The following is a 115,343-nucleotide window of genomic DNA, read 5'->3' on the forward strand; positions in this document are numbered from 1 at the left end:
AGGAATGGACGCTGAACACCGTAATCACCGGCTTTAATCGCTTCAACAGATGGCTGGTGACCGTCGATTGCCAGAGGTTTTACAGAGCTGTCGACTGAACCCAGAGAGATGTAACCGATTGAGAATGGGTTGCTGGCAACCATGGTTTTCAGCTGACCGTTACCGCTGGCAACCTGTGCACGCTGAGAAATCGCAGATACTTTCTTACCATTCACTTTCTTTTGCAGTGACATGATTTCTTCGAATGCACCACGAGTACCAGAAGCGGTGTCACGCGTCGCAACAACGATTGGCTTGTCTTCGCCACCCACTTCTTTCCAGTTCTTGATTTCGCCTTTGTAGATTTTAGAAACTTGTTCTTTGGTCAGGTTTTTCACTGGGTTTGAGTTATGAACAACCACAGCGATACCATCACGTGCAATGACCACTTCCTTGATGTTTGGAGCTTCTTCAGAAGACTTCAGATCACGTGAACTCATACCCAGGTCAGCAGAACCGTCGTGCGCAGCACGGATACCTGCAGAAGAACCAGGGCCCTGAACTTCAACGACAACATCGTGTGATTTCGCGTAAGTTTCACCGAATACTTCCATCAGAGGAGTCACAGAAGAAGAACCTACGACAGAGATTGTTTCAGCCGCCATAGCCGGGTTGAAAACCATTGAGCCTGCCAGTGCGATTGCGCCGAGAACCTTTGCTTTCATTTTCCTAATCCTTTCGATTTTGGCGAAATTGCCAATCAGTGTTTAACGAACGAGGCACAGGTTAGGAGAGTTTTATGACAGGTTTGTTGCAGTTTATTGAACACTCTATGAAGACAACGCTAAGTGGCTGAAAATCAGGGAGAAAGGGTATGAATGTGGAATCTTAGATTACGAAATGTTCTTAAACTATCCCATAAAGGAATGTTTTATTCTAAAAAAGGCGTTTGTTTTTGGAATCCGCCTCCCGCCTTTCGGCCATCCCTGACCCTTCGGGCATCGCTGTTTCCGGAACTTTGCTGAACGGCAGGGCAGTTATGCGTCGACGGCGACAAAGTACCAGCCACAAAGTACCAGCGACACAGTAACAGAGACAAAACACCGATGCCTCATCCTGTATGCACCGCATATCCAGGAGCTGCATGGTTCGTGAGTCATATACCGTCATGTAATCAGCGCGATGCATATACATTTTTTGTATACAATGATCAAGCAAATCATTGTCCGATATTCAAGTCGGAATTAAGAAAACCGATAATTTTTATAAGAAAATTTGAGCCCGAGGGACATTCTATCATTCCTATGCCGCATTTTATTGCCTTTAGTATCCAATTTGTGAATAGTTGGTGCACAAAATAACATCAACTGATTGTTGGGATGCTTCGATGCAGCTGAGTCATTTATCCATTCGTAACAAAATTCTCGTATTAGGTAGTGCTGTTTCCCTGCTGTTTGTGGTTGCAATGCTTTTTATCAAGTCAGCCAATGATCGGATTGGCCGAAATTTCAGTGAGTTTTACCAGCACAATTATCAGGTCTCTTTGCTGATCGGGCAGATCCGCCAGGCACAGGCCGACATCATCGGGAATGTCAGGGGGCTGCAGGTCGTTTATCTGCTGGGTCTCACGGAGCAGGTCCCAGAGTTTCGCGCCATCATTGATGAGAACAGTGCAAAGACTCCTGAGTTAGTAAAAACACTCAAACACGATTACAGCGGTGATCCGGCATTGTTCACTGAGTTTGAAACCAAACTCAATATCTATCAGAAGAATACACAGCAATTTGTCAACGACATGGAAAGTGCCCCGAATCATCAGGCCCCGTATGCGGTCTTCCGGGCATTTGTGGACAGCTATGCGGCGCTGAACTTACAGTTTGACCGAATTCAGCAGGCCAGTCAGGAGAACGCTGTCCGCGCCAATGACGATACAGTCAAAGCGATCAATGATGCCAACATGGTGTTTTATATCTCGATTGTGCTGGCGGTGGTGATGGCTTTTGTCCTGAGTCAGTGGATCGCCCGGGGTCTGGTGAACGGGATCAGCCGGGTCAAAGCCACGGCAGAAGCACTGGCAAGCGGTCATCTGGATGTGCTGTCTCATGTTCAGGGTCGGGATGAAGTGGCCCAGCTCAGCAGCGCGATCGACAGTACGGTGCATCGTTTACAGAATACGGTGAAAGGAATTGTCAGCTCCAGCGTACTGGTTGCGGAAAACAGTCACATTTTGCAGGAAGCCAACAATAATATTCAGGTCGCTGCCGGTGAAGTGTCGGAGCACACCATTCAGGCGGTGACGGCGATTGAAGAGCTGTCGACCACCAGTAAGAGTATTGCTTCGAACACCTCAGATTCAGCCCGGGCTTCAGATCAGATGCTGGTGCTGGCAGAGCGGGGCATTGAATCGTCCAATCACACGCAGTCAGTCGTGCAACGTTTGGTGGCAACTCTGCAGCAGACCTCGGGCGTTGTGAATGAGCTGCATGGCGAATCGAGAAAAATTGAAAGCATTCTGGAAGTGATTCGCGGGATTGCGGAGCAGACCAACCTGCTGGCGCTCAATGCTGCCATCGAGGCTGCCCGTGCCGGGGAACAGGGCCGCGGCTTTGCGGTGGTTGCAGATGAAGTGCGCGGACTGGCACAGCGCTCACAAACCTCAGTCAATGAAATTGAGCAGATGCTGACTCAGCTGCAGCAGGCATGCAGCAGCGCGGTTGATATGATGGCTGACAGCACCACGGAAGCCGATCAGGCTGAATCCAGAATGGCCGAAACGAATCAGCTGCTGGATGACATCATGAATATGATCCATCAGGTGAATGAACAGACCCAGCAAATTGCAACAGCAGCGGAAGAGCAGAGCGCCGTGGCTGCAGATATCAGTCAGAATATTCATACGGTGCAGGCATTGTCGGATAAGACGTCTTCGATTGCTTCTGACACGGTTCAGTGCAGTGATGACATGCAGCGGGTCAGCCAGGAAGTGAAGGATCAGGTCAGCTTCTTCAGGGTGTCCTGAAACGGCGGAGAAGCGCATTTCTGACTATCTAAAAACCGAAACGAAAACCGAAATAAGAAACCCGCCATTGGTACCCCAAGGCGGGTTTTTTCATCGCTAGTTGTAAGACCTAAAGGCATTACTGATCTTAGTGGTTACGGTTCCCCCTGACTGTCTTAACGGTGAGAAATGGGCGCTGCCTACCACTATTGATAGAAAATAAAACAGCACATCTGATATCTGCTATACGGCCGTCGGGTCAGCTGGCCACCTCATCGACTAAGTAGAGAATCGACTGGTAGGGAATCCCGCTATGGTGTGACAGGCCAATCTCACAGGTGCGGCTGTTACTGAATCCCTGGGTACAGTGATCTGGCACCTGTGCTTTCAGCGGCGCCAGCGCGGCAGCGTTCAGCTCCGGTGTGGAAAATCCTTTATCACCCGCCCAGCCACAGCACTGAATATGCTCCGGCACCACAACCTGACTGGCACAGGCTTTTGCCAGTTCGACCATCTCATGTTCAAGGCCCATCCGGCGGCTGCTGCAGGTAATATGAAGCATGACTGTTTCCTGCTTCCGTTTGAGCGCCAGATGAGGCAGTAAATAATGAAGAACCAGACCAACGGGTTCGACAACATGCATCAGTTTGGTGAAGTGCTCCAGACTGCGCTTGGCACAGGGACTGGTATCAATCAGCACCGGATACTTGCCGTGGTCACTGGCTTGCCAGAGTGATGCTTCCAGCTGCTCTATCTTTTGGCTGGCCGGTTCAGCCATGCCTTTGCTGTCGTAGGGCATGCCGCAGCATAAATCATTCACCTGCGGCGGGATGATGACATCAAATCCGGCCTTCTCAATCAGTGACATTGTCACTTCTGTCAGAGCGCGGGTTTCCGGATTATCCGGTTGTTGTCCCATCGCACGGCTGGCACACGACGGCAGATAGACAATTTTTTTGTCGCCATGTGCCTGGGTGCTGTCGGCATCACTGAGCTGGTGGCGATTCAGCACCGGCAGTTCCGGTAACCATTGCGGGGTGGCACCCCGGGTAAATTTTCTCGCGTGTTCACTGAGCGCGAGCATTCGCGGCTCTCCCAGCATGGACTCCAGCGCATGCGCAGCGCCCAGACCCGTTTTGACCAGTCGCGTGGTGGTCGAGAAATGATTGGCGGTCCACCGGGCAATCGGCGTAAAACGCCGGTATTTTTCGGTGCGCAGCTTTTTGACCAGCTCGCCGGTATGAATCCCTACCGGACAGCGCTCAGCACATAAGCCGGTGGCAGCACAGGTATCGATACCCTCATAGTTAAAGACTTTTTCCAGCGAAGCTGCCTGCGCTGTTTGTCCGCTGCGCTGGCGATGCTGCAGCTCGCGGTACAGAACAATCCGCTGCCGCGGAGACAGCGACAGGGTTCTGGACGGGCAGACAGGCTCACAGAAGCCGCATTCAATGCAGCGATCCACCAATGGATCGGCGGCGGGCATGGGTTTCAGGTGCGTGATATGGGCAAGCGGGTTGTCATTGATGATCACGCCCGGGTTCAGTAACCCCTGAGGGTCAAAGAGCTGTTTGATCCGCAGCATCAGCTGATACGCGTCTTTGCCCCATTCAAGCTCGACATAGGGCGCCATATTTCGTCCGGTACCATGTTCGGCTTTGAGCGACCCCTGGTATTTCACCGCGACCAGTTCTGCGACAGCATCCATGAACGCGCCGTAACGGTCGATTTCACTTTGCGCCTCAAAGCCCTGAGTGAACACAAAGTGCAGATTCCCCTCCAGCGCATGACCAAAAATAATGGCTTCATCATAATGGAACTGATCAAACAGAGCCTGCAGGTCACGGACGCCACGGGCCAGATCTGCAACCGGAAAGGCGACATCTTCAATGATCACTGTGGTGCCGGTTTCCCGCACCGCACCTACCGCAGGGAACATTCCCTTTCGGATGGCCCAGAGAGTATTGACCGTGGTCGGCTCGGTCGTGAAGGGGACGGACTCGATAATCCGGAAATCTGTAAGGCTGTCCATCACCTTCTGGCACTGGTTCATCAGGTCTTGCTCTGTACCGGCCCGGGTTTCGACCAGCAGAGCTGCGGCTTCCAGATCAAGCCCGGTCATAAAGGCGGGCATGCCGGACTTATCAGCGACGGAGCGCATTGCGCGGCCGTCCATCATTTCGACTGCAGAGACCGGTGTTTTTGCAAGCACAGAAGTCGCTTCACTGGCCTGTTCAATCGTGCTGAACACCAGTAGGGTAGATGCTTTGTGCGGATGCTCAATCACGGTGTTGTAGGTGATATCGGCAATAAATCCCAGCGTGCCTTCGGAGCCGATCATCAGGTGTTCGATGATGTCGATGGGATCGCTGTAGTCGGTCAGGGCATTGAGCGCATAGCCGGTGGTGTTTTTCAGCCGGTATTTGTGATTAATTCGTGCTTTCAGGTCGGCATTGGATTCGACGGTTTCTCTGAGTGCCGCGATTCCCGCCAGTAAATCGGCATGACTTTGCCGGAACGCAGCTTTACTTGCTTCATCCCGGGTATTCAGCACGGTGCCGTCGGTGAGCACAATCGTCATGCCATTTACCGTACGGAATGAATTTTGTGCGGTGCCGCAGCACATCCCGCTGGCGTTGTTGGCCGCAATTCCGCCGATTTTACAGGTATTGATAGAGGCCGGATCCGGTCCGATTTTCCGGCCAAAAGGGGCCAGATAACGGTTGGCATCAGCCCCGATCACACCGGGCTGCAGCGTAATTTTCTGTCCTTCATTTTCAATGTCATGATGACGCCACTGATCGCTCAGGGTGATCAGCACGGAATCGGAGACGGCCTGCCCTGACAAGCTGGTGCCTGCTGCCCGGTAAGTGTAGGGAATGTGCAGCCCGGCACACAGGCCAATCACCTGGATGACTTCTTCAAGCGTGTGCAGCCGAAGGACGACCTTGGGCACCATGCGGTAAAAGCTGGCGTCCGTACCGTAAGCCAGCCGCTTGGCTTCGTCGGTGATGATTTGTTCGGGGGTGAGGAACTGTGTCAGCCGGGAAATCAGTTGTTGATCATTGTTCGTCATGATTGATCTGCCTTTGCTCAGGTGCCCTTGCTCAGTTGTTTTTGGGTCAGAGTCTTTTTGTTTTCTGAGAAAATCTTTTGTTTATGAATCAGATGGATATTTGGTGCTGATTTTGAGTCTAGCGTGCCTGCAACAGGAATGGGTGTTTGGGATCCCAGGTTTGCATTTTGTTTTCAACCATGTGAAACGGTTGTGAACACTATCGCTTTATTTTTTGGCAATAAATGAATGTAATGAAAAACATTCATTCCAAAAGTTGATGAATCCAGATGATAAAGACCGATGATCTGATTTTATTCGTGCAGGTCGTAGAAGACGGCTCCTTCAGCAAAGCGGCAGATAACCTGGGGATCACCAGTTCCGTGGTGAGTAAGCATATCGCCCGGCTTGAAAATGAACTGGGCGTTCAATTGCTGTTTCGCACCACGCGCAGTATCCGGCTGAGTGAAGCCGGAAAAGTGCTGTATCAGGGGGCAAAACATGTCAAACAGGCGGCAGCCGAGGCCGTGGATGCCGTCAGTGGTTTTGGCGAAAGCCTGAGCGGGCACGTGAAGATGTCTGTCCCGACGATTTCAGGTGAACTCTTACTGGCCGAAGCTGTGGCCGGTTTTTGTCAGCAGCATCCGAAGATCACGGTTGAGATGTCGATGGAAAACCGGTTTGTGGATGTGGTGGGTGAGGGATTTGATCTCGTCATTCGTACCGGCTATCTGGAAGACTCCAGTCTGATTGCCCGCCATCTGATTGATTCGCAATGGGTGGTCTGTGCCTCGGCCGATTACTGCCGCCGGGAAGGAAAGCCCCGGAAGCCTGAAGATTTGTTGCACAAGAATTGTCTGCAATATGCCTATCAGAGCACTGGCGCAGCAGAATGGGAGTTTCTGGATGAACACGGGCAAGGGTATACGCTCAAAGTCCGCGGTAATCTGACGACGGACAATGCCGCCGCGCTCCGAAAGGCAGCTTTGGCCGGTTATGGGATTGCATACATGCCGCGATGTCTGGTGTACCACGATTTAATGTCGGGCGTTTTGATTGATCTGTTACCCAATCAGGTTGGCAAGAAACTGGGAATTTATGCGGTTTACCCGTTCACACGCCAGCCATCACAAAAAATTCGCTTACTGATCGAGCATATTCGTCAGGCTTATCAGGCGATTTCTCATTATTTTTAAATGAGCTGCCCGGTAAATTTGTGATCTGCCTCTATACTAGACTGTAAGTGTCCATCAGCTCGTAATGAGACATGCCTGAAAGGTCAATTGCCCAGAGGGAGTCAGATGAACTGGTATCTTTACGCACTCAAAAAGTACGCGGTTTTTGCAGGACGTGCTCAGCGACAGGAGTATTGGTACTTCTTCCTGATTAATCTGGTGATTACATTGGCGTTGGGCATTGTCGATCATCTGCTCAATACCCCCGGCTCGGAAGATGGTACCGGGCTGCTCGGGGGAGTCTATTCACTGGCCGTACTTTTACCCTCGGTGGCTGTCGGTATCCGGCGGTTACATGACATTGGCCGATCTGGCTGGTGGATGCTGCTCAGCCTGATCCCGGTTCTGGGCTTTCTCGTTTTACTTTACTTTTTTGTGCAGGACGGCCAGCCCGGCACCAACGAATATGGCCCTAATCCGAAAGAAAACAACGATATGGGTCAAATGATGGTGTAATTCACCAAAAGATGCCCCCCATACATCCTGCTCCAAGCGTAAATCCCTCATGCTTTGACAAGAAGTCGCTGCGACAGCTGCCAACCTCATTGCTTCTTTTTTCTATCTCCTCAGAACTTTGCCCCAAAGCACAGATATGCAATCCCGAATATGCCTTTAGAAGAAACCTGTCCCATAACTGAAAAGTGCGGTGATAACTGCAATTTTATTTTGTTCAGTGACTTCAGTGTCAAGGGCGGTAGCGTGTTTGGTGCATGTAGTGGCAGACGGCGGTGGCAGTTCAATGTCGCTTTTCAGATGTGGATACACTGTCGTTGAATAAGGATGTTTTATCGGATGATGATAAAAGTACCTAGAAACAGATGGTAATGATTATGGACTGAAATGAGATACACGGGATGATGTCGTATATTTTATTGAGATTTTGATGTGAAACTATTGGTTATATCTTTATTTATCAGATATTTATGATTTATTTGGTCTGTAAAGATATATGACAGAGTTATACGACAGAGTTATACGACATGATGTCGTTGAATAAAATGTTTTACGCAAAGGAGTGAATCAAATGCCATGCGCTAATCATCACATAAGAACTTTAAATGAAAATGAGTTAAGTAATTTAACTCGTCATCAAATGCACGATCACGGTCGACACAAATGTTGTCAGTGCGCTTATAACCAGGGGTACGAGCAAGGCTTTCAATTAAGAGAAACCGTAACTTTAGATATAAATGCTTTAGGTGATAGTCAGTCTGATGCTGATGGGCGTCATAAGAGTGTTCATCAAGCTTTTGCTTTAGGTTATAGCCACGGCATTCGAGATTTTATTAACCAATAATTGCGTATAACAAGTTGCTAAGCGGCGCAAAACCGCTGGCTTACGCTTGTTCCTCGCTAATTTTAGCCAGCAATTTTGCGCCGCTTAGCAAGGCGTTAGCAGTACAACCATAGTTCAGAGTATTTTGAAGATTCAGGGTGTATAAGTGAAAGTATTTTTAAGTTGGTCTGGAGACCTCAGTCATAAAGTCGCATTGACTTTACGTGATTGGTTGCCATGTGTGATTCAATCAATAGAGCCTTATGTGTCTTCCGAAGATATAGACAAAGGCGCTCGTTGGAGTACTGATATTGCTTCTGAATTGGCTGATTCAAGTTACGGCATTTTATGCGTAACAAAGGAAAATTTACACGCACCTTGGCTTACTTTTGAAGCAGGTGCCTTATCAAAGACAATGGATAAATCGTATGTTAGTCCGTTTTTATTTGATATTAAACGCTCAGAGGTTAATGGTCCGATTTTGCAATTCCAATCCACTGTGTTTGAAAAAGATGATGTAAAAAAACTACTTTTATCTTTAAATAAGGCCGATAGTGGTGAGCAGCTAACCGCAGAACGTTTGGAAAAAGCTCTTGAGGTCTGGTATCCAGATCTTGAAAAACAATTAAACACGCTCTTGCAGGAGCAACCTAAGCAAGCTACTGAGCCTGAGCCTGAGCCTGAGCAACAGTCATTTTCAAATGAAATCTTAGAAGAAATTCTAGACCTTTCACGTGTAAATCAAAAACTATTAAGAAGCCCGGAACTTGACGTTCATAAAGAGTTGGACTCTCTTCGGAATATGCTTCAAGAGATTATTTCTAGATCTGAACTGGAACGCGATCTAAGAATGCGAAGAAAGAAAAAGATTCATCCTCGAATGATTGATGAACTTTTGCATATGTATCCTAGGTTTAGAAAAAATTTCACAGGCTTTCAAATTGCAATAAGTCTATTTCGCGAAGATTTCCCATGGATCTATGATGCAGGCATCGATCTCGTAAAAACTCTACGAAGCGAAAATGAGCCAGGTAACAAAAGAGATGCGGTCGAAGCATTTCAAGAGTTAATAGAGTTTTCCTTTGAACACCCTATGATGAGGGATATGTATCGAGATGATAAACACACATACATGATGATGCGAGAACTGCCTCATATTTTGAGGCACGCACTGGATCAGGGGTTGTAGTACTGCTAATAAGTTGCTCAAACGGACAAAAAACAGCTGGCTTTTGCTCGTTCCTCGCTAATTTTAGCCAGATATTTTGTTGCCGCTTAGCAAAGCGTTAGCTTTCAGAGGAATATATGAAAGAGTTTGAGATTGGGCTGGAAGAGCTTTCAAAACTAGAAGTAGACGAATTCCTCTCTGCACAAGAATCTGGAAAAATAGAGAACTTTCTTAGAATCGCTACTCCAGAGCTAGTCAATAAAATTTTTGAAAACTCGAAAGAACCCACGTTACGGAAGATTTCTAGTGAAATTAAAGTGGATGTATTAAAGCGGGCATTGGATGTTGCATCAGAAAAGTCCTTGCGGTGGTATGTACAGGCATCGTCATTAAATTCATTGAAAAGAATTTCAGCAGCCAGTTCTAATATCTTGATTGAAAAGCTGATTGATGTAGCTTCTGATCAAAAGCGGAGAGAAACCATTATAAAATCTCTTCCTTTGGAGCGTCGTAAGCAGTGGGAAGACTATATAAGAAGGGAGAAAAACAGAAGCAGAGAACTAAGAGAAAGTGCAAAACAAGCAGAAGAGTCTTTGGTTGAAGAAAGAAAACGTATAGCTGATGATCTTTCTTATGCTATTAAAGCCAAGGAAGAAGCCCTAGCAGAGGCCGAACAAGTAGCAAATCTTAAAAAGAAACATTTGGATGAAGAGATTGCTATAGCAAAAGAAAGGCTAACTTCATTGCTCAGTGAAACCTCACAGAGAGAAAAAGAGCTTAAAAAGCAGGAAGAAAACCTAGCTCAAAGAGTTGCAGAACTTAACGAAGAGCATCAAAAACAGGTACAGCAACGTATAGAAATTAAAGTTCCAGAATACGTGAGTGCTGCAGTAAAGGTTCTAGAGGATCTTGAAACCAAATATAGAGAAAAAGCAAGAAACTGGAGTATACATGGAACGCTAGTTCTCATTACTGCAGTGCTTGTCACGGTATCGATATCTATGTTAGGCACAGGTTTCATTGATCAGAAAGCTGAAGATATCGGTTGGCCATTACTTATTTTCATATCTTTTAAAGGACTTGTTGTATTGAGTGTTCTTGGCCTGTGGGCAAGGCACGCATTTACTGTGAGTAATGCTTATATGCACGAGGCTATAAAAAAGATCTGATAGGGCTCATGCGATAAATTTCGGAAAGCTATATTTTGAAATTTATGGTAATGCTGTGGAAAGGAGCGAGTTAGTTGAGATATTCGAGAACTGGAATATAGCTAGTGAGAGTGCATTTAGTAAAATCAAGATAAAGGATCAGGACGTTCAAGTGGTCGAGCAAATCAAAGAGTTAGTCAAAGTTATCAAACTGGCTGAAGGTAAAGAAAGCTAACAATCAGCGCAAGCGGGACAAATTTTCCGATGCGCTCCAAATTTGCCCCTTCGCTGGGCGTTATGCGTAATAGACCACGCAGTGAATTCATCGTTGACAATGAAAAGGAGGATGTTGTGATCAATACAAACAAAACTACTAGGCTGTTAATGTCGGCGGCGCACTTGTACCCGAACGACTTTAAAGAAGACTTGAAAGAGAGGTTAAGTCACCCATATAAATCTTCAGCGCCTGAGTATGGCGTTGAATTAAACAAAATTAGTCAAGAACTTGAAAAAGCGAAAGTAAGTCATTTTGGAAAATCGGCATTTATATTTATAGTTGTCTTGATTTTTTTCTTTATTTTCATTGAGGACCCAAAAGACAATTGGGTAATGTTGATACCTGCTTTGGCATTAACTTCTATCGCGGAATTTATTTATAATCGTTCCGCAAAGAAAAAAGCTCGGCTAATTTTAGCTGGTGAAAATAAAGATGATGAGGAAAACAAAACAAACAAAAAGAATATTATGATTTCTGGTGGATATTCTCCATTTGTAGGTGCTGGCATTGATTTAGATAGCTGGTCCTTTACAATAAATACAAAAGAAGCCGAGGATAAGAGTAAACCCGTAAAGCCAGTTTCGGTAACAGAATTGCATGAACAACTAAAAAAAAGATTACTATCTCTTGGTATTGACGATATTGAAATAACGGATGAGTTATACATCAACGGGAAAGATGTTAATTTGGTTGAGTATTTGCTTCCAAATGGCCGCCTTTCTAAGCCGGTTGATAATGTCGACCTTCAGTATATTAACACTAAGATAAATAATGACGACAAAAGAGAGCGTCATTACAGAGTTGTGCGAATTCCCATGTGGGATGGTCAGATGATACTAAGTGTGTATTATAGATTTTTAAGTGTTAAGGACAATTTATTTACTGAGGCGCGATTCTTTCTCCTTCCTCCTTTAAAAGAAAAATATTTAGCAATTGATGAAATCCCCTTGAAACCAACAGGCAAAGAGTTTGGTGAAAGCCTCATCCAATCAATATTTACTGGAGCATTTTCCTGGATTGGAGTAGTAATCAATGTGCTTACTTTCGTTCAAGGTGGATTTATGGCTGATAGCGCGCGTCAGAAAGGTTGGAAAAGGGAATTAGAGTCTAATAGGTTATATAACTATGGCTGGGATAGCTCATTGAGAGAAAAGTGGTCTTCTGTGTCTTTTGAGCGCTACTTTCAAAAGGTTGACAAGGACGTAGCACTGAAATTGGTTACAAGTGAGTTTTTAGGAGCTTTACGCGAATATCTTGAGAAAAATAATATATCAACCGAGCAGTTTTCACAGACATCAACAAAGATTGTTAACGAGGGCGTAATGATATCCGGCGGAGAGGTAAAAGCAGATTCATTCGCTGTTGGAAAGGGAGCATCTATCGCCAAAGATGCTATAAAAGCTGTTAAAGGGGGAGGTAACAAGTCGTGACACGAGCTACCGACAAGGAAAATCAAGGTGTTATTATGACTGGTGGGACACTGACTGCTAAGAACTTGGCCGTCGGAGAAAACGCCAAGATTTCTAATCACGAACATGGCAGTAATACCGTAGAACCAGCACTATTAGAATTGGTAACTGAAATCTCTCGGCTTATTGAGCATTTAGAAAATTCTGACGTTGGAAATGAAAAAATAGATGCTGCCAAATTGGCAAAATCAGAATTGGAGAAAGACTCTCCTAATTTCTTTAGTGCAAAGTCTATCTTGCTTTCTTTGCTTGATGGTATTAAAGCCGTTGGCTCGGTGGCCAGTACAGTGATATCTATAAAAAAACTTCTGGGAGTAATTGCTCCATAAATCAAATTGCATAACAAAGGGCTACACCGGACAACCAAAAGCTGCGCGGCTTTCTGCTTTGCTCCAAGCCACTCCGCTTTTGGCTGCCAGTGAGCCCAAGCGTTAGTTCGGATTTGGCATCAAAGGTCATAAGTTTTGGTGTTTATTTGTATTGGTGTTCATGTTTACACCGGACAGTTTGTGCCTTTCACGTTCTTTCTGGTGACACTAAATGCAGAGTGTTCGCTTTGGTTTCATCGTTTACGGTTTCTAACTCTTAACTTATTTCTTTGGCGATTTTTCATTCTCGCGGTTGTTTCTAAGCGAATCTTGTCTTTCTTCGGTGCTGTCGTCGGAGTGCGAGAATCGAATCCTTTTTCAATTTGAAGCTTGCAAAGTTAGGGGTGTTCAGTGCTATTTTCTTCTAGCCAGCTTTCGTCATCTCAAATGAGGTTTAGTTTTGTAGTTGCCAGTCTCACTTCAGTGTTCAAAGCTTTTCATATTATGCCACTTTTCAATATCTTGGAGCGTACAAATAGAAGTAGCGCATGTACTGACAAATTGCTTAAGAGCGATTCCCAACGCTTGGCATTTCTCATTCCATCGTTGCTCACACCTAAATGCAGCAACATAGACTCCCTCCGGTTGTCAACAACAGCGTCAGGTTATATAAGGTTTGGAACTGCCGCTCTACATTCGCTCTGTTGATTGGCTTTTATACCATGACCCTGATGACACTACGCGGTTACGTTTTCTCATTTGTTAGAAGGCAACAAACGTGCCGCCGCATTATCAGGCTTTCCCGCAAAAACTCTTAACCTTATATCATTATGAAATATATATCGTGGCAGTCACCCAAAAAATGTGCAGATGTTGGCAGGGTGGCATGTTTACAAAAGCTTCAAGGACTTTAGACCGTATGATTATTTGTTCATCAGCACCTTGTCTTGATGATCCTCACCGTGAACACTAAAGCGATGTTTGGCTAAATCGATGCCATAGACAAATGGTGACATGGTGGCTTCCAGTGATCTGTGTTCAGACTTTCCAGTTGTGTCAAAGCCTAAAGGGGGAGCCATGTCATTTGTTAGCCGTCTACGGAGATTCATTTGAATAATCGAGTTGTCTTTACTGGTGGACCTGGCTCAAGAAAAACCACCGTAATCGAATTTTTAAATCGCTTGGGCTATCCAAGTACTCCAGAAGTGGGGCGAAAAGTAATCCAAACACAAGTTAAATATCAAGGCACTGCGTTACCTTGGCAAAATAAAACCGCATTTCGAGACGAAATGGTTCTTGAGTAAATTAATAACTACGAAGGTTATGGAAATGCTGCTATTACCTTTTATGATCGAAGTATCATTGACTCATATGGATACAGCAAGCTCGAAAAAATACCAGTTTCTGATTTTTTATTGAATAAATGTCGTGAACTGATTTATAATCAAAAAGTGTTTATTTTTCCTCCATGGGAATCAATTTACAAAAATGATGTAGAGCGTCAGCAGGATTTCATTGAAGCTGTAGCAACATATCAGGAGATGCTCTATGCATACGAAAAATTTGGTTATGATTTAGTTGAAGTTCCAAAGGTATCCTTGAGAAAAAGAGCTGAGTTTATCTTGAACAACGTGAACTTTGGCTAACAAGCTAATTGGACTCCCACTCAAATAGCCGACTAACCTTTTGGGTAGCCTTTAGGTGCCTGTCCTTGTCATCGCTTAGTTGTCGGTGTGCAGGGGTTACATGACATTGGCCGATCTGGCCGGTGTATGCTGCTCAACCGGCTTTCAATTCTGAGCTTCCTCATCTTACTTTACTTCTTTGTGCAGGACGGCCAGTCCGGCACTAATGAATATGGCCCCAACCCGAAATAAAACAATGACATGGGTTAGGTGATGGTGTGAATTGCCAGCAGTTACACCCGCCTGATACAGTCTGTTTCTTGTTGAAATCCAGTGCCAAATTCATAGTATGGCTTCCAGTGCGCCGCTTCAAATCTCATCGTTTTTATTTCATTTCAATTCCCTCAGAACTTTGCCTCAAAGCACAATTCTGCATCCTCAAGTATGTCTTTTATGAAAGTTGTCCCATAACTGGAAAGTATGGCGACAACAGCAATTTTTATTTTTAATTCTCCGGCGACTTCAGTGTTATGGGCGGTAGCGTGTTTGATTCAAGGAGAGTGGGGATAAAATCAGGACAGACGCCCTAAAAACTGATTGCAGGATCCGATCGTGCAGATTTTAATGCGTCGCTATCCGACGTGATGTTGGAATACACGAAGACATGATTTTTTGATTTAAATTCAGGTTTATTTACCGGGTGAGGTTTATTCGTATCACTTAATATACTCAAGGAGGTTATTCAAGTACTTGTTCAATTCATCTTGTTTACTTTTGTTGATAAAAATAAAAACTTAATTTTTTGTATGTATGGCTGAAACTTTTCAGTTAAATATCAGATTGGAGTAAGAATGTATTTGTTTAATTTAAATTTCACAGAATTTTGTGGACTGTCTGGTAAAGCATGAATACTGACTGAATGGTTTTGATGCAGTCTCATTGCGGTTTTAAATTGAAAAGTTCAGGGCCCTTTGTGACAGGTTTATGCTCTTTTGCAGTAAAAAAGCATTGGTTTTAGGTGTCGTGAATGCTTTTGAACTCGCTGACCCTAATTCACCATTTGGTGAGGGTTAATATCTGAAATGATTAATGGAAGGAGTATATACATGTTTAAAATCAAGAGGCACTGGATATTAGGCGCCCTGGTCTTCACAGGGGCTCTACCCATAAAAAACGTCAGTGCTGTGGGTACTGAGTTTGGCGGCTGTATGGAAGAAACCGCAGGTTTTGCGGTGCAGTGTACAGCGAATGATGTAAAAATCGCTGGTGTAGCGACTAACCCCGACGGAACGCCGAAGCTTGAAATTCTGGATGACGGCTGTGCTTATCAAGGTGATGTTGTGCAGTTTACTGCGACATTTGATATCGAAACCACATCAAAAGAGCGACATGATGTTGGGATCTACTTTGTCACGGATGGCGATCCTAACTCGGATGGTGCAAAAAGCGGGCAATGTAGTATCTCTACTTTACCGTTCCAGCCTTCACCCCCTTGGCTGGATCTGGACGGTACAAACGATCCCTATCCGGGCACAACCACACCTTCAGGTGTACAGGATGAATGTGGTGACATTGCAAAGCCTGGGTATAACCCGCTTTCACCCACTTTTACTTTAACCGCTACGTGTGTTGACCCGGATAATGATGGCCAATTAAACCTGCCATATTGTACGAGTTGGCGCCAGTCCGGAGCGAATGAGCTTTGCGTGACCCCTTCTGATGCATACCCGGGCTCGCCTTCTAAATGTAAGTGTGATGATTCCTTTAACATTCCAATCGCAGTCCCGCCAGCGGAATTGTTAGTTTCGAAATCGGTCAATCCACAAACGCTAGCAGAGCCGGGGGGGAGTGCGACATTTACGGTGACGGTAACGAATGTGGGTATCGACCCGCAAAATAACGTGACATTAAATACACTGACAGACAGCATCTACGGTGACATTACGACAGCAAATCACGATGGTATTGTCAGTACGACTTGTAGTGTTCCGCAGACTATTCCGTCAGACGACAGAAATCCGGGAGGCATTGACACCTATACGTGTCATTTTACGACCAATATTGTCGGTAACGCGGGTGATGTAGAAACAGATATCGTGACCGCCAGTGGCATTGATGATAACGGCAATCTGTTATCAGGCGAAGACACTGCACAGGTTACCATCACTGATTTGTTACCCAATATTGAGCTCGTCAAAACCGCTTCGCCAGAGCAGTTGAATGAACCGGGTGGTTTAGTGACGTTTTCTGTCGTTGTCAGCAACTCAAGTCCGGCAGCATCAGATCCGGTCACCATCAATTCGCTGGTCGATAACATTCATGGAGATTTAAATGGACAAGGTGATTGTTCGGTCCCGCAAGTGATCGCGGTTGGGGCAAACTACAGCTGTTCATTCCAGATCAATGTCGTTGGGAATGCGGGTGGTTCTGAAACCGATACTGTTACAGCGTTAGGTAAGGATGATGAAAATAATCCAGTCAGCGCGAGTGACTCTGCAACGGTTGTGATTCTCAACACGCCCTCCAGTATTGAAGTGATAAAAACGGCTTCTCCATCAACGATTGAAGAACCGGGTGGTAACGTCACTTATACATACACAATCAATAACACCTCAAGTGTTGATCCGGTGACCATTGATGTCGCTGATGACGACAAGTTAGGCATGCTGAATGGTCAGGGAAACTGTAGTCTTCCACAGGTGATAGCACCAAGTGGTTCTTACACTTGTACGATTGTCACGTTTGTCTCAGGCAACGGGAATACGGCAGTGACGAACGTCATCACTGTGTCTGGTTTAGATGATGATGGTGAAATCGTCAGTGCTGTGGATGATGCGACGGTGAATGTTCTCAATGCGCCGCCAGCCGCATCAGTGGTGAAACAAGCCACGCAGGCTGTGGTGACTTATCAGGTGAGTATCTCGAATGATTCGGATGCTGAAGCGCTGACAATCACAAGTCTGGTTGATAATTTGTTTGGAGACATCACTCAGGTCACGGGTAGTATTCAGTCGACAACTTGTTCTGTACCTCAGGTGATTCAACCTGCGGCACAAGTTGAAGACACCTATAGCTGTCAATTTACTGCAATTGTGACAAGCTCTCCACATGTGAATACTGTGACGGCAACGGTTGAAGATGATGATGGTTCGCAGCCCATCATGCCAAGTGATTCTGCAACAGTCAGTTTTGAATAATACAGCCAGTTACCAATAGATTGAAAAGAGCATATGTCGTCATATGCTCTTTTTGTTTCATTGTTTGGCGAAATCCGTTGCCTACAGAGCATACTTATCCTGTTTCCGACTGAAATCCAGCGCCTGTGCCAAGCAATGGCAACACATCAGGCACTTCCGCTTCAAACTTCATCACCTTCTTTCTCCACCTTTTCAGAACTTTGTCCCGAAGCACAGATATGCAACCCTAAACATGCCTTTTAATGAAACCTTGCCCATAACTCAATATGATGACTGTTACAGAAATTTACATCCTTCAGTAACTTGAGTGTTAAGGGCGGTAGCGTGTTTGATTTTTGGTGGTGGGGCAGGCGTCGGTGGTGGTGTGATGTCGCTTTTCAGATGTGGATACACTGTCGCTGAATGAGGATGTTTTATCAGATGGTGGTAAAAGTGCCTGGAAACAGATGGTTATGATTTTTGATTAAATGAGATACACGACATGATGTCGTATATCTTATTGAGTTGTTTATGTGATACTTTGATTATATCCTTATTTATCAGATGCTTATTTTTATTTGGTCTGTGGAGATATATGACAGAGTTATACGACATGATGTCGTTGAATAAAATGTTATGAGTACCAATCAACCTGAGTCTTGGTGAGAATAAGAAGGATTTGAATTTTGAGCTACTTAGAAAGGCTAGAAAAAGCATTAATTAGAAATAAAAAATACGCTCTTAAATTAGATGAAAATCTACTTCCATTGAAACCTGCGTTTTCAAAAGATACAAAGCAACAAATTTTTCAGTTATGCGCAGAAGCATTATATGAATATGGCTACTCCACGTCTTCGCATTTGGCTGGTAAGTGCACACTTGTCCATCTAATGCTCCAACAACTGCTTAAAAACGTTCTTGACGTCGATAGTGTTATCACTATAGGTGATAGGTACTGGGATGACTATATTTATTGCAGTATGTCAGAAGACAGTATTTCAAAGGAACTAGAAAGTCCAAATATTCTAGAGCCTGTAAAAGCGCATGTATGGTTAACTCTCTCGGACGGTTCAATATTAGATTGTACGGCGGAAGCTCATGCTGACATGTTATTTAAAAGAGGCGAACACCCCGCACATGAATGCATAATGTTTGTTGAAGTAAATAAGCCAGAGAACCCAAAAACTGGTTATCATAGACCGTTCCTAGTGGGCTCTGATTTTTTAATAAAAACCGGAATGGTCCAGTTAGGGTACTCATAACAAGGTTGTAAACGCGGACAAAAACAGTTGGCTTTGTTCGTGCCTCACAAATTTTAGCCAACAATTTTTGCCGGTTACAACGGCGTTATATCACAAAGGAAACACCTCATATAAAAAGGAAGTATAAATGTCAGTTGAAGTAAGAACTAAAGAAGAATTAACAAGAGCTAAAGACCGTGGAGAGAGCGAGATAATAGTCGTTGGTAAACTTGCGGATGAGTTGAAGAAAACAAAGAAGCTAGCCTATGTCGGTGCAGGGACTTTAGCTGCCTTGACAGCTGCACTGGCAGCAACCCCTTTTACAGGTGGAATGTCGATGTTTGCTGCTGCGCCAATCGCAGCCCTTACTGGTTTGGAAATTAGTGGGATTATAATTGCTGCGTCTCTAGGGTTGTCGTTGATAATCGCAGTTTTTAAAGGATATGACGAGATATCGTACAAGAAAGGTGAGCTTAAACTAAAACGTAAAAGTTCGTGATATAACAATCTATTTAAGAGTGATTCGCAACGCGTGGCATTTTTACTATGCGTTTCGTTCGGTGTTTAAGGTGGTATGCGGCGGCATCGGTATTGCGTTGCTCACACCTTAACAGGGCGTTATGTGCCTTGAAAATTTAGCAGTAAAAAGTGTCGGTTTTTGAGGTTTTCCATCGTTCAAATTGCGGCGCGTTTGTTGTAAGTTTTGGGGAAGTTGAAGCAGATTTAGTCGCTAAAATTCAGCATTGAAAGTTTGTCTTCCCAAAAGCTTTTGCATGTGTTGTTTTGCCGCTTACTTTGGTGAAAATTGCTCCTTTGCTAACGTTGGCTTGGCGCTGAAATATTCAGGTTTGCATCAGGTTTTGTTGGCGTTGCAAATCCTGCGGTTACAAAGTGGGTTCAGTTTAAAGTCGTGGCTTTGTTGGGCACATAACAAAGCGTTTAAGAGGGACTCTCAACGCGTTGGCCGTTTTTGTTCAAATTGGGTTTTGTGTTTACGGCGCAATAGTTTAGTTTAGTGCAAAGCGTTGTCGCCCCTTAACGCGGCGTTATGTGTCTGTATCAAAGAGGTAAAAACTTCGGATGAAGGAATATAGAAATTTAAGAGAAAAATTCCCTTTCCCTGTTTATGGTATAGACATCAAGAATTGGGATGAACTAGAAAGCGTATCTGTGGATTCAACGAATTTCGTTATTCTTTTGCTTGCTGACTATTCAGCTAAATCTGCAGATGAAATATCAGAAATTGCAGTGTCCCTAATTGATAAAGGTTTAAAGTATATTTGTTGCTGGGGTAAAGAGTGTGGTCAAGGTCACACAGCATTTGACATCGGAAACATTCTCTGGGAAGAAAGAAATAATAAAAAGATCCATATCCCTTCAACTTGGCATGATGAACCATTACAAGAGGCGATCTGGTATTGCTTGTATTTAGCAACTCCTGATGATGAATATTGGTCTAGTTGCAGTACGTTGGTGATAAACATAGCGAATGAGGCATCATCAACACAGGTTGATAGTTTTCTGAGTGATGTTAATCTTTTGGAATCAGTGCTAGAGAACACATAACAAACAATTTAAGCAGATTCGCAACGCGTGGCAGTTTTGATTTGCAGTGAGTTTTGTGTTTAAGGCGCAATGCGGTCGCTTTTGTATTGCGTTGCTCACTACTTAATTGGGCGTTATGTGCTTAAGAGGAAAATTGACATGGAAGTGGTAGAGGCCAACCCTGATTTGGCCCCAATATTAGCGAGTTATGCGAAAGAATGCCTAGAATCGGGTATTCCAAAATATTCGGGTGTGGAGCAAGATCCGACAGCTTATTTGTCAGGTTTGGTCGAACGTTCAAAGGCAATCTCCGAGTTACCAAAGGGATATTTACCTAGCACAACTTACTACTGTGTATCGAACTCCGAAATTTTAGGTGCAATCCGAGTTCGAAAAGGTACTAATGCCAATGTGGAAAATGTCATTGGTCATGTTGGCTACGAAACTAGACCGTCAGCTCGTGGTAAGGGTGTAGCCTCATTTCTGCTCGCTTGGGTGCGAGACCATGTTGTCACTGATTCAGTTATTGTTACTTGCTCAATTGACAATCCCGCGTCTCAAAAGGTCATCGAAAACTGTGGTGGTGAATACCTAGGTAACTACACAGATGACAGTGAGGGTACGGTAAGGCGCTACCGTTTAGCGCGCACATAACAAAGCATTCAAGAGTGATTCGCAACGCTTGGCAGTTTCGCTTCGCTCAAGTATAGCCAAGCGCCGTTCACACCTTAATGCGGCGTTAAATGGCACAAGGTATGTGGCAAAGAATTGAAGTTTCTGGGATGACTCTGGGGTTATTGGGCGTATGTATTGTGCTTATAGAGATCTTCTTCTGGAGTCATATACCGAAAGAAGTTCGCCAATATTTTTACGGAGGTGAGCCTGGAGCAGTTATTGCGGGCATCCTTATAGTTATTGGCCTACTAAGCATTTTGTTGTTTTTAGCTAATCTATTTTTTAAGCGTTTTCGCTTCTGGTGGTTAAGGTTACTTGGCGTAATTGCATTATTTTTGGGCATTGTTGTAATTGGCGCTTCTGGCATTTAACAAGGCTAGGCAACATCAGCGCACAAAAATACGTGCGCTTGGACGTCCAACACTTCGCTTCTGCTGTGTTGTTCGCTTCGCTCTCAACTTAACACAGCAGAAGCTACGTATTGGCCGCCGTTGCTAGCGGCGTTATATACTTATTCAAGGACGGAGGGAAAAATGGCCAAATCGACGGTTATTACAATTGAAGAAGAGTTTTTTAAACTGAACTATCTTAGTGGACGTACCCCAAAAAATACTGATGAAGAGTCCAAAGATGCCTTTGCTATGTTGTCAGAATATTCAAATGGAGGTGTCTATATTGGTCACTACGATGGTTACAGTGAGTGGGAACGACATTCACACGGCGATGAGTTGGTGCAAGTTTTAAGAGGTCAAACGACGTTGGTGTTACTTGTAGAAGGTCAAGAACAGCGAAATGAGCTTTCTAAAGGGCAGCTGTTAGTTGTTCCCCGAGGTATATGGCACCGCTTTGAGACTCCAAATAGAGCTTCCAATCGGTATATAACAAAGCGTTCAAGACGGATTCACAACGCTTGGCAGTTTTGGTTTGAATCAGCTCTAGTGTTTACAGCACAATGGTTTAGGTTTGGTGGCCGCGTTGTTCACCACTTAACGCGGCGTTATGTTTATCTAAGCACTTGAAAAAAACAAATATGACCACATATGCATTGTGTCTATTTGCATTATTGGAAATGTTTCGATGAAATCAAGAGAACTAAATACAATTCAAGACCTGATCGTAAGCAACTACAAAATTACTCCAAACGGAGATGGTAAATTTACTCACACATTTACACCTGAAAATACCGATACGGTGTATAGCTTTATTGCCAACGAAACTCACGAACTAGAGCAAGGTGAGCACTATAGCATTGGTTTCTATATTGACGATAAAGGAAACAAAATTGTCGACCTGTCCTGCGTTGCTAAGAACCAAGGTGTTAATCCTATGTTGAGCTTCTTATTTGCACAACAAGAGGCTCAAGGTAAACATGCGGTAAACAAGGAAAAGAATGATACTCGTGTAACGCATAAAGCTACAGATGGTTACTACTGGGGTAAGAAGTACGCTTGGCGAGAGTTTGGCATGGCAATTCCTAAAGGTGCTTTCCATGCGTACCTTGCCGAAATTGGACACCCAACAGTCCCATGTATCACGTCAAATCCAGCCCTACCGTATAATAATAATGATCACTCAATAGCGTACAAAGAAGAGGGACTAGCAAAAGCTATAGAAGACCTAATTACTTCTGCTGTTAAAGTGACGCCTGCGCGCTATGAGTCACCTTTGTATTCGAAGCGCTTCATGATCAAAGCAATCAGTGCGATTACTGATAAGAAATAAACATAACAATCTGTTTAAGAGTGATTCGCAACGCTTGGCATTTTTGCTATGCGTTGCGTTTTGTGTTTAAGGTGGTATGCGGGAGCTTCGGTATTGCGTTGCTCACACCTTAACAGGGCGTTATAAGCTAGGAAGAAAAATGAATAATCAAGAAAAAATTAGACAGCTAAAGAAGCTTATCGAAAAATCCGAAATGGTAAAAGTCGAAAGCAGTAGTGATCCAGACTTTAAACAATGGAAGAACTTGGTAGAAAGAACATTTATAAAGGTGTTCGGAAAAGAGTCTACTGAGTTTGAGCACTTCGATGCATTGCTATTCCATTATAGAGTGTTCGTAATTACAAGTTCTAGTGACTACTCTTCGGATCATTTACGTTGTTTCCGTCGTGACTTTAAAATGTTGATAGGCTCCATAGAAGAATATATTCAAGAGTTAGAGGAAGAAACCCCTCTATCACTTTCAGAAGAGTTTGTTGAAACTGAGTCAAGTATCAATAAATTATTCATTAGTCACGCTTCAAAAGATGCTGAAGTTGTCGAGGAAATTATTGAGCTGCTTGAAGCAATTGGGGTTGAATCTAATCAAATATTTTGTACCTCGTTTGAAGGGTACGGAATTGAGCTTGGTGAAAATTTTCTCGATGCTATCAAAAATGAGTTGTCATCAGACTCAATGGTTTTGTTTGTTCTATCTAAAAACTTTTACGCTAGCCCAGTCTGCATGTGCGAAATGGGTGCTGCTTGGGTGCTATCGAAAGAGCATATCCCTCTTGTTGTACCACCACTATCATACTCCGACATAAAAGGCGTACTACCACTAACCCAAGGTATGGTCTTGACCGATGCAATGAAACTGAACTCATTTAAAGAAAAAATTGAAAAAACGTTCAATATCACAAATAAGCTTAGTTTTTCAACCTGGGAAAGGAAACGAGACCGAGTTTGTAACCGTTTGGATAAGGTTCTCAGTTAACGTGAGTTCGCTTATAACAAAGCATTTAAGAGTGATTCGCAACGCTTGGCATTTTCGCTTCGCTCAAGTATAGCCAAGCGCCGCTCACACCTTAATGCGGCGTTAGTTGCCAACGAGAAAAAACGTACCTAAAGCAGAATGTTTAGAGTTAAAGTCAGTGTGCTTTTGGTGGGGTTTCGTACTTCAATTTTGAATCGTTCGGGTTTGTGAAAATCGTTCTCAGGTTTCTTTTGTGGTTGAATTTTCTGTTTCAGAAACCGATTTATTTGTTGAAAGTCAGCTCGGTGGCATTGTCTGTCTATAAGAGCTTTTTGGCGTTGTTGGTTCGTTTTCTGCGGCGCTTTGAGTTCCAAGTGGTTTCAGTGACAGTCGCTTTGAAACTACGCTTGATTTTAGTTTTTCAAAATACATAAAAGCATAGTTGGTAAAGCAGTCATTGGCTTCAAATCAAAGCTTTAGGCTTGGCAACTAACAAAGCATTCAAGAGGGATTCACAACGCTTGGCAGTTTTGGTTTGAATTAACTTTAGTGTTTACGGCACAATGGGTTAGTTCGGGTGGAATGCGTTGTTCACCCCTTAATGCGGCGTTATGTACCATTTATTCTAACAATCGTGTATTGGCTATACTCTAGATGAAATTTGATCTGAAGGGGTAGTGTGCATGAACTGGGGCGCAATAGGTGCAGTATTAGGTTTGGTTGGATTTGCATTTGGGGTTGGGAGTTGGGTAACCAACTCTGAACATAGTTATGCTGGCTTAAAAGAAAGAGTAGAGGTGTTAGAAAGCTCGCAAGAACAAAATAGTGAAGAGTTCAGGCTTCCTCAAGGGGCTGTAGTGGCTTTCTATTCCCGTGAATGTCCAAAAGGTTGGCAAGACTATAAAGAACTATCAGGGCGCGTAATTGTTGGTGTTGGTAAAGGAAGTGGACTTGAACAGAGATCTTTAGGAGATGTTGGCGGTGAGGAGTCACACACATTGACTGTGAATGAATTACCTCCCCATGCACATAAAGCTGATCGTGTACCTTGGGGGCAATTGAATTGGAAAGGGGGAGATAGTGACCCGTTTTGGGATAGAAATGGTGGCAAATATCAGAAATATGACACCGATTCGACAGGAAATGGAAAGCCTCACAATAATATGCAACCTTATTTAGCACTTCTTTATTGCCGTAAGTTATAGCGATACTGTAATTGATACATAACAAAACGTTCAAGAGCGATTCGTAACGCGTGGCAGTTTTGCTTTGCGTTGAGTAAAGTGTTTAAAGCGCAATGCGGAAACTTCTGTGTTGCGTTACTCACGCCTTAACGTGGCGTTATCTGTAATCATGAACGGAGAGATCGTGAAAAATAGAAGCTGGAAATTGGAAGATGCTCAGAAGATTGCAGACGAGTTTCCGTATACCTTTTATAAACCATCAAGTGAAGTTGTGTCACAGTTGCAAGTTGGGAATCAGGCTAAGTTGATATTTGAGTTTGAATCTGATGATCCCGAAGCTCCTAAAGCAGAAAGAATGTGGGTAGAAATTACCGATGTTAAGGATGGGGTGTTCTCAGGTTACTTAGACAATGACCCGGCATATATAAAGGATCTCAAACATAAAGATCTAATTGAATTTACTGAATGCCATATCATTGATACAGACCTAGATGATCCAGTTCCTTCAATAACCGAGAAATACATCAAGCGTTGCTTCGTAACGAACAATATCTTTTATGAAGGGAGACCAGTTGGTTACCTATATCGTGAAGAACCAGATTACGATGATGATAGTGGTTGGAGGTTTACCGCTGGCGACGAGACAGATGAGTACATGGATGATTCAGATAACACATCGTATGTTTCGTTAGGTGCGGTGCTTCGTGAAGATGACAGTATTCTTGCTTTACTAGACCGAGAGCCGGGAGTTGCTTTCGCAAAAGATGAACACTGCAATTTCGTAGAACTAAATGACTAAAACAGATAACAAAGCCAGCCAGAGGGACAGCCAAACCGCTGCGCGCTTTGTCTGCCCCTGCTGGCGGCGTTATGCCACACAGAGGAAAATATGGATTACAAATCAATTTTAGGTAGGGTTAATGGAATAAGTACACCCATATTCGGTGTCTCTTGGAACCCTGACAACACAGAAAAAGATCAAGTACGTAAGCTGATAATCTATCTTGAAGATAGGCGAGTTCTTTTCTACGAAGAGGACAGAGAGGGTATCAGTTACGCTAGACGCTCTGTAGAAAGTATACGCGAGCGTTTAACGAAGTTTTTAGAAGATTTCGATACTGATAAAGAGCTAATCAAATCGGTTAGAGCGTTTCGAAGCGCATGTAGAGCATTTTGCAATGAGGTAGGTTCAGTCAACATTTCTTTAGAGCCGCAACCAGTTCAGCGTTCTATCCTAAACTCTGAGTTATCTAAGTTACGAAAAGTAGCGGGTAAAACAGTCGGTGCATTGTCAGTTTCTTATGGTCTTGATGTCGAAGATGAATTAGCTGCAATAATACCTTTCAGAGTGGCATAACAAAGCGTTTAAGACAGATTCGCAACGCTTGGCATTTTGGGTTTGATTCGGTTTTAGTGTTTACGGCACAATGGTTTAGGTTAGGCGGTAGCGTTGTTCACCCCTTAACGCAGCGTTATAAAGCTCGAAGAAAAAGGATATTTCGTGGAAATTAGAACAGGTAAACTTGAAGATGTTGCTGATATCACAGATATCTTTAATTTTTATATTGAGCACACAAATGCACGCTTTGAAGAAGTTCCATTTACTCTGGAAAATCGTCAGGAATGGTTTTCTCAGTTCTCTAGCACGACCAAATATCAACTATATGTGGCTATAGAAAACGGCGTATTACTAGGTTTTGCATGTTCCCAACAGTACAGAGCAATTTCAGCTTTTGACGACACCGTAGAAGTTACCGTTTATCTGGCACAAGAAGCTAAGGGGAAAGGTTTAGGTTCTAAACTATATACTCAGTTGTTCTCATCAATTAGTGCTTATGGTGTCCATCGTGTATTGTCGGGTGTTGCATTACCAAACGACGCATCAGTTGCATTACATAAACGGTTTGGTTTCAGAGAGGTCGGTGTTTTCAATGACTATGCAAAGAAACATGGACAGTACATTAGCTCGATGTGGTTAGAAAAAGCATTTAACGTAGAGTCCGCTTTATAACAAACAATTTAAGAGTGATTCGGCACGCGTGGCATTTTTATTATGCGTTGGTTTTAGTGGTTAAGGTGGTATGCGGAAGCATCGGTATTGCGTGCCTCACACCTTAATTGGGCGTTATACGCAAAAAGGAGATAACAATGCGTAAATTCTTAATGGCAATGGGAACTGCTTTCCTTGCTTCTTGTGCTTCAACTTCGCCTAGTAGTAGCGTTACCAGCGTTAATGTCGAGTTGCCTCATAATGTTAAATGGTCGGTTGTGTCGGATCGTGCTGATAACTCTCAATACATAAAAGAGTGGGTGCCGGAAGGTGAAAGCCCAATAACATCCAAATGGATAATCACCGAACAAATGTTAACGCTAGGGTCTAAAACTTCGGCAGAGTCATTTCAAAAGCAAATGTTCTCTCTATCCAAGCAAAGTTGTACGGATGTTTTGTTTAACGGCCCTCAAGAAATTGATGTTAGTGGTCACAAAACATCCGTCGGAAGAATCATGTGCGCGAATCAGCACGGCAACCCATATGGCACCTTTACCGACCAGCGAGTGGTTGTTGATGGAATTACTGCGTATGTTGTTACCAGTGAGCTAAGAATTCCAGCATCAAAAAAAGCAGGTGTTTTAGCGTTTGGCAAAGACCAACTTGAAGAAATGAAAGAGTTTATGGCATTACAGGGTGCTTCTTCAAAGTTTGTTCGTGAGTCTGTAAAAATACAAGTTCAGTGATATTTGCGTATAACAAAGCCATTATGAATGGGACGCAAAAAGCTTGGCTTCGCTCCTTCGTCGCTAATTTTAGCCAAGCTTTTTCGCGCCCCATATGGCTGCGTTATGCGAAATACGAGTTCGGATCATGAGAGAAGCAAAATTACTACTTACAGCTTTTAGCGTATTTATTTTAGGGGGCTGCGACACTATATACGGTGTTTCTCGATACTCCCCAGTTGGCGCTGTAAGGCTTCCTATTGAATGTATGGTAGAGGCGACAAAATTAGTTGCTGGTGTTTCTGATGTAGAGCACCGGACAGAGGAAGGCAGTCGAGAATTAACTTTCGGTGGTGTACAGCAACCAGAAATTATTGATAGGTTTCTCTACACCTACAATGGTTTAAACGGAAATTACTATTTTCGAACCAACTACAAAGGCATAGCTGAGTTTCGGCATACATACATTGATATCAATCGCCGTCCTCTCCAATCTGAAATTGATAAAATCAGACCAGTGATGATTCAGATTGAAAACTCTGTTAGCCAAAACTGCCAAATAGACATATCTACAAAAACTATCGGAAATTGTATGGGAGTTACTTGTGAAGGCGTATAACAAAGCCAAGCACAATCGCCCATACAAAAAGCGCATGGGCTGGACCTCGCTACGCTCGACCGCTGCTTTTGGCGTTATGTGAATTTATGAAGATCGAGAAAGTAGAAAAGTTACCAAGTGATATTGAAACTCTGATAACAGAAAGCGAATCAGAGGGTTTTCGCTTTTTAGTCCGACTTCAAAATGATTTTGCAAGCGGAGTAAATCAGTTTAATAAGTATGGTGAAACCCTTGTTACTGTTAGGGTCGATGGCAAGTTGGTAGCTATTGGTGGTATTAATCGTCAAGACAGTTCCGCACGGTTGCGTCGATTCTATGTAAGTAAGTGCAGTCGTCGTTTGGGTGTTGGGCGCGAGTTGCTCGAATTTCTTGAGAAACACGCGTCTAAGTATTTCACGAAAGTAACCTTATTTACAGATACTCTAAGTGCGAGTCAATTTTACGAAGCGTGTGGTTATTTACCTGTAAATACGCACTATGTTAGTTATGAGAAAACATTCACATAACAAAGCGTTCAAGAGCGATTCCGCAACGCGTGCCAGTTTCGCTTTGCTCACAGTATGGCACGCATCACGTCACGCCTTAACGCGGCGTTAGAGCAAAGGAATCGTGAAGCCCAAAAAAGTAGTACTCGTCACTGACGAAAAATATTCTGAAGCATATGAATATCTTTTGGCTGATCTTTTCAGTAGGGAAATTGTGCTTTTTTGTGCGTTTGGTAAGTATTGTTCTGAGTGGGAGATGGCAATGGATTTATTTATCACAGATCCCACACGTGCAGTCAACGAGCATCACATAACCACAACTAGTCATGAAGATGAATCACTTGAAGAAGTACTAAACTTGGCCAAGGTTTGGTTTATAGAAAATGGCAGCAATGAAGTTGAAATAATAAGGCTCTAACAAAGCGTAGCAACTCGCGTAATTCGTGCGCTGGACAGTTTGTGAGTCGTGGTTTTGCTGCGCAAAAGTAACCCACAAAACCACGACTCACAAATTGCCGTTGTACGCGGCGTTAGGTGTATTATGGAGTAAGCACGATGATTACAATTAGAAATTACAGCGTAGAAGATGCCAAAGCATCATGGGATATTCACTTTTATACAATTCGGAATATTAATATTCGTGACTATTCTCAAGCTCAAGTCGAAGCTTGGGCTCCAGAACGTCTAGATTCGTCAGTCTGGGAAAAACGGATGAAAGGGTTGTCTCCGTTTGTTGCTGAAATAGACGGTGTCATTGTTGGCTACACAGATTTGCAAGCTAGTGGGCTTATAGACCATTTCTTTTGTCACCATGAGTCTCAAGGCAAAGGTGTAGGTAAAGCTTTAATGAATCATGTTTTTAAAGTTGGCAACTCGCGGGGTATAAAACGTTATTTTTCTGAAGTCAGTATTACTGCTCGCCCATTTTACGAACACTTCGGTTTTAAAGTAGTTCAAGCCCAAGAAATGGAAATCCGTGGTCAAAAACTAAGAAACTTTGTTATGGAAAAATACACCTAACAAAGCGTTTAAGGCAGATTCGAAACGCATGGCATTCTCAGTTTAAATTGAGTTTTGTGTTTAAGGTGTAATGGTTTAGGTTAGGTGGTAGCGTTGCTCACAACTTAACGCGGCGTTATGCATATAAGGATAAAAATGGAATATTGCGTAAAAATAGAAAGAATTCCTTATGAAGAGCCATACCATCTGCAACTTTTGTGGGATGTTTCAAATGGTATGCAGAATACAAGGTTTGAACTCTATAATAATGCCTCTGACTTGATGAAAATCGCTAAAGGTCTAGAGGTTTTCCCGCGTCATTCAAAAGACGTTTTTCTGTATGAAATAGGTTCGGAAAGGAAAGAGGATAACTTTGCGCATTATTTTCGTCTGAGGGCATTTATGGTAAGCCCTCGAGGGCAATGTGCTCTTCAAATTAGGTTCTGCAATAATGCTCCCTTACCCTACAAACACATATCAGAGTTTTGTATACAACTTGAACCTAGAGATCTGAATCGGCTGGGCATTTTGTTTAGCGAGTTCTCTAAATTACAAAGTAATTTTCTTGCGTGGGATGCCAAGGGCGATTTTCTAGGTGATAAGTGGGAATATGCATAACAAAGCGTTTAAGGCAGATTCCCAACGCTTGGCATTTCCAGTTCAAAGTTGGGTTTCGTGTTTACGGTGCAATAGTTTAGGTCAGGTGGTAGCGTTGCTCACACCTTAATGCGGCGTTAGGCATCCTGAGGTGCCATGAGTTTGTATTTTAATCTTTTACGTTCCTAAGGAGGAAAAGTGGCTCAAAAAATTTTTGGAGAAAATGGATACCAAAGAGTGTTTTTCTCAATAGCCCAAACTAAAGAGAACGTAAGCGCCCAGTCTCCAATAGAAATAGGTACTGGGGAAATTTATGGATATCTTGTAGACGTAGCACAATGTCCTAATAACTTTATCGGTTTCACTGACAGTGAAGGTACTACAATTCAATTTATGGTTGATGAATTTGATAAGATTTGGCTGGACATCCCTTCGGTTAAGGATCATGGGTCATATGGAAAGTATGTTACCAACGCTGAAATGACTGCATTGGTGGATGGTTTAACTGCCCCTTACAATAAATACGTTAAAGAACTCAACCTTGAATTGTTGAAATGGTAGTTGTATGCCTTACAAACTGTTTAAGAGAGATTCGCAATGCGTGGCATTTTTACTATGTGTTGCGTTTTGTGTTTAAGGTGGTATGCAGAGGCTTCGGTATTGCATTGCTCATCCCTTATCGAAGCGTTCGCAATTTTGGAAATTACATGAATAAACTGATGGTTGTTGTATTCCTTTTCATTTCGTTAAAAGCATTGGCAAATGTAGAAGCGCCAGAAATGAGTGACGAAAATGGGTATGTTGAGCCTTTTAAAATGTTTGAAAACTTGTACTACGTCGGTGATAAGTGGGTATCGTCGTATGCTGTCGACACATCATCCGGGCTGGTCATTATAGACTCTCTTGATTTTCCATATAGCAAGTGGATACCCGCCAACCTTAAAAAGCTGGGATTAGAGGATAAGCCAGTAACCCATATCTTCGTCACTCATGGGCATTCCGACCATGTTGGGGGCGCAGAGTATCTCCAGTCTATGTATGGTTCCAAAGTGATCATGACGAAGAAAGGACTTGAGTTAGCCAGAGAGCAAGCAAATAAAAGTAGTGGCAATAATAAATTCTTGCCCCCAGATGTAAAATCGTTCGCCCAAGACAGCTCCAAGATTGTGGTCGGTGATACTGAGTTCAATTTCTATATTACGCCAGGGCATACAGAGGGCGATCTGTCTATCGACTTTATGGTGAAAGATAATGGTCAGCGTTATCGGGCATTTGTCGTGGGGGGACACGGAGCGAATTTTCAAAAGCCGCACCTCGCAAAGACGTTTTTGGCGAGTATGGCTCGAATCAAGAAGCTGGCTGCTGAAAGCCCATCAGTTACGGTTAATTTATCGAATCATCCACATAAAAATAATTTGTTTGCTAATCGAGATAGAAAAACAAAGGTCGGATCGCCAAACGCATTTATTGATGGAGAAAGTATTTTTCGGTTTGTAGAACAGCAAGAAAAACAAGCCATTGAAAAACTTAAAGAGGTGCCTGATATGAGCGATTCGGACAGTGCTAACAAATCAATACAGCCGACCACTGATACCTCGGATGATTGAAACGTTAAATTACAAGGAAACATATGGGCAGATTTTTTATTTCATTACTCGCACTCTTGGGTGTAGGCACGACCTATGCCTCGGATATTTTGCCGAATGCGGCTCTGAATCAGAAGACAATCCAAGCTCAGATTGAGGCAGGTTCTAACCCGTTGAAGCCACATCCATTCAGTCGCAGCTTACTGCTTCGTTAGTTTACAAACGTAAATTATGAATAAGGGGGCACTATGTCCGAAAAAATCATTCAATCCTCGGTAGTAACTGTTCAGATTGGTGTGGCTCGAGCTGATGGAAAATTGTCCATCACGGATTCAGACGTTACTTTTGTACCGTTTAACCAACAATTGGGATTAGGCCCCTATAGATTCAGCCGGCATGAAATTGCTTCCGTAGTGCAGTGTTTCGGGAAAGGAGGCGGCATCATGCCGGTCACGAGAGATGCAATTCGAATCACTTTATCCAGTGAGCAAGTTTACGAGTTCATCATTGCAGAACCTGAACAATGGGTGAAAGCATTGAGTGAAACAGTCAGCTGAATCAATGACCTGGCGTTAAGAGCTAGAATCATGCAGGCGGTCAGACTTCATGATATTTCAACAGCTTGTCACGAGTCTGCATATAAAGTCGTTCAGTTGAAATGCGAATGAAAACATGACCTGAAAAAGTGACAGGCCAGGAACTACACTCTTTACATGGTCTTGAAATCTTTGGCGGGAGTTGATGTGAGCGTTCGTGGTTTCAACAACAGGCCGAGCCATCTAGAGGGAGGCTAAGTCATGTTTCGTCAGGAGCAATTCATAGAAGACTGTATCAGAGCGATAGCTGAAGGTCGTGAGGCCGTGAATGAGGTTGTATCAGACGCCGTTTCTGATGGTGCCGGGATAATGTCTGAGCTTGGCGAACCTCAGCACGCAGGCCTTTTTCCGCTCTATCGATCACCCAATCTAACCATTATCAACTTTGCCTGGGCGCCATGTATGAGCCTGATGCCACATAATCACCAGATGTTTTCAGTGGTTGGTATCTATTGCGGCAGAGAAGATAACGTTTTTTGGCAGCGAAAAGAGAACACGATTGAAGTCGTGGGTGCAAAATCTCTGGGGGCCGGAGACGTTGCAATCCTGGATAGTTCGGTGATTCATTCAGTCCTGAATCCAATTGGTAAAATGACTTGCGCGCTTCATGTATACGGTGGCGACTTTTTTGAACCTAAGACTCCGAGAAGCGAATGGGATCACGAAACGCTGATGGAGCGGCCTTGGAATGTCGACAGAGTGAAGACGCTTTTTAAAGATGCTGAGGCCAGATTTAATGCGACGAAAACGTCGCAGGGCTAATCAGCATGTGGGGATGAGTCGGGACTCATTGAATCCCGAAATTTCAAGTTTGTGTATCGTCCTCACTCATGGCAAAGCCAGAAAGTCAATTTAAAGTCATATCAGAACATGAATTTTCGGATACAAATTACACTGCGCTTTGTTTACGCCACAGCGTGAACGTTATATGTGCGAATGAAACTGTAAAAGTCGTCTTCAACAGAGAAGGGAATAAATATGGATCAATTGTTGCTCGTCGTTGGGTTATCGATTTTGGGATTACTCGGGACAATTCACTTGATTTATACGTTTTTCACAGAAAAATTTACGCCATTTGATGCATCAGTCACTGAGGCAATGAAAGCGACATCACCACGTTTAACAAAGGAAACGACGGTTTGGAGAGCATGGGTAGGGTTTAATGCCAGTCACAGCTTAGGCGTTATGTTTTTCGCTGCTGTCTATATATCACTCGCGACTTACCATTTTGAGGTCGTGAAAAGTTCACTTTGGTTGTCTGTCTTACCAGTCATCGTTGGCTTTGCTTATTTGATTTTAGCTTACAAATACTGGTTTAAAATCCCTTTCATTGGCGTATTCATGTCGCTCTGTTGTTTCATGTTTTCGGCTTGGCTGATCAATATGTAACTCATTTAAAGTGGACACAGGCAAAACATCGACAACCGCCCCAAAAAGCAATTTTTGATGCCATGATCTCTTTTGCCTGTCAGTTCCGCTAAGAGATGAAATCCATGTCATCGTGATGAGTTATCAGGAAATCAATCATGGATCACAACGGATTCAATCAATTCTGTCGCTCTTTCCCAGCAACAACGTATGTGGTTCAGTGGGGGAATTCCCATGTCTGGAAAGTTGGGGGGAAGGTTTTCGCGATTGGAACTCAGAGCAAAAGCGGCGAGCCTGCATTTACCTTCAAAACCTCGGATTTAAACTTTGAATTCTTGCGGGTGTCAAAGGGGTATATTCCTGCGCCTTACTTTGCCAATCGTGGCATGAAGTGGATTCAACAAGTCGAAACTTCAGGCCCATTGGATGAAGATTTAAAATATTATTTATCAGAGTCTTATCGTATTGTGGTACTCGGTTTGAGTCAGCGAAAACAAAAAGAACTGGGTATACAGAACCTCAACCCTTAACTTTGCTTCTCACAGTGGATACAGAAACTGTGCTGGATTCAATCCATACCATAACAGATTGCGACATGGTGGCCGACAAGGGCTTAGAATCAGACGACCAAAGTGTGAAAAGCCTGATGAAGTGGAGCCCATGTCATTTGTTATGTGGCATTCAACAGACAGATATCGGAGTTAGCGTCATGATTGAAGAAAGAACACTACGCACATCAAGAGTTTTGCCATTTTCGCCGAAAGAAATTTATGGTGCTTTTGCATCGGCTGATTTACTGGCATCGTGGTGGGGCCCCGAAGGCTTTTCTAACACTTTTGAAATTTTTGAATTTACGACGGGCGGACGGTGGAAGTTTGTGATGCACGGCCCTGACGGAAAAAGCTATCTTAATGAAAGTTTCTTCAAGGAGCTTGTACCAGATTCCAGAATCGTCATACATCACGATTGCCCTCCAAACTTCAGGCTGACGATTGAACTCACGCCTGAAAAAGAGGGGACAGATTTAATCTGGGAGCAAGTTTTTGAGGACGCCGAAACAGCACAAGCTGTCAAACAAAGGGCTGGCACAGCAAACGAGCAAAACATTGATCGTTTGATCGCCGCGCTCAGCAAAGCTGCCCATGGCGCATGACAAGCTCACGTATGACAGCCAGATTACCGGTGTGTTTTGTCTGTATATGACAAGGGTGTAATGAGCCGGTGCCCAGAGAATGAGTATGTTTAAGAAACTATTTGCTGAAAAGAAAGGTTCAAAGAAAGTCTTCATTATTCCTTTCCATGTAAAGCCACTTGAAAACTCGATAATGCCTCCAGATTTGTGTGGTGCGTATGTAAGCTGTTATGCAGCTGGTGAAACATATATTGATGCGACGAAGAGTGCGCTTCGAAAACTGGCGGACGATGGTTTACACCCTGAAGAAATTCTTCAGCCAATCCAAGAGATGCAAGTGTCTGATTGGACAGTTCATATAAATGACTTATGGGAAGCATATGTAAGTGACCTGCCTGGTCAAAGCGATTTTGAAAAAAGTATTGCTTCTGGCAAGGTGGTCTATGGGCCATTTGGTTCATACAATTCAGAGTAGCCAATGCAGCATAGACAGCATCACCTTCGAGCTGAACACGTATCCTTGTGTCCCAGCTAGGAGCGTTTTGTGAATATTAAATTAATCTATTCGGTAAGGTTGTTGTGAGTGGACTAAAACATTTAACCTCACTTGGTTACTTTTTAGAAGCATATTTATATCAGCATGCGCTTGATGGAGCTTCTCTGGAAGAGGTTGTTTGTGATTTTGTCAGTTCGGAGACGAAAGAATTAACAACTAACTTGTATATGGAACTTGAAACAGCAGCTCTCTCTAAACCTGGAATAAAAGACCTTATTGAGATGGGGTCTTACTACGGCCCAGGGCCAGAGCAAGATGTTTGTCGTTGGTTAGAATACATCCGAGGATTGATTGCAACGCAACTTCAGTAGTGATGCATCGTATAATTCAATGTTTCAGTGAGTGATAAGCAGGGAAGCACGAATGATAGAAACAAAGAGATTGTTACTCCGACAGTTTGAGCCAACCGACAGAGAATATACAATTGCGTTACTAAAAAATCCTGAATTTATGGTGTATTCACCCACAGGAGCGATGACAAATGAGCAGGCAGAATGCCGGTTTCAGAAATTGCTCACCGCTTATGAACAATTTGGTGTTGGAAAATTGGCATTGGTTGAAAAGCTGTCAGGCGAACTCATTGGTTATTGTGGGATTGAGACATTTCAGCATCAAGGGAACGATGTCGTAGAACTCGGTTATCGGATAAGGACACAATCGAGGGGAAAAGGGTATGCATTTGAAGCCAGTACAGCAGTTTTGAGTTACGTAAAGCAAATGGGTTGTCCAAGTGTGTGGGCTTTGACGGAATCCGAAAATGCCCCATCAATGCACATATTGTTACAGCTTGGATTTAAACCCCGAGGCTCAGGGCTATTTGAGAACATGCCCGTAAATTACTTTGAAAAGTGTCTTTAAAAAATAGTAAGAGTAAAACTGGAAGTCATGGTATTTCCTATTTCAAAAAACCATATTGTTGATGGTTTTTTCGGTTCCGTTCGGTAATAAAGTCAGTTCACCATTTAGACAGCCATCATATTTTATAGATCAGGAGACGATTTTGAAAAAAGACTTTATTTTTTGTCTCAGTATATTCGTTGCAGGTTGTAACTCGTCCACTTCAAGCAAAGATGCTTTTCAAAAAGAATGGCAAGCCAAAAACATTCAATCCTATAGCTTCGAGTATAAAGAAACAGGGTTTACACCCATAGCAGGCGACGCTTGGGAAATTCAAGTCGCTGATGGTGAAGTTATTTATGTAAATTATACGGGAACTGGAACTCCTGAAGCTGTGCTGAGTGCAGAAACAGCGCCAACTATTGATGAGCTATTTACAAGAATGAAAGATTGCAAGGCAAAACCAGAATGCGACATTACTTTAGTGGAATATGACAAAATTAACGCTTACCCAATTCAATATAATGAATCGTATGGAAGTGAAGGGGCTGGGTTTGAAGTATTCAATTTTGTTGTGCAATAAGTAACAATGCACATCATGTGTTGTCAGTCTCTGGGCGTGGAGTGATAACAAAGCAGGTCAATACTAAGCCATCATATTAAGAACGTCTGTCGATTTGTCCTTTTCTCATTCGACTATGGTCTGTTACCGGCAATCGATCAGGAGGAGCAGCATGACACCCATCATCACTGCATTTGAACAGCCACTCGATCGTGGTCAAGGGCTGGCGCGTGATACGCGTGTGCGTTGGGCGTTTGAGGAAGTGGGTCAACCTTACGAAGTTCGCCTTTTATCATTACGCGCGATGAAAGAACCTGAACATCTGATGCTGCATCCTTTTGGCCAGATCCCGATCTATGAGGAAGGCGATCTGACCTTGTTTGAGTCTGGCGCCATCGTCTTGCATATCGCCGAGCGATATGAAGGTCTGTTGCCGGAAAATCCCAATGCGCGTGCGAGGGCGATCATGTGGATGTTTGCAGCGCTGAATACCGTGGAGCCGCCGATACTTGAACTCATAACGGCCAGGCTGCTGGAGAGCGACAAGCCCTGGACCAGAGAGCGTTTGCCGCTGGTTGAGAAACGTATTCGCAATCGCCTGGATCAGCTTTCTGCATCTTTGGGTGATGCAGCGTGGCTGGAGGATGGATTCAGCGCCGGAGACTTGCTGATGATCTCTGTGTTACTGAGGCTGAAATCATCGGGCATGCTGGAGGAATATCCGAACCTGTCAGCTTATGTTGCCCGTGGTGAGGCTCGCCCCGCATATCAGCGCGCTTTTGCAGCGCAGCTCGCTGTTTACAAGAACAGATTACAGCACTGATAAGTTGCTTGTCATGAACGAACATGCTGGCTGTGCGCAGGTCAATACAGCTCAGTCCTTTTTACGTATTTCGCTGTGACAGGCCGTGTATAGGGTGTTCACTGAACACAATGAAAAGGATATAGGAGATGAAATGAAAACGATTGGTCTTTTAGGTGGAATGAGCTGGGAATCCACGGCCAGTTATTACCGGCTGATCAATGAAGCGGTGCAATCAAGACTTGGCGGTTTACATTCAGCAAAAATCTGTCTTTATAGTGTCAACTTCCAGGAAATTGAAAAACTACAGCATGAAGGGAATTGGTCTGAAACAGCAAAAATTCTTTCTCAGGCAGCAAAGTCTGTGGAATCAGGTGGTGCTGATTTTCTGATGATTTGCACGAATACCATGCACAAAGTTGTTCCTGAAATTGAATCTGAAATATCGATCCCTATTTTTCATATTGCTGATGCAACGGCTCAGTTATTAAAACAGAATCATGTGGCTAAAGTAGGTTTATTGGGCACTCGCTTTACAATGGCGCAAGATTTTTACAAAGGACGTTTAACGGAAAAATTTGGCATTCAGGTTATTGTTCCTGATGCAGATGAGCAAGATTTTATCCATGACGTGATTTACAACGAGTTATGTCAAGGGATCATCAGTGAACAATCCAGAATTCAATATTTAGATATCATCAATCAGCTGCATGCCCGTGGCGCTGAGGCTGTTATTTTAGGATGTACTGAAATTTCTCTTTTGGTTCAGCAAAGCGACACAAAAGTAACCCTGTATGACACAACAGAAATTCATGCGAATCAGGGGGTCGAGTTCGCTTTATCAGATAGCGGAATATAACCAGCGGATGACGGTAACGGCTCATGCTAAGCAATGTTGATGCAAAGTAGGTAGTGTCGATACAAAATTGAGTTTTCGAATTGATAGCGCTATGTTTTGTTGTCACGTGTTGGCCTTTCACCAAGCGTTCGTTTTTAGGAGTTATGATGAGACGTGAAAAAGCATTTCAGGATCAGGTCCCCAATAACCATTGTTTTGGCTGTGGTCCAAACAATACTCTCGGTTTGCAAATCAAAAGTTATTGGATAGGAGAAGATAAATCGGCCTGTACGTTTGTTCCCGCGCCACACCACAGCGCGGGCCCTACGCAGTTCTTAAATGGCGGGATTATTTCAACCATTATTGATTGCCATTGTATATGCACGGCAATTGCGAAAGGGTATCAGCAACTCAACCGGGAGATTGGCAGTGGAGAAGCTGTGTGGTATGCGACAGGAAAATTGGAAGTGAACTATTTTAAACCCGTACGAATTGACCAAGAGGTTGAATTAGTTGCTGTGATTGAAAGTCTGAGTGAGCATAAGATGACGTTAAGTTGTGACCTTTACTCAGAGAATGAACTTTGTTGTCAGGGGCAGGTGACTGCTGTCAAAGTATCAAATCGTTGGTTCGAGAATGTCAGTTAGATTTCAATTGACTTCGTCTTGAAGGAGGAGATGCTTATGACACATTACAGGCGCTTGGCTTGTGCGTGCTTTTCATCTTCACTGAATGTTTAACAGAAAGGTTTGACTGTAGAAGGATTCGCCATGTTTGGACGGTTTATAAAAAACAGGAAAATAAAAAGCTACGCAAAAAGATTGCCTCGAGATTTAAAGAAGCGATACGGTAAAAAGAAACATTATTCCAAATCTCAGGTTGATCGGGCCTTAATCAGGCAGAGGTTACGTCATTCAAGTGGAAATATCACACCCAATGACTACTACGCTTATGCCATGTATTGTTCTCCCCGGGAGTTCTCTCAAATCTGTCATTCAACTGATACAAATCATGATTATCACCAAATGAGACGAGAAATTTCTGAAGTTGTCTTTGGTGGACAATCAGAATTTACCTTTAGCTCACTGGAAACCGAATATGGTTCTGGTGGCAGTTATGATGGCGGCAGTTATGATGGTGGCGGAGATTTTGGTGGTGGTGGTTGTTCTGGCGGCGGTGATTAAGACCAATCCCACAACAGCAATTTTAAATTTGTCCGCTCAGCCCTGTTTCCGGCTTAAATCCCGCGCCAGGACCATGGCAAGGCCAATGATTTGCAGAAAAAGCGCCAGGTTTCTCAGGCCGGAGATATCAGACATCAGCCCGGTATATTGCTCCCCGAGGGTGAGGTTCTCGATATACAGCTGATTGATTTTCTCCCTGAGTTGTTCCTGTTCGCGGTTCATGGCGGTCATGATGTCGGGCAGGGTGCTCAGGGTCAGGGTCTCAAACCGCATTGCTTGCCAGGCGTGGAGTTCCCGGAGTAACTCATTTTGTACCGCTTCAGGCAGCTGTGTTTGGCTGGACTGACTCAGCGTCAGCAGCGAAAGGGTGACTTCCCGTTTCCGCTCGATTGATTCAATCTGCTGCCAGGTCAGACTGATCAGTTTGTCATTGCTACTTTGCTGCTGGAGTAGCTGGCCTGCATCCATGGTGGCGGTATCAATGTAGAAATTGGTCATTAACGCCGAAATGATATTGAGCAATAACCCGATAGCAACCACCAGCCATGTTGGGATAGACCATGTTCGCATGCGCCGGCTCCGTTGAAACTTCCTGTTGAGTATGACCGTCTTGTCCCGGTGAGATGGCCAGCGATTGTCGCAATCATAAGACAAACGGGAATAAACGGTGTGTGTGGTACTTTTGTGTTTGACCTTTTTTATCCGTCACATATTTTTGATATAGATTGTTCCATCAATATTGACCTTCCCCTTAGGGAAAGCTTTATGGTGGCCGGGATTGTAAATTGAAGGCTGGTTATGCGTCGGAAATCTGTTCGGACAATGTGGATTGCTGTGTTGACTGCGCTGGCACTGGTTGTGTCCGGTGTGGCGAACAGTACGTCCGTGATGACGTTCAGCATGATCCGTGACGTCATGAACAATGACGCCATGATCAGTGACAGCATGTCTGCTGACCACAATCCCTGTGCGCAAATGTCCCACAACAGCCATGCCGATCATCAAAGTGTTGCGCAGCAGCCTGAAGCCGGCTGTTCGCATGATCAGAGCATGCATACCTGCTGCACCGCTGCCTGCGGGACAGCCATGGTCCTGCCTTCGTACCATTCATTTTCTTCCCTCCAGAGCCGGTTCGCGGTGCGGCCTGCGGAGCCTGTTGTTGCTGCGGTGCATACGGCTCAGTCATTGTTCCGCCCTCCGATCGCTTAAATCCACGTTTTGTACGTCGTGTCACCGTGACAGAAGTGCGGTGACTGTTGTTGCTCTGCCGTTGAACGGCAGTCACCGTGGATTTCATTGTGAAAAAACAATCGAGCTTACTCGCACTTTCATTGAGTGCGCTCGGGCTGTTTGCGTCGCCGCTGATGGCGGCGGAGACGACAGCACTGCCTGTGAAGGCGGTCTCTCAGCCCGTATCATTACCCACATTCATCGCACTGGCACTCAGCAATGATGCCAGTCAGAAACGCCTTTCCGCGCAGTCTGATGCGTTGCGGGAAACGGCGATTGCCAGTGCCACCCAGATGGACCCGAAACTGAAAATGGGTGTCGGCGGGTTGCCTCTCGACAGTTTTCAGTTTGACGAAGACCCCATGACGAATATCTCCGTCGGGCTGATGCAACAGTTCGCACGGGGGGATACCCTGACGCTTGAGGCCCGCAAAATGCGCCAGCAGGCAGACGGTGTTGATTGGCAGCGTCAGGTCAGACAGCGGGAAGTCGCGAACAGTCTGACCCAGTTATGGCTGGAGCTGGGCTATCAGCAGCAGGCCGAACGGCTGCTGCGGGAAAACCAGCGACTGATGTCAGAGCTGGCCGGATATATTCAGACCAATTATTCGGTCGGTCAGAATGAAGCGCAGGACTTGCTGCAGGCACAGCTTCAGGTTAGCAAACTGGACGACAAAATTCAGGCCAACCAGCAGATGCAGCGCAAGCTGCGTGCCCAGATGTCGGAGTGGCTGGGATCTGCGTGGCTTTCAGAAACCACCGCGTTCACTGCCACGAACAGCCTGAACTGGCAGGATCTGGATACCTTACTGCGTTCTCAGCCGCAACCGAATCAGTATTATGCGCTGCTCAATCAACATCCCATGGTGAAGGTGGCCGACACCGCCATTGCGGCCAGTGAGACGCAGGCTGACATTGCCGGAGAAGCCTATCAGCCTCAGTTTGGGGTTGAAGTCATGTATGCCTACCGACAGGCAAAAAACATGAAAGGTGAACCGGCATCTGATTTGCTCAGCGCGTATCTCACCGTTGATTTACCTTTGTTTACTGACAATCGACAGGATCGTCAGCATGCCGCGGCCCAGTATCAGATTGGTGCGGCCAAATCACAGAAAGATCTCCTCCTTGCGCAGATGAACGCCAGAGCGAATGCGCTGATTGCCGATCGGGTGAATCAGCAGGAAAGGTTCACCCGCTATCAGTCCCGCTTATTGCCGCAGGCACAAGAACGGACCAAAGCGGTGGAGCGGGGCTATCAGAACAATACTGCGCAGTTCAGCGATGTGATTTCCGCAGCCAGTGATGTGCTGGCGCTGGAAATTGAGATGGCCCGTTTAACCACCGACCTGAACCAGACCAGCAGCAACCTGGCATTTTTACTGGGTGGTCCGGCATTGCGGGCGATTGCGCCGTCGCTGATGACCCCTGGTCTCTCAGACTGAATTCGCAAGGAGAGCAACAATGAAAACAATGACAATCACCGTACTGGCACTCCTGATCGGCAGCGGTCTGGGTTATCTGGGCAGTCAGACTTTAAATCAGCACGCCATGGCAGTGAATGCGAGTGAGGCCACACAGTCCGGCAAGAAAGAACCCCTGTACTGGGTGGCACCGATGGACCCGAACTACAAGCGTGATCAGCCGGGAAAGTCTCCGATGGGGATGGATCTGATTCCGGTGTACGAAGAGGACGCGGGCAGCACGCAAAACAAGCCGGGTACCGTCCGGATTGATCCGTCGGTTGAAAATAATCTGGGCGTGAAAACAGAGCAGGCCAAGGTGCAGCCGCTGTCCCCCCGGATTGAAACAGTGGGGTATATCGCCTTTGATGAGCGTCATCTGTGGCAGACCAATGTACGGGTCAGCGGCTGGGTTGAAAAGCTGTATATCAATGCGGTTGGTGAGCAGGTCAAGCAGGGGGATGTGCTGTTCACCCTGTATTCTCCGGAGCTGGTGAAAGCGCAGGAAGAATTGCTCAATGCTTACCGGACCAAGCGGGATGGCCTGATCAAGGGGGCGTTTGAACGACTGGTCGCTTTGGGCGTCGATAAAGCACAGATCCGGGAAATTGCCCGCAGCGGGAAAGCGGTTCAGACGGTGAAAATTAAAGCCCCGGCCAATGGGGTGATTGCCACACTGAATGTCCGGGAAGGTGCATATCTGTCACCGGCACAGGCCGTGATCAGTGCCGGTCCGCTCAATACCGTCTGGGTGGATGCGGAAGTGTTTGAACGTCAGGCTCACTGGATCCGTCAGGGCAGTCAGGCCAGTATGCGGCTGGATGCTATTCCCGGAAAAAGCTGGCAGGGCAACGTGGACTATGTCTATCCGATCCTCGATCCCAAGACGCGAACACTCAGAATGCGGTTGACCTTCGACAATGCAGCCGGTGCGCTGAAGCCGAACATGTTTGCCAACATTACGCTGGAACCGGTCACGGAGGATGCCGTGCTGACGATCCCGGCTTCTGCGGTGATTCGTTCCGGCGGAATGGCTCGTGTGGTGATAGCAGAAGGCGAAGGCAAATATCGTTCCGCACGCATTGAGACCGGCCGTGAAGCCAACGGCAGTGTTGAGGTCAGACAGGGACTGACATCGCAGGACCGTGTGGTGACTTCAGCGCATTTCTTGCTGGATTCGGAATCCAGTCAGCGTGCGGATCTGTCGCGGATCAACGGGGTTGAAGCCGCGCAGGAGAGTGTCTGGGCAACCGGAGAAATTACGGAAGTCATGGCCGGGCACCGGATGCTGACCATCAATCATCAGCCGGTCCCGGAATGGAACTGGCCGGGCATGGTGATGAATTTTACCCTGGCAGACACGCTGGAAATGTCGGATCTGAAAGCAGGACAGGCACTGGATTTCGAGATTGCCAAAACCGAAGCGGGTCAGTACCAGATCATGGATTACAAGGTGAAGGATCAGGCACTCGCCAGTGAAGTCTGGGTGACGGGTGATATCTCTATGCTGATGGCAGACTTCGGTATGATCACACTGTCTTATCCGGCTGTTCCGGAGTGGTCGTGGCAACCGGGTGAAATGAACTTCACCGTTGGTGACGACATTGACCTGTCCGCTTTTTCGGAAGGTCAGACCGTCCGGTTTCTGATCGCCCGCGATGGGGGTGAATACACCCTGAGGCAGTTAGAAAAAGCAGGGGGTGAACAATGATCGGGGCTGTGATTCACTGGTCGCTGAAGAATCGTTTTCTGGTGCTGATTGCTACGTTGTTTCTGACACTGGGCGGTTTGTACAGCGTGAAAAATACCCCGGTGGATGCGTTGCCGGATCTGTCGGATGTTCAGGTGATCATCAAAACCAGTTATCCGGGACAAGCACCCCAGGTGGTGGAAGATCAGGTCACGTATCCGCTCACCACAGCCATGCTGGCGGTGCCGGGTGCAGTGACGGTCCGGGGTTATTCCTTCTTCGGCGATTCCTACGTATACATCATTTTCAACGATGATACCGACATGTACTGGGCACGTTCGCGCGTACTGGAGTATCTCAGTCAGGTCGCGCCGAAACTGCCGTCAAACGCCAAACCGACCCTCGGTCCGGATGCGACCGGGGTGGGCTGGGTCTACAGCTATGTGCTTCAGGACAAAACCGGTCAGCACGATCTGGCGGAGCTGCGCAGTCTGCAGGATTGGTTCCTGAAGTATGAACTGCAAACCGTGAACGGGGTGTCTGAAGTGGCCACGGTCGGCGGCATGGTGAAGCAGTATCAGGTGCAGATCGATCCGGCCAAGCTGCGTGCTTATGACCTGACGCTTCAGCAGGTGAATCAGGCCATTCAGTTCGGCAACCAGGAAACCGGTGCTTCGGTCATTGAAGTGGCCGAGGCCGAGCATATGGTCAGAACGACCGGTTACCTGACCGGGGTTGACGATCTCAAAGCACTGCCTCTGAAAGTGACGGCGAAAGGCACGCCTTTACTGCTGGGGGATATTGCTGACATCAATATCGGCCCGCAGATGCGGCGGGGGATCTCCGAGCTGAATGGCGAAGGGGAAGCCGTCGGGGGCGTGATTGTGATGCGCTACGGCGAAAACGCCAGTCAGGTGATTGATGCGGTGAAAGCCAAGCTGGCCGAACTTCAGCGCAGCCTGCCGGACGGGGTTGAGATTGTGTCGACTTACGATCGGTCCACGCTGATCAATGCCGCCGTTGAGAACTTATGGAAGAAACTGGCGGAAGAGTTCATCGTGGTCGCCATTGTCTGTGCACTCTTCCTGTTCCATATTCGCTCATCCCTGGTCATTGCGCTCAGTCTGCCGGTCGGCATTCTGGCAGCTTTCGTGGTGATGCACTGGCAGGGGATCAACGCCAATATTATGTCACTGGGCGGGATTGCGATTGCCATTGGCGCCATGGTGGATGGCGCGATCGTGATGATTGAGAACGTGCACAAGCACATTGAGCGAACGCCGCTCACGGACAAAAACCGCTGGCAGGTGATCGGGAAAGCGGCCGAAGAAGTCGGTGCGCCGCTGTTCTTCTCGCTGCTGATCATCACCCTGAGCTTTGTGCCGGTGTTTGCGCTGGAAGGGCAGGAAGGCAAGATGTTCTCGCCACTGGCCTTCACCAAAACCTACGCCATGGCCGCCGCGGCCGGTCTGGCGATTACGCTGGTGCCGGTGCTCATGGGCTACTTCATTCGCGGCCATGTGATGCCCGAGCATAAGAACCCGGTGAACTGCGGGCTGGTGGCTTTGTATCGTCCGTTGCTCAACCTCAGCCTGAACTACCCGAAATCGGTGCTTGTGGTGGCACTGGTGTTGTTAGCCTCGGCTTATTACCCGGTGTCAAAACTGGGCAGTGAGTTTATTCCACCGCTGGATGAAGGCGACCTGATGTACATGCCGACCACCTATCCGGGGATCTCCGTGGGGAAGGCGCGCGAATTGCTTCAGCAGACCAATAAGCTGATCAAAACCGTGCCGGAAGTGGACACTGTGTGGGGCAAAATCGGTCGTGCTGAAACTGCGACCGATCCGGCACCGCTCACCATGATCGAAACCGTGATTCAGCTGAAACCCCGGGATCAGTGGCGGGAAGGTGTGACCACAGATTCTTTGCGGAAGGAGTTCGATGCGCTGGTCCAGTTTCCGGGCCTGACCAATGCCTGGGTGATGCCGATCAAAACCCGGATTGACATGCTGGCAACGGGGATCAAAACCCCCATCGGGATCAAAATCGCCGGACCGGATCTGAAGACCATTGAAAAGATCGGTGCTCAGATTGAACCAATCCTCAACCGGATTCCGGGCACGGCCTCGGTGTATGCCGAGCGGGTGGCCGGTGGCCGTTATGTCACGCTGGATATCAAACGCCGACAGGCGGCCCGGTACGGTCTGAACATCCGGGATGTCCAGCAAGTAATAGCGTCGGCTGTCGGCGGGATGAATGTCGGAGAAACCATTGAAGGGCTGGAACGGTATCCGATCAACGTCCGGTATCCGCAGGATTATCGTGACTCTGTCGTTAAGTTACAGAACCTGCCGCTGGTGACCCCGAATGGCGCCCGTATTGCACTGGCAGATGTGGCGGATATCCGTTACGAAGACGGCCCGCCAATGATCAAAACCGAGAATGCACGGCCAAACGGCTGGGTGTTTGTCGATATTGAAGGCCGCGACTTGGGATCCTACGTTGCCGAAGCCCGGCAAGTGGTGGCGGAGGAACTGTCGCTGCCCGCCGGTTACTCCCTGACCTGGTCCGGGCAATACGAATACATGGAACGCGCCAAAGCACGGCTGAGCGTGGTCACGCCGATCACTTTGATGATCATCGTGCTGCTGCTGTATTTCAGCTTCCGGCGCTTCGGTGAAGTGCTGGTCATTATGGCGACGCTGCCGTTAGCGATGGTCGGCGGTGTCTGGCTGATGTATGTCCTGCACTACAACTTCTCCATTGCGGTCGGCGTTGGCTTTATCGCGCTGGCCGGGGTTGCGGTCGAAATTGGTGTGATCATGCTGGTGTACCTCAATCAGGCCTGGCATGGCCGCAAGCTGCGGGCTGAAGAAACACAGCAATCGTTGCAGCCGGAAGATCTGACCGATGCTATCCGTGAAGGTGCCGGATTGCGGGTTCGCCCGGTGATGATGACCGTCAGTACCGTCATTATTGGTCTGGTCCCCATCATGTACGGTTCCGGCACCGGCTCGGAAGTGATGCAGCGCATTGCAGCCCCGATGATTGGCGGCATGGCGTCGGCCCTGATACTGACCCTACTGGTGATTCCGGCCATATTCAAACTCTGGAAACGCAGAGAAATTCAAACCCAAAACTAAACGTTCGAACCGGTTTCTTCTGTGAGCAGAAGCTGGATTGAATCCAATACAACGAAGCAAGATAAGCAACTCAGGCGTGTAAATTAAAAAGGAAAACAGAATGAATCATTCAATGAACAAGACGATGAAAGCAGTGATGAAAAAAGCTGGCATGAAAAAGACAGCACTCGCACTGATCATGTCACTCAGTGCTACCCCGGTTCTGGCGGACGGAAAAGCGCATGGCAGTATGGACCACTCTAAAATGGGTCATGCGCAAATGGATAATGCCAAAATGGATCACTCGATGATGAATATGGAAGGCATGACTGCCGTCGGTATGCCGGCCAAAGGCGCAAAGCCAGACAAAGTGGTGTATGTCCTGCTGTCGGATGACATGAAAATCCGTTTCAAGAAAGAAGTGAACATCGAAGCGAATGACGTTGTGCAGTTTGTGGTGATGAACACCGGCAAAATCGACCATGAATTCTCCATTGGTTCAATGGAAGAACAACTCAAACACCGCGAGATGATGCGCAAAATGACCTCTGGTCACGACCACGACAGCGGATCTACCGTGACCGTCAAACCGGGCAAAGCGAAGGAACTGCTCTGGCACTTCCACGGTGAACCGAACGTTGAATTCGCCTGTAATATCCCCGGCCACGCCGAAGCCGGTATGGTGAAAAGCGTGGTGGTGCAGTAAGCCACACATAATCCATCGATGATACAGACAAAGGAGGCATCGCCTCCTTTTTTTTCGCCGCAGAACTTGCCCCAAAGCACAGATATGCAATCCAAAACATACCGTTTAGTGAAACCTATCCCATAACTGAATAGGATGGCTGCGGCAGAACAGCTCAACTGCCAGTGACTTCAGTGTTAAGGGCGGTAGCGTGGGTGGGTTGTGGTTTTGGGGTGAAATGAGGTAAGCAACATGATGTGGCTGCATAGAATCAAGCATTATACGGAGAAAGAATGTCTCTGAATTATTCACAAGATTGGACTGCATACATCAAAAATTCCGGGCATTTTACTAAATGAATTGATGTTAAATTTCTATTAATGAGGTGATTAAATTGGAATAAATGTTTATAAAGTTTAATTTATTGGTGTGACTTGTTATAAAAAATAAATTAATAATATTTACGTATTGGATGGAAAGGAATGTTAACTTCTATTTTTGAATTTTATTTGAAAGGTGTTAATGCATCTTCGATTACTGATTTTTTTCTGGTTACTTTAGTTTTTATTTTTTGTTTATCTTTACTATGGAAGAAATCAGATAAGCATCATGCATTCACAAATTACACGCCTACTTTACTTACATCCTTAGGTATATTGGGTACTTTCACAGGGATTATCTCAGGATTACTCGACTTTGATACAAGTGATATTGATAATAGTGTTGGTCCGCTACTAGAAGGATTAAAAACGGCATTTATAACTAGTCTAGCGGGGATGTTACTTTCTATTATTTATAAAGTTTTCATCTCGTCGGGTGTACTAAGTAAAGTTGAAGATGGTGGAACCATTGAAGAAGATATAGATATTGTTGACCTTTATAAAGTTATGAATCAACAATTGGATGGTATATCACTGCTAAGAAAGTCTATCTCAGAGAATGATGAAGCAAGCTTAGTCGGTCAGATAAAATTAACCCGATCTGATATTAACGAAAATTATAAGAATAATGGGATTTTTCTTGATCTAATAACAAAAAACACGACAGAATTACTATCTATTTCCAAATCACAGCAGAACACATTTAATGAATTTGAAAAAGAACTATGGCTGAAGTTACAAGAATTTGCTGATATGATGTCTAAATCGGCGACAGAACAAGTTATTGATGCATTAAAGCAAGTAATTCAGGACTTCAATAGCAAGCTCACCGAACAATTTGGAAAGAATTTTTCAGATCTAAATGAAGCAGTGAAAGAACTAGTTATTTGGCAAGAGAATTACAAAAATCAATTGAACGACATGAAATTACAATACGATCTGGGAGTTTTAGCTATTGCTAAAACTGAGGAATCAGTTTCAAATATCAGTCGAGAAGCCCAAAATATACCAGAGACTATGAGTGTCCTTAAGCAAATTATGGAAGTGAATCAACACCAAATTCAAGAACTTGATAGTCATTTAAATGCCTTTAAAGATGTTAGAGATAAAGCAGTAGAAGCTGTGCCAGAAATCAGAGGACAAATTGAATTAGCGATTTCAGGAGCGAGAGAGGCAAGTGATAAGTTAGCCGTCGGAATTGTTGAAAGTAGCGAGCACATAAAGGCTGTTATATCTGAAGGCGCTGAAAATTATAGAGATACGGTCGATCGAACACGTGCGGCATTAACAGAATCAGCCCAGGCGACAGCAAATTCGAGTGAAGAGATTAAAGAGAGGTTTGCAAAAACTTTAGAAGATATAAACAGTCAAATGCATAGCTTGATTTTAGAAATTCAGCAAGGTAGCAAAACACTTAATAGTAATTATAGAGAAGCAAGCGAACAAATCATTCAGGATACGGAAAAGGTAAGGATTTCATTTTCTGACAGTATGGAACAAATGAAAAACAGTTTATCATCTACCATTGAAGAACAAGCATTAGAACATAGAAAACAAGCTGACCGAATATTCGCTGGATTGGAAAAAACAATAGAAGAAGCTCTATCTAACACCGGAGAGTCGGTTCAAAAACAAGTGAACATGATTGACCAAACAATGGGAGAAGAAATCGAGAAAGTATTGCAGTCAATGGGGACAGCATTGACCTCGATTAGTGGACGTTTTACAGAGGACTATAGCCGGTTGGTCAAAAAAATGTCTGATATCGTTGCTCAACAAGCGTAGGTGGGATAGATGTCAACAGTATTTGATAGAAAGAGTTCAGAACAGGATGAGTCCCATTGGTTATCTGTGTCAGATCTAATGGCCGGACTAATGATGGTTTTCTTATTTATTGCTATTGCGTTGATGCAGAATGCATTCAAGGAGAGAGATAAAATAAAGGAAGTCGCAGTAGCATATCAAGACAATCAGGTGGCTATATATGAAGCATTGCAGACGGAGTTTAGCCAAGACTTATCTAGGTGGAATGCTGATATTGATGAAGACACATTGACATTTACTTTTAAAGCCCCGGAAGTCTTATTTAAGGAAGGAAGTTCAATGCTTAGCCCCGATTATAGGAGTCTACTCGATGAATTTTTCCCAAGATATATGACTATCTTAATGCCATTTAAAGAATCTATTAATGAAATTAGGATAGAAGGGCATACGAGCAGTGATTGGAACTCTTTAAACGCTGATGATGCATATTTTGAAAATATGCGTTTATCTCAAGAAAGAACTAGGTCAGTGCTTAGATATGTGTATAGTTTAAAAATCACCAGTAATTATAGTGTTTGGGTGAAAAGTCATTTTTCAGCAGTTGGCTTATCCTCTTCAAAGTTGATTTATGATGAAAATGGTACAGAGAATAAAGTGAGATCACGAAGGGTAAGCTTTCGTGTGTTAACTAATGCGGATATTCAGATTAAACAGATTTTACAAGGGGAAGAGTCATGAAACTCAGCGTCGATTTATCTTCTCTTTGGGCGCGTGTTCATCAAATGGGGGCTGAAGTTACAGATTTTGACATTGGAACAGTTTGGCAAGATGGAGATATAGAGTTTGATGATGAACTCGAAAGTGGGGTTGACGTTGATATAGAGGATTTAACTTCTGAGGAAGGAATTCTTAGTGTAAAAGGACGACAAGTTATACTTTTTATTCCTGATCATGGCTTTAAAGTTGAAAAAGCTTTACTTGATGGTTCTGAGGGTAACAAGTTTCATGTGGCAGATTGTACAAAGTTAGATGAAATGAGGAGAAAAAATAGTTTTGAAGAACGCTATAAAATCACGAATAATTTTTCTGGTGAGTTTCCTATTTATGGTCATTGTGCGAACAAACAATTTCTAGAGGGTACGGCTGGCTTAAATGTATGTAAGCTTTGTTTGAATCATTTGAATTACCAAGGTTCTGCTAATGCAACAGTTAGTGAAAGAAACGAAATAGTTAATCAATTTGACATTGAAGAGTTCTTTTCCACCTATAGCTCTTTGTTTAGAAAGCTGCCCAAACAGTATGCTTCTTTAGCAAAAAAAGGATACTCAGAAGACTGGGAAAGCGTGTCAGCGGATATCAGAAAAAAATCAAACTATGTTTGCCAATATTGTTCAGTTGATTTAAAAGAAGCTAAAAGATTGCTACATGTACATCATCGCAATCGTGAAAAGTCAGATAATTCACCTCAAAATCTTATAGCACTCTGTGCTGATTGTCATAGGAAAGAACCATTTCATGGCCATATGTTTATTAAACATGAAGATATGTTAACAATAAATCGTTTACGAGGTGAGCAGAATGTCTATGCAAATTGTGACTGGAATACGGTGAAGAAAAAAGCAGACCTCTCTTTGCATGGTGTTTTAAATCATTGTGAAAAGAAAGGTTATAAAGCTCCTGAAGTCGGGTACTTACTAAATGTAGCTGATCGCACCTCACCTCTTCTTTTGGAGCTGGCTTGGCTTCAAAGGAAGTTCGGTATCGTTTTGTCTGATCCAGTGGAGGTGGCTGGTTGGACTATCTTGTCTTTAGAGGAAGCATTAAGCTTTTTTGGAAAGAACAAAAAGTCCACTACTAGATAAGATTAAAAATACTGGAACAGACACTTTTGTTAGCAGTTCTGTGGTTCAACATCTGCCTTGATGATCCTTGCCGTGGATACTGAAGCTATGTTTGGCTCAATCAATGCCATAAACAAATTTTGTCATGGTGACCTCTGGTGATTAAGAGTCAGGCTTTCAAAGTGTGGCAAAGCCTGATAGGGGGAAATTCATGTCATTCGGAATACGAATTATGGATACTGAAGATCAGCTCAAAGATCGCAGAAGATTAGAGCGCTATATCATTAGTGAATCTCTTATAAAAGTTATGAACAACACGAAATGGGAAAAGCTCCGAACTTTGATGCTCGAAGAGACTGAGCGTAAACCTGTTTGGCGTGTACGCTGCCTAAGGGATAAACGAGAAGTCGAACCTCAATGGGATGGTGACTGGTACTACCATCTTCCAGAATACAAATATATTGAGTGGCTCGAAATATATCCAATTAATAAAGAACATCGGGGCAATGTGCTTCCTGATAAAGTCACGGACAAAACCGAGTACTATATCAGCCTTCTCAAGAGTAATTGCATTCCCTTTAGTATTGAGGGTGAGTCATTAAGAGTTTGGGGCTACCAATGGCCAAACCAAGAGATAGAATTCGTATGACAAGGCAGTAAATATCGGGACAGGCACCTAAAGTGGGAAGCCGAAGCAATATCACTTGTTGAATGGCGGGACAGTCATGGAAGAGGGCGGTTACTGAAGAAAGGCGAGATGCGCCTCCCAGCCGGACATTGAAGTTGTATTCAACTTTATGAATACGTTGGCCGATTGTGATATGAAGACCACCAAAGATTTCTTCGTCAGACTGACCCAGTGTGGTGAAATCTGTTGAGGAAACGTGAATGTACATCAAGAACAGGCAGGTAATGATGGCTGAACATATTTCTGTAGATACGAACCGATTAATGGATGTCCTTGCTGAGATGCATGAAAAGCAACTTCCATCTGTACTAACCACTGATATTATTGAAAATTACATGGGTGGTTTTCACCAGAATAAGAAAGTACCGCCTTCTGTCTCCTGGAATGCACAATTTGGGAAATATCTGAAAGCGAACGCACAATCACTCGGTATTACTGAAATTGCAGCGAAAGAAAAAGTAAAACTGAACGGAACGATGACAAGCGCATCTCGTTGGGCCTTTGTTGAACAATGTGATTAAAGCGGCTTTGGACCTTTCCTTTTGCGTAGACATGCGTAGATAAGGTGGCCGTTGCTCTGCTTGCTGATCAAAAGAGGAAAAGACGCGAGATTTTTACAGTTCATGACGGGGGCAGCCACTTGAAAACCATTGCAAATATCGGGACAGGTACCTTTGCCCTGTCAGGCTTCCATACCGATGATGGCGGATGGCATGTTTGCAAAGTTTCAAGGACTTTTGGTCGTATTATTATTTTTAGAGTCGCACTTTGCCTTGGTTAATCTCATCGTGGATACTGAAGCTTTGTTCGGCTCAATCAATGCCATCAACAGATGTTGACATGGTGACCTCCGGTGATTAAGAGTCAGACTTTCCAATTGTGGCAAAGTCTGAGTAGAGGGAGTTCATGCAATTCGTTATGCATAGGTTACGTATGTCTAACTACTTTTCTGTAATCATCGTCGGTTTATTCTTAGTTGCTTGCTCATATGAGATAGAGCTAGACGTAAAAATTGATAGCGAATGCAATGTAGATGTTGCGTTTTTAAAAGGGCTTCCACAAATTGAGTATGTACTCGTCGCAGAGCCAAAAGGTGAAGGCTTCGCTTATAACGAACCTGTATGGGAAATAAATGGGAATTATAAGAAAGTAGAGAGCATTAGATATGGGCAGTTACCAGAGGGGTTTGATGAGGTTTTTAAACCTTTGCCATTGGTTCCTGGTAAAAGCTATTACTTCGTTGTAAAGGGTTCTGGTGGCGGCTTCGGGGCGGTAGAATTCGTAAATAAATGCTTAACAAGTGTAGTCACCTGACACAAATGACTACGTGCTTGTTTTTGTATTTTCGCTAAAGGGGAAGTGGACATTTTCAAGAGTGGCAAAGCCTGAAGAGGGGGAGTCCATGTCATTCATTCTGTGTTCGAGAGGCTGAAGTGAAAAATTTTGAGAAGAAGCCTTTATATCGAAAGGTTAATACCAGAATTCATGATGTCCATCATTGTCATGGTGGTGATTATCGAGAGAGTCGAAGAAAAGATACGGCTTTTGGTATGAGAAAAGGAGTGAGACGAGGTTTAGATTACACACCACTGTTTAAGTTTCTTCTTTCTAAAGTAGGAAATGAGTGGGATTTGGTGTTTAGTGAGGCAGCTTCGAGGCTCGATAAAAAAGAACCCATATACTGGCTGGTATCATTAGAATTTGATAGTGCTCAAGACTATGTTCGTCTTGGTGAAAGTAGTTATTATAGTGGCTTATATGTCGATGAACTGGGTATTCTGAAAGTGACTAATCCTGAAGTAAACGAGTCAACATTACGACCATTCTGTAAGTGTTGTACGCATACATTTAATGGGATAGTGTTTGAACAAGAATACGTAGAGTAAACACATAGCAACGGCTCAAAAGGGACTGTCAGGGTTTGGTGTTCCCCGTCGCTTTGAATAGCGGTGATTCGGGTTGCTGTGTTTGAGTTGAATGGTCATGTGTTGCCCCCCTTGCCAGGCGTTACGCAGTTTTGGGGGCAATAAAAAACCAGCATTTTCAGCTGGTTTAAGAATCTGTTTTATTGAGCTGTTTTAACTCGAATCTTGCTTTTGGCAACGCTTGTCAGATTCAGTGCGGCAATCGCAGATTTTGCTTCTGAATCGTCAGGCATTTCGACGAAAGCAAAGCCTTTCGATAAACCAGTTTCCTGATCTAAAACGAGAGTGCATTCAGCGACTGCACCGTATTCAGAAAACAGTTTGCGAATGTCGTGTTCGGTTGTCGTGCGTGCAAGGTTGCGAACTAAGAGTTTCATGGTTGTCCGTTGGTATAGAAATAACGGTGAAGATTGTCTCAGTAAAGACAGTTGCCACCAAGCGATAGTTTGATTTTGACACCAAATAGTTGCATTTATTGCAATCAGTTGTATATCAGGCAATTCCAGAGGAACTGTCAGGAATGCCGGGACAGACACTTTTAAAGCTATGTTTGGCTCAATCAATGCCATCAACAGATTTTGACATGGAGACGTTCGATGATTACTGAGTCAGACTTTCCAAGCGTGGGAAAGCCTTTCTACTGGTGAGTAGCCGAGAGTGGTCGGCGTCAAAACAATCGAATTCAAACCGGTCAAGTAGAAGAAGATGAACGATGGATGATGTAACCATTACCCTGATCAATTTTGATCAAACATTAATTCTTAGCAAAAGTGATTTCAGCATCGCTGAGCAAAACGAAGAAGGTATCGAACTGCTTTATAAAGGTGAAACTCGTTGCCAGCTATATGTATATTTCAAGCCGTTACTGAACAGAGACGATCGATCACAATACGATTATGAGATGTTGCTGCTTGAATGCTACGAAGACTTTGCTGAATTGCTTGAACAACACGTTGAAGAGCATGCTGATCACTTTGTAGTTCGTAGCCGTTTTGCACTCCGACAAGAAGAAACCGAAATTTTATCCGGATTGACGTTTTCATATCCTGAAGAGGGAGGTATTTATCAATACCACATTCAAAACTCGATCGTGCCGGTGGAAGAATCTAGAATTTCATCGAATCCTTTAAACATTGAAGTAGAAGGCAGTTTAACGGCTGAAAGAGTGGAAGTGCCGTTGGTCGGGTCGTATTTGTGTCCGACTGATTAGCGTGAATTTGTTGGATCTAGTCAGAAGTATGACTTCAGATCAAATTTGAAATGGTTTGGAAGAGAGTGCATTCGTACCTCCTGATCTTTGTGGATCAAAGTGAGGTACGGATGTCGCTAAGAAGGAGGGTGTTCATCGTTCTGTGTCAGCGTCAGTCATAGTTCCATGTCCACTTCTCGGATGCCTTCAACATCCCCGTATAGAGCAGTTTCAGTAAGCTGGTTTCGTTGGCGAAGACGCCCTCGGTTTTTAAAAAAGTATCGGGACAGACACTCTAACGTACAGAATGAATTTGATTCAGTAATGCCGTCCGCTCATGAAACCAATGATCACGGGCACGATGCAGCAGTAAAATCGCTTATTGACCGGGCGATTTGATTCTGACGAAGCGCGTTGAAAGGCGTGCCATATTTTGATGCCATGATCTCAGGGATGTGTCCAAGTTTTGTTCACTCTCGAATCCAGTAGTGAGAAACATCCAGACTTCCATACCGTTGATCGCGGGTGGGATATTGGCAATTGTTGAGAGAACTTTTGATCGTGATATTGTTTTGTGGATCAACACCTTGCCTCGGTTCGCCTCTCTGTGGACACTGAAGCGATGTTTAGCTCAATCAATGCCATAAGTAGATTGTGACATGGTGGCCTCCGGCTAGTCTGGAATCACACTTAGCAAGTGTGGCAAAGCCTGATGAAGTGGAATCTATGTCATTTATTTTGTGGAATGGGGTAAAAAATGGATAGTTTGATATTACCAAAGAGATATGAAGTTCTAGAAAATGTTGCTGATAAAAATAGTGTCTCTTTATCATCTATAATAAAAAAGATACCAGAAAGCAGTAAACATATAGATCAGTTATTAAGGGAGATATCAATTGGAAATGTTGGTAAGTTGGAATTAATAAATGGAAAGTCTGGTTCAGGTAAGACTACATTTGTGAAAAGCTTATCTTTATTTTATTCAAATGTACAAGTGAATATATTTGAGCATTCACGTAAGCTAACTGAATTATCACAACTTATAGAAGGTAAGGAAAAGATACAACAAAATATCACAGATATTTATTTATTAACGGATAGAGATAATCCTACCGACACTGAAACGGAGCTACGAGAAGCGTTTGAAAATTTACGTAGAGTTTTCAGAACAAGAAATGGCAATGTTCTTGTGTTGTGGCCAATAACTGATGACCAAAAAGCTAAAGAAATATCAAGAATAGCATGGGATATTGGCCGAGATAGTTTAGTCCGACCTTCTACAAAAGGAATTATGGCTTTTAATGGATTAAAAAAGGAAGAATATTGGGAAACAGCTGATATAACATCACAATCACTCAACAATGAAGGTCTAGAAAGTTATGGGTTATTGAAAGAATCATTAAAAGACGAAATTAATGATTCTGAGACAATTGGAGAGTTTTATTCAGTTCTTGAAACAAAAGCAGCGGAGCATATTGAAACGTTTGAAGTGGAAATGCAAGAAAAACTATTACCTAAAGTATGGATTGTCTTGGCTGGTGATGATTCTGTTGAAATAGAAAGAACCGTTAGAGCACTGACACAGGGAACAAAAAATAAGATTGATGCTGAACGAGTTATAGAATATCTAGATGATAATTCTAATAATTCAGCATATTTATCAGAATGGCGGAAAAGAAGAAATAATGCAATTTTTCTATTGCGACAATTAGATGTGAGACTATTCGATTTATCACCAAATGCGGCATTAGCATCAATAAGATGCTTTGGTGATGATACAATAAAAATTAGTTTAATTAAGAAGTCTGAAACTGAATCAAATACTGTGGATGCAATAAAAAAACTAAGAATTTTTCAGGTGTTAACTGTTCCAGAAAAAGTGGGTACAATTTCAGCTAGATCTACATCACAAGAAACCAAAGATGAATACAATAGGATTCAAGTTTTAGCTTCAGGTAAAGATCATGAATTCAATAAATGTTTAGGAAATGCTTTTACCTCTGCGTTGCAAGATTTTGGTATGAGTTGTAAAGTAACCTCAGAAAAAAGAAACTTAGGTGAATATAGTTTACAGCCAGACATTCAAATTATTTTTGATAAAAGAAATATTATTTGTTTAGAACCAACCTGGAGAACAACTGGTATTGAACGAGAGGGGAAACGAACTCAGAATACTTTAACAACAGGCCATATACAGAAGTATGTTTTAGAAAAAATAATGGAATATCTCAAAGTTATTGGATTGTAAAATTTCCACTTAACGAAACCATGCAACTGACCGAGGACCAGTCCCGTTTTAGTGGACGCGCATAAGAAGTTGAGGAAGTTGATATGCCAGCATATGAAACGGGAATAAGACACCGAAATATTCACTAGAATTTAAGTTGAAAGCGGTGCAATGGATTCGGTTTCATGATGGCGTTGCAAACACCTGAATGAGGTCTGATACAAACGGAGAAAATTTTGAGTCAGGACGATTTAACATTTGAACATCTGCCGCTTCAATATGAATTAGTTCAGTCGGTATGTTCAGCATTTTTACCAGAAGAAAATGTCGTTGCAGCGGTCTTACTGGGCTCATTGGCTTCAGGCCAAGGGGACCGTGTTTCAGATGCTGACATACTCGTTTTCACGCAAAATGGTTTTCATCAAGCGGCGGAATCCTGTTTTGCCTCCTTCGAATCGGGTAAAGAGATCTTCTATTGTCTCGACGGTTTTCACAGTGGAAATGCGTATTTTAAAAAATACATTTTTAACGATTTGACCAGTGCAGAAATCCATTGCCTGGATTTAAATGAGCCTTTTGAAATCTCTAAACCGTACAAGGTGCTATTTGATAAGGCGGATGTCGTAAATACCAGGCTAACGGACAAACCGGCTCCAAAACACGAAGACTTTCCGGCTTATACGAATGGTGACAAAGGTCTGATCTGGGAACTTTTCGATTGCATAAAATGGCTGAGTCGTGACAATCATGAGTTAGCAAAATCTTATCTAAAAAAGCTATCAGATAAAATTTAACCGTATCAGAAATTTTCTCGGTAAACCGATTGTTCTATGCGAACTGGGTCATTCAATCATGCGAATCCTTTATTTATTGCTAATCATCCCTTGTTATGTCTCAGCAGAAATAAACCTAGACTTACAATCCCAACTTTTAGAAATGGCGAAAGTTGATCAGGAAATCCGTAAAGAGCTGGGTGAATCTGGTTGGCATAAATCGTCAAAGGCGTTACAGGAAAAGGCATTGCTGATAGATGAACGAAACACTCAACAACTAAAATCTATTCTGAATGGACGTTCTTGGTTTACAGAAGCAGAAGTGGGTAAGGAAGGGATTAACTCAGCTTGGTTAATTGTTCAACATTCACCGGATATTGATTTCCAGGAGAAAATGCTTCCGTTGTTGGAGCAATCTTACTTGAATCGGGAAGGTGTGACGGGGCAAGAGGTCGCATTATTGACTGACCGCGTACGTATAGACAAAGGTCAAAAACAACTTTATGGTACCCAGGCCAATTGGAGTGACGGAGCAATTGTATTCAAGCCCATCGAAAACCCTGAGACAGTTGATGAGAGAAGAGCCGAGATGGGAATGCCACCGCTAGAATTTTATAAAAAGCTCTTAGAAGAAATGTACGGTCTCAAAGACCATCCAGATATCGATTTGAATTAAAAATGCAGATCACAAAGCATGTTAATCGCACCAATTCATGCGGGTTCAGACTCCTCTGTTCAGGATGAACTGGTTTTGGTTTAGGGCGTTAGCTTTCATGGAGAAAAATGTGAAATTATCACATGCCAACTTGTGGGTAGTAGCATTGTTTAGTGGTCAAGCCTTTGCGTTTGATGCTGATCTTAAAAATGTTTTGGGATATCCGATCGGTATTGCTTTGCCGCAAGAGCTTGTTGGTGAGGCTCAAAATGATTATCCAACAAGGTTAATTACACTTAATGTTCTGGATTTTTCAGAGATAAAAATATTTGATGAAATTCAAGTTCAAATAATCGAATCAAATAAAAAGGTGTACTCAATTAGTGCCGAAAAATATTTTCCAGATGCATCTGCTTGTTCAATAGAATTGAAATCAATATTTGATGTTCTTGACCGGAAGTATAAAAAATTAAAAGTTGAAAAAACCATTCATGTTTCAGGTAAGGTATTTTCAATATTTGATGGGTATTTATCAAAGGATGGAGAAAGAAAACTTTCGATTAGCTGCGGTCAAAAAGGTTCTCAGCACATGTTAATGCTTTCAGCAAGAGATATAAGTTTATCAATTGATGCGAATAAGCTTTGGTCTCAGTATTAAAAGTTAGCAAGATCTTCAATTGGATCTGGTATGTGCTTTAAGACGCGTTCCTTCATGTTATGGCTGAAATGACCATCATGGGTTTGTATTGAGGTTTGTGTTTGGGGCGTGTTGTGGTCATTTGCCCTGTTCTTGGCCGCGGGTAGATTTCAGGGAAGCTGACTGCCGATGAATCTGAATGAGGCTTTCCATTCTTATTGCAGCATCACTTTCAGGGCCGGTTGTGCGAATGTTTATCTTTGCTCTTGGCCTGATGTGAAAAGGAGGAATCATGGCGCTTTTGGTTATTGCTGTCCCGGAAATCTCTGAGCAAGACTACAACAAGATTCAAGCTTACAGAGCAAAACATGATGGTTTGTTCTATACCGTGGTTGAGCCCCATTTCACGCTGGTTTTTCCTGTTTTCGATATTGCTACTGAGACATTTACGCAAGAAGTGGCGTCGATAGCTCGAGGATTCATACCATTCGAATTCAAAATACGATGCTCTACCATCAATAAGGATGCGTTCAACGATTACTATCATGTTTTTCTTGTCCCTGATGAAGGATATAGCCATCTGGTTAAATTACATGACAGGCTGTACGAAGGTGCTTTTTCAGAAAACCTGCGTTTAGATATAGATTTTATTCCTCACATCGGCATCGGAAATAGTTTGAATCCAAAGGCGTGCCAGGAAATGGCTGGCCATTGGAATCGGACAGATTTTTGTATTTCTGGCAATATCTCAAGCTTACAAGTTGTTGAATATGACTTTGATTCTGAACAGTTAAGCCATGTTGCAACCTTTGCTTTGGGAAACATATGATAAAACTCGTACTTCACCTCACTTACTTCATTTCACTCATTGATTCTGTCTCTCAACCGTTCTTGTCTTTATTCCGGGCATAATCCCCGTATTGGTTGAATAACGACTCCAAAACGATCATTCAAATGACTCATGTGATAGTTGTCCCAAACAAGGGTGTTTCCTTTCCCTTTCATGTATCCACTGCCGCCTAAGCTGTTCAACTAAATGCATTATTTGAGTGTAAGGGATTAGATGTACAAGTTTTCTCACATTGGGATCATTGGTTTGACTTTGGTTTTGGGCGGCTGCGGAAATGATGTGAACGTCGCAAGGCTGAATTTTGATCGTCCGGTTGCCGATGGTTTCTCGCTGAATGATGACGAGAAGATTCAGCAGGTTTATCTGGATGGGCTGCATCAAATATTCAAAGAGGCTGGTATCGCGCCAGAGGTCGTGAAGATTCATTTTGATGATGAAAAACGTAATGTGAGAAGCCTGCTATTAAGCACATCCGAGAAGAACAAGATCACTGAAACACAAAAGGCTTCGATTCAAAGTGCATTCGAAAAAATTCTGGCGGATAAAAAAAGCACGATGAATGTTCGCTTTTTACTTCGTCCAGAAGATATGGAGACAGAAAAAGCGGAATATCGCGAGGAAGCAGCGAGACTGAAAAAAGAATTCACAACGGAGCTGACCGTGAAGGAAGTTATGGTTGGCATTTCTTACAGTATGATGGATTCGTTTCTGATGGCGATGCAAGGCACAACACAGACTGAGGGAGAGGCGTTCTGCACGGTTGCGATGACACTGTCTCCAGCGTTGCCATTTAGCGCGATTGTCGTGGACCATAAAGATGAGAAGCCTGTCGGTATGTCCGTTGTGAGAAGTCGTTATGCCGTGCCTACGGATATCCGGTTAGCATATCCTCATCTGCAGGCCAAACTGGATAATCATCAGATTCTGCTTTCCACTGAAATCACCAATAATTCCCCGCGTGAGTCCCTCCGGCGCATCCAGGGGAGAGGGGGCATGAACCAGCTAGAGATCGAGCTGGGCTCATTGGGCACAGTCCGCCACGAATATGGCAAGGTTGATTATTCAACCAGTTCTTCTCTTGATCAAAGGTGCCGCAACATGGCAGCTCAATTAGGCAGGCCGTTTACCTTCACCATGGGGGATTCATTGGATCGGCTGGAGTCGGTTACTTTTTATTAATTTGAGATCATGGCATGTTTTGGATAACCAGAGCCGGATATCCAGGACAGGTCGTTTTCAAAGTCATTCAGTCCTGAGTATTTGAATGATGTGATTTTCAAGAAAGCATGAATGGGACAGTCATGGAACAGCAGTTTATCCAGGTCAATTTAAAAGATAAAAATTCATTAAAAGAAGCCATTTTCACGTTTCAATCTCAACTGCGGCATGCTTACCAAACCGGTGAACTGATTCATCGAGTCGGTGGTTTTATTTCCCACGATAAAAAACAGTTTCAGCCTTGCGACCTGTTCAACCCAGATCAGTTTAAGGCGATCTTCCTGTTGCGCAGTGACGACGAGCTTGAGTCCGAACCCGTGGAAGCCCTGACGGATGAAGCGCTCGTCAGGCTCAGCAAAGATGATGCGTACCTGCGTTTTTCCCACATGGTGGTGTTTCAGCACGCATTAGAACAGGAAGACCTGAAACCCCTGATCGTAGCGTTCTGTGAAGAACTGGTGGAATTCAGCCTGCGGGTGAATGCTTCCAACGAACTGTTTTTCTCATCCAGCATGCTGTTTGGTATTTACCTGCTGGTGTTACTGGCGGAAAAATACCCGGAATATGCTTATCTGATTGGCGAGTATTATCCGGAAGACAGTGACTTTAACCAGATCATGTATCACGGTGCTGATTATATGGCGTATCTGTTCTATCAGCATGGGTACAGTAATCTTGTACTGGATGCGTACGCCAGCTGTCACTTTGACGGGATGTTTGGCTGTATCATGACGCATTACATGGAATCGGAAAATTTTGTCCCCGATCTGTTGAATTGCTTCTTAGCCGACGAAAGCCGTTATCAATATTACAAAGAGGCCCTGATTCAGTCATTGAAACGCCGGCCCAGAAATATTGCGGATGATGATCCCTTTGTCCGGATGGAACATGGCTTTAGTCAAGTCAGCGATGCTTATGATGATGACGACGAGTTTGCAGATGAGCTGATCTCGCGGGAAGAAGCCGAGGGTGAGTTTGATGATCTGAACTTTCATGGCCGGACCATCGCAGAGGAGCGCGAGGTATTGCGTCAGGCGATGTACGAAGCGGTCAAAGATGTGCCTCTGAAAGATCTCTGGTATTACGATCAGCCCGTTTATGATGAGACAACTACGCTGGCCGATATTCAGGATGACCCTTTCTATCAGGAATACGACGAGTATAACGAGTACGAGACCAACAAAAGCTTTTTCCTGAAGTGTTTCGAGAACGGCGAGCAGATTCTGGCTTACATTGAAGAGAATCAGCACCCCGAAATTCTGGAACAGTTACAGCCGGTCAATCTCAGAAAGCTGGCGTTTGAGCACAAACACTATATTTACAAGCGTTTTGAATATTTCGGCTCCGACGGAATGCGGCTGTCATCTGACCTGGAGCAGGATGTGACCCTGGAAGATATTATTGAGCGCTTCCTGGTGACCTATCAGAATCCGGACAGCTTCTACATTGACGATGATGGTGAAGCGGCTCAGAACGGCAAGTGCCTGCGAACGCTGGATGTGCTGGTGCGCTTGATGGGCAAAAAAGAGCTCAGTGGCACTGAATTGAAAATTATCTCGGATGACTTTGAGCTGTGCAGTAAAAAAGAAGCGGCTGCCCGTTTTACCATCAGAGCGCTGAGTGCCGCAGAGATTCGGCAGAGGCTTTACGACCTGATTAACGAACCATTGGTGAGCCATTTCGGTCTGACACGCCTTCAGGAGATCCACGAACTTTATCAGCGGGATAAAGCTGGTTTCGGTGAGATACTCAACGATATTATTCTGCGCGCGTATGAAGATACCCCCAACGATCTTCTGGCGGTCGTTCCTTCGCTGAATCAGGCCGAATATGCGAAAGGGGCTCAGCTGCTGTCGGTCGCCTATATTTTGTCTCAGGAATCAAATGGCTTCTTTGCCGATCCGGCGCTGGAACCTTTATGGGCGTTTTATCACAAGCATCTTTTCCAGAGTTGCTATCGTGAACTGGAAAACCTGAATGCGTTGAGGCATTCGTTTGACGATGAAGATAGGGATAGAGCCACGCGACTGATAGCCGGCATCAAAGCCTATATTGATTCACAGGCGAAAGTCTCCGGCGGTTTGTTTGCCCGTTTCATGCAGCAGTCGGCTCAGGAGGAACAGACCGATGCAGCTGTTTCCAGTGATCAGGCGCTTCACTTTGCCCGTGAATTGCTCATTTCGGGCGAAGCGGAAGAGGATGAGGAGGAGAGAACGTCACTCTTCGTGTCTGATGATATCGGCATGATTTTGGCTTCCGTGCTGTATGCGGCCCGGGTGGCAAAAAAACCACAGAAGAAGCAACTGCTGAGTCTGTATGAATTGATTTTGCAGCTGTTCCCGTCGAAAACCCTGCTGCTCAGTTTTATTGAATTTTCAGCGGGCGATCAGTTCTGCAGCGATGCGACCGCAGAAGAGGTGGAAGCTTTCTGTGATGTCCTGTCTGAACTCAAAATGGACGAGAAGTATGTTTTCCTGTCCCGCATCTTAGTGGTGCATCAGACCAACGAGTATGAGGATGATCTGGAAGAATTCAGTGACGACGATGGTCTCAAGCGTCTGTACCAGACAATGCTCAATATTTATCGCCATAAAGATGAAGTTGATTCTGATGAGCCGCCGATGCTGGCTGCACGGGAGAAGAAGATTGCAGCAGCAATCACCGCTGCAGTTGACCTGCTGAATACAGAGAACAAGGAGAAATTCCTGAGCTTTATCTGAGGCAACAGCAAAGAGACTGAATCCTATCAAAACCCCGCATGATGCGGGGTTTTTTATCGGCTGGTGTCAGCGTGAAAGCCGATTGATCGTGGCTGGCACATTTGTTCCGGTAAACACTCCGTTACGGTATTTTTGTTCTATGCCGCTCTGCCTTGAACTAGTATGGCCCACCTGCAATTCTCTGCTTAAAGGGCGAAAAATGAAAAAAACAATCACGGCATTCTTTCTGATCTCTGCTTTAGTTGGGTGTGAGGATGCAACGAAAGCAATGAATCAGGCGCAAGAAGCTGCCAGCAAGGCCGTGGATGGCTTTCAGAAACAAGTTGAATCGGTTGATTTGAGTCAGATGAATTTTGACCGGTTAGGTGATGCAGCGCAGTCGGCGAAAGATTTTGCCGCTTCAGTGGAGAAAGTGGCTGAAACCGATCTGAGCGATCCTACCGCGTTCATGGCTGCAACAGAGCAAATTGCAAATGCGTATCGCTGTTTCATTGATTCATCCTCAGAGGCAACGGCAGAAAGCCTGATGGATAAAGTGCTGTCATCAGTCAAAGATAAAGATGTGATGGCGCTGATTGAAAAGGGGGTGGAAAAAGCGAAGACGGCGAAGGAATGCGTGAGTTAAGCTGTTGACTTTGAATGATCAGGCTGACATGCAGACTCAAAGCATACGACATGAGGAGGGTGCTTTGAGTTTGCCGTAAAAGTCCATGGTAAATGATGAAAACAAGGAGGTTTCAATGCGCAAGATACTGACTGGCGGTTGCTGCTGCGGAAGTGTTGCCTATACGCTGGAAGATCAATTCAGCAGTTTCTACTTTTGTCACTGTGAACAATGCAGAAAGATGACGGGTTCTGCGCACGCTTCGAATCTGTTCACATCACCTGAAAATATCACGTGGCTTCATGGGCAGGATCAATTGAAGCGTTACGATGATCCGGTGCGTTCCTTTCCCAGGTGTTTTGTACGGCGTGTGGTTCCGCTTTGCCCTATCAGTCAAAAAGTGGCAAGAACCTCGTTGTTCCGGCCGGCAGCCTGAATGATGAACCATCGAAAAAGGTCGATGCCCGCATTTTTTGTTCAGAGCAGACGGCGTGGCACCGGGCCGGATTAAATTCTCCCGAATTTGATAAATTTCCGGGATAAAGCGCATCGAAAAATTGCCAGTTCGAAAAGGAGAGTCATGAAGCCTGATTTAGTCGGTCATCGTGTCTTATTACGGACGATTCATCATGCCGATGCTGAGGACCTGTTCGAAATCTATGGTGATGTACAGGTGATGGCCTTTGCTTCCGATCCTGTGTTCAGCGCTGTGGAAACAGTTCATCAAATGATCGAGAGTGTTATTCGGCTTGAGCAATCTGAGGAATCATTCGAATGGGCAATTGTGGAGAAATCGACAAATAAAGTTATCGGAACCTGTGGTATTCACAGTTTTAGTGCATGCGGTTTATCGTGTGAGCTGGGTTGCCTGCTGAATGCAGCGTATTGGCGGCAAGGATATATGTCTGAATCGCTTCAGTTACTGATCAATTATGCATTCTCTCAAGGCATCAGGACGCTCAATGCAGATGTTGACCGGCGAAATGCCCGTTCACGCGCATTGTTTGAGAGACTGGGTTTCGACCAGCAGGAAGGGGGTTATCGGTTAAGGAATATATCGGCTAAGGGTTCTATCGGGTAAGAGCCCATGACTTCTGAGAGAAAATATTTATGTCCTGAACCCGTTTCCAAGGCCGTCTGACAGATCAACTTCCCAACACTGCTACCGTCTTATGGCGAATTGGATGCTGCCTAAGAGGAATCAGGGGTTGATGGAATAAAGTATCAGTTACAATGCAAATAGAAGTGAATCATTCAGGGTGTTTGGTTCATCAGCGAGTATTTCGGAATTAAATGAATGTTTTATCAGCGTGATATTGTGAGTGTTTTAAACACCTTGGAAAATCTGGCTCACATTTTACTGTCTGATTGCTGAATTTTTTCGAAAGGGAATTCAAAGTCACTCGAGTAAATTTATTTCGGTCGTTTAAAAAAGTTTTACCTGTCATTACGCTCTCGCCAACTGACCTTTCTCTTTATAGTCAGGAATACAAATAATCCTTATTTGATGATGTTCTCATTTGTGTATGTGAGACAAAGGCATATTATGTTCAATATTTTAAAGTCACTTGGCCGGTCAGATTCATCCGCTTCATTATTCTTCAATAAACAGGTGTTTGCGATTTTACTGTTTGCCAGTGCAAATGCGGCGGTGAACCCCTATAAAAATATATTTGGTGTCGATGTCATCGGATTACCTGAGATTTATTACAGTCTGGTAATTTTATTCTCAGGCGTCATTATTACCTTCTTCAGCATTTACTTTGGCATGAAGTCGGATAAAGAAGGGAGTTTTGTCAAATTCATCGTGCTTTGCAGCATTTGTGGGATCTTAGGGAACATCGCCGTTTATGTCTGGCCGAATACGCTGACCTACTTTTTAGCGAACTGTCTGCTGCTGCCCGTATTCTGTGTGCTGAATTCACTGATTTTTGGGTATGCCGCGGCCAAACGGAATGTGGAAGGAGCAGCGAATGCTCATCATGAAAATGCGGCCCTTCGGTCAACCTATTCCATGGGATATGTGCTGACATTAGGCATGATTGGCATGCTGGCCTTACAAAAAGAAGAGTTGATCTTCATTTGGCTGTTTTCAGGGATCATGTGCTGTCTCATTTTTACGCTTTATCTGAAAGAAAAGTTTGTGAATGAAAGCTATCAATCTGAGCTGTCTTCAGAGCCTGTGTCCAAGGTATTTCACCGTAAAAACATCTTGAAACTGGTGAGTGTTTCTCTGGTCACCAACATGCTGTTTACGCTGGATGCAACGGTACCTTTTATTATTGTGAATCAGGTTAAGGGAGAGTATTCGGATATCGGTATCTTTGAAGCCTGTATTGCAGTGTTCGAAGTGTTCTTTATTTTCTACTGGTCGAAGACGGCACAGCGCAAGAAAACATCCGGGGTCATTATCACGGGTGCATTTATCTTTTCTGTCTCTACCATGTTATTGTCCGTCACGCAGGATATTATTCATGTTTATCTGTTAATCCCCATGATCGCGCTGGGGGCCGCCTGTTTAATCAGTATTCCGATTGGTTTTTTACAATCACTGGCTGAAGGGCGGCCGGGTATCGGCAGTTCATTACTTTCCATTTCATTTTTTATCTCTTCATCTGTTTCATCGATTGTCTACTTTATTGGTAATTATTTCTTCGATATCGGAAAAACCATTTTTATTTCTTCGGCTGTCGGTTTGTTGGGGTTATTGATTCTTTACCTCGTCGACAGACGATAATTTTAAACCCGAAAGGGACTTATAATCAGGGAGAAAATATGTCGACGTTTTGTGTAGTCGGAGGAGGGCTTGCGGGTCTCGAATTCGCGCTTCATTCCGCCGTGAAGGGGAACAAAATTGTGGTTTATGAAGCCGGGCCAGATCTACGAAAAGGCCATGTTCATTTTGATACCCGGGTGCTGGCGGGTGACGAAAAGAAAGTGCACTGGACAGCAGATGCACACTGGGCCATTGGCGGAATCAGTGAACGCCTGGGCGGTCGCTCGTTGTGCTATCACGGTGTCATGCTGCCACTTGAACCCCAAGCGCTGGAAAGCTGGCCGGAAGTCTGGCAAAAACGCCTGAACGGTGCTGGTGGACTCTATCGTCAGCTGCAGCAGGAATTCAACGAGAAATATCCGGAAATGACCCGGCAGCAGACGGTCAGCATGCCTTTGAAGCATGCACCTCAGGCGGCCGTTGTCGGGGAGAATGCTGCGTTTTCGTCTTACAGCCCTTTATATCAGCTGGAACCATTTGTTCGGGACGGCGTGATCAACATTGAGCGTGCCACCATTGCCAGAGTAGACAAGAAACCGGACGGGTTTTATCTGATTGACGAGCAAGGCCAGACGGTGAATGAAGTGCCGTTTGACCGATGCATTCTCTCGGCCTCGGCACTGGTAAATAACAAGATTATTACGCAATCGCTGGGACGCTCAACGACCGCCCGGGTGACCGATCACTACTGCCTGGGGATAGCCGTGAAAACCAAAGGCGGCGACCGGATTGCTGATTATCGCCATGAAATGCTGTGGCATGGTTTCAGTGAGCATCACGATCTCAATGCCAATATTTTTGTCGTTGAACGCCCGAACCTCGAGCGTGGGGAGCGCCTGATATTACTGATGGCGGTGATGGAGCAAAACCCGGAGCAGTCTGAATTCAGTGAGCTGCACTGTCGATACAGTGAAGGGAAAACCACGCTGGAAATCCAGTCGAATCATGCTGCTGCCGCGGTTGAGAATTATAACCAGCTTGCCAGACGGATCGTGGACTTTGCCAGTGATCAACTGAACACAAAGTTAGTGCCTTTGTTTGACACGCTCACAGAGCAATCGGGCGCATTCTTCGGAGCAACAGAAGGAACCGAGCTTGATCAGGCACTGGATGCGCTGAATCAAACTGAAAAAGCCGATGTGTACACACGATTTGTATTCCCTTATGGCGCTTATGAGCATGAAAGCTGCACGCATCCCATTGGCGGCAGCGGTGATATTGCACTGACCGAATCATTGGAGCTTACGTCCATGCCGGGCGTGTATGCCATCGGGCCCGGGGCATTTCCCCGGCTGGGTATTGCGAACCCTGCATTAACGATTTGTTCTCTCTCCCGTTGGCTTGCCTCACATCTTTAAGTAGGAAAAATCATGAGTAAACTTGCAATTCAAGGCGGCACCCCAGTGATTTCAGAAGCTTTGCCAGCCTGGCCAAGTCTTGACCTCTCTGTGATGACCGAGATCGAATCTGTCCTGAAAACCGGCGAAATTAACTATTGGACCGGTAAACGGGGCATGGCTTTTGAAACCGAATTAGCTGCCTATCTGGGCGACGGATATGTTGTCACCACAACCAACGGGACGTCTGCACTGCACACGGCATTTGCTGCGCTGGGGATTGGTTCGGGCGATGAGGTGATCTGCCAGTCTTACACTTTTATCGCCACTGCATTTTCAATTCTCCAGGCGGGAGCTTTGCCGGTATTTGCTGATGTTGATTATACCCATACACTGAACCCGCAATCCGTCGAAAGTAAAATTACCGAAAAAACCAAAGCGATTGTTGTTGTGCATACTTTTGGCGTGCCGACTGACATGGATGCCATCATGGCTATCGCCAGAAAGCACAACCTGAAGGTCATCGAAGACTGTGCACAGGCGTTAGGGGCTAAATATAAAGATGCTTATCTGGGCACGATTGGCGATGCCGGCTGTTTCAGTTTCTGCCAGAGCAAGCACATAACAACCGGCGGTGAGGGCGGTGCCGTCTATGTGAAATCGGAAGATCTGGTCTGGAAATGTCGTTCTTTCCGCGATCATGGCTATGACGTTGCCAAAAGACTGGGTCTGTTCGAAATTGCTCAGAAACTTCCTTATATTCACACGCAGGTTGGTTTCAACTACCGGATGACTGAGATTCAGTCTGCTATTGGTCTTTGCGAGTTGTCCCGTTTCAAAGCAACGGCACTGGATCAGCGTATCCGAAACGGCCGTTTTCTGAGTGCTTTGTTGCAGGAACATCCTCTCGTTCTGCACGCTCCGGCAGATGATGAGGTTCGGGTAAACTCATTCTGGTGGGCACCATTTGTGCTTGATATCAGCCTGCTCAACTGCGATCTCAAAACGTTCATCAAAGCAATTGAAGCAGAAGGCGTACCCGGTTATCCGGTGCCATGGCCGGAAGTTTATAACGAAGAAGCATTCCAGAAACAAAATGGATTTGGCACCAATAATTATCCGTTTAATGACCCGGCGCATCGTCAGATTGATTACACGCAAACCGACTGCCCGGCGGCAAGACAATTGGGTGATATATCCATCGTCTTCCATACGCACCCGGTCTATTCAGAACAGCATATGGCGCTTTTCGCCGCGGCATTCAACAAAGTTTATGAGTACTACAAGAAGTAGTTCTGCGCTGACGCAATAACGTTTGAAGTGAATAAAATCGCCTCCTTGATTTGGGGGCGATTTTTTACCGCCCTGAAGCTTGTCCTAAGCCACAGATATACAATCAAAAAGACGCCAAATGGTGAAACCTGTCCCATATCGAAATATCATGCGATGTTCTTTCAGAACAGACCTGCCGGGTAACTTCAGTGTTAAGAGCGGTAGCGTGTCTGTTCTGGTGCAGATCCGTCAGGTCGCTCTTTGGGATGTATTTGAAGATGCCGGAATCAGCAATACAGAGGCATCGCTGAGACCTGACAGCGTCAAGTCCCATGTCAGTTGTTGTTCAATCTGAGGTTAAGATGAATTTAGATTTTACTGTCTCACCATCTGAAGATGAGATATCTGAAATATATCGTGGTTTAGTTGAATATAATGAACCACATTTTCCTGATCTTGATGAGAAAGGTTTTGGTGCTTTCATTCGGGATGAAGATGGCAAAATTCTTGGTGGTTTAGTCGGGAAGGTCATCTTGAGCAGCCTTCATGTGAACTATTTTTGGTTATCTGAGCCGATCCGTCGGTTAGGTCTTGGAAGCAAACTCATTGATTCTGTTGAGTCAGAAGCCAGAAGTCTGGGTGTAAAAAACATATACCTGGATACGTATACATTCCAGGCACCCGGATTTTATGAACGGCTTGGCTTTAAAGAGGTTGGCCGATATACAGACTTTCCGAAAATTGGGGTTGATAAAATTTTCTATCAAAAGAGCTTGGCTTAAAATGAGAACAGCAAGTAAAGCAAGCCGGAACACACTGAAACCCGACGATTTCGGTAGCGAGTGAGCAGTATTTAGCGATCAAGTCTATCTTTCTGAATGGCATGCTGAATATGCGTAGAATTAGGTGATGTATATTCGCATGCCGGGAACTCGGTTATGTTTGTCTCTGCTTCCACCAAGTGGTTTTTAAATGAATCGTCAGTCATTACTCCAGATCGCAGTTGTATGCCTTTTCATGCTTATGGTCGGCCTGTGTTATTTTAATACGATAGGAATTTCAGCATATTATGATGGGTCTAACCCAGTAGGCTATGAAGGACGTTATGTTGTCGGCTTTACATTGCTGTATTCAGCGGTGGTTTGGATGCCATATTTATGTTTGATGCTTTTGTTTCATAAACGATTCAATAAACGATGCATCATCGGTTCGTCAATCCCTTTTACCTTGATCGCAGCGACAGGAATTTGGTTTGTTGCCACTGGGGTCTAGAGACAGGATATTATATTATTTTTAGGATGAAATAACATGAATTCTCTATTTACATATGTTTTAGCTCTTAAAGAGAAAGTGAATGGCGTGTCAGTTCTGGAGCAAGAATTTCATCAGAGTACGGCTGTAGACGGAGACATCATGATTGAAAAAAGAGAATTGGTTGTGAAGTTTGAAAATGGTGTGATATTAAAAAATCAGGTCGAACGCGATCAAACGAATAAATATAGTGAACAAGCATGTTCTGAGTGTTGGATCAGCTATGAAATCATTTACCAACCGGCAAAGATGGAAATTACGCCGAAGAAAAAAACATTTACGAATCAGTGCCAAGAATCTTTCTGGATTAAAATTAAAAAAATGCAATCAAGCACATAAATATTTTTTATGGTTTTGGTCACTCAAAACCAAATATTTTCATTTCTAGGGCGATATATCACAAATTAATCAAATAAATTCGATTTCTTTGGTGATTTCTTGCAGAGTATTACTCCAGTAAAGTGGCCAGTTTTGTTGAGTTAGGTTTGGCTATTTTATAAATGATATGTGCTTTGTACTAAGAGAGAATGAAAGCAATTAAAGTCATCTCGGATTTTGAATGCCATCCTCTTTGGCATTCTGACAGCAATGAAGTAGGTAAAATTGGCTCATCAGACCTGATCTTTTCTGCGTCACTTGCGTCTGAGTTGAACGCAAGGCATATACTTGTGATTTGATTTTGAGTCAAGCGTATCCTCTGATTTTTGCTTTAAAAGCAAAGAAGAATAGCTTAGCTTAGTTTTTTCAGAAGACTATTATCTGGCAAAGCACGTAAAAGAAGAGCAGTAGCAATATTACTTCTGTATATTTTGCTGTTGATGAAAATTGAGAAATCAGTGTATGAATATCTTCTTCCTGACGGAAGAACATCATTACTTCTCTGTGTTTTGAGGGGAAATCACCGATGAAGGTAATCTGTTTATTTATAATTGCTTTGTTGGCTGGTTGTCAGATGACACCAACGGCAGAACAAATTTCAGAACGAAACAATCGCGTCAAGCAATACCTTGAAATGCTCGAGACATCAAATCAATATAGGGGACGCCTTGAAAGTAAACATGCAGTTCCAACGAAATTGAATCTTTGGACAGCTCTAGTTAAAAACAGAATTGATAATCATTTTATCCACATAGAATCATTTAAAAATAGTCATTTTAAAATGAGAGTTATTTTAAAATGATAACGGTTTTGTTAAAAGTACTGAATTTATTTCATCGTCAGGTCGTAATGAAATGTTTGATGTTGCAAGTGATGAATTGAAAAAATTAGCACCATTTCCTGTTTCTGGTTTATCTGAAGAGGATAAAAAAATCGCACAAAACTTCGTTGTCATATTTGAATATGAATAATCCATATCCTGATTCAGTCCCACATTTGATGGTCAGAATGTTAGGTGCTTTGAGCATCATTTTTACTCTTTGCGTCCTGGCGATTTATGTCGATTCACATGGTAAAACAAATTTCGTCGCGGATGTTGGTATTGTCTATGGCAATAAAATCGAGCCTGATGGCTCGCCATCGGACAGGCTGGAAGCAAGGTTAGCCGCAGCACTTTACCTGTATCAGCATCATCAGATTGAAAGCATTTTCGTCAGTGGCGGAACCGGGCCGGAAGGCTTTGATGAAGCGATGGTAATGAAAGACTATTTGATTGCGAAAGGCATCCCCTCAAAGGATATTGATGTTGATAGCAGTGGCATCAATACACATTTAACTTCATTGCATGCGGTGTCTAAGTTCGGGCAGGGGATGTCGGTTGTTGCAATTTCACAACGCTACCACCTCTCTCGCGCAAAGCTTTCATTAAAACATGCAGGATTTGATGAAGTTTACGGTTATGCGCCTGATTATACTGAGCTGCGCGATACTTACTCATACGTCCGTGAAGTGCCTGCATGGCTGAAATACTGGATGAAAGGATTATGGCTGCAGCGATGTTGAACCGCTCCGATTGCGCGCTTCCTTGGTACATGTGTTGATGGGATCATTGTGCTGTCTTTTCGTTGGATCCAGCACAGACTGAATACAGCGTTTGTCCTCTAAGGTTTATCCTGCCATCTTTAATCTGTTACAGACACCACAGTAAATGCTGACTGGATCCGGGTTCAAAGCGACGATCTCTATCTGGCAGAGAATCAGCGCGGGCCCCGCCCATTGGTTTGAAAGACAAGGGAGATGTGGCTATGGGAGTCAAAGGTGGATGCTTATGTGGCAGCGTTTCTTATGAGGTAACAGGGCCGCTCCTTGAAGCCAGTAACTGTCATTGTTCAATGTGCAGGCGACAACACGGCGCAGCGTTTGCGGCTTATGCAGATGTAAATCCGACTGATTTTCATTGGGTTGAAGGGACAGAATTTTTGCAGGTCTACGAAACGCCAAAAGGTAATGGATGGTGCTTTTGTAAAGCGTGCGGCTCGACTCTGGCCGGGACGGAAGATGGCCAGGTTACAAGCATCACGCTCGGGACGGTTCAGGGTGATCCGGGAATAACGCCTCAGTCTCATATTTTCGTATCGTCTAAAGCGCCCTGGTATCAAATCACCGATTCACTTCCTCAATTTGAAACGCGAGCCCCGGGCAGCAAAAGATCATCGTAAGTATCGGGGTCCAGATTTATGCCACTGATGCTCCATCTTTCGGTGAACTTAAACGGAGTCAACTGACTTTATCTGGTGAATAAACCCAATTATCTTGAGTGCAGAGACGCCCGGCATAGTGCTGATTTGTACTGGTTATTATTTTCAATTAAGGCATCTATCGGATAAAGCAATGTGTCCAGAATTGCAGACGAAAGGATATCAGCGATTGATATCGGGAGCATGAGGACGATTGCCGGCGGGGCATTTACAAATAACGAAAAATTGCAATTAGCCGCATTTTCCAGTGCGTAATCAAAGCCAGCATATTCATTCCCATTTTGATGATTCTCACCCACTCGGGCAATGATACTGGAACAGCCTGAAATCGAAATGGCGAGTATGATGATATAAAGTATTTTCATGGTTTTATTTTTGAAGAGGACTGCTGATTAAAGGCGACTTTTATACACAGATATTTAGTGAAATGTAAAGCCTCAAACTTTATTGATAAATTTAAATTTATTTAAATTCAGCTTCAGAAAGCAATGAACAGGTAGCATGAATTGTGATCCGGTTACCTTTGCGGTTTCAGCATTAGGGAGCTGTAACGAACCAATCCTTCTTTTGCATGCCATGGGCGGTGAATGAACCGATTGAATGAGTGGCGGTTAAAAAACGACTACTATCATTACAGCGGCATTGCGCGACAAATTCTGGAACCGGAGTTGCTGCTCCATCTCAATCCGAAATCACCTTGAGCCCAGAGGGCAATGCCTCACATGTTGTTTGACCAGACGCTCGACAGTGACCGTCTGCCTCTGCGCTGGCACATGTGATTTCTGGCGGTGTAAGGAAGGGCACATGAACTGGAAATTTGCATATGCGATCGGCTTTCATCCCTGGGAGGATACCGATCAGGAATTTTTTCAATCTTTAGCTTTGCAGCTCGTTCGCGCAGAGCAGGATCGTGAGCCGCCATACGGGCGTGCCCTGGATATTGGCACAGGCAGTGCTATCTGGGGAATTGAACTGGCCAAGCGTGGCTGGGAGGTGACCGGTGTGGATTTTGCTGAGAAGGCGCTGGAAAGAGGACGTGAGCGGGTTCAGGCTGAGGGTGTGGAGATGACGATAGTACAGGGAGACGTCACCCGGCTTTCAGAAACTGACGTGGGTTCTGGCTTCCGGCTGATTCTGGACACCGGTACGTTTCACGATTTCAACACTGAACAGCAGCGCGATATGGCTCGATGTGTGGATGCTTTGGCTACCCCGGATGCCACTGTGATCCTGTTATGCTGGCCGCGACGTATTCGTCCGTTGATTCGTGGCGTCGATCGTGAAGAAATCGAGACTGCATTTGCCGGTTGGCAGATCACCAGCGTTGAGCCGTCTTTCTTCAAGCTGCCGCCCTTACTGGAATGGGTCCTTCGTCCGGACGAGCATTGGTATTGTTTGCGTCGTGTAAGAGACCTGTATTGATCCATGGGGCAGGTTTTGATTGTTCACCATTCAGAAGGAAAGTGTTTATTTTCCTTCTGAATGGTCTGATGTTTGAAAATCACAAAGAAGTGGCAGCGCTGATACTTGCTGGCACGAGAGTGAAACTATATTTAGTTGCATTAACCTCATTCATACTAGGTTTTGTCTGTGAATATTGAATCGCTGCTCTTGTCTCTCAATTCTGGCAATGAAAGAGAAATCTCGGATTTGTCATACAAGGTACTGAATATACGGGATAATCAAGTTCTTGTTGAACTTGCCCATCATCTGGTCAATATTGTGTCATTGTCGAGGTCATCCGTTTGGGATGGACTTGCAGAGAAGCAGAAAATCCTTATTTCAGTTGACCGAATCGTGCGCTTCTTAGAGCGGGTTCAGAAAACAGGATGCCGCTGCTCAAAGTATTTCATTTGCTCGTATTCTGTTTATGCTGAAGCAGAGCGGGGATGGGTGAAAATACGAGCATGTAATTCAAATCAAAAGACATCTGAATCAGAGATTGACTGTCAATGTTCAGCTTGTGGGCAGCGTTTCTCGGTTCATGAAAGCGAAGCTGGCTTTGGCCGAAGAGCGACATGGCAAGCCCGTCATGAATGAACACATGAATTCATTTTTGTATTGATAAAACGGAGACAGATTGGGCGATTGCATTAGATATATTTCTGGAAATGCTCGTCTTGTCTGAACTGAAGGACATAAAGGAAGAAAAGATGGAACTGAATTTCTTTGATTTGGCGACGACTGATTATGGAAATGTGTTAAGTCGCGAACACTTTTTTGATCTCTCGATTCGTCCGCTTTGGCAGCATATGAAGCGAATTTCCGGACCCGCATACCCAGTGCAATTGGCGCCTGGTGATAACTTGATGTTGCATTCAGCCATATACAGTGCACCTGAAGGCTCCATTGTGGTTGTAGACGGTGTTGACTGTCAGTATGCAGTCGCGGGCGGGAATGTCTGTGCAGTGGCGAAAGAACGCGGTATTCAGGGTTTTATTATTGACGGGGTGATCCGGGACTTGGGTGAGATAACCAAGATGGCATTTCCTGTGTATGCCAAAGGCGTGTTTCCTGTCCCGGGTAAAAAGCAGCAGTTTTTTGAGCCAGGTATGCCGATTGTTTGTGGTGGGGTGAGGGTTTGTGCCGGGGATATGATTGTCGCTGATATGGAAGGCATTGTTGCGATTCCGCAATCCAGAGCAAATGAAGTGTACCAGATGGCAAAAGAAAAACTGGATGCAGAACGTGGTATGCAGTTGGCCGAATGGGAAGCGAATCATCGAATCAAAATACAAAAAGCGCTTGAAGTGGCTAAAATGCGCAACCACTCTGCTTGAGCTGGATTCCGGCAAAGTTATCAAAAGTGACATCAGTGCGATGAGGGATGAGTTTAATCAGGAAGACAGTGAAAGCTTCCAGTTGAAGACATGACTTTTCGTCTTTCGCGAAGTTGAAGTAAATGAAATGGCTGCGCTCGCTAAGCGAGCATGGTTATCGGTTGATTAGGATTTTTCAAGGGTAAGGAGACCTTATGTTTGACCACGTTGTGTTTGGCGTCAGTGATTATGATGAGAGTAAAGCGTTCTTCCTCAAGGCACTTGAACCGCTTGGTGTCGTCATTGTTGCAGAGAACCAGCTTGGAATTGAGCTGAGTGCAGATGATAAAACGTCACTGTGCTTATTTCAGACGGATGAGAAACCGTCACATCTGCATTTAGCTTTCGCGGCTGAAAACCGTCAGCAAGTTGAAGATTTTTATCGGGCTGCGCTGGCGGCAGGCGGCAAAGATAATGGTGAGCCAGGTCTGCGACCGCATTATCACGCGAACTACTATGCTGCTTTTGTCATTGGTCCTGACGGGCATAACATCGAAGTGGTTTGTCACAGCCCTGAAGCTTAACCCTTCAATTTGAAGCAAGCGTCGCAATTTTTCATGCTGAAAGCTGAGAAAAGAAATAGAGGCTGAGAGTTTGACGAATTGTGACGCATGTTTTCATGAGTTGGGTTTAATGAATGTTTGAAATGAAGAGAATAAAAAATATCACTGGACTTATTGAGAAGCCAAAACCTGGTATTGAAGGTTCAATTTAAACAGAACTGACACCGTTCATGTTCTGACTTTTGAGTAATCTGATTGATGAATGAAGTTTTAATTCTGTTGGCATGGCTATCTACTGAATCAACAATTATATAATGAGATCTGATGTGGTTGTAATCATGAATCTGCAGAGGTATGCTCTGTTTTGCAATTTAGATTTACCATAAATTTTGTGAAGTTAGTGATGAATAAGGAACTATCTGAGCGAAAGTTTAATTGTTCTATCGTACAGTTACTGTAAAACGTTTTCTGTAATTAATCTTTTAACGTTTTTCATCACAGCAGATTCAAAATTCTTCACAAAACTTGACTGACATCATCAAACATAAAGCTAGGTTAAAATTATGAATGAAAAATACAGTTATGATTTAGGATGTGAACAAATAAATGTTGATGCTCACTACGATGCTTTAAATGCCTTGAAAAAGGTATTCGTCATTTCTGCAGGCGCGATCCCAGAAGTCGGTAAACCACTATCAGAAATCATTAACATTATATGGCCTAAGAGTAATCCAGATTATAGTAATTTATATAATTTATTTTTATGTAGAGCAAAAAACTATATAGAAAAAGAAATATTAGACACCATTTGTCAGTCCCTGGATAACAAAATCAATAAATACGAAGAAAAATTCAAGTCTATTGATGCCTTAATCGCTGATGGGAATATTCAAGAGGCTTATGTCAGGTATAAAGATATTTCAATGGAAATGGTTGGGGTTGCACAAGAATTTAGTTTTGAAAATGACATCAGATCGGCTGCATACACTGCTGGGTTTTATTCTACTTGGATATCAATGGTGGCATCTTATTGGATTAACCAGAAATATACAGAAACCCTTTCTCTTGAAGAGTCATTTTTAAGAGGTCAGTTAACCAATTTACAAAGCTTATTAATAAACGCAAATGAATATTGTTTGTTTATTGAAGAAAATATGCACGGCATTTTTTCTACTATCAATGACATCAACGAATTTCAACAGCTTAGAATGTGGGTGAGTTTAAATTTACGCGAAGTTGTCAATCAGATTGCATATGCTTTGAATGGAAACTTCAGTGATTTCTATGGTCACGATTATAGTGTAGATGTGGCGAATTTCCCTGTTGCTTATGTACACGATCTTGTCTCAGGACGGTCAGCAATTCAAGGTTCACTTGAATCATATTATGTAGACTCTTTACTTGTACCAAACAGCGAAATTCATAAAACACTCTGTGTGAATAAAGGGAGTATGAATACGCCTGTTTCAAATATTGACTACATTCGTTGGCAGATGATGCACGATTTTGATAACCCGGCTGTTTATAATTTATTTTGGGTGAATACTGAGCAAGCAACAACAGGCTATCCGGGGGAAGCGGAAACCGGTAAACCTACAAATGGTTCTGGGAATATCAGCCCTTTATATATTAAAGAGATCAGAGTACATAAAGGGATGACTCTTGATGGAGAGAGTCAGAATATATTATTTGTGTTAAGCAATGATCAGATTATCAGAACACACAATGATTATGGAAGTCTTGTCTGTTCATACAAAAGAGAAGGGTATGCCATCGTTGGTATGGCTGCGTACCGGAGTCTTACACAAACAGCAATTGAAAGTTTTGCGTTTACTTTTTTAAAAGTTGGAGAAGATGCACCAACACTAATGATGAACGAAAATAATAATCCAAACTGTGTGACCTTATATGAAGGCAAAGATTATACCGGTAAATCACTTCAGCTGGATGCATCAGAAACTTTACATTGGACAAATTTAAACTTCAATTGTGGCAGTATGAAATCTGTGTGTACAGATTATCCCAGAACGGATTTTTATCTCCATGAATCATCTGGTGCTGGTGGTTCTGGTCAAATTGAAGTGAACACTGAAATACCAGATTTCATTGCGTATCTTCAGTCACCATGGGGATGGAATTGGGAATCGATTGAAGATGCTGTCATAGATGAAGTCATCTTTAAGAAGTAAGATGACGCAATACAAAATGATGCTCAATTGTCTGGGTATGAGTTAACATGACATTTAAATAAAACGGAATATATTGATTCCGTTTTATTATTTTTTATTTGTGTATCATGACTTTAAAAGGAATTGAGATGAAAAAACGAATTGCAACACTCATTGCATTGACATCATTTTCGGTGAATGCATCTGTTCAATCCGGTGTAATATCCGGGTATATTCCATATTCACATGAGCAAAAAGAAATTATTATTTTCCAATTGAATAATAATGTTGCTCAGGGATGTAATACAACAGGCCGGTTTGCAATGGACAGTACATCACCGAGATATCCGGCGACATTATCTGCGGTTCTTGCTGCTTATCATTCGAAATCACCCATCAGAGTGAATTACCTGGATACATGTAATGCATGGGGAAATTCAGCCGATGTGGACTATATCTGTGTGGGTGATGTGGCCTGCTAGTCGCTGTGATTGAGCAGACAGTGTTCTGGAAATAAGCTTATTGAGCTTTTGTCAGAATGGAATAACAGATGCAGATACACCGATTCCCATACCTCACTGTCATTCTGTGCATTTTGACATTTGTCGTGTCTTTAGCGGTGAACTATACAATTTCAGGCACTCTTATCGGAAAGATAAAAGTGCCTGATTTGGAACCCTTTGGTGGTTATACGATTGAGCATCTTGTCAATTTTGAATTATGGCGGCTATTCGCATCACAGCTGATTCATGTGAAGCAGTTTCATATGTTTTACAATGTGCTCTCATTGTTTGCGTTAGGTTGTTTACTTGAACCGCGGGTGGGACGTTTTGTTTTGGCACTCGTTTGGTTTCTGGGGGGATCTGCAGGTACGTTTGTCAGCACATTGATGGTACAAGCTCCTTGGAATCTTGGAACCGGCGGTTCTCAGGGGATCTTGGCCCTCGCAGCTGTTGGAACAGTGCTGTATGCGTCGGGTCAGCTGAGACATAAAATGACGGCTTTCGTGCTGGGTCTGGTGATTTTCCCGGCATTTGTTTTAGATATAATCTACGCAGAAAATCACCTCCCAAAACTGGGTCATGTTGTCAGTTTCGTATCGGGACTGATGATTGCCGCCATTTATGTCCGAAAACCTCCAGTGAAGTGAACGAAACACCAGGCACTCTGAGATTGCGTAAAACTGGTGTAACCGGTTGATAGAAATCTGTTTTGCTCATTGCTATGAAGGCAGGAAATGCATGTTATTTGCTGACAACTTGATGAAAACCTTGATTGCCTTGTTCATTCTCAGTTGCTCAATAGACGCATTCCCGGGAGTGAAGGCGTCAGATGATCTGCCGGATAAGCGGATTCAATTGGGACAGCTGGAGGCAATGTTCTCCGATATTTCAGAGAAAACGGATTGGGATATCTCTGGCGACATGTTGTGGGGATATTATTTTACACATCATGAACCATCCGGACTTGAGAGGGCGAAGGATGCTCTCGCTGCAAAAGGATATCGTTTCGTTGGCATTTATCTTTCTGAGAAAGAAGAACCGAGCGAGCCGGATCTGTTTTGGCTTCATGTTGAGAAAGTAGAAACGCATACCCCCGAGAGTTTGCATCAGCGTAACCATGAGTTTTACCGGTTCGCCAGTGAACTTGGTCTTGACTCATATGACGGTATGGACGTTGGGCCTGCCGGGAAATAGCGTGTTCAACCTGCCAGAGCCTGACAGGTAAAACACATGGCTTAAATCTGGGCTACGGAAAGGATCATTCATGACATGTGCGGTGCTCAGGAGGCAGAAAGTGCAATGATGATGTATCAGGCTAGTTTGCAGCATCGTCGTTACGAGGCTGTAGATAATAAGCAACAGGCTCATTCTGAAATGTTCACATCATGTTCACTATACTTGATGTGACTTGTGGGACGGCGACCTGGCAGGTCACGCGCATCGTTTACTGTGGTGAGTTAATACGATTGGACTGCCTGAAAAGTCATGGAAGCCACGGATAAATCGCTGTGGATGACGGCCGTGATTCACGCTGTATGCCGGATCTTATTGTGATGCTTTCTGCAGCAAGCCTGCGTATCCATATCTTATCCGCAGAGGAGTCGGAGACGATGATTAAGTTTGTGATGTGTATTACCAGACATCCAGAGATGACCCGGGAGGCATTCAGGGATTACTGGATGAATCAGCATGGTCCGTTCTTTATGAAAAATGCTGATGCGATGGGCGCCAAACGATACGTGCAATCACATTTGTTAGAGACACCACTCAATGAGATGCTCAGAGATTCCAGAGGGATGCGGCCTGAGTACGACGGGGTTGCCGAGGTTTGGTTTGAGTCGATTGACGCGCTGATGGCGGGGATGAGTTCACCCGAAGGCCAGAAGTTAAGTGCGGCTTTGCTTGAAGATGAGAAAAACTTCATTGACCATGATAAATCTTCAGCATTTATTGTTGAAGAACACAAATTCTGAGCCATCGGTTTGACATGCAGCGGATGCTTCAGGGGCATTTCCGCTGCATTTGAATTCCCGGCGTGCTTTCGCAAATCACGTTGAGCCGATAAGGAAACGAACGTCCATTTCTTTCAGTTACTTTTTCCATCAATAAGGACATTGATGAAAATTATCTGCATGCTGACTGCAATAGTTGGCCCGACTGCCTGTGCCGGTTCAAATCCCAACCCGGGTGAGCGTACTGTGGATTTCGCTTGGGAAAAGTATGATTACGAGACAGTGTTTGAAGTGTTAAAACCGGTAGCAGAACGCGGTGAACCCTGGGCACAACTTCGTATGGGAGTTGCTTATGAACTGGGTTCAGGTGTAGAGAAAGATATACCGGTTGCGATTCAGCGGTATGAAAAAGTTGCGGCTCAGGAGTCTGAAGGAGAGTGGGTGAACAGCTTGCAAGTTGGGGCCATGGGGAAACCGGGGTACTTTAATCAAAATAGTGACGCACTGTTCGCTAAATTTCAGTTGGCGAATATTTATCTCCGTGGTGATGGTATTCCTTCCAATCCCGTGAAAGCGCTTACTTTGGCGCAGTATGTTTCAGATAAAGCCCAAGGACGGAGTATTTTCTATTGCTGTGAATTCTCTGGTGGCTGGTACATCAGTAGTACTGCTATTGCTGAGACGCTGAGCAAAGGCCATGCAATGAACAGAGTTTGTGCTACGCCATGCCGCTGTCAGGATTGAATACTGCGGCGAAATAGCGCTGGTAATATTTGTGACATCTGCAATATCAGCTTAATTTGATGAAACAGGACGTGAAATGACACAGAACGAAGTGACGATTCGACCGGCAAGACTCAGTGAATTGGATGAGCTGTATCATATAGTGACTTCAGATGAAGCTTGGACACAGTTTAACGGGCCATATTTTCCTTATACCACGCCATCCTTCACTGAATTTGCCCAAAGTACCTTTTCACGCATGTGCGAGGGAAAGACCATGCAGTTAATTACAATGAGTGGTAGGCCTGTCGGTTCTGTCAGTTATTATTGGGAATGTGAATCGACGCGCTGGCTGGAAATGGGTGTGATCATTTATCAATCTGACGACTGGGGAAAAGGATTGGCTGCTCTGGCTTTACCTCAATGGATCAGCCATTTGTTTTCAGCGCTTGAAATTGAACGGGTCGGCCTGACAACCTGGTCCGGAAATCCCCGGATGATGGCTTGTGCTGAAAAGCTTGGGTTTCAGCAAGAAGCGAGACTGCGTAAAGTGCGTTACTTCCAGGGGGAATATTATGATTCTGTGAAGTATGGTGTGCTTCGAAGTGAATGGGAACAACGTGACTCGTGTGTCTCTTTTGAAAGTTAGTCAATGAACCATTTTATGTTTTTCCAACAGGTGACCACGTCTTTGTCCGGAAGGAAGAGACAGGGTCACATGCTGTTGTTCACTCGGAGACAATGATTGGCAGACTACTGCTCGTCTGACGGTAAATAGCGATGCCAGTTATCGATCACAACCTCAAAATTTTCGACGCAGAATTCTTTCCGGTCTTTCAGGTAATCCTTTTCGACCTCATCCAGTAAATACTGAAATTTTTCCGGGTTGCTGCCATAGACTAAGCAAAGTGTTGAGAAATAACGCTGTAAGTCAAAACTATGCTCATCAATATACTCACCAAAATCATAGTAATCGGGGCGATCTGCCGACTCGAATGCGAACATGTCTGCGGCGCTGATAGCAATTTCATCACCGTCATCGACATAGTTCAGCAAAATGATTGTCGCAAAATTATCGACGGCGTCCTCTTCTTTACCCAGTACCGGGATCTGCTTGTCCTCAATATAGGCATGTCCCACTTCATGCAGCAGGGTATGCAACAGTGTATCCAGTGCACCTTCTTGTGCAGATTTTCCGTATTTCTTCTCGTACTTATTTTCAGAAAAATAGCTGCGGGACTCTGTATAAAAATCATAGGGAATATAAATCGTATGATTTTCCGGGTTGTATAAAGGCCCTTCATCTTTGCCGTAGACAATATTCAATGTTTTCTCGAATGGAAAAAAGTGATCGGAAAGTTCGGTCAGCGTCTGGTTCACATGACTGGTCTTGATTTCACTGGCCGCTTGTTTCTCATCTCGTGTTTGCGGTGGCTGCAGTTCGATATGAATGTTTTCTTTTGCAATCACTTGCGTGGTACATAAGCAGGCCAGTACTGCGGCAACGGGGAGTTTCACGCTTTTTCCTTATTGATATCGGAGAAGTTATCCCAGAACACAAACCGTTTGGTGTTCTGATTCTGACAGGGGCAGGCGCCAGATTTTTCCCGAATTCAGTTCAAAAAGCAATCAGAGCCTGCCAGTCTGTTGCGTGGTTTATTCCGCATTCTCATGATCTTCGCCAGTTTGTGTGATGCAATGTTTCGCCAGGGCCTGATATTGATTCTGCATCGTGCTGACAAAGTCGTCGGCATCCTGGAAATGTGCGATGGGTTCGCCAATCACGACATCACAATTGAAGGGCACGAACATTGCGGTGCCTCTGGGCAGGGAGCGGCCCAGTCCACGCATGACCACAGGTGTGACCGGACAATGCTCATGGTCTTTCACCAGATGGTAGATGCCTTTCTTCAGTCCGCTCATGATTTCCGGTTCGCCCCGGCTGCCTTCGGGGAAGATGATCAGAATTTCACCGCGTTCCAGTGCCTGATGGCATTCCTGTAAAACCGCTTCACGCTGGCTGGGGGAGGGAGAGCGGCGCAGCGGGATAATGCCAATGACATTCAGTGACAGCCAAGCTACCAACTTGTTTGCCAGAAAATAGTCCGCCGCGGCAACCGGGCGGACTTTGTGGATGATTGAAATCGGGAACAGGGCCAGCAGAACCAGTGTGTCCAGATGGCTGTTATGGTTGGCAGCGACAACAACCGGACCGTCTGCCGGCAGGTTCTGCCGTTGAATGATATTCAGCCCTAAGCCCACAAACACAAGGGGCTTTACAATGAAAAAAACGAACAACACCTTGAGTAAGTGAGCCATAGCTTCCTCAGTAATAGAGATAGTAGATGTAATGGAAGAACAGCGGTGCAGTGAACATCAGGCTGTCGATGCGATCCAGAATGCCGCCGTGTCCCGGAATGAACTGGCTGGTGTCTTTGATTTGCAGATCTCGTTTCACAGAAGAAATCACCAGATCACCGATAAATCCGCTGAGCGCAATGATCATCCCGGCCACCAGTCCCTGGAACGAAGTCAGGGGAGTCAGATATGGTGCAACAAAGTAAGAAGCCAGAATCACGGTAGCGCTGCCGCCGAGAAAACCTTCCCAGGTTTTGTTCGGGCTGACTTTGGGCACAATTTTGTGTTTGCCGAAGGATTTCCCCCAGACATACTGACAAACATCGTTGAACTGCGTAAAGACCAGCAGGAACAGCAGCATCCCCATTGAACCGGCATCCGGATTTTTACTCGGCAGGACCAGCAGATAAGCCATGTGGCTGATACAGAATACGGTCAGCATCATCGCCCAGTGAATGATCCCAGCCGAGCGGATAAAGCCTTTGGTATCTCCGATGAGGACCATCATCATCGGCAGGTACAGGAAGACATAGACCGGAATAAAAATAATGAACATGCCGTACCAGCCAATGGACAGCCAGTAGTACTGAAACGGTATCGACAGATAAGCCCAGAAAATCACCCGGCGGTCGGTCATTCGGGTCGGCACGATTGAGAGAAACTCTTTCAGTGCCATGAAGCTGAGAAAACCGACAAAAAACAGCGTGTAAGTGAGGGGTAGATAGAGCACCACGAAGACGATGCCAATCATCCACCACCAGGATCGGATACGGAGTTTGAGTTCCAGATAATCCCGGTCCGGATGGGCGCGGGATTTCCATAAATACACCAGCGTGCCCAGGACCAGCACGCCAAGAATGGCGATCATCAGATGCAGCGAATGCGGAGGAATACTAGTCATGATGCGTGTCTCCGGTCATTTCAGCGCGGTGCTCACTGGCTTTAAAGCGATAGATGCCTGCCAGACGGCGCCAGGTGGTGATCACGGTGCCGATGAGCATCACCGCCAGTGCGGTATCGAGCGTATAGCCAAGGATATCCGGCAGCCAGTCAAAGATGCGGCTGATAAACAGCAGAATGAAACTGCCCGTGAGCAGTGCCATCCGGTGTTGTTTGGCCATCGGGCCACGGAAATCGGCCGGGCAACCCATGCTGACACCTAAGACACGGACGTAGGCGGTCAGTACTGCAATCAGAGCGCTGCTCCAGGCCAGCGTCATCCCGAAATCTGAATGGGTTGCGAATCCGGCTGCAATGATGAAAAGCGGATCGGCAATGCGGTCCGGTACATCATTAAACAGTTCTCCGGCGGGTGTTTTTTTGCCGCCTTCAACAGCGACCATGCCATCGAACAGATTGCACAGCAGACGAAGCTGAATACAGGCAGCTGCCAGCAGTAAAAGCACAGCGTTGGATGCGTCCTGATACCAGAGCAGGGCGGCGAACCCGATCACGGCAAAACCAATACTCATGAGTGAAATTTGATTCGGCGTGATGTTTTTACGGCTTAACCACACCGCAATACGTTTGGTCAGTGCGACGTCCCGGACCGCTAACGGACGACGGTTCGCTTCGGATTCAGGCTGATTTTTGAGATTCATAAATCCATCATAATTGTAAAAGTTTCAATTGCCTGGAAATGAACTCAGCCAAATGCAGAATCATGGCGGTACATCCCGGCGGAAGCGCTGTGAGCCTCACAAAGAAACGTATGGCTCGGGATTTTGAGAGTAAGAGAACAACATAAATTAACCGGATTGAATATCAAGCGATTGAGTAAGCTTTTTTGATCTGGTTTCAAGAGGAAGTGATCCTCAGGCAGAAAAAATTTCCGCAACCTTTTGTTTCATTATGAAAAGGATACTGACAAAAACGAGAAAAAAAACGCCGTATCTTTTCCTGTTTTCCCCTGTTCATTTTCTGCATGATTGCGCCCCTATTCAGCAAACGGAGCTTTGTCATTGAATTGCCCATGGAAGCGCAGTGGATAGACATCAAAATAAACAGGGCAATGAAAAATGAAAAAAATTATTCCTTTCGCAGTGTTTGCAGTTTGCGTGTCTTCTTTTTCTGCACAGGCAGAAACTTATATCGGGGCAAGTCTCGGTCAGACGAAAATCAACAGCGTTGATATCAGCGGCAATATTCTCGGAATGTCGGGCTCTCAGTCGTACGATGCAGATGAAAGTATGGTGAGCGGCAGCCTGTTCGCCGGTTATAACTTCAATTCGTATATTGGGGTAGAAGTGACGGTTGGTGGTATTGACGCGCTTGAAGAGGAAACCCTCACCGTTGACCGCATGGCCTATTTCGCGGTTCAGCCGAAACTGTCACTGCCGCTGACCGAGCAGTTTGCTGTGTTTGCAAAAGCAGGCCTTGCGCACTTCAGTGCCGATTTTACGGCATCAAACAGCGTGTATGGTTATTCTGGCTATACAACGGTTTCCACCAGTGACACGACACTGATGTTTGGTCTGGGTGCTGAATATGCTTTCAATGAGCATCTGAAAGTCCGTGCGAACTGGGATTATCTGAAGCCGGAACTGGAGGTGCTGAATGTTGCCGGTGCATCACTGTCAGTTGAGCCTGAGTTTCAGCAATTGTCTTTGGGCTTAAGCTACCATTTCTGATCATCGGTTAAGAGCCCCCATACCCATTGGGGGCTTTTTGCTTTATGATGCATTCCCCTTGAGTATCTCTGGCTGAGAATGTTGTGAGTGAAGCGAATCTCAGAAGGTTGAACCAACTCCTTTCCAAATATCAATATCGGACGGTCTATTCTGTTGTCGTTGAAGAATTAGAGGCCGTGCTGTCCACGTCAAGACGCAATACGTCGACCATCATGAGCAAGCTGTGCGAAGCCGGCTGGATCGACTGGTTCCCTTCTGTCGGAAGAAGCAAAGCAAGTACACTCATGGTGAAAGTGTCGTTGCAGGAGGCGATTTGCAGCGTTCTGCAACCGGAAATTGCGAGTGGTCATTTTGGCTCTGTGTCTAAGTTACTGTCGCTCTATGGCGCTACAGCCGTGCGGGCGTTATCCCAGGTGACCGAGAAACAGAACGCCTGGAATGAAGCCAATAACCAGCTGCTCATTACACGTTATCCCTGGGTTGATACGATTGATCCGGCGAAAACCTACCGGATTGCTGAACTGCAAGTCATCAAAAGTGTGTATGACACCTTACTGATTCAGGATCAGCAGGGCAGACTGCTGCCGGGGATTGCTCACGCCTGGGAGACGGAAGACAACGACGTGACGCTGTGGATCCGCAGAAATATCAGACGCCATGACGGTGAATTCCTGACGGTTGAGGATGTGATTGCCAGCCTTGAACGCCTGGTGATTGAAAGCGGACCCGTGAGTTATCTGTTCAGCCAGATTGCATCAATCAGCCAGTTATCTGCCCACAGTCTGTGTATTCGGCTGAAAGCCCAAAACCCGCTCTTTCTTCATGCACTCGCGGTGCCTCATGCGTCGATCGTGACCCGGGATGTCAGGCATTATGGCGATGGCCGTCAGGCGTTTGTTGGAACAGGACCATTCTGTATCGAAGCCTGGGACGACGACAAGCTGGTGCTGAATATACACCCGGCTTACTTCCGCCAATCTGCACTGCTTGACCGGATTACACTCAGTCATCAGGGAGGAGAGCTCAGCGAATACTTGGGGCAGCAAAGTCAGGATGATGGGATCAAAGAAACCTATACGCTACAGTCCTTTTCTTATCTGACGGCACGCTTTCGCAAAGATGCCGAGATTCTGCCTGAATATCTGGAGCAGCTCATTGATTATATTGCTGCGAAAAGAAATGTTGTTGATGGTGGTAATGTCGTCTCCGGACTGTCGTTTTCAGCGCCATCAGATTCAGCACCGCCCGCTGGCCTCAAGCTGAAAGGAAAACTGATTCTGACCGAACCTCGCTGGACGATTCCCCATTTAGCGCAGCTGGCACAATGGCTGCACGGTGTGATCAGAGAGACCGGGCTGGAGCTGGAAGTGATTGAGCTGACAGATATCAGCAATCCGTCTCTGATGAAAGACCGGGCTGATGTACTGTTTCTGGAAGAAGTAATGGAGCTTCCTCATGAATATGGGGTGTATGAGTGGATGCTGGCTTCTTCAGGTTTACGCTTTTTGTATGCTGAACCTGAATCCTGGCGTCAGCATCAGCGGCTGGTGGATGAGGCGGTGTCGCTGCAATCACCTGCTGACGCGTTCGTGAAAATTGAGCAGGACTTGCTGGCGTCACGCCAGTATCTGCCGCTTTTCTTCGGCAAAGAAGAGATCCTGAACGTCTGTCAGGTCAGGGGGATTCAGGTGACGAAAACCGGCTACAGTGATTTTCACAAACTCTGGATTGACGGTGAGTAGACGAGGCGAGTCACCAAGGCAAACGACCGCGGCGATCTTTGTCTGCGACGGGGAAAATCAACACGCTCCAATCAGGGGAACGAATCCCCTGATTCAGAATGCTGTCTGATGCATTATTGTTGCGCGATGCGATAAGTCCGGTATCCGCCAACTAGGTTTTTCGTTGTGTATCCCCGATGATTCAGCTGACGGCAAGCGACGTTGCCGCGCAGTCCAACCTGACAGTAAACCAGAATTTCTTTGTCCTTCGGCAGTTCATCCATACGCTCGCGCAGGCTGTCGACCGGAATATTGACGGCACCCGGAATTGCTCCCTGAGCGTCCAGTTCTCCCGGATTGCGCACATCGAGCAGAATCTGGTGTTCACTGATTTCACCCAGCTCGTGATAATGCACGGGACTGATGTCACCGCTTCGGATGTTGCAGGCAACAAAGGCAGCCTGATTAATCACATCTTTCGCGGAACCGTAGGGTGGCGCATAACACAGTTCGACATGCTGCAGTTGTTCCACGGTCATTCCGGCACGCTGTGCCACTGCCAGAACATCGATACGTTTATCAATTCCGTCTTTGCCGACAGCCTGAGCCCCCAGAATTTTTCCGCTGTCCGGGGCATAAATCAGTTTCAGGGAAACCGCTTCCGCCCCCGGATAGTAACCGGCGTGGCTGGCAGTGTGCACATATACCTTTTCATAGGGAATATTTGCATGCTTCAGGCGTTTTTCATTCATGCCGGTGGATGCAATGGCCAGATCGAAAACCTTACAAATGGCTGTGCCCTGAGTGTTCTGGTAGTGCTCTTCTTTGCCGAAGATGACATCGGCAACCATGCGTCCCTGACGGTTCGCAGGCCCGGCAAGCGGAACCAGCATCGGTTCACCCGTCACAAAATCAAGCGTCTCAATGGCATCACCCACGGCAAAAATGGCCGGATCGCTGGTCCGCATCTGATCATCGACCTGAATACCGCCCCGCGGGCCAAGTGTCAGTCCTGCAGCGCTGGCCAGAGTGGTTTCCGGGCGGACACCGACGGCCATGATCAGCAAGTCAGTCTGCAAGGTCTCACCGGTGCTGAGCGTGAGCTGTAAGTGTCCAAGCAGGTGCTGGTCGCTGTCATCTTCACCCGCATCGACACTGGCTACAGGCTCCCGGCCGTTATATTCAACGGCAGTCAGCGCGGTGCCCAGCCGGAGATCCACACCTTTTTCACGAATTTCCTGATGCACAAATCCGGCCATTTCAGGGTCGGTCGGTGTCATCACCTGATCGGCTAATTCCAGCAGGGTGGTTTTGATGCCACGCTGATGCAGTGCTTCCATCATTTCCAGGCCGATGAACCCGCCACCGACGACCGTTGCGTGTTCAGCCTTGTTCATTTCAATGGTGTGGATGATGTGATCCATATCCGGGATATTCCGCAGGGAGTGTGTCAGTGGGTTTGGCAGTCCCGGGATGTCCGGAATGATGGGAGCGGCCCCCGGGCTGAGGATCAGGTGGTCATAAGGCTCTTCATAGGTTTCGCCCGAGACACCATTTCTGACTGTGACGGATTTGCCGGATGTGTTGATCGCGATGACTTCGCTCATCACACGCACATCGACATTGAAGCGGCTGTTGAAGCTTTCTGGTGTTTGTAACAACAGCTTGCTGCGCTCAGGTATGTCTCCGCCGATATGATAGGGCAGGCCGCAGTTGGCGAATGAGATATAGGGGCCACGCTCAAACATGATGATTTGCGCATCTTCGCTTAAACGTCTTGCACGGGCAGCTGCGGAAGCGCCGCCTGCGACGCCGCCAATAATTACGATTTTCGTCATTAAAATTCCACCATTTAATTTTCTTGAATGCTTAAACTTTAAAAAACTGTCTCTGAAACGCCCACACCCTGATGGCCGTCACGCTGACTGGAGGCTGTAAGTTGCCATCGGGGCTGATAAATGAATGCCCCTGAATGTCATTGTCCGGCATGACGCTGCGAAAGACTGATCACAGGGAGGCCCGCTTCCTGCCAAGCCAGGATACCGCCCGCCAGAGAATAAACATGTGCAAACCCCATCCGGCGTAACGATTCTGCAGCAAGCGCTGAACGTGCGCCGGATCGGCAGTACAGATACACCGGTTGCTGAGACATCACTTGTAACGGCTCCGGGTGATGTGCGACAGACGGGTGATTCTCCAGCTGCATTTCCAGTACCCCCCGTGACATATGGACTGCACCCGGCAGTATACCGCTCTCTATCTCATGATGTTCTCTCACATCAATCAAAATGATGTCGTTGTCCATTAATACCGCAAGTTCATGGCAGCTGATTTCACGGATACTTTCTTTGGCTTGCTCAGCAAGCTTACGTCCGTTCACAAGCATAGTCTGACTCCTTTTCAATCAGAGCGTGGAAGCAGGGAATAAAGCGGGCAGGGACTGGTACAAAATGAAACCTGCCATCAGAATCAGGAACACAGAAAAAGCACTTTTGATTTTCTGCTGGGGTAACCGGCCGGACAGGCGCTGACCTGTAAGGCTGCCGGCAATACCGATAGCTGCCATGATGGCGATGATCTGCCAGTTCAGTTCAGTATGGCTTTCAGCCAGCACTTGCTGATATTTCAGGAATCCGACGAAAGAATTCATCACAATGATCACCAGGCTGGTGGCAACCGCTGTCCGCATCGTCAGGCCGCTCAGTAAAACCAGGGCGGGAACAATCAGGAATCCGCCTCCGACACCGACAAAGCCCGTCAGAACACCCACGAGTAACCCCTGAAAACCGGTCAGCCAGTATGAGCGCTGAGGTCGTGTTTCAGGTTCGGTTTTGGCCGGTCTGAACATGCGCCAGGCGGCTGCCAGCATGATCGTTGCAAAGACCGTCATTTGAATGATGCCGGAGGTATAGCTGGCGAACCAGGCGCCAAGGTAAGTCCCGGCCATCCCGGGTAAACCAAACAGCCAGACCAGCGGCCAGTGAACCAGACGCTGTCTGATGCCGGAGAAAGAAGACACAGAGCTGATCAGACCGACAATCAGCAGGGCACTGGCGATGGCCTGTTTCTCTGTCTGCCCTAAACCATAGGCCAGCACAGGCACTGTAAGAATTGAACCGCCGGAGCCCAGGACACCTAAACTTAATCCGATGGCAACTGAACCAAACAAAATGGTGATCATGGTTACCTCAAAAACTTGCTTTGTTAAATCGTATCTGTGTAATATACGATATAAAGAAAAGAATGCAAAGGGAGATTTACCATGAATGCGTTAATCAAAGCCTTTTATCACGAGAGTACAAGCACCATCAGTTACGTTGTTTATGACAGGCAAGGCGGGCATGCAGCAATCATTGATAGCGTGCTCGATTTTGCAGAGAACTCTGGCAAGGTCTGGACTGCGTTTGCAGACGAGCAGATTGCTTTTGTTCGAGACAATGATCTGACGGTGGACTGGATTCTGGAAACACACGCTCATGCTGATCATTTATCGGCTGCGCATTACTTACGCCGGCAGCTGAACAGCAAGATTGGTGTCGGGGAAGGCATTACCAAAGTACAAAAGACCTTTAAACTGATTTTCAATGTAGATGATGCTGAGTTGGCAGCAAATGGCGACGTGTTCGATCATTTATTTCAAGACAATGAATCGTTTCAGATTGGTGCACTTCAGGGGCAGGTACTGATGACCCCCGGGCATACCAATGACAGCGTGACTTATCTGATTGAAGGCAATGCGTTTGTCGGGGATACCTTATTCATGCCCGACAGCGGCACCGCGCGCTGTGATTTTCCCGGTGGTGATGCCGGTGTGCTGTACGACAGTGTGAACCGTCTGCATCAGCTGCCGCCTGAGACGCGGCTTTGGATGTGTCATGACTATCAGCCGGGAGGACGCGAATTGGCGTATGAGACGACGGTCGCTGAGAGTTTCCGTACCAATATACATATCCATGACGGATCAGAAAAAGCGGCGTTTATTGCTGTTCGTGAAAACAGGGACAAGACACTGGATGTTCCCCGGCTTCTGTATCCCTCGGTTCAGGTCAATATCCGAGGGGGCCAGATGCCGGCGGCTGAAAGTAACGAGAAAGCCTATATCAAAATTCCATTGTCAGTCAGTGCTTCGCTGAAATAGCAGCTGATGTGTATTGATCATCGAATGAAAGAGACAGAGAGGAAATTATGACGGAATTTACGCCCTGGAGTGCGCTGATTGGCGGTTTTGTGCTGGGAGGCTCAGCTTTGATGCTGCTGTTACTGAACGGCCGTATTGCCGGGATATCCGGGATTGTCAGTGGTGCAATGCAGGTCAGTGATCCGAATGCGAAATGGCGCTGGATGTTTATTCTTGGCCTGATTCTTGGCCCGCTGCTGGCTGCGCCTTTTGGACTGGTGTTGCCGGAACATATCGACGCAAGCTGGCCTGTGATTCTGATCGGAGGTTTGCTCGTCGGCGCAGGCACCCGAATTGGCTCGGGATGTACCAGTGGCCATGGCATCTGTGGGATCGGCCGGTTGTCGCCCCGGTCTGTTGTGGCAACCCTCACTTTTATGGTTGTGGCGATTGTTGTGGTTTTTGTGGTTCGTCACCTGATCGGAGTTTAATGTTATGCAACTTTTCATCGCCTTAATTGCAGGTCTGCTGTTTGGAGCAGGTCTGACGGTTTCACAGATGGTTAATCCGGATAAAGTGCTGAACTTTTTGGATATAACCGGACAGTGGGATCCCAGTTTAATTCTCGTCATGGGCGGCGCATTAGTGGTGTTCGGCCTGGGTTATCAGTTTTTGGTGAAAACACGTTCCACGCCAGTTTTTGGCGGCGAGTTTTTTATTCCTGCCAATAAAGTGATCGATAAACCTCTGGTTATTGGTGCAGTACTTTTTGGTTTGGGGTGGGGGCTTGTGGGCATTTGCCCGGGACCTGCTGTGGCTAATTTACTGAGTGGCAATATAAAAATCTTCGGCTTTGTTGTTGCAATGTTGGCGGGAATGCAGTTTTCTGGCACTATCGACCGTCTCTTAAAATAGTTAAAAATAACATGAAGTAAATACGAGGGCGCGAATGCAAGATTATTCCAAGATGGAGGCGAACGTAGAGCAGGCCGTAGAGCTGCTGAAGGCTATGGGAAATCAGCATAGATTAATGATTCTGTGTGTATTACAGGAAGAGGAACTGTCTGTTTCTCAGCTCAATGAGCGATTTCCGATACCTCAGTCCTCTTTGTCACAGCATCTGGCCTGGCTGCGCCGTGCAGGGTTTGTGAAAACCCGTCGGGAAGCACAGACCATTTATTATCGTCTGGATAATGTGGCTGTTATAGATATTATTTCTATGCTGCACAAACACTATTGTAAAGAGTAATCGCATCACCGTTGCAAACACACAACCTGGACAGAAAATGTCCAGGTTGATCTTTTGTTTCCCTTCTCATTTCTGGTCAAAATGACCTTCCTCCCAGATTTTTCAAGATCGAAATCAAATATTTCATAAATGCAGGTTGTGGTTTGTGCTACACCTTATTAACTTGCTACCTGACCGAACGCCTTACCTTTCTCTGGTAAGAGATGAAAACGCAGGACAGATGCTTGCTTTTTCATCAGAATGACCGAAAAACTATCGTATCAGGAGTACGATTAATGATATTACACCCTGGATCCCTGAATCTGGCGACCTTGCCGGACAGGATATCTATACCTGCTTTTTCTCGTCAGAGAACCATAACCTGCAGTTGTGCATCCTTTTTGCCGCAATTTACCTCTCTGCGAGCTGCATTTCGTCCTTTGTTTTTTAGTCGCTTGAGCCAGTTTGGTCTGTTTTGATCACAACTGATTTTCATGATGTAAAAGCATTGCGTTTTCACTGTACGAACCGATTTATCGCGTCATCCATCATCCCGAAAGCCATGCATGCTGAAGCCTGAGGGCTGGTCAGCAAGCTTTTGAAGCATTGTCTGTGGTATTGACGAAATTGTGCTTGCGAAAGCCTGCGTCACATACAGCCACTGGCAGTAGCCGAAGGGAACACGCGGAATCAAGCTTCAGAATGCCTTTGATGAGGGTTAACGGCATTCCATAAAAATAAAGGACAAAGTCGTGAATATGAAATTACTGGGTAGCTCCCTGATCATTGCCGGAACAGCATTAGGCGCCGGTATGCTCGCCATTCCAATGGTCCTGGCGCAATTTGGCCTGCTCTGGGGCTCTTTGCTGATGCTCCTGATTTGGGTGGGTACCACCTATGCGGCACTTTTGCTGCTCGAAGCCAGTATTAAAGCGGGTGGCGGCCTGGGAATGAATTCTATTGCCCGAAAAACACTGGGTAAAGGCGGCCAGGTCATCACGAATGGCCTGCTGTATGCGCTGCTGGTTTGCCTGCTGATGGCTTACATCATTGGTGCCGGCGATCTGGTGAAAAAGCTGACAGTCAGCCTTGGGCTTGAGCTGACAGCAACACAGGCACAAGTCGGCTTTACCGTGATTGCCGGTCTGGTCGTTGCAGCGGGTACGGGGGTGATTGACCGGTTGAACCGTTTCCTGTTTGCAGCAATGGTTCTGATGCTGGCAATTACTTTAGTGACGCTGGTACCAGGGATCAGCCTGGAAAATCTGGCATCCGTGGGGAGCGAGAACAAAGTCGCACTGGTTAAAACCAGTTCGGTCCTCTTCACCAGTTTTGGCTTCATGGTGGTGATTCCGTCGCTGGTGACTTACAACCCTGAAGCGTCACACAAGCAACTGCGAAATATGGTTATCCTGGGTTCTTTGATCCCGCTGTTCTGTTATCTGTTCTGGCTCTACGCTGCAGTCGGGAATCTGACCTCAGAGCAACTGGTCGGTTTTGCAAACGTTTCTGAACTGATTGCGGCACTGAGTACCAGCCATGGCAGCATGCAACTCATCCTTTCCGTATTCACCGGCCTGGCACTGCTCACGTCCTTCCTGGGGGTTGCTATGGCACTGTTTGACCAGAATGCTGACACCTTCCGTCAAAATCGGGCAGTGACTTATGTGATTACGTTCATTCTGCCGATGCTGGGTGCTTTGCTGGCAGCTAATCAGTTCCTGTCGGTCCTGAGTTACGCTGGCATTATTCTGGTATTTCTTGCGGTTTTCGTGCCAATGGCAATGACAATCAAAGTCAGACAGCGTGGTGACAAGCCAAGTGACAATGGCAATGCTGAAGTGTATCAGGCTGGTGGCGGCATGATGGCAATGGGACTGAGCTTTCTGTTTGGTTGCTTCCTGTTGATGGCAGAGCTGATTTAACGTCACAGGTAGCACAGAGAACATCTGATGTTAAAAAGGCGCTTCCCTTAGGAAGCGCCTTTTTTATCTGTTGCAATGTCGTTTGAACGACATTGTTCTGAGGATGCTAAAGATCTGTTTGACCGAACAAGACCGTTATCGTCGGAGTCGTATCAGGTTTGACCGAACGCTGAAACAACCTAGCTGCAGGAGTAGTGATCTGTAGACACAGATAAGCAGTAGTGAATGACGTATCCTCAAAAAGATGCGGGAATCTTACCGACTTTCCTGATGAGCGGCTAGGTGCGGGCCTGTTTTCGTAACTGGACAAAAATGTTCAAACCGTAAATATTTTTGTACACACAATCCAATGCCCCGGAATGCTTTCTTCAGCGCAAGTAGCTTTGTTGACGGCAAGGTTTTGACTGCTGAGAAGCCTCTTCGTTAAAAGTCGGCTTAGTGTTATGACACATCCGCGAAGTTGGAGTATCTTGGTAAAAAAACAAGGGATTCGGATATGAACTGGAAACTCGCTGAGCAGGTGGCTAAACGGGCATTGGCAGACGGGAGTCTGATGCCCATTACGACGGAAGCAGAAACGATTGTGGAGCAGGGCGTCGATTATCTGGGTCATGTGGTCACAGAGAATGCAGGTAAAAAACTTCAGGGACTGATGTCTAAACCAGAGGCTAACCCGTTTCTGCCCTATGAAAAGTCGATGTATGTTTGTGAAGCGGGAGAACACCATGTTTGCCTGCTGAATAAGTATCCGGTGATCTCACCTCATTTGCTGATTTGCTCGAAAGATTTTGTACCGCAGGAGTCGCCGTTAAGCTGGGAAGACTGGCATGCGTGGTTAGGCGGTTTTACACAGACGGATGTCTTTGGTTTTTATAACAGTGGTCCCTTAGCCGGTGCCAGCCAGCCACATCGTCACATGCAGCTGGTCCGCAGTGAAATCCCGCTTGAGAAAGTGATCGCCGGGGGAAAACTGCCGTTTCATCATTGTCTGTATTTGGTTGAAGCCATGACGACGGATGAACTGTATGAAGCTTATTTGCAGGGAATGCATCGTTTGTCTTTGATTGAAGCGGGTGGGGCTGTCTGTAAGCCGCATAATATTCTGCTGACTGAGCGATGGATGCTGATTTTGCCGCGTTCAGCAAATAATATTGAAGGCTTGTTTGCAAATGGAATGAATTACAGCGGCCGCTTTCTGGTGAAGAAGCCTGAGCAGCTGGTCTGGTTACAGCAGTATGGGCTGATGCGTTTTCTGTGTGAATGCAGCGAGTAATCCTTCACTGAATTGTCGTTAATTTTCATTCGTACAGATAAAAGAACCCCAGCCTGAGCTGGGGTTCTTTATTGGTCCGTTAAGAAATGAATTATTTCTTAGCGTTACGCTCTTTAACTTCTGCGATTACTGCGTCAGCAACGTTTGCTGGACATGCAGAGTAGTGAGAGAACTCCATAGAGAACTGACCACGACCAGAAGTCATTGTACGCAGGTGACCGATGTAGCCGAACATTTCAGACAGAGGTACGTCTGCCTTGATACGAACGCCAGTTGTACCAGCAACCTGGTCTTTGATCATGCCGCGACGACGGTTCAGGTCACCAATAACATCACCAACGTGATCTTCTGGAGTGAATACGTCAACGTGCATGATTGGTTCCAGCAGCTGTGCACCCGCTTTAGGCATAGACTGACGGAAAGCGCCACGTGCAGCAATTTCGAACGCTACAGCAGAGGAGTCAACTGCGTGGAAACCACCGTCGAACAGCTCAACTTCAACGTCCAGCACTGGGAAGCCAGCCAGAACACCAGTATTCATCATACCAGCGAAGCCTTTTTCGATTGCAGGCCAGAATTCTTTAGGAACGTTACCACCAACAACAGTAGAAACGAACTTGAAGCCAGAGTTTGGCTCACCTGGTTTGATACGGTAGTCGATCTTACCGAACTGACCAGAACCACCAGACTGCTTCTTGTGCGTGTAGCTGTCTTCGATTGCTTGAGTGATTGTTTCACGATAAGCAACCTGTGGAGCACCAACAGTCAGTTCAACACCGTGAGTACGCTTCAGGATGTCAACTTTGATGTCCAGGTGCAGCTCACCCATACCTTTCAGGATGGTTTCGCCAGAATCTTCGTCAGTTTCAACCTGGAATGATGGATCTTCTGCGATCATCTTACCAAGTGCGATACCCAGCTTCTCAGAAGCACTCTTGTCTTTTGGAGCAACAGCGATAGAGATTACTGGATCTGGGAAGATCATTGGTTCCAGAGTACATTCGTGCTTCGGATCACACAGAGTGTGACCAGTCTGAACGTTCTTCATACCAACGATAGCGATGATGTCACCTGCTTGCGCAGAATCCAGCTCGTTACGGTCGTTCGCGTGCATTTCCACCATACGGCCAACACGCTCAGTTTTACCAGTCGCAGAGTTCAGGATGGTGTCACCCTTCTTCAGCTTACCAGAGTAAACACGGATGAAGGTCAGGGCGCCGAAACGGTCATCCATGATCTTAAACGCCAGAGCACGGAATGGTTCGTCAACAGAAACGGTAGCAACTTTACCAGTTGGCTCACCAGTTTCTGGATCAGTCAGATCCTGAGGGTCAACTTCTGTTGGGTTTGGCAGGTAATCAACAACAGCATCCAGCAGCAGCTGCATACCTTTGTTCTTGAATGCAGAACCACAGAAAGTCGGGAAGAATGCCAGGTCACGAGTACCTTTACGGATACAACGCTTCAGGTCTTCAACAGAAGGCTCTTCACCTTCCATGTATGCTTCCATCAGTGCGTCGTCTTGCTCTACAGCAGTTTCGATCAGCTCTTCACGGTAAGCTTCTACGTCATCAACCATATCCGCTGGGATTTCTTTGATTTCGTAGTTTTCTGGCTGGCCTGAGTCATCCCATACGTACGCCTGACGGTTCAGAACGTCAACCACACCCACGAAGTCATCTTCACGGCCGATTGGCAGAGTCATCACCAGAGGGTTAGCGCCCAGAACTTTCTTCACTTGCTCAACAACGCGGAAGAAGTCAGCACCCATACGGTCCAGTTTGTTTACGAAGATCAGACGAGATACTTCTGATTCATTCGCGTAACGCCAGTTCGTTTCAGACTGAGGCTCAACACCACCAGAACCACAGAATACACCAACACCACCGTCCAGAACTTTCAGAGAACGATAAACTTCAACGGTGAAGTCAACGTGTCCCGGAGTATCGATTACGTTGAAACGGTGGTCTTTCCAGAAACAGGTCGTCGCAGCAGACTGGATTGTGATACCACGCTCAGCTTCCTGATCCATGAAGTCCATCGTAGAAGCACCATCGTGTACTTCACCCAGACGGTGAATTTTACCGGTCAGCTTCAGGATACGCTCAGTGGTAGTGGTTTTACCCGCATCTACGTGCGCGAAAATACCAATGTTTCTGTATTTAGATAGATCTGCCATTGTTTTTCTCTATATGAACAATTGTTGTCACATGTCAGGGTGGGGAGTATAGCACTACTTCCAAGTATCAGAACATAGATCTGAGTAATTTAATGATTATTCGCTGGCTTTTAACCCGTTGATGTTGGCCAGAAGCGAATGATTGCTCAAGAAAAACGCAAAAATTGGCACGATTATACGGAAATCTGGTGCATTGCGGGGCTGGATAGGCATGTCTTCCCGGTATTTTCGCATGAAGCGCAGTTTTGATTGCTTTCAAATTCGTTTTCAGGACAGATGCAATCAGGAGGACTCCTGGTTGAACTGGACAGATGAGTCTGTCCTGAGCCTTATTCTGTGCTGTCAGGATAGACGGACCATAAAAATAACTTTGATGATATGCCCAGTGATTCAGGCTGGCTATTTTCTTATGGTGTATATTTGTGGTACATGTCGGCTAATTGTTATTGACCATTCATACAATAATGAAAATAAAACAATTTTAAATGAATGGGTCAAATTAGTGGTTGAGGTGTTTTGGAGGGGATATGGAGAACCGATTAAAACGAAGCATGCCGTTGCTGGCCGGATTGCTGTGGGTGAGTGCGAACAGCTTTGCAGCTGATGTGGTTGAAAGTACAAGTTTAGTAGGTTTCGGAACGGCAAAGTATGCGCCGGATTTTAAACATTTTGACTATGTGAATCCCAGCGCCCCGAAAGGCGGCAGCATCACCTATGCCGAAGTCGGTACATACGACAGCTTTAACCGTTATGCATCCCGGGGGGTCTCAGTTGCGGGGGCAGATGAGATCTATGACACTCTGTTTACGTCTGCCAATGATGAAATCGACAGTTATTACCCCCTCATTGCTCAGAAAGTCCGTTATGCCGATGACTTTTCCTGGATGGAAATTGATGTGAATCCGAAAGCCCGGTTTCACGACGGTCAGCCAATTACAGCAAAAGATGTGGCCTTTACTTTTGATAAGTTCATGAAAGAAGGTGTGCCGCAGTTTCGTGTTTTTTATAAAGACGTGAAATCTGTGACTGCTATTTCTCCGCTGACAGCCCGCATTGAGATGTCAGTCCCGAACCGCGAAAAGCTGTTTTCACTGGTTGAGGGAATGAATGTATTGCCGGAACATTTCTGGAAAGACAAAAAACTCAGCGAGCCTCTGACAGAACCTCCGGTCGGCAGCAGTGCTTATAAAATTACCAGTTATCAGGCCGGGCAGAGCGTGACTTATTCCAGGCTGAAAGACTACTGGGCTGCAGATCTGCCGGTGAATGTCGGACGCCATAATTTCGATACGATCCGGTATGACTACTACCGGGATGACACGGTCACGCTGGAAGCATTTAAAGCGGGTGAGTACGACTTCCGGCAGGAAAATGTCGCGAAGTTCTGGGCCACGCTTTATGAAGGCACCAACTTTGATAATGGCTACATAAAGAAGGAAGAGATCCCTCACGAAATTCCTCAGGCAATGCAAGGTTTTGTGTTCAACACACAGCGCCCTGTCTTTCAGGATGCCAGAGTTCGTGAAGCACTCAATTATGCGATGGATTTTGAGTGGATGAACAAAACTCTCTTTTATAACCAATATACGCGTCCCCGGAGTTACTTCCAGAATACGCCTTATGAGGCCAAAGGATTGCCATCACCTGCGGAATTAAAGTATCTGGAGCCTCTTAAAGATAAAATTCCGCCACGTGTATTCACCGAAACTTATCAGCCGCCGGTGACAGACGGTTCCGGACGTATTCGTAAACAGGCCCGAAAAGCTTTTGCATTACTGAAAGAAGCAGGGTGGGAGCTGAAAAATCAGGTGATGACGAATGTGAAAACCGGTGAACCGTTCGCATTTGAATTATTGATCTACAGTCCGACGACTGAACGAATCGCGATTCCATTACAGAAAAATCTGAAGCAGATGGGCATCGACATGAAAATCCGGACCGTTGACACCACGCAGTACATCAAACGACTCCGTGATCGTGATTTTGATATGGTGTCTTCCGGTTACAGTGCGAACCCATATCCAACGCAAAACCTGCTGATTGCCTGGAACAGTAAATATCTGGACTCGACTTATAACACTGCCGGGGTTCAGGATCCGGCGATTGATTCACTGACAGAACAAATTGCTGCGCATCAGCAGGATCCGGAAGCACTGGCTGCGCTTGGCCCGGCTCTGGACCGGGTATTACAGTGGAATTTCTTTGTGATTCCGCAATGGTATCTGAGCACATTCCGTATTGCGACCTGGGATAAATTTGATCGTCCTGCCGTACGGCCGAAATATGCGCTGGGCGTCGACACCTGGTGGGTAGATCAGGCCAAGGCAGCCAAACTGCCGGAAAAACGTCGTTAATCATGGGTTGAAAGCAGGTAAGCAGTATGACGGCATATATTATCCGGCGGCTTTTACTGGTGATCCCGACACTCTGGGCCATCATCACCATTAACTTTTTTGTGATTCAGATTGCGCCGGGCGGGCCGGTAGAACAGGCCGTAGCGCAACTGGAGGGCCACACGTCCGGCATTATGGAACGGTTCACCGGCGGTGGCCAGGAAGTCAAACCATCGGGCACAACGCAGGGTGAGGGGAATGGCAGCAGTGGATACCGGGGTTCGCGCGGACTTGACCCGGAAGTGGTTGCTGAAATCAGAAAACAATTCGGTTTTGATAAGCCGATGTGGGAGCGTTATGTCGACATGCTGACAAACTACGCCACATTTAATTTCGGAGAAAGCCTGTTCCGCGGCGGAAACGTGATTGATTTGATTATTGAACGTCTGCCCGTTTCGATTTCTCTGGGGTTGTGGAGTACGCTCATTATCTATTTTGTGTCCATCCCGTTAGGGATTGCGAAAGCGGTGAATCATGGCACTCGCTTCGATATCTGGAGCAGCGCACTGGTGATCACCGGCTATGCAATTCCCGGGTTTCTGTTCGCCATCGTGCTGATCATCTTTTTCGCCAGTGGGAATTATGTCAGCTGGTTCCCGTTACGGGGGCTCTTTTCTTCTGATTTTGATCAGCTCACCTGGTATCAGCAAATCGGGGATTATTTCTGGCATTTGACCCTGCCGATTATCGCCATGGTGATTGGCGGTTTTGCCACGCTGACGATGCTGACCAAAAACTCGTTTCTTGATGAAATCAATAAGCAGTATGTCGTGACCGCCAGGGCGAAGGGGTTAGATGATCACAGCATTTTATATAAGCATGTCTTCCGCAATGCCATGCTGATCATTATTGCAGGCTTTCCCAGCGCCTTTATCAGTATCTTTTTTACCGGCTCGATGTTGATTGAAGTGATGTTCTCACTGGAGGGGATTGGTCTGTTAGGGTTTGAATCAACCATTCAGCGCGATTATCCGATTGTGTTCAGCACACTCTATATCATGACCCTGTTGGGTCTGGTCATGAATATTATTTCTGACCTGACTTATACCCTGGTCGATCCGCGTATTGATTTCGAGGCCAGGTAGTATGGTGTTTCAGAAATTATCTTCCATGTTTTCATTGAATCCGCTGACACAGGAGCGCTGGGCGAGATTTAAGGCGCACCGGCGTGGCTACTGGTCGCTCTGGTTTTTTGCGGTGCTTTTTCTGATCAGTTTATTTGCAGAAGTCATCGCCAATGACAAACCTCTGCTGATCAGCTTTAAAGGCGACTGGTATTTTCCGATTGCCGAACAGTATGCCGAAACAGAGTTTGGCGGCGAATTTGCAACAGAAGCGGATTATACCGATCCCTATGTTCAGGACCTGATCAATGCCGACGGTTATATGATCTGGCCTGCGATTCGCTTCCATTACGACACGATTAATTACAACTTATCCGGCCCGGCACCTTCAGCGCCTGACAGTGTGAACTGGCTGGGGACGGATGATAAAGGTCGCGACGTTCTGGCGCGCATCATTTATGGTTTTCGGATATCGGTTTTATTTGGTTTTGCGCTGACACTGATTTCTACGGTGGTTGGCGTCATGGTGGGCGCAGGGCAGGGATACTATGGCGGCTGGCTGGATTTGTTCGGACAGCGTTTTATCGAAATCTGGTCGGGGATGCCGACGCTGTTTCTGCTGATTATTCTTTCCAGTTTCGTGGAGCCCAATTTCTGGTGGCTGCTCGGCATCATGGTGCTGTTCAGCTGGATGGGGCTGGTAGGTGTGGTGCGTGCTGAATTTCTGCGGTGCCGTAATCTGGATTATGTCCGTGCCGCACAGGCGTTAGGAGTCAATGACCGGCGGATTATGCTGCGCCATATGTTGCCGAATGCGATGGTGGCCTCTCTGACCATGATGCCCTTTATCCTCAGTGGTTCAGTGACCACGCTGACATCGCTGGACTTTCTCGGCTTTGGCCTGCCCGTGGGATCACCGTCTCTTGGTGAACTGCTGGCACAAGGGAAAACCAACCTTCAGGCACCCTGGCTGGGGCTGTCGGCCTTTGTTGTTCTGTCAATTATGCTGAGTCTGCTCGTGTTCATTGGTGAAGCCGTGCGTGACGCATTCGACCCTCATCAACAGTAGTGTTCAGGAAGTACCATGAGTGATGCACTGTTAACGATTCATAATCTGTCTGTGGGGTTTGTGAATGGCAAACCTGTTCGCCCCGTGACGGAACAAGTCAGCCTGACCATCAGGCGCGGAGAGACGCTGGCGCTGGTCGGGGAAAGCGGTTCGGGAAAATCCGTCACCGCCAATGCGATCCTTCGTCTGCTGCCGAAGGCGTCGGCACGTTATCTGGAAGGGCAGATTCTTTATGATGGTCTGGATACGCTGAAATGCAGCGAACGCCAGCTCAGGGGACTGCGTGGCGGAAAAATCGGGATGATTTTTCAGGAACCGATGATGTCGCTGAACCCGCTCCATAAAATCGGCCGCCAGCTGTGTGAAACCCTGGCGATACACCGGGGTGTTCGTCAGCGGCAGGCTGAAAAGCGCGCACTGAGCTGGCTGAAGAAAGTCGGGATCCGGAATCCGGAGCAACGGATGTATGCTTATCCGCACGAACTTTCCGGCGGCGAGCGGCAGCGGGTCATGATTGCCATGGCGCTGATTAATGAACCGGACCTGCTGATTGCGGATGAGCCGACGACAGCACTGGATGTGTCGGTGCAGGCGCAAATACTGGATCTGCTCAAGCAATTGCAGGAAGAAATGGGCATGGCGATGCTGTTCATTACCCATGATCTGAGCATTGTTCGTAAGATTGCAGACCGGGTTGCGGTTATGCAATTGGGTAAACTGGTGGAAACCAATACCCGGGAAATGATTTTTTCCGCCCCTGCGCATCCTTATACTCAACAACTAATTGCGGCCGATCCGCCTGGTGAGCCTGTGCCGGTTCAGGGCGATCCGGATGCGATGTTTGAAGTTGAAAAGCTGCGTGTCTGGTTCCCGGTAAAAGGCGGCATTATGAAACGTGTCATCGGGCATATTAAAGCTGTGACGGATGTCAGTTTTTTATTGAAACGGGGTCAGAGTGTTGGTCTGGTGGGGGAAAGCGGCTCCGGTAAATCGACGACGGGCATGGCGATTCTGAGGTTGCTCAGCAGTGAAGGCAGTATCCGGTTTGATGGTCAGGAAATCGGAGGTTTGAGCAGGAAGGGAATGCTGCCTTACCGGAGCCGGTTACAGGTAGTCTTTCAGGATCCGTTTTCTGCGCTCAACCCGCGTATGTCGGTTGCTCAGATTATTGGTGAAGGGCTCAAGGTACATCAGCATCTGTCAGAACAGGAAGAGGATGCCATGATCTGCCAGGCCATGCAGGATGTTGAGCTGGATCCGGCAACCCGGTTTCGTTATCCGAATGAGTTTTCCGGCGGGCAGCGGCAGCGGATTGCGATTGCACGGGCTCTGGTGCTGAAACCCGAATTCATTTTGCTGGACGAACCCACGTCATCACTGGACAGAACGGTGCAGTTCCAGGTCCTGAATCTTCTGAAAGAGTTACAGATGAAGTACGGGCTGAGCTACCTGTTCATCAGCCATGATCTGAATGTTGTCAAATCGCTATGCCATTACACATTGGTACTGAAAGATGGTCGCGTTGTTGAGCAAGGACCGACGCAGAAGCTGTTTCATCAGCCTGAAGCTGAGTATACGCGCGAACTCGTCAGCTTATCTGCAATGAGCTAAAACGCTCTTTCCCCCCTTTGAGAGGTGCGACAGGTTTTTATCCTGATCAGGCACCTCTTTTTCACAGATTGCCTCAGATGGATTATGCTTTAGTTACAGAATATTGTGCATAAAGATGCGCATAAAATGTGCCTTGTCGCATCCTTTATGCTGACTTACTGCACAATATTGAGATCTTTTCAGGTGGGGTTGGCTAATTGTTATACAAATTATTACAGGATGTAAGAGTCTTTATTGGAATATAATTTTATTGAACTACAATTGATTGGTGTAAAACACTGCTTGTTGTGTTTTTGTTATCATATGATGCTTTCAATGGGTGAATGAAGGCTGATGAAATAAAGTTCTTAACAATTAGATTACAATCTGAGTATTATACTGCTCGAGTTGTAACCATACAGACTATAACAGGGAGACTCATATGCAGTCATTGGTCGATTTTCTCAACGGAATAATATGGAGTCCGGCACTGATTTATCTTTGCCTGGGTGCCGGTTTATTTTATTCCATCACAACACGCTTCATGCAGGTCCGCCATATTGGTGAGATGGTTCGTTTGTTGTTCTCTGGCCAGAGTTCTGACAAGGGTATTTCTTCTTTCCAGGCACTGGCGGTATCACTTTCTGGTCGTGTCGGTACAGGTAACATTGCAGGTGTTGCTGCCGCAATCGGTTTTGGCGGTCCTGGTGCCGTATTCTGGATGTGGGTTGTTGCCTTCCTGGGTGCTTCAACGGCTTACTATGAGTCAACACTGGCTCAGATCTATAAAGAGGAAGATGAAGGTCAGTTCCGTGGTGGCCCGGCTTATTTCATTGAAAAAGCGATGGGACAAAAATGGTATGCGTGGGTCTTTGCAATCGCAACAATCCTGGCATGTGGTCTGCTTTTGCCTGGTGTACAGTCAAATAGTATCGGTAATGCAGTAGCGGCTGCGTTCGGTTCTGGTGAGATGATCGAAACCACTTTAGGTACATTCAGTTCTGCGAAGATCATCACCGGTGCAATTGTGTGTCTGGTTCTGGCTATCATCATCTTTGGTGGTGTGAAGCGTATCGCGCACTTTACCCAGATTATCGTTCCGTTTATGGCGCTGGGTTACATTGTGATGGCTTTCGTCGTCATTCTGCTGAACATTGATATGGTGCCGCATGTATTTGCAACCATTATTGGTGATGCCTTCTCGCCAATGGCGGGTGTGGGTGCAGCGATTGGCTGGGGTGTAAAACGTGGTGTTTACTCGAACGAAGCCGGTCAGGGTACAGGTCCTCACGCTGCAGCGGCAGCACAGGTTGATCACCCGGCACAGCAAGGTTTTGTACAGGCGTTTTCAATCTATATCGATACGCTGCTGGTTTGTAGTGCAACTGCATTCATGATCATCATTACCGGTGCCTTTAACGTACACGGTGCTGAAGGTGCATTCCTGGTACAGAATCTGCCTGCTGATATTGCGGCGAACAGCCCGGTATTTACGCAGATGGCGATTGAGACAGCAATGCCTGGTCTGGGTAAACCATTCGTAGCCATTGCGTTGTTCTTCTTCTCATTCACAACGATTTTGGCTTACTACTACATCGCAGAAACGAACATTGCTTACATCCACCGTACGATTCATGTTCCGGGACTGGTTTTCGCATTGAAACTGGTACTGCTGGGCTCTGTATTCTACGGTGCTGTGAAAACTGCGAACCTGGCTTGGGCAATGGGTGATGTTGGTGTAGGTCTGATGGCCTGGCTGAACATTGTCGGTATTCTGATTATCTTCTTCATGGCAAAACCTGCACTAAAAGCACTGAAAGACTATGAAGAACAGAAGAAAGCCGGTGTAACCGAATACGTATTTGATCCAGTCAAACTGGGCATTAAAGGCGCGGATTACTGGGAAGAGCGTATGAAGCGTAAAGGCCAGCAATCGCCGAATGTAGATGGTGAGGCTTCTTCTGCAGGAACAGCCAAATCAACATCATAATAAAATAGACAGACAGGAATGAATTCAAAGGCCAGCATGAGCTGGCCTTTGTGTTTTTGCCGCAAGGCGAAACTGCAAAACAGATTCTGCAACACAGAGAAATATGCGTTTGGGTGTGTATGTGTTAAGGTCCCCTTAATAAACAAATTGTTACATTTGTTTTGTCGATGAAAACTGGAAGTATCAGTGCCTCTGGTTGGCTCTGTGCAGACGAAACTGCTACGTCATCAAATCAAGGAAGCCTATGTTTGTTGTATCACTCACATATACTTGTGCGCTCAGTGAAGTAGAAAAACACCTGGATGCGCATATCGCTTACCTGGAACAGCAGTATGCTGCCGGTGTCTTTCTGTTGTCAGGCCGGAAAGAGCCCCGAACCGGAGGTGTCATCCTGGCAAATGCAGAAAACCGTGAAGCTTTAGATCAAGTGTTGCTGGCCGATCCTTTCCGTCAGCATGGGCTGGCAACCTATGAAATCACCGAGTTTATCCCGACCAAAACCAGTGAAGCCCTCTCTTTTCTGAAGCAATCGCTGTAACTACGACGGCCTGAAATCGTGTTTTAGTCAGCGATTTTAAGTATGACTCTTTTCAGCACGCAGAGAGGGTGAGGTCAATTCATCATGCTGCGTTCGACTAAATGATATGAATGACCATGTGAGTCTGGAGGAATAGGATGTATCAGATAGCTATTGTTATTTTTGATGATTTTACCGATGTCGATTTTTTCCTGTTGCGGGATATTCTGGGGAGAAAGTCATCGGACTGGACTGTAAAAGTACTGGGAACAAAGTCGGTGCATACTTCAACCTTGGGTATGGCAGTTAAAACAGATGGTCATCTTGCTGAAGTGTCTGACGCGGATGCTGTTTTATTCTCCAGTGGCTATAAAGGTGTGCCTGCGGCCCTGAACAATCCTGAATTTATGTCTGCTTTAAAACTGAATCCTCAGCAGCAGCTGATCGGTTCGATCTGTGCCGGAGCTTTTATTCTGGCTAAACTCGGGCTTCTGGATGGCGTGCCGGCAACAACCCATCCGGATGCAAAGCCAGCCCTTGAAGCGGAAGGCGTATGTGTACTGGATAAAGCACTGGTCGTGAATGGCAATGTAGCAACGGCTGGCGGATGCTTGTCTCAGATGTATCTGACTGGCTGGCTGATTGAGCGAATGTATGATGCCGATAAGCGCCGAGCGACACACCGACAACTGATTCCAGCGGGGCAGTCTGAGATATTTGACAAACTCATTACCCAAACAATTGCTGAAGCCTGATTTGTATAAGGCAGACGTGACTATCGTGACGTCTGTCTTTTGAGTGTGGCTTTGTGTGACATCCAGTTGCTGTAGAACATCTCTGCCTATATTTCCGATAAGACAAGTGACTGATTAAAAATGTTTTTTTACTGATTTGCTCTGATGGGAATCCCTGTGTCTATGTTAAGTTTCTGAATGAAAATAAAATAGTGTTGGATAAATAGGTGAGGAAATCACGGATGAAGTTAGAAACCCGGCAATTGATCATGACACCAATCACGCAAGCAGACTGGTCACTTTTTTATGCGTTGCATGTTACCCCTGTTGTGATTGAAAAATGTTTTGATGCGCCAGCAGAAGACGAATTGAAAACCAGGTTCGAATCACGTCTGAACGGCTGGACGCCAGAAAGTGATGACTGGCTGACACTGGTGGTTACAGAAAAGCAGACGCATCAAAAAGTCGGAATTACCGGATTCATTCTTAAAGATGGGATTGCGGAAGTGGGGTATCTGTTCATGCCTGAGTATTACGGCAAAGGCTATGGGACAGAATCCCTGCGCGCCGTGATCAATTGGGCTGAAGATGAATGTGGTCTTGATGCCTTTCAAGCGGTGGTCACGGAAGGAAATATCGCATCTGAGCGCGTGCTGGAAAAGTGCGGTTTCACGTTACAGGAAAAAATTCCTGAAGCTTACGAAATTGGCGGTAAACGTTATGCGGACCATATTTACCTGAGACGCTGAAATTCGTTCGTGTCTGAACACTTATCCGGACATTTCCACACGGGATAGAACAATGATGCCGCCAGATAATTAATCTGGCGGCAAAACACAGCTTAAACCGTAAACTGTCTCATCAGATCATTCTGCTCTCGAACATTCTGAATCTGCGTTTCCATGGCAACACTGGTTTCACTGGCGGTTTCAGCTACCTGAACCGACAGATCTTTAATGTTGATGGTGTTACCGTTAATGTCTTCAGCGACCAGACTTTGCTCTTCAGCAGCGGAAGCAATTTGTATATTCATATCATTAATTTGCTGAATGGCCTCACGAATGCTTGAAAGAGCATCATCCGCTTCCTGTGCCATAGCCACCGTGCTGCTGGCGGTGTTTTTACTCAGCGCCATTGTGCTGGTTGCTGAGCTCGCGCCCGCCTGAAGCTGTTCAATCATCTGGCGGATTTCAGTGGTCGATTGTTGGGTACGTTGGGCCAGCGTGCGGACTTCGTCGGCAACTACGGCAAAACCACGGCCGGAATCACCCGCCCTTGCTGCTTCAATCGCCGCATTCAGTGCCAGCAGGTTGGTTTGATCGGCGATGTCATTAATGACCTGAAGAATACGCTCAATATTCCCGGTTGCAGACTCCAGTTCTCTGACCACATCAACGGCCTGATCGATTTGATCCGACAGATCGTGAATCGATACGGATGTACGGGAAACGACATTGCTGCCTTGTTGTGCGGCTTCTTCGGCTGCAGAAGCAGCAGACGCGGCGCTTTGTGCGTTGTCAGCGACATTGGCAGAAGTGGAAGCCATTTCATTCATGGCCGTGGCCAGTTGTTCCAGTTGCTGCAGCTGGCGGTTCATGGCTTCTGCGGAACGATTCGCACCCTCTGCGGTGAGTTCCGTGCCTTGCATGATGTCGCGGCTTAAGGTTTGTGAACGGATAATCTGTTGTTGCATCCGTTCTGCAAACTGATTAAAGCTTTGTGCCAAAGTGGCAAATTCTGGTTCAGCATCGGTGTTGAGACGCTGTGTCAGATCAGCCTGACCGGAAGAGATGTTTCTCATGGCCTGGTTAATCACGTCCAGTGGACGCATCAGGCGTTTCACCATCAGGAAAACTGCTACACAGCCAAATGCAATGAACAGCAGTGAATACACAATCGCATTTTGCTTAATTTGGTTCACGGCCGCAAAAGCGATGTCTTTTTTCAGTACAGCACCAATATACAGATTCTGACCATCTACTTTATGGAAGCTGACGTTCACAGATTCGTTATCCAGCTCAGTATCAATGGGTTTGTCTGATACCTTTAATCCCGGATAAGTTTCAGACAGTATTTTACCGTTATTCTTCTTATCCGGGTGGGCAATGATGGTGTCTTTGCCAGATATCAGGAAAAGATAACCTGCATCAAACAGGGAGGCCTGGTTGATGAGGCTGGCCATTTTACTCATGCTGACGTCGAAGAAAATGGCGCCTGCAAATTTACCGCTTTGTTTGATTGGCGCAGCAAAAGAAACCAGAATTTCATTGGTGACTGAATCGCGGTAGGCGGATGTGATGATCATATGCCCGGCGTCTCTGGCCTGTGTATACCAGGGACGTTTGCGAGGATCCCAGCCTGCGGAAGGCTGCCAGCTTGGATCACTGATGATGTAGGAGCCATCTTTCTCGAATCCGACACCAGTCAGTTCAAAAGTGTTTGCTAAAACGGATTGACCGATAACGGTACGAATGTTTTCAGGAGAGAAATTTTGTTCGACAAGGCTGGTTGTCATATTTGCTAATTTGGTACGGCTGGCGATCTCGGTGACCAGCGTTTGATTCACGCCGGAAACGATCTCATTGATGCTGCTGCTGACTAACTTGTTGACATCATCTCTGGTGTGAACGTACTGGATACCTGAAAGTAATACTAAGGCGGCGAACAGTATTGCCGACGAAGTGGCAACGATCTTGTGGCTAAACTTCATTGGGTCCCTCAACTACTGCTTTGAATGTTTTTGTCCTTCTATTGTCGTCCCGCAGCAAAAAAGCCTTAATAGCGAAAATTTGTATTTGTGATGCATGAATGTTTTTTGAGAATCATTTTGTGAGGAATAATACATTTGACGCTAGTGAAGAATATTGTGCGGATTGAAAAGGGCAGCCGAAGCTGCCCTGAAAGTATACAACGAGAGGAATATTGTCAGTCGATCAGGCTATATTCATTGCGCAGGACTGTGATGATTTCTTCTTTGGGATTACCGCCCAGGACAATTTTCTTGCCGGTAATCTTTTCAGCAATACCTGTATAAATGCGGGACACCTGCATCAGTACTTCTTTCGGCAATGCGTTATCACGTGCCAGTGCCTCACGTTCGTTCATACGATCTTTATTCAGCAGAATATCCGGATCCGGGAAGTGGTTCAGCAGTAACTGCCGGAAGTCTTCTTTTGAGTTTTCAACAATCTGACCTTCACGGTAAGCCGGGCCGTCCCAGATACGGGAAGAGTCCGGCGTGCCGACTTCGTCCATATAGATCATTTTTTCTTTACCACTGGCATCGGTGACATAGCCGAATTCGAACTTGGTATCGACAAAAATCTGATCCAGTTGAGCTAGGGCATCACTGATCACGCCAAAACCTTGTTTCAGCAGCGTTTCGTAATGGTCTATGTCTTCAGGTTTGCTGAAGTTGAAGGCTTTGAAATTGTTCAGCAGATCGTTGCGGGTGACATTGACATCATCAACCGCAGGCACACCCGGAATACCGTGCAGGATGCCTTTTGTGGATGGGGTGATCAGTAACTCTGGCAGTTTCTGATCTTTTTGCAGACCATCCGGAACCTCAATGCCGCAAAACTCACGGTCGCCATTGGCATATGCGCGCCACATTGAACCCGTAATATACTGACGACAAATGGCTTCTACTTTGATTGGACGCGCTTTCTGCACTATCCAGACGAAGGGGTGCGGGATATCCAGAATATGGCTGTCTGCCAGACCCTGCTCACGGAACAGGCGGAACCAGTGGTTTGAAATCGCATTCAGGGCGGCACCTTTTCCCGGAACGCCTTTCAGGCCGCCTTCACCGTGCCAGATACAGTCGAATGCAGAAATGCGATCGCTGATGACCATAATTGCCAGCGGGGCATCCGGGCTGACATCATAGCCTTTCTCCTGGATCAGGCGTCGGCTGTCAGCTTCAGTCAGCCAGTAAACGGAGCGTACTTTACCGCTGTGAACCGGCTGGTCGGTACGGATTGGGAGATCATCATTTACAGCGAGAACTTGATCAGCAAGGCTCATGGTGAAGTTCCTATTTCAAGAGTCAATTCGATGAAAATTACTGGCAGGGGGCGAAACCTCCTGTTGGCGAGGCAGATAATAGCAGAAGTCATTTTGCCTTTCAGCAAAAAAGCAAACGTTTGCCTTGGTGTTTTTCTGACTGATGGTTAATCCGGCAATCCCTGAAATTTCAGCAGAAATCGCAAAGACAGAGCAGAGGTTCGTGTATGGGATGAAATTATGGCAAAATCGCGTCCCTTCATCTTTCTGGCCACGGTGTATTCAACATGCATTTTACTTCTGAACAGCAGCGTTTTATTCAGCATGAAGAAGGAAATGCCTTATGTATTGCCGGTGCAGGCACAGGTAAAACAACGACGCTGGTTGGCCTGATTCAGGCACAGCTTCTCAAGCGGCCAGCCCAGGAAATGCTGGTGCTGATGTTCAACAGTGATATCCGGCGTGACTTTCAGCGGAAGCTGGCGCAGGCGGGTGTTGAACAGCCTGTGCCTGTGCATACCTTTCACAGTTTTTGTCTGAGTGTGCTGAACCAGTCCGGTTATCTGGCGGAATCGGGCTTCAGAGTCGATTTCAAACCGGGTGAAAACGATAAAAGTCTGGCAAAGCAGGTGCTGCGACAAATGGCCGGCAAAGAAACGGCTTACAGCAAGCAGCAGCAACTGAAAGAGCCGAAAACGCTGGAATTGCTGCTGAGTTTTGTGGGGCTGGTGAAAGCGCATATGCTGCCACCGGCTGAAGTCTTTGCGATGGCCGGAATTAACAGCGATTACCGTTTTATTCTGCAGGCTTTTCAGGCCTTTGAGCATTTACGGCAGGCACAGCGGTTGCTGTTTTTTGACGACTGGCTGGTCACCGTGGTTGGTCTGCTGGAACAAAATATCAGCCTGAGGGCGCGTTATCAGCATCAGTGCCGGCTTTTGGTTGTGGATGAATTTCAGGACATCAACAATGCACAG

117 protein-coding genes and 2 pseudogenes (2 of these 119 only partly in view) are annotated in these 115,343 nt (G+C 45.5%); 104 read left to right on the plus strand and 15 right to left on the minus strand.

Annotated features, from left to right (window positions below; genetic code table 11):
• On the minus strand, nucleotides 1–704 hold the 5' portion of the coding sequence (locus SPK40_RS02415; protein ID WP_248140584.1) for a phosphate ABC transporter substrate-binding protein. Its footprint begins 115 nt before the window's first position; 704 of the gene's 819 nt are visible here — the first part of the coding sequence; its start codon is at nucleotides 702–704; its stop codon lies beyond the left edge, outside the window.
• 662 nt (nucleotides 705–1,366) lie between these two features.
• Here SPK40_RS02415 and SPK40_RS02420 point away from each other — a divergent pair.
• On the plus strand, nucleotides 1,367–2,998 hold the full coding sequence (locus tag SPK40_RS02420) for a methyl-accepting chemotaxis protein (RefSeq protein WP_330959288.1): 1,632 nt from the start codon (nucleotides 1,367–1,369) through the stop codon (nucleotides 2,996–2,998).
• Between the two features lie 238 nt (nucleotides 2,999–3,236).
• Here the strand turns inward: SPK40_RS02420 and SPK40_RS02425 are convergent, their stop codons facing one another.
• Nucleotides 3,237–6,053: an FAD-binding and (Fe-S)-binding domain-containing protein gene (locus SPK40_RS02425; RefSeq protein WP_330959289.1), complete on the minus strand. Its 2,817-nt coding sequence runs from the start codon at nucleotides 6,051–6,053 to the stop codon at nucleotides 3,237–3,239.
• 272 nt (nucleotides 6,054–6,325) lie between these two features.
• Between SPK40_RS02425 and SPK40_RS02430 the strand changes: the two genes are divergently transcribed.
• The 43 genes and pseudogenes from SPK40_RS02430 to SPK40_RS02635 all read left to right on the plus strand — a co-directional run bounded on the left by SPK40_RS02430 (nucleotide 6,326) and on the right by SPK40_RS02635 (nucleotide 39,909).
• Complete coding sequence (locus SPK40_RS02430; RefSeq protein ID WP_330959843.1) at nucleotides 6,326–7,228, plus strand: LysR family transcriptional regulator; 903 nt, start codon at nucleotides 6,326–6,328, stop codon at nucleotides 7,226–7,228.
• Nucleotides 7,229–7,333: 105 nt separating this feature from the next.
• On the plus strand, nucleotides 7,334–7,723 hold the full coding sequence (locus SPK40_RS02435; protein WP_248140581.1) for a DUF805 domain-containing protein: 390 nt from the start codon (nucleotides 7,334–7,336) through the stop codon (nucleotides 7,721–7,723).
• 568 nt (nucleotides 7,724–8,291) lie between these two features.
• Nucleotides 8,292–8,564 carry a hypothetical protein gene (locus SPK40_RS02440; RefSeq protein ID WP_330959290.1) on the plus strand — a complete coding sequence of 91 codons (273 nt, stop codon included), beginning with the start codon at nucleotides 8,292–8,294 and terminating at the stop codon, nucleotides 8,562–8,564.
• A 145-nt stretch (nucleotides 8,565–8,709) separates the two neighbouring features.
• Complete coding sequence (locus SPK40_RS02445; protein WP_330959291.1) at nucleotides 8,710–9,732, plus strand: hypothetical protein; 1,023 nt, start codon at nucleotides 8,710–8,712, stop codon at nucleotides 9,730–9,732.
• A 116-nt stretch (nucleotides 9,733–9,848) separates the two neighbouring features.
• Entirely contained in the window at nucleotides 9,849–10,880 is a 1,032-nt protein-coding gene (locus SPK40_RS02450; RefSeq protein WP_330959292.1) for a hypothetical protein, read from the plus strand.
• A gap of 243 nt (nucleotides 10,881–11,123) precedes the next feature.
• Complete coding sequence (locus SPK40_RS02455) at nucleotides 11,124–12,566, plus strand: hypothetical protein (protein WP_330959293.1); 1,443 nt, start codon at nucleotides 11,124–11,126, stop codon at nucleotides 12,564–12,566.
• Entirely contained in the window at nucleotides 12,563–12,934 is a 372-nt protein-coding gene (locus tag SPK40_RS02460; RefSeq protein WP_330959294.1) for a hypothetical protein, read from the plus strand. The genes SPK40_RS02455 and SPK40_RS02460 overlap by 4 nt, the downstream gene beginning before the upstream one ends.
• Nucleotides 12,935–14,022: 1,088 nt before the next feature.
• A pseudogene (locus SPK40_RS02465) lies at nucleotides 14,023–14,559 on the plus strand (AAA family ATPase).
• Nucleotides 14,560–14,643: 84 nt separating this feature from the next.
• Nucleotides 14,644–14,790: pseudogene (locus SPK40_RS22965) on the plus strand (DUF805 domain-containing protein); the annotation flags it as partial.
• A gap of 854 nt (nucleotides 14,791–15,644) precedes the next feature.
• Nucleotides 15,645–17,735 (plus strand): DUF7507 domain-containing protein, encoded by a 2,091-nt coding sequence (locus SPK40_RS02470; protein WP_330959295.1) that lies wholly within the window; start codon nucleotides 15,645–15,647, stop codon nucleotides 17,733–17,735.
• A 665-nt stretch (nucleotides 17,736–18,400) separates the two neighbouring features.
• Nucleotides 18,401–18,976 carry a hypothetical protein gene (locus SPK40_RS02475; protein ID WP_330959296.1) on the plus strand — a complete coding sequence of 192 codons (576 nt, stop codon included), beginning with the start codon at nucleotides 18,401–18,403 and terminating at the stop codon, nucleotides 18,974–18,976.
• Nucleotides 18,977–19,103: 127 nt separating this feature from the next.
• A complete protein-coding gene (locus tag SPK40_RS02480) occupies nucleotides 19,104–19,454 on the plus strand; it encodes a hypothetical protein (RefSeq protein WP_148498759.1) in 351 nt (116 codons plus the stop codon).
• A gap of 581 nt (nucleotides 19,455–20,035) precedes the next feature.
• Nucleotides 20,036–20,521, plus strand: coding sequence for a DUF7684 family protein (locus SPK40_RS02485; RefSeq protein WP_330959297.1), 486 nt, complete (start codon nucleotides 20,036–20,038; stop codon nucleotides 20,519–20,521).
• Between the two features lie 138 nt (nucleotides 20,522–20,659).
• Entirely contained in the window at nucleotides 20,660–21,154 is a 495-nt protein-coding gene (locus tag SPK40_RS02490) for a GNAT family N-acetyltransferase (protein WP_031849435.1), read from the plus strand.
• An 89-nt stretch (nucleotides 21,155–21,243) separates the two neighbouring features.
• Nucleotides 21,244–21,546 carry a hypothetical protein gene (locus SPK40_RS02495; protein WP_248140572.1) on the plus strand — a complete coding sequence of 101 codons (303 nt, stop codon included), beginning with the start codon at nucleotides 21,244–21,246 and terminating at the stop codon, nucleotides 21,544–21,546.
• A gap of 162 nt (nucleotides 21,547–21,708) precedes the next feature.
• Nucleotides 21,709–22,194, plus strand: a complete 486-nt coding sequence (locus SPK40_RS02500) for a cupin domain-containing protein (protein ID WP_330959298.1) — start codon at nucleotides 21,709–21,711, stop codon at nucleotides 22,192–22,194.
• Between the two features lie 58 nt (nucleotides 22,195–22,252).
• On the plus strand, nucleotides 22,253–22,897 hold the full coding sequence (locus tag SPK40_RS02505) for a hypothetical protein (RefSeq protein WP_025523796.1): 645 nt from the start codon (nucleotides 22,253–22,255) through the stop codon (nucleotides 22,895–22,897).
• A gap of 139 nt (nucleotides 22,898–23,036) precedes the next feature.
• Entirely contained in the window at nucleotides 23,037–23,870 is an 834-nt protein-coding gene (locus SPK40_RS02510) for a toll/interleukin-1 receptor domain-containing protein (RefSeq protein WP_330959299.1), read from the plus strand.
• Between the two features lie 662 nt (nucleotides 23,871–24,532).
• Entirely contained in the window at nucleotides 24,533–25,054 is a 522-nt protein-coding gene (locus SPK40_RS02515; protein WP_330959300.1) for a phage baseplate protein, read from the plus strand.
• 163 nt (nucleotides 25,055–25,217) lie between these two features.
• On the plus strand, nucleotides 25,218–25,832 hold the full coding sequence (locus tag SPK40_RS02520) for an immunity protein Imm33 domain-containing protein (protein ID WP_330959301.1): 615 nt from the start codon (nucleotides 25,218–25,220) through the stop codon (nucleotides 25,830–25,832).
• 90 nt (nucleotides 25,833–25,922) lie between these two features.
• Nucleotides 25,923–26,390, plus strand: a complete 468-nt coding sequence (locus tag SPK40_RS02525; protein ID WP_330959302.1) for a DUF6650 family protein — start codon at nucleotides 25,923–25,925, stop codon at nucleotides 26,388–26,390.
• A gap of 144 nt (nucleotides 26,391–26,534) precedes the next feature.
• The gene (locus SPK40_RS02530; RefSeq protein WP_330959303.1) at nucleotides 26,535–27,044 is read left to right on the plus strand and encodes a GNAT family N-acetyltransferase; all 510 of its coding nucleotides are present in this window, start codon (nucleotides 26,535–26,537) and stop codon (nucleotides 27,042–27,044) included.
• A gap of 137 nt (nucleotides 27,045–27,181) precedes the next feature.
• Nucleotides 27,182–27,769 carry a hypothetical protein gene (locus SPK40_RS02535; RefSeq protein WP_248140563.1) on the plus strand — a complete coding sequence of 196 codons (588 nt, stop codon included), beginning with the start codon at nucleotides 27,182–27,184 and terminating at the stop codon, nucleotides 27,767–27,769.
• A 127-nt stretch (nucleotides 27,770–27,896) separates the two neighbouring features.
• Nucleotides 27,897–28,367, plus strand: coding sequence for a hypothetical protein (locus SPK40_RS02540; protein WP_330959304.1), 471 nt, complete (start codon nucleotides 27,897–27,899; stop codon nucleotides 28,365–28,367).
• Nucleotides 28,368–28,453: 86 nt separating this feature from the next.
• The gene (locus SPK40_RS02545; RefSeq protein WP_330959305.1) at nucleotides 28,454–28,873 is read left to right on the plus strand and encodes a GNAT family N-acetyltransferase; all 420 of its coding nucleotides are present in this window, start codon (nucleotides 28,454–28,456) and stop codon (nucleotides 28,871–28,873) included.
• Nucleotides 28,874–28,976: 103 nt separating this feature from the next.
• Nucleotides 28,977–29,270, plus strand: a complete 294-nt coding sequence (locus SPK40_RS02550; RefSeq protein WP_330959306.1) for a DUF7684 family protein — start codon at nucleotides 28,977–28,979, stop codon at nucleotides 29,268–29,270.
• A gap of 137 nt (nucleotides 29,271–29,407) precedes the next feature.
• Nucleotides 29,408–29,872 carry a GNAT family N-acetyltransferase gene (locus tag SPK40_RS02555; protein WP_330959307.1) on the plus strand — a complete coding sequence of 155 codons (465 nt, stop codon included), beginning with the start codon at nucleotides 29,408–29,410 and terminating at the stop codon, nucleotides 29,870–29,872.
• 135 nt (nucleotides 29,873–30,007) lie between these two features.
• Complete coding sequence (locus SPK40_RS02560; protein ID WP_330959308.1) at nucleotides 30,008–30,469, plus strand: hypothetical protein; 462 nt, start codon at nucleotides 30,008–30,010, stop codon at nucleotides 30,467–30,469.
• Nucleotides 30,470–30,646: 177 nt separating this feature from the next.
• The gene (locus tag SPK40_RS02565) at nucleotides 30,647–31,009 is read left to right on the plus strand and encodes a hypothetical protein (protein ID WP_330959309.1); all 363 of its coding nucleotides are present in this window, start codon (nucleotides 30,647–30,649) and stop codon (nucleotides 31,007–31,009) included.
• 146 nt (nucleotides 31,010–31,155) lie between these two features.
• Nucleotides 31,156–32,055, plus strand: a complete 900-nt coding sequence (locus SPK40_RS02570; RefSeq protein WP_330959310.1) for an MBL fold metallo-hydrolase — start codon at nucleotides 31,156–31,158, stop codon at nucleotides 32,053–32,055.
• 227 nt (nucleotides 32,056–32,282) lie between these two features.
• Nucleotides 32,283–32,591: a hypothetical protein gene (locus tag SPK40_RS02575; RefSeq protein WP_330959311.1), complete on the plus strand. Its 309-nt coding sequence runs from the start codon at nucleotides 32,283–32,285 to the stop codon at nucleotides 32,589–32,591.
• A gap of 240 nt (nucleotides 32,592–32,831) precedes the next feature.
• Nucleotides 32,832–33,392 (plus strand): hypothetical protein, encoded by a 561-nt coding sequence (locus tag SPK40_RS02580; RefSeq protein WP_330959312.1) that lies wholly within the window; start codon nucleotides 32,832–32,834, stop codon nucleotides 33,390–33,392.
• Nucleotides 33,393–33,608: 216 nt separating this feature from the next.
• On the plus strand, nucleotides 33,609–34,019 hold the full coding sequence (locus tag SPK40_RS02585; RefSeq protein ID WP_330959313.1) for an LIC_13387 family protein: 411 nt from the start codon (nucleotides 33,609–33,611) through the stop codon (nucleotides 34,017–34,019).
• Nucleotides 34,020–34,156: 137 nt separating this feature from the next.
• Nucleotides 34,157–34,528: an MmcQ/YjbR family DNA-binding protein gene (locus SPK40_RS02590; RefSeq protein ID WP_330959314.1), complete on the plus strand. Its 372-nt coding sequence runs from the start codon at nucleotides 34,157–34,159 to the stop codon at nucleotides 34,526–34,528.
• 65 nt (nucleotides 34,529–34,593) lie between these two features.
• Entirely contained in the window at nucleotides 34,594–35,151 is a 558-nt protein-coding gene (locus tag SPK40_RS02595; protein WP_330959315.1) for an SRPBCC domain-containing protein, read from the plus strand.
• An 85-nt stretch (nucleotides 35,152–35,236) separates the two neighbouring features.
• Nucleotides 35,237–35,605 (plus strand): hypothetical protein, encoded by a 369-nt coding sequence (locus tag SPK40_RS02600; RefSeq protein WP_330959316.1) that lies wholly within the window; start codon nucleotides 35,237–35,239, stop codon nucleotides 35,603–35,605.
• 104 nt (nucleotides 35,606–35,709) lie between these two features.
• On the plus strand, nucleotides 35,710–35,997 hold the full coding sequence (locus SPK40_RS02605; protein ID WP_248140546.1) for a contact-dependent growth inhibition system immunity protein: 288 nt from the start codon (nucleotides 35,710–35,712) through the stop codon (nucleotides 35,995–35,997).
• Nucleotides 35,998–36,049: 52 nt separating this feature from the next.
• Nucleotides 36,050–36,544, plus strand: coding sequence for a GNAT family N-acetyltransferase (locus SPK40_RS02610; RefSeq protein ID WP_330959317.1), 495 nt, complete (start codon nucleotides 36,050–36,052; stop codon nucleotides 36,542–36,544).
• 142 nt (nucleotides 36,545–36,686) lie between these two features.
• Nucleotides 36,687–37,106, plus strand: a complete 420-nt coding sequence (locus SPK40_RS02615) for a DUF6174 domain-containing protein (RefSeq protein WP_330959318.1) — start codon at nucleotides 36,687–36,689, stop codon at nucleotides 37,104–37,106.
• Between the two features lie 151 nt (nucleotides 37,107–37,257).
• Complete coding sequence (locus SPK40_RS02620; protein ID WP_330959319.1) at nucleotides 37,258–37,908, plus strand: glutathione S-transferase family protein; 651 nt, start codon at nucleotides 37,258–37,260, stop codon at nucleotides 37,906–37,908.
• Nucleotides 37,909–38,041: 133 nt separating this feature from the next.
• Entirely contained in the window at nucleotides 38,042–38,746 is a 705-nt protein-coding gene (locus SPK40_RS02625) for an aspartate/glutamate racemase family protein (protein WP_330959320.1), read from the plus strand.
• A gap of 143 nt (nucleotides 38,747–38,889) precedes the next feature.
• Nucleotides 38,890–39,372: a PaaI family thioesterase gene (locus tag SPK40_RS02630; protein ID WP_330959321.1), complete on the plus strand. Its 483-nt coding sequence runs from the start codon at nucleotides 38,890–38,892 to the stop codon at nucleotides 39,370–39,372.
• A 123-nt stretch (nucleotides 39,373–39,495) separates the two neighbouring features.
• Nucleotides 39,496–39,909 carry a DUF6559 family protein gene (locus SPK40_RS02635; protein WP_330959322.1) on the plus strand — a complete coding sequence of 138 codons (414 nt, stop codon included), beginning with the start codon at nucleotides 39,496–39,498 and terminating at the stop codon, nucleotides 39,907–39,909.
• A 36-nt stretch (nucleotides 39,910–39,945) separates the two neighbouring features.
• Here the strand turns inward: SPK40_RS02635 and SPK40_RS02640 are convergent, their stop codons facing one another.
• Nucleotides 39,946–40,479, minus strand: a complete 534-nt coding sequence (locus tag SPK40_RS02640) for a hypothetical protein (RefSeq protein WP_330959323.1) — start codon at nucleotides 40,477–40,479, stop codon at nucleotides 39,946–39,948.
• A gap of 228 nt (nucleotides 40,480–40,707) precedes the next feature.
• Between SPK40_RS02640 and SPK40_RS02645 the strand changes: the two genes are divergently transcribed.
• The 12 genes from SPK40_RS02645 to SPK40_RS02700 all read left to right on the plus strand — a co-directional run bounded on the left by SPK40_RS02645 (nucleotide 40,708) and on the right by SPK40_RS02700 (nucleotide 54,658).
• On the plus strand, nucleotides 40,708–41,118 hold the full coding sequence (locus SPK40_RS02645; protein WP_330959324.1) for a hypothetical protein: 411 nt from the start codon (nucleotides 40,708–40,710) through the stop codon (nucleotides 41,116–41,118).
• 155 nt (nucleotides 41,119–41,273) lie between these two features.
• A complete protein-coding gene (locus SPK40_RS02650) occupies nucleotides 41,274–42,581 on the plus strand; it encodes a TolC family protein (RefSeq protein WP_330959844.1) in 1,308 nt (435 codons plus the stop codon).
• 19 nt (nucleotides 42,582–42,600) lie between these two features.
• Entirely contained in the window at nucleotides 42,601–44,310 is a 1,710-nt protein-coding gene (locus tag SPK40_RS02655; protein WP_330959325.1) for an efflux RND transporter periplasmic adaptor subunit, read from the plus strand.
• The gene (locus SPK40_RS02660; protein WP_330959326.1) at nucleotides 44,307–47,435 is read left to right on the plus strand and encodes an efflux RND transporter permease subunit; all 3,129 of its coding nucleotides are present in this window, start codon (nucleotides 44,307–44,309) and stop codon (nucleotides 47,433–47,435) included. The genes SPK40_RS02655 and SPK40_RS02660 overlap by 4 nt, the downstream gene beginning before the upstream one ends.
• Before the next feature lie 151 nt (nucleotides 47,436–47,586).
• Nucleotides 47,587–48,120, plus strand: coding sequence for a copper-resistant cuproprotein CopI (copI, locus tag SPK40_RS02665; protein WP_330959845.1), 534 nt, complete (start codon nucleotides 47,587–47,589; stop codon nucleotides 48,118–48,120).
• Between the two features lie 461 nt (nucleotides 48,121–48,581).
• Complete coding sequence (locus SPK40_RS02670; RefSeq protein WP_248140536.1) at nucleotides 48,582–50,264, plus strand: MotA/TolQ/ExbB proton channel family protein; 1,683 nt, start codon at nucleotides 48,582–48,584, stop codon at nucleotides 50,262–50,264.
• Nucleotides 50,265–50,273: 9 nt separating this feature from the next.
• Nucleotides 50,274–50,981 (plus strand): OmpA/MotB family protein, encoded by a 708-nt coding sequence (locus tag SPK40_RS02675; protein WP_036747836.1) that lies wholly within the window; start codon nucleotides 50,274–50,276, stop codon nucleotides 50,979–50,981.
• Nucleotides 50,978–52,105 carry an HNH endonuclease gene (locus tag SPK40_RS02680; RefSeq protein ID WP_330959327.1) on the plus strand — a complete coding sequence of 376 codons (1,128 nt, stop codon included), beginning with the start codon at nucleotides 50,978–50,980 and terminating at the stop codon, nucleotides 52,103–52,105. The genes SPK40_RS02675 and SPK40_RS02680 overlap by 4 nt, the downstream gene beginning before the upstream one ends.
• Before the next feature lie 211 nt (nucleotides 52,106–52,316).
• Nucleotides 52,317–52,733 carry a DUF6678 family protein gene (locus SPK40_RS02685; RefSeq protein WP_330959328.1) on the plus strand — a complete coding sequence of 139 codons (417 nt, stop codon included), beginning with the start codon at nucleotides 52,317–52,319 and terminating at the stop codon, nucleotides 52,731–52,733.
• 239 nt (nucleotides 52,734–52,972) lie between these two features.
• Nucleotides 52,973–53,293 (plus strand): hypothetical protein, encoded by a 321-nt coding sequence (locus SPK40_RS02690; RefSeq protein ID WP_152547891.1) that lies wholly within the window; start codon nucleotides 52,973–52,975, stop codon nucleotides 53,291–53,293.
• A gap of 412 nt (nucleotides 53,294–53,705) precedes the next feature.
• On the plus strand, nucleotides 53,706–54,086 hold the full coding sequence (locus SPK40_RS02695; protein ID WP_330959329.1) for a hypothetical protein: 381 nt from the start codon (nucleotides 53,706–53,708) through the stop codon (nucleotides 54,084–54,086).
• Between the two features lie 119 nt (nucleotides 54,087–54,205).
• Nucleotides 54,206–54,658, plus strand: coding sequence for a hypothetical protein (locus SPK40_RS02700; protein ID WP_330959330.1), 453 nt, complete (start codon nucleotides 54,206–54,208; stop codon nucleotides 54,656–54,658).
• A gap of 179 nt (nucleotides 54,659–54,837) precedes the next feature.
• Here the strand turns inward: SPK40_RS02700 and SPK40_RS02705 are convergent, their stop codons facing one another.
• A complete protein-coding gene (locus SPK40_RS02705; RefSeq protein ID WP_036747821.1) occupies nucleotides 54,838–55,074 on the minus strand; it encodes an RNA recognition motif domain-containing protein in 237 nt (78 codons plus the stop codon).
• A 335-nt stretch (nucleotides 55,075–55,409) separates the two neighbouring features.
• Between SPK40_RS02705 and SPK40_RS02710 the strand changes: the two genes are divergently transcribed.
• From SPK40_RS02710 to SPK40_RS02805, 20 genes are all read left to right on the plus strand, one after another.
• Nucleotides 55,410–55,907: a hypothetical protein gene (locus SPK40_RS02710; RefSeq protein ID WP_330959331.1), complete on the plus strand. Its 498-nt coding sequence runs from the start codon at nucleotides 55,410–55,412 to the stop codon at nucleotides 55,905–55,907.
• Nucleotides 55,908–56,643: 736 nt separating this feature from the next.
• The gene (locus tag SPK40_RS02720) at nucleotides 56,644–58,134 is read left to right on the plus strand and encodes a hypothetical protein (protein ID WP_330959332.1); all 1,491 of its coding nucleotides are present in this window, start codon (nucleotides 56,644–56,646) and stop codon (nucleotides 58,132–58,134) included.
• Nucleotides 58,135–58,349: 215 nt separating this feature from the next.
• On the plus strand, nucleotides 58,350–58,907 hold the full coding sequence (locus SPK40_RS02725) for a nucleotidyltransferase domain-containing protein (protein ID WP_330959333.1): 558 nt from the start codon (nucleotides 58,350–58,352) through the stop codon (nucleotides 58,905–58,907).
• Between the two features lie 58 nt (nucleotides 58,908–58,965).
• Nucleotides 58,966–59,562, plus strand: coding sequence for a DUF6624 domain-containing protein (locus tag SPK40_RS02730; protein ID WP_330959334.1), 597 nt, complete (start codon nucleotides 58,966–58,968; stop codon nucleotides 59,560–59,562).
• 109 nt (nucleotides 59,563–59,671) lie between these two features.
• Nucleotides 59,672–60,199, plus strand: coding sequence for a hypothetical protein (locus SPK40_RS02735; RefSeq protein WP_330959335.1), 528 nt, complete (start codon nucleotides 59,672–59,674; stop codon nucleotides 60,197–60,199).
• A gap of 271 nt (nucleotides 60,200–60,470) precedes the next feature.
• Nucleotides 60,471–61,007, plus strand: coding sequence for a 2'-5' RNA ligase family protein (locus tag SPK40_RS02740; RefSeq protein ID WP_330959336.1), 537 nt, complete (start codon nucleotides 60,471–60,473; stop codon nucleotides 61,005–61,007).
• A gap of 234 nt (nucleotides 61,008–61,241) precedes the next feature.
• A complete protein-coding gene (locus tag SPK40_RS02745) occupies nucleotides 61,242–62,207 on the plus strand; it encodes a hypothetical protein (RefSeq protein ID WP_330959337.1) in 966 nt (321 codons plus the stop codon).
• 122 nt (nucleotides 62,208–62,329) lie between these two features.
• Nucleotides 62,330–64,966 (plus strand): hypothetical protein, encoded by a 2,637-nt coding sequence (locus SPK40_RS02750; RefSeq protein WP_330959338.1) that lies wholly within the window; start codon nucleotides 62,330–62,332, stop codon nucleotides 64,964–64,966.
• Nucleotides 64,967–65,165: 199 nt separating this feature from the next.
• Complete coding sequence (locus SPK40_RS02755) at nucleotides 65,166–65,591, plus strand: hypothetical protein (protein ID WP_330959339.1); 426 nt, start codon at nucleotides 65,166–65,168, stop codon at nucleotides 65,589–65,591.
• Between the two features lie 115 nt (nucleotides 65,592–65,706).
• Nucleotides 65,707–66,006 (plus strand): GFA family protein, encoded by a 300-nt coding sequence (locus tag SPK40_RS02760; RefSeq protein ID WP_442957540.1) that lies wholly within the window; start codon nucleotides 65,707–65,709, stop codon nucleotides 66,004–66,006.
• A complete protein-coding gene (locus tag SPK40_RS22970) occupies nucleotides 65,925–66,113 on the plus strand; it encodes a hypothetical protein (protein WP_442957541.1) in 189 nt (62 codons plus the stop codon). The genes SPK40_RS02760 and SPK40_RS22970 overlap by 82 nt, the downstream gene beginning before the upstream one ends.
• A gap of 37 nt (nucleotides 66,114–66,150) precedes the next feature.
• Nucleotides 66,151–66,651 carry a GNAT family N-acetyltransferase gene (locus SPK40_RS02765; protein WP_330959340.1) on the plus strand — a complete coding sequence of 167 codons (501 nt, stop codon included), beginning with the start codon at nucleotides 66,151–66,153 and terminating at the stop codon, nucleotides 66,649–66,651.
• Nucleotides 66,652–67,116: 465 nt separating this feature from the next.
• Entirely contained in the window at nucleotides 67,117–68,307 is a 1,191-nt protein-coding gene (locus SPK40_RS02770) for an MFS transporter (protein WP_330959341.1), read from the plus strand.
• Nucleotides 68,308–68,345: 38 nt separating this feature from the next.
• Nucleotides 68,346–69,704 carry an NAD(P)-binding protein gene (locus SPK40_RS02775; protein WP_330959342.1) on the plus strand — a complete coding sequence of 453 codons (1,359 nt, stop codon included), beginning with the start codon at nucleotides 68,346–68,348 and terminating at the stop codon, nucleotides 69,702–69,704.
• 12 nt (nucleotides 69,705–69,716) lie between these two features.
• Entirely contained in the window at nucleotides 69,717–70,976 is a 1,260-nt protein-coding gene (locus SPK40_RS02780) for a DegT/DnrJ/EryC1/StrS family aminotransferase (protein WP_330959343.1), read from the plus strand.
• A 341-nt stretch (nucleotides 70,977–71,317) separates the two neighbouring features.
• Nucleotides 71,318–71,737 (plus strand): GNAT family N-acetyltransferase, encoded by a 420-nt coding sequence (locus SPK40_RS02785; RefSeq protein WP_248140515.1) that lies wholly within the window; start codon nucleotides 71,318–71,320, stop codon nucleotides 71,735–71,737.
• A 526-nt stretch (nucleotides 71,738–72,263) separates the two neighbouring features.
• On the plus strand, nucleotides 72,264–72,605 hold the full coding sequence (locus SPK40_RS02790) for a hypothetical protein (protein ID WP_330959344.1): 342 nt from the start codon (nucleotides 72,264–72,266) through the stop codon (nucleotides 72,603–72,605).
• A 565-nt stretch (nucleotides 72,606–73,170) separates the two neighbouring features.
• Nucleotides 73,171–73,446 carry a hypothetical protein gene (locus SPK40_RS02795; RefSeq protein WP_330959345.1) on the plus strand — a complete coding sequence of 92 codons (276 nt, stop codon included), beginning with the start codon at nucleotides 73,171–73,173 and terminating at the stop codon, nucleotides 73,444–73,446.
• Between the two features lie 161 nt (nucleotides 73,447–73,607).
• The gene (locus SPK40_RS02800; protein ID WP_330959346.1) at nucleotides 73,608–74,207 is read left to right on the plus strand and encodes a SanA/YdcF family protein; all 600 of its coding nucleotides are present in this window, start codon (nucleotides 73,608–73,610) and stop codon (nucleotides 74,205–74,207) included.
• 242 nt (nucleotides 74,208–74,449) lie between these two features.
• Nucleotides 74,450–74,863: a GFA family protein gene (locus SPK40_RS02805; protein ID WP_330959347.1), complete on the plus strand. Its 414-nt coding sequence runs from the start codon at nucleotides 74,450–74,452 to the stop codon at nucleotides 74,861–74,863.
• A gap of 89 nt (nucleotides 74,864–74,952) precedes the next feature.
• On the opposite strand, the gene SPK40_RS02810 is transcribed toward SPK40_RS02805, so the two are convergent.
• A complete protein-coding gene (locus SPK40_RS02810; RefSeq protein ID WP_330959348.1) occupies nucleotides 74,953–75,267 on the minus strand; it encodes a YceK/YidQ family lipoprotein in 315 nt (104 codons plus the stop codon).
• 439 nt (nucleotides 75,268–75,706) lie between these two features.
• Here SPK40_RS02810 and SPK40_RS02815 point away from each other — a divergent pair, with 439 nt between their 5' ends.
• The 11 genes from SPK40_RS02815 (at nucleotide 75,707) to SPK40_RS02865 (ending at nucleotide 84,219) form a co-directional block, all read left to right on the plus strand.
• Entirely contained in the window at nucleotides 75,707–76,324 is a 618-nt protein-coding gene (locus SPK40_RS02815) for a class I SAM-dependent methyltransferase (protein WP_248140510.1), read from the plus strand.
• A 168-nt stretch (nucleotides 76,325–76,492) separates the two neighbouring features.
• Entirely contained in the window at nucleotides 76,493–76,942 is a 450-nt protein-coding gene (locus SPK40_RS02820) for a hypothetical protein (RefSeq protein ID WP_330959349.1), read from the plus strand.
• A gap of 113 nt (nucleotides 76,943–77,055) precedes the next feature.
• Nucleotides 77,056–77,682, plus strand: coding sequence for an RraA family protein (locus SPK40_RS02825; protein ID WP_330959350.1), 627 nt, complete (start codon nucleotides 77,056–77,058; stop codon nucleotides 77,680–77,682).
• 194 nt (nucleotides 77,683–77,876) lie between these two features.
• Entirely contained in the window at nucleotides 77,877–78,245 is a 369-nt protein-coding gene (locus SPK40_RS02830) for a VOC family protein (protein WP_330959352.1), read from the plus strand.
• A 542-nt stretch (nucleotides 78,246–78,787) separates the two neighbouring features.
• Nucleotides 78,788–80,413 (plus strand): hypothetical protein, encoded by a 1,626-nt coding sequence (locus SPK40_RS02835; RefSeq protein ID WP_330959354.1) that lies wholly within the window; start codon nucleotides 78,788–78,790, stop codon nucleotides 80,411–80,413.
• A 128-nt stretch (nucleotides 80,414–80,541) separates the two neighbouring features.
• Nucleotides 80,542–80,874 carry a hypothetical protein gene (locus SPK40_RS02840; RefSeq protein WP_330959355.1) on the plus strand — a complete coding sequence of 111 codons (333 nt, stop codon included), beginning with the start codon at nucleotides 80,542–80,544 and terminating at the stop codon, nucleotides 80,872–80,874.
• Nucleotides 80,875–80,942: 68 nt separating this feature from the next.
• Nucleotides 80,943–81,542 carry a rhomboid family intramembrane serine protease gene (locus SPK40_RS02845; RefSeq protein WP_330959356.1) on the plus strand — a complete coding sequence of 200 codons (600 nt, stop codon included), beginning with the start codon at nucleotides 80,943–80,945 and terminating at the stop codon, nucleotides 81,540–81,542.
• Between the two features lie 91 nt (nucleotides 81,543–81,633).
• Complete coding sequence (locus SPK40_RS02850; protein ID WP_330959357.1) at nucleotides 81,634–82,089, plus strand: ribonuclease E inhibitor RraB; 456 nt, start codon at nucleotides 81,634–81,636, stop codon at nucleotides 82,087–82,089.
• Nucleotides 82,090–82,505: 416 nt separating this feature from the next.
• Complete coding sequence (locus tag SPK40_RS02855; protein WP_330959358.1) at nucleotides 82,506–82,868, plus strand: EthD domain-containing protein; 363 nt, start codon at nucleotides 82,506–82,508, stop codon at nucleotides 82,866–82,868.
• A 144-nt stretch (nucleotides 82,869–83,012) separates the two neighbouring features.
• Nucleotides 83,013–83,591 carry a tetratricopeptide repeat protein gene (locus tag SPK40_RS02860; protein WP_330959359.1) on the plus strand — a complete coding sequence of 193 codons (579 nt, stop codon included), beginning with the start codon at nucleotides 83,013–83,015 and terminating at the stop codon, nucleotides 83,589–83,591.
• A gap of 76 nt (nucleotides 83,592–83,667) precedes the next feature.
• Nucleotides 83,668–84,219: a GNAT family N-acetyltransferase gene (locus SPK40_RS02865; protein ID WP_330959360.1), complete on the plus strand. Its 552-nt coding sequence runs from the start codon at nucleotides 83,668–83,670 to the stop codon at nucleotides 84,217–84,219.
• A 104-nt stretch (nucleotides 84,220–84,323) separates the two neighbouring features.
• Here SPK40_RS02865 and SPK40_RS02870 read toward each other — a convergent pair whose 3' ends face one another.
• The 4 genes from SPK40_RS02870 to SPK40_RS02885 all read right to left on the minus strand — a co-directional run bounded on the left by SPK40_RS02870 (nucleotide 84,324) and on the right by SPK40_RS02885 (nucleotide 87,529).
• Nucleotides 84,324–85,088: a DUF4344 domain-containing metallopeptidase gene (locus tag SPK40_RS02870; RefSeq protein WP_330959361.1), complete on the minus strand. Its 765-nt coding sequence runs from the start codon at nucleotides 85,086–85,088 to the stop codon at nucleotides 84,324–84,326.
• A 138-nt stretch (nucleotides 85,089–85,226) separates the two neighbouring features.
• On the minus strand, nucleotides 85,227–85,889 hold the full coding sequence (locus SPK40_RS02875; RefSeq protein ID WP_248140498.1) for a lysophospholipid acyltransferase family protein: 663 nt from the start codon (nucleotides 85,887–85,889) through the stop codon (nucleotides 85,227–85,229).
• A gap of 7 nt (nucleotides 85,890–85,896) precedes the next feature.
• Complete coding sequence (locus SPK40_RS02880) at nucleotides 85,897–86,829, minus strand: phosphatidate cytidylyltransferase (RefSeq protein ID WP_248140497.1); 933 nt, start codon at nucleotides 86,827–86,829, stop codon at nucleotides 85,897–85,899.
• Nucleotides 86,822–87,529: a CDP-alcohol phosphatidyltransferase family protein gene (locus SPK40_RS02885; RefSeq protein ID WP_330959362.1), complete on the minus strand. Its 708-nt coding sequence runs from the start codon at nucleotides 87,527–87,529 to the stop codon at nucleotides 86,822–86,824. Before SPK40_RS02885 ends, SPK40_RS02880 begins: the two co-directional genes overlap by 8 nt.
• A gap of 417 nt (nucleotides 87,530–87,946) precedes the next feature.
• Here SPK40_RS02885 and SPK40_RS02890 point away from each other — a divergent pair, with 417 nt between their 5' ends.
• Together SPK40_RS02890 and SPK40_RS02895 are read left to right on the plus strand one after the other, a co-directional pair.
• Complete coding sequence (locus SPK40_RS02890) at nucleotides 87,947–88,558, plus strand: outer membrane beta-barrel protein (protein WP_330959363.1); 612 nt, start codon at nucleotides 87,947–87,949, stop codon at nucleotides 88,556–88,558.
• 83 nt (nucleotides 88,559–88,641) lie between these two features.
• Nucleotides 88,642–90,300 carry an ABC transporter substrate-binding protein gene (locus SPK40_RS02895; protein ID WP_330959364.1) on the plus strand — a complete coding sequence of 553 codons (1,659 nt, stop codon included), beginning with the start codon at nucleotides 88,642–88,644 and terminating at the stop codon, nucleotides 90,298–90,300.
• Nucleotides 90,301–90,413: 113 nt separating this feature from the next.
• Here SPK40_RS02895 and SPK40_RS02900 read toward each other — a convergent pair whose 3' ends face one another.
• From SPK40_RS02900 to SPK40_RS02910, 3 genes are all read right to left on the minus strand, one after another.
• Nucleotides 90,414–92,117, minus strand: a complete 1,704-nt coding sequence (locus SPK40_RS02900; RefSeq protein WP_330959365.1) for an FAD-dependent oxidoreductase — start codon at nucleotides 92,115–92,117, stop codon at nucleotides 90,414–90,416.
• A gap of 137 nt (nucleotides 92,118–92,254) precedes the next feature.
• Nucleotides 92,255–92,665: a rhodanese-like domain-containing protein gene (locus SPK40_RS02905; RefSeq protein ID WP_330959366.1), complete on the minus strand. Its 411-nt coding sequence runs from the start codon at nucleotides 92,663–92,665 to the stop codon at nucleotides 92,255–92,257.
• Between the two features lie 18 nt (nucleotides 92,666–92,683).
• Nucleotides 92,684–93,460 (minus strand): sulfite exporter TauE/SafE family protein, encoded by a 777-nt coding sequence (locus SPK40_RS02910; RefSeq protein ID WP_330959367.1) that lies wholly within the window; start codon nucleotides 93,458–93,460, stop codon nucleotides 92,684–92,686.
• 81 nt (nucleotides 93,461–93,541) lie between these two features.
• Between SPK40_RS02910 and SPK40_RS02915 the strand changes: the two genes are divergently transcribed.
• The 6 genes from SPK40_RS02915 to SPK40_RS02940 all read left to right on the plus strand — a co-directional run bounded on the left by SPK40_RS02915 (nucleotide 93,542) and on the right by SPK40_RS02940 (nucleotide 98,822).
• Nucleotides 93,542–94,417, plus strand: coding sequence for an MBL fold metallo-hydrolase (locus SPK40_RS02915; RefSeq protein WP_330959368.1), 876 nt, complete (start codon nucleotides 93,542–93,544; stop codon nucleotides 94,415–94,417).
• A 47-nt stretch (nucleotides 94,418–94,464) separates the two neighbouring features.
• Nucleotides 94,465–94,887 (plus strand): YeeE/YedE family protein, encoded by a 423-nt coding sequence (locus tag SPK40_RS02920; protein ID WP_330959369.1) that lies wholly within the window; start codon nucleotides 94,465–94,467, stop codon nucleotides 94,885–94,887.
• Nucleotides 94,888–94,891: 4 nt separating this feature from the next.
• Nucleotides 94,892–95,311 (plus strand): YeeE/YedE family protein, encoded by a 420-nt coding sequence (locus tag SPK40_RS02925; RefSeq protein WP_248140488.1) that lies wholly within the window; start codon nucleotides 94,892–94,894, stop codon nucleotides 95,309–95,311.
• Nucleotides 95,312–95,345: 34 nt separating this feature from the next.
• The gene (locus SPK40_RS02930) at nucleotides 95,346–95,645 is read left to right on the plus strand and encodes an ArsR/SmtB family transcription factor (protein ID WP_248140487.1); all 300 of its coding nucleotides are present in this window, start codon (nucleotides 95,346–95,348) and stop codon (nucleotides 95,643–95,645) included.
• A 731-nt stretch (nucleotides 95,646–96,376) separates the two neighbouring features.
• Nucleotides 96,377–97,549 (plus strand): amino acid permease, encoded by a 1,173-nt coding sequence (locus tag SPK40_RS02935; RefSeq protein ID WP_330959371.1) that lies wholly within the window; start codon nucleotides 96,377–96,379, stop codon nucleotides 97,547–97,549.
• A 496-nt stretch (nucleotides 97,550–98,045) separates the two neighbouring features.
• Nucleotides 98,046–98,822, plus strand: coding sequence for a DUF4922 domain-containing protein (locus SPK40_RS02940; protein ID WP_330959372.1), 777 nt, complete (start codon nucleotides 98,046–98,048; stop codon nucleotides 98,820–98,822).
• Nucleotides 98,823–98,913: 91 nt separating this feature from the next.
• Here SPK40_RS02940 and fusA read toward each other — a convergent pair whose 3' ends face one another.
• Nucleotides 98,914–101,001: an elongation factor G gene (gene fusA / locus SPK40_RS02945; RefSeq protein ID WP_248140484.1), complete on the minus strand. Its 2,088-nt coding sequence runs from the start codon at nucleotides 100,999–101,001 to the stop codon at nucleotides 98,914–98,916.
• Between the two features lie 551 nt (nucleotides 101,002–101,552).
• Between fusA and SPK40_RS02950 the strand changes: the two genes are divergently transcribed.
• The 8 genes from SPK40_RS02950 to SPK40_RS02985 all read left to right on the plus strand — a co-directional run bounded on the left by SPK40_RS02950 (nucleotide 101,553) and on the right by SPK40_RS02985 (nucleotide 111,107).
• Nucleotides 101,553–103,355, plus strand: a complete 1,803-nt coding sequence (locus SPK40_RS02950; protein ID WP_330959846.1) for an extracellular solute-binding protein — start codon at nucleotides 101,553–101,555, stop codon at nucleotides 103,353–103,355.
• Nucleotides 103,356–103,381: 26 nt separating this feature from the next.
• Nucleotides 103,382–104,479 carry a microcin C ABC transporter permease YejB gene (locus SPK40_RS02955; RefSeq protein ID WP_330959373.1) on the plus strand — a complete coding sequence of 366 codons (1,098 nt, stop codon included), beginning with the start codon at nucleotides 103,382–103,384 and terminating at the stop codon, nucleotides 104,477–104,479.
• 25 nt (nucleotides 104,480–104,504) lie between these two features.
• Nucleotides 104,505–105,527, plus strand: a complete 1,023-nt coding sequence (locus tag SPK40_RS02960; RefSeq protein ID WP_248140482.1) for an ABC transporter permease — start codon at nucleotides 104,505–104,507, stop codon at nucleotides 105,525–105,527.
• A gap of 15 nt (nucleotides 105,528–105,542) precedes the next feature.
• Complete coding sequence (locus tag SPK40_RS02965) at nucleotides 105,543–107,138, plus strand: ABC transporter ATP-binding protein (protein WP_330959374.1); 1,596 nt, start codon at nucleotides 105,543–105,545, stop codon at nucleotides 107,136–107,138.
• A 421-nt stretch (nucleotides 107,139–107,559) separates the two neighbouring features.
• Nucleotides 107,560–109,107 carry an alanine/glycine:cation symporter family protein gene (locus SPK40_RS02970; RefSeq protein WP_248140480.1) on the plus strand — a complete coding sequence of 516 codons (1,548 nt, stop codon included), beginning with the start codon at nucleotides 107,560–107,562 and terminating at the stop codon, nucleotides 109,105–109,107.
• Nucleotides 109,108–109,351: 244 nt separating this feature from the next.
• Nucleotides 109,352–109,645, plus strand: a complete 294-nt coding sequence (locus SPK40_RS02975; protein ID WP_330959375.1) for a YciI family protein — start codon at nucleotides 109,352–109,354, stop codon at nucleotides 109,643–109,645.
• A gap of 137 nt (nucleotides 109,646–109,782) precedes the next feature.
• Nucleotides 109,783–110,379, plus strand: a complete 597-nt coding sequence (locus SPK40_RS02980; protein WP_330959376.1) for a DJ-1/PfpI family protein — start codon at nucleotides 109,783–109,785, stop codon at nucleotides 110,377–110,379.
• A gap of 221 nt (nucleotides 110,380–110,600) precedes the next feature.
• Entirely contained in the window at nucleotides 110,601–111,107 is a 507-nt protein-coding gene (locus SPK40_RS02985) for a GNAT family N-acetyltransferase (RefSeq protein WP_330959377.1), read from the plus strand.
• Between the two features lie 92 nt (nucleotides 111,108–111,199).
• Here the strand turns inward: SPK40_RS02985 and SPK40_RS02990 are convergent, their stop codons facing one another.
• Together SPK40_RS02990 and SPK40_RS02995 are read right to left on the minus strand one after the other, a co-directional pair.
• On the minus strand, nucleotides 111,200–113,068 hold the full coding sequence (locus tag SPK40_RS02990) for a methyl-accepting chemotaxis protein (protein WP_248140476.1): 1,869 nt from the start codon (nucleotides 113,066–113,068) through the stop codon (nucleotides 111,200–111,202).
• A 215-nt stretch (nucleotides 113,069–113,283) separates the two neighbouring features.
• Nucleotides 113,284–114,387 (minus strand): phosphoribosylaminoimidazolesuccinocarboxamide synthase, encoded by a 1,104-nt coding sequence (locus SPK40_RS02995; RefSeq protein WP_330959379.1) that lies wholly within the window; start codon nucleotides 114,385–114,387, stop codon nucleotides 113,284–113,286.
• 266 nt (nucleotides 114,388–114,653) lie between these two features.
• Here SPK40_RS02995 and SPK40_RS03000 point away from each other — a divergent pair, with 266 nt between their 5' ends.
• On the plus strand, nucleotides 114,654–115,343 hold the 5' end (the start) of the coding sequence (locus SPK40_RS03000; protein WP_330959380.1) for an ATP-dependent helicase. It continues 1,632 nt past the right edge of the window; only the first 690 of its 2,322 coding nucleotides appear in the window; the start codon lies at nucleotides 114,654–114,656; its stop codon lies beyond the right edge, outside the window.

It is taken from the genome of Photobacterium sp. 53610, from assembly GCF_036409375.1.
In the GTDB taxonomy this organism is placed as follows: Bacteria; Pseudomonadota; Gammaproteobacteria; order Enterobacterales; family Vibrionaceae; genus Photobacterium.

What these genes read in the sequence shown, in the direction of transcription:
- SPK40_RS02420 (WP_330959288.1), top strand. Translation starts at nt 1,367, where the DNA reads ATGCAGCTGAGTCATTTATCCATTCGTAACAAAATTCTCGTATTAGGT.
- SPK40_RS02425 (WP_330959289.1), bottom strand. Translation starts at nt 6,053, where the DNA reads ATGACGAACAATGATCAACAACTGATTTCCCGGCTGACACAGTTCCTC.
- SPK40_RS02435 (WP_248140581.1), top strand. Translation starts at nt 7,334, where the DNA reads ATGAACTGGTATCTTTACGCACTCAAAAAGTACGCGGTTTTTGCAGGA.
- SPK40_RS02440 (WP_330959290.1), top strand. Translation starts at nt 8,292, where the DNA reads ATGCCATGCGCTAATCATCACATAAGAACTTTAAATGAAAATGAGTTA.
- SPK40_RS02450 (WP_330959292.1), top strand. Translation starts at nt 9,849, where the DNA reads ATGAAAGAGTTTGAGATTGGGCTGGAAGAGCTTTCAAAACTAGAAGTA.
- SPK40_RS02455 (WP_330959293.1), top strand. Translation starts at nt 11,124, where the DNA reads ATGCGCTCCAAATTTGCCCCTTCGCTGGGCGTTATGCGTAATAGACCA.
- SPK40_RS02470 (WP_330959295.1), top strand. Translation starts at nt 15,645, where the DNA reads ATGTTTAAAATCAAGAGGCACTGGATATTAGGCGCCCTGGTCTTCACA.
- SPK40_RS02480 (WP_148498759.1), top strand. Translation starts at nt 19,104, where the DNA reads ATGTCAGTTGAAGTAAGAACTAAAGAAGAATTAACAAGAGCTAAAGAC.
- SPK40_RS02485 (WP_330959297.1), top strand. Translation starts at nt 20,036, where the DNA reads ATGAAGGAATATAGAAATTTAAGAGAAAAATTCCCTTTCCCTGTTTAT.
- SPK40_RS02490 (WP_031849435.1), top strand. Translation starts at nt 20,660, where the DNA reads ATGGAAGTGGTAGAGGCCAACCCTGATTTGGCCCCAATATTAGCGAGT.
- SPK40_RS02495 (WP_248140572.1), top strand. Translation starts at nt 21,244, where the DNA reads ATGGCACAAGGTATGTGGCAAAGAATTGAAGTTTCTGGGATGACTCTG.
- SPK40_RS02500 (WP_330959298.1), top strand. Translation starts at nt 21,709, where the DNA reads ATGGCCAAATCGACGGTTATTACAATTGAAGAAGAGTTTTTTAAACTG.
- SPK40_RS02505 (WP_025523796.1), top strand. Translation starts at nt 22,253, where the DNA reads ATGAAATCAAGAGAACTAAATACAATTCAAGACCTGATCGTAAGCAAC.
- SPK40_RS02510 (WP_330959299.1), top strand. Translation starts at nt 23,037, where the DNA reads ATGAATAATCAAGAAAAAATTAGACAGCTAAAGAAGCTTATCGAAAAA.
- SPK40_RS02515 (WP_330959300.1), top strand. Translation starts at nt 24,533, where the DNA reads ATGAACTGGGGCGCAATAGGTGCAGTATTAGGTTTGGTTGGATTTGCA.
- SPK40_RS02525 (WP_330959302.1), top strand. Translation starts at nt 25,923, where the DNA reads ATGGATTACAAATCAATTTTAGGTAGGGTTAATGGAATAAGTACACCC.
- SPK40_RS02535 (WP_248140563.1), top strand. Translation starts at nt 27,182, where the DNA reads ATGCGTAAATTCTTAATGGCAATGGGAACTGCTTTCCTTGCTTCTTGT.
- SPK40_RS02540 (WP_330959304.1), top strand. Translation starts at nt 27,897, where the DNA reads ATGAGAGAAGCAAAATTACTACTTACAGCTTTTAGCGTATTTATTTTA.
- SPK40_RS02545 (WP_330959305.1), top strand. Translation starts at nt 28,454, where the DNA reads ATGAAGATCGAGAAAGTAGAAAAGTTACCAAGTGATATTGAAACTCTG.
- SPK40_RS02555 (WP_330959307.1), top strand. Translation starts at nt 29,408, where the DNA reads ATGATTACAATTAGAAATTACAGCGTAGAAGATGCCAAAGCATCATGG.
- SPK40_RS02560 (WP_330959308.1), top strand. Translation starts at nt 30,008, where the DNA reads ATGGAATATTGCGTAAAAATAGAAAGAATTCCTTATGAAGAGCCATAC.
- SPK40_RS02570 (WP_330959310.1), top strand. Translation starts at nt 31,156, where the DNA reads ATGAATAAACTGATGGTTGTTGTATTCCTTTTCATTTCGTTAAAAGCA.
- SPK40_RS02575 (WP_330959311.1), top strand. Translation starts at nt 32,283, where the DNA reads ATGTCCGAAAAAATCATTCAATCCTCGGTAGTAACTGTTCAGATTGGT.
- SPK40_RS02580 (WP_330959312.1), top strand. Translation starts at nt 32,832, where the DNA reads ATGTTTCGTCAGGAGCAATTCATAGAAGACTGTATCAGAGCGATAGCT.
- SPK40_RS02585 (WP_330959313.1), top strand. Translation starts at nt 33,609, where the DNA reads ATGGATCAATTGTTGCTCGTCGTTGGGTTATCGATTTTGGGATTACTC.
- SPK40_RS02590 (WP_330959314.1), top strand. Translation starts at nt 34,157, where the DNA reads ATGGATCACAACGGATTCAATCAATTCTGTCGCTCTTTCCCAGCAACA.
- SPK40_RS02595 (WP_330959315.1), top strand. Translation starts at nt 34,594, where the DNA reads ATGGTGGCCGACAAGGGCTTAGAATCAGACGACCAAAGTGTGAAAAGC.
- SPK40_RS02600 (WP_330959316.1), top strand. Translation starts at nt 35,237, where the DNA reads ATGTTTAAGAAACTATTTGCTGAAAAGAAAGGTTCAAAGAAAGTCTTC.
- SPK40_RS02610 (WP_330959317.1), top strand. Translation starts at nt 36,050, where the DNA reads ATGATAGAAACAAAGAGATTGTTACTCCGACAGTTTGAGCCAACCGAC.
- SPK40_RS02620 (WP_330959319.1), top strand. Translation starts at nt 37,258, where the DNA reads ATGACACCCATCATCACTGCATTTGAACAGCCACTCGATCGTGGTCAA.
- SPK40_RS02625 (WP_330959320.1), top strand. Translation starts at nt 38,042, where the DNA reads ATGAAAACGATTGGTCTTTTAGGTGGAATGAGCTGGGAATCCACGGCC.
- SPK40_RS02630 (WP_330959321.1), top strand. Translation starts at nt 38,890, where the DNA reads ATGATGAGACGTGAAAAAGCATTTCAGGATCAGGTCCCCAATAACCAT.
- SPK40_RS02635 (WP_330959322.1), top strand. Translation starts at nt 39,496, where the DNA reads ATGTTTGGACGGTTTATAAAAAACAGGAAAATAAAAAGCTACGCAAAA.
- SPK40_RS02640 (WP_330959323.1), bottom strand. Translation starts at nt 40,479, where the DNA reads ATGCGAACATGGTCTATCCCAACATGGCTGGTGGTTGCTATCGGGTTA.
- SPK40_RS02645 (WP_330959324.1), top strand. Translation starts at nt 40,708, where the DNA reads ATGCGTCGGAAATCTGTTCGGACAATGTGGATTGCTGTGTTGACTGCG.
- SPK40_RS02650 (WP_330959844.1), top strand. Translation starts at nt 41,274, where the DNA reads ATGGCGGCGGAGACGACAGCACTGCCTGTGAAGGCGGTCTCTCAGCCC.
- SPK40_RS02655 (WP_330959325.1), top strand. Translation starts at nt 42,601, where the DNA reads ATGAAAACAATGACAATCACCGTACTGGCACTCCTGATCGGCAGCGGT.
- SPK40_RS02660 (WP_330959326.1), top strand. Translation starts at nt 44,307, where the DNA reads ATGATCGGGGCTGTGATTCACTGGTCGCTGAAGAATCGTTTTCTGGTG.
- copI (WP_330959845.1), top strand. Translation starts at nt 47,587, where the DNA reads ATGAAAAAGACAGCACTCGCACTGATCATGTCACTCAGTGCTACCCCG.
- SPK40_RS02670 (WP_248140536.1), top strand. Translation starts at nt 48,582, where the DNA reads ATGTTAACTTCTATTTTTGAATTTTATTTGAAAGGTGTTAATGCATCT.
- SPK40_RS02675 (WP_036747836.1), top strand. Translation starts at nt 50,274, where the DNA reads ATGTCAACAGTATTTGATAGAAAGAGTTCAGAACAGGATGAGTCCCAT.
- SPK40_RS02680 (WP_330959327.1), top strand. Translation starts at nt 50,978, where the DNA reads ATGAAACTCAGCGTCGATTTATCTTCTCTTTGGGCGCGTGTTCATCAA.
- SPK40_RS02685 (WP_330959328.1), top strand. Translation starts at nt 52,317, where the DNA reads ATGGATACTGAAGATCAGCTCAAAGATCGCAGAAGATTAGAGCGCTAT.
- SPK40_RS02690 (WP_152547891.1), top strand. Translation starts at nt 52,973, where the DNA reads ATGTACATCAAGAACAGGCAGGTAATGATGGCTGAACATATTTCTGTA.
- SPK40_RS02695 (WP_330959329.1), top strand. Translation starts at nt 53,706, where the DNA reads ATGTCTAACTACTTTTCTGTAATCATCGTCGGTTTATTCTTAGTTGCT.
- SPK40_RS02705 (WP_036747821.1), bottom strand. Translation starts at nt 55,074, where the DNA reads ATGAAACTCTTAGTTCGCAACCTTGCACGCACGACAACCGAACACGAC.
- SPK40_RS02710 (WP_330959331.1), top strand. Translation starts at nt 55,410, where the DNA reads ATGGATGATGTAACCATTACCCTGATCAATTTTGATCAAACATTAATT.
- SPK40_RS02720 (WP_330959332.1), top strand. Translation starts at nt 56,644, where the DNA reads ATGGATAGTTTGATATTACCAAAGAGATATGAAGTTCTAGAAAATGTT.
- SPK40_RS02730 (WP_330959334.1), top strand. Translation starts at nt 58,966, where the DNA reads ATGCGAATCCTTTATTTATTGCTAATCATCCCTTGTTATGTCTCAGCA.
- SPK40_RS02740 (WP_330959336.1), top strand. Translation starts at nt 60,471, where the DNA reads ATGGCGCTTTTGGTTATTGCTGTCCCGGAAATCTCTGAGCAAGACTAC.
- SPK40_RS02745 (WP_330959337.1), top strand. Translation starts at nt 61,242, where the DNA reads ATGTACAAGTTTTCTCACATTGGGATCATTGGTTTGACTTTGGTTTTG.
- SPK40_RS02750 (WP_330959338.1), top strand. Translation starts at nt 62,330, where the DNA reads ATGGAACAGCAGTTTATCCAGGTCAATTTAAAAGATAAAAATTCATTA.
- SPK40_RS02755 (WP_330959339.1), top strand. Translation starts at nt 65,166, where the DNA reads ATGAAAAAAACAATCACGGCATTCTTTCTGATCTCTGCTTTAGTTGGG.
- SPK40_RS02760 (WP_442957540.1), top strand. Translation starts at nt 65,707, where the DNA reads ATGCGCAAGATACTGACTGGCGGTTGCTGCTGCGGAAGTGTTGCCTAT.
- SPK40_RS02765 (WP_330959340.1), top strand. Translation starts at nt 66,151, where the DNA reads ATGAAGCCTGATTTAGTCGGTCATCGTGTCTTATTACGGACGATTCAT.
- SPK40_RS02770 (WP_330959341.1), top strand. Translation starts at nt 67,117, where the DNA reads ATGTTCAATATTTTAAAGTCACTTGGCCGGTCAGATTCATCCGCTTCA.
- SPK40_RS02775 (WP_330959342.1), top strand. Translation starts at nt 68,346, where the DNA reads ATGTCGACGTTTTGTGTAGTCGGAGGAGGGCTTGCGGGTCTCGAATTC.
- SPK40_RS02780 (WP_330959343.1), top strand. Translation starts at nt 69,717, where the DNA reads ATGAGTAAACTTGCAATTCAAGGCGGCACCCCAGTGATTTCAGAAGCT.
- SPK40_RS02785 (WP_248140515.1), top strand. Translation starts at nt 71,318, where the DNA reads ATGAATTTAGATTTTACTGTCTCACCATCTGAAGATGAGATATCTGAA.
- SPK40_RS02790 (WP_330959344.1), top strand. Translation starts at nt 72,264, where the DNA reads ATGAATTCTCTATTTACATATGTTTTAGCTCTTAAAGAGAAAGTGAAT.
- SPK40_RS02795 (WP_330959345.1), top strand. Translation starts at nt 73,171, where the DNA reads ATGAAGGTAATCTGTTTATTTATAATTGCTTTGTTGGCTGGTTGTCAG.
- SPK40_RS02800 (WP_330959346.1), top strand. Translation starts at nt 73,608, where the DNA reads ATGAATAATCCATATCCTGATTCAGTCCCACATTTGATGGTCAGAATG.
- SPK40_RS02805 (WP_330959347.1), top strand. Translation starts at nt 74,450, where the DNA reads ATGGGAGTCAAAGGTGGATGCTTATGTGGCAGCGTTTCTTATGAGGTA.
- SPK40_RS02810 (WP_330959348.1), bottom strand. Translation starts at nt 75,267, where the DNA reads ATGAAAATACTTTATATCATCATACTCGCCATTTCGATTTCAGGCTGT.
- SPK40_RS02815 (WP_248140510.1), top strand. Translation starts at nt 75,707, where the DNA reads ATGAACTGGAAATTTGCATATGCGATCGGCTTTCATCCCTGGGAGGAT.
- SPK40_RS02825 (WP_330959350.1), top strand. Translation starts at nt 77,056, where the DNA reads ATGGAACTGAATTTCTTTGATTTGGCGACGACTGATTATGGAAATGTG.
- SPK40_RS02830 (WP_330959352.1), top strand. Translation starts at nt 77,877, where the DNA reads ATGTTTGACCACGTTGTGTTTGGCGTCAGTGATTATGATGAGAGTAAA.
- SPK40_RS02835 (WP_330959354.1), top strand. Translation starts at nt 78,788, where the DNA reads ATGAATGAAAAATACAGTTATGATTTAGGATGTGAACAAATAAATGTT.
- SPK40_RS02840 (WP_330959355.1), top strand. Translation starts at nt 80,542, where the DNA reads ATGAAAAAACGAATTGCAACACTCATTGCATTGACATCATTTTCGGTG.
- SPK40_RS02845 (WP_330959356.1), top strand. Translation starts at nt 80,943, where the DNA reads ATGCAGATACACCGATTCCCATACCTCACTGTCATTCTGTGCATTTTG.
- SPK40_RS02850 (WP_330959357.1), top strand. Translation starts at nt 81,634, where the DNA reads ATGTTATTTGCTGACAACTTGATGAAAACCTTGATTGCCTTGTTCATT.
- SPK40_RS02855 (WP_330959358.1), top strand. Translation starts at nt 82,506, where the DNA reads ATGATTAAGTTTGTGATGTGTATTACCAGACATCCAGAGATGACCCGG.
- SPK40_RS02860 (WP_330959359.1), top strand. Translation starts at nt 83,013, where the DNA reads ATGAAAATTATCTGCATGCTGACTGCAATAGTTGGCCCGACTGCCTGT.
- SPK40_RS02865 (WP_330959360.1), top strand. Translation starts at nt 83,668, where the DNA reads ATGACACAGAACGAAGTGACGATTCGACCGGCAAGACTCAGTGAATTG.
- SPK40_RS02875 (WP_248140498.1), bottom strand. Translation starts at nt 85,889, where the DNA reads ATGGCTCACTTACTCAAGGTGTTGTTCGTTTTTTTCATTGTAAAGCCC.
- SPK40_RS02880 (WP_248140497.1), bottom strand. Translation starts at nt 86,829, where the DNA reads ATGACTAGTATTCCTCCGCATTCGCTGCATCTGATGATCGCCATTCTT.
- SPK40_RS02885 (WP_330959362.1), bottom strand. Translation starts at nt 87,529, where the DNA reads ATGAATCTCAAAAATCAGCCTGAATCCGAAGCGAACCGTCGTCCGTTA.
- SPK40_RS02890 (WP_330959363.1), top strand. Translation starts at nt 87,947, where the DNA reads ATGAAAAAAATTATTCCTTTCGCAGTGTTTGCAGTTTGCGTGTCTTCT.
- SPK40_RS02900 (WP_330959365.1), bottom strand. Translation starts at nt 92,117, where the DNA reads ATGACGAAAATCGTAATTATTGGCGGCGTCGCAGGCGGCGCTTCCGCA.
- SPK40_RS02905 (WP_330959366.1), bottom strand. Translation starts at nt 92,665, where the DNA reads ATGCTTGTGAACGGACGTAAGCTTGCTGAGCAAGCCAAAGAAAGTATC.
- SPK40_RS02910 (WP_330959367.1), bottom strand. Translation starts at nt 93,460, where the DNA reads ATGATCACCATTTTGTTTGGTTCAGTTGCCATCGGATTAAGTTTAGGT.
- SPK40_RS02915 (WP_330959368.1), top strand. Translation starts at nt 93,542, where the DNA reads ATGAATGCGTTAATCAAAGCCTTTTATCACGAGAGTACAAGCACCATC.
- SPK40_RS02920 (WP_330959369.1), top strand. Translation starts at nt 94,465, where the DNA reads ATGACGGAATTTACGCCCTGGAGTGCGCTGATTGGCGGTTTTGTGCTG.
- SPK40_RS02925 (WP_248140488.1), top strand. Translation starts at nt 94,892, where the DNA reads ATGCAACTTTTCATCGCCTTAATTGCAGGTCTGCTGTTTGGAGCAGGT.
- SPK40_RS02930 (WP_248140487.1), top strand. Translation starts at nt 95,346, where the DNA reads ATGCAAGATTATTCCAAGATGGAGGCGAACGTAGAGCAGGCCGTAGAG.
- SPK40_RS02940 (WP_330959372.1), top strand. Translation starts at nt 98,046, where the DNA reads ATGAACTGGAAACTCGCTGAGCAGGTGGCTAAACGGGCATTGGCAGAC.
- fusA (WP_248140484.1), bottom strand. Translation starts at nt 101,001, where the DNA reads ATGGCAGATCTATCTAAATACAGAAACATTGGTATTTTCGCGCACGTA.
- SPK40_RS02950 (WP_330959846.1), top strand. Translation starts at nt 101,553, where the DNA reads ATGCCGTTGCTGGCCGGATTGCTGTGGGTGAGTGCGAACAGCTTTGCA.
- SPK40_RS02955 (WP_330959373.1), top strand. Translation starts at nt 103,382, where the DNA reads ATGACGGCATATATTATCCGGCGGCTTTTACTGGTGATCCCGACACTC.
- SPK40_RS02960 (WP_248140482.1), top strand. Translation starts at nt 104,505, where the DNA reads ATGTTTTCATTGAATCCGCTGACACAGGAGCGCTGGGCGAGATTTAAG.
- SPK40_RS02965 (WP_330959374.1), top strand. Translation starts at nt 105,543, where the DNA reads ATGAGTGATGCACTGTTAACGATTCATAATCTGTCTGTGGGGTTTGTG.
- SPK40_RS02970 (WP_248140480.1), top strand. Translation starts at nt 107,560, where the DNA reads ATGCAGTCATTGGTCGATTTTCTCAACGGAATAATATGGAGTCCGGCA.
- SPK40_RS02975 (WP_330959375.1), top strand. Translation starts at nt 109,352, where the DNA reads ATGTTTGTTGTATCACTCACATATACTTGTGCGCTCAGTGAAGTAGAA.
- SPK40_RS02980 (WP_330959376.1), top strand. Translation starts at nt 109,783, where the DNA reads ATGTATCAGATAGCTATTGTTATTTTTGATGATTTTACCGATGTCGAT.
- SPK40_RS02985 (WP_330959377.1), top strand. Translation starts at nt 110,601, where the DNA reads ATGAAGTTAGAAACCCGGCAATTGATCATGACACCAATCACGCAAGCA.
- SPK40_RS02990 (WP_248140476.1), bottom strand. Translation starts at nt 113,068, where the DNA reads ATGAAGTTTAGCCACAAGATCGTTGCCACTTCGTCGGCAATACTGTTC.
- SPK40_RS02995 (WP_330959379.1), bottom strand. Translation starts at nt 114,387, where the DNA reads ATGAGCCTTGCTGATCAAGTTCTCGCTGTAAATGATGATCTCCCAATC.